Below are 115,343 nucleotides of genomic sequence, written 5' to 3'. Positions count from 1 at the left end.
CTCAGCCTGTTACGCCCTTACCTCCTGCCGGAACACCGTGCTGAATTTGACCAAAAAATCGGCAGCAACCATTAATTTTTCCATACAAAGGCCGTCTGAAAACGTGGCTTTAACCAAGTTAAAGCTATTTTCAGACGGCCTGTTAATTTTCGGATGCTTTATTTATGCACCTTCCCGATATTTCCATTCTCGGCTTAGGCTATCTCGGCCTGCCGCTGGCGCAAAAATGTTATGAACAAGGCAGTCAGGTAGCCGCCATCAAACGCACCCTGACTTCCGACGACATCAATCTGCCGATTGAACTCGACATCATCGATTTGAATCAAGACGATATTTTTCACAGTTCGGCATTGTGGCAAAACCATATCAACAAGCCGACATGGTTTTGCCTGCTTCCGCCTTCGTCATTAAACCATTACGCCGATACCCTGAAAAAATGGATTCAACTTGCCGAGCAATCTAAGGTACAACACATCATCTTTACCAGCAGCACCAGCATGTATGGCGACCAAGCACGCATATGCGATGAAACCACGCCGCCCGATCCGCAAACCGAATCTGCCCGTCAAATCCTCGCAGTTGAACAAGCCTTGCTTGAAAGCGCCGTCCCCCATATCGACATACTGCGACTGGGCGGGCTTTATTCTGCCGACCGTCATCCCGTTACCAAGCTGGTTCAAAAAACACGCATTCAAGGCGGCAATCAACCCGTTAATATTCTTCATAAGGATCTTGCCGTCCAAGTCCTTTTTCAGACGGCCGGCCAAGCTGACGGCAAGCGTATCCGCAATATTGTCGAACCCCGCCACCCAAGCCGGGCTGAATTTTATACTGCCGAAGCAGCCAAACTCGGCCTACCGGCTCCTGATTTCATCGTTGATGACAAAAGCAACGGCAAAATTGTAAATACCGTTTGCGCAGACGGGCTAAGCCTGTAAAATTGCGACTCAACCCATTAATCCGTTTCAGACGGCATTTAGAGTAAACCATGTCCGCCCTATTTCCCCTTATCAACCACCTGATACAGCAAAATCCAGAGCAACAGCGCGAGCTGTCTGAATTTGCAGGCAGCATCATCTGCATCAGCCTGACCGGTTTCAGACTGACCGGACGCATCAGCGAACAAGGTTTTCTTGAAACCGCACACGAAACCGCCGACACCAACATCACGTTCCACAACAGCGCCATCCAAAAAATCCTCCAAGGCGGCCAGCCTGGCGTGGGCGACATCAGCCTCGAAGGCGACTTGGTATTGGGCATGTCCGTCCTTCCTATTTTGGGTGGACTGCGCTATTATCCGAGCGAAGATTTGGCGCGTGTATTCGGTCATGTGGCCGCAGAAAGCATCAGCTCGCGCGCCGGCGACATCGGCCGCACCATGAAAAAAATCGGCAAAAGCATTGCCGAGCAAATCAGCGACTTTTCACGCGAACCCGAATCCCCTGTTATCGACCAAGCCACGCTTGCCGCATGGCTGGAAGAAGTGGACAAATTGCGTGACGACGTTGCCCGCCTAAACGAACGCCTCGACCGCCTCGAGCGCGATATCTGGATAGATTAAATACTTAATTTCAGACGGCCACTATCATGAAAAGCCCATTTAAAAACATCGGTATCGTTACGCGTCCCAATACGCCCGAAATTCAAGATACCGTCCACACATTGGTTTCTTTTCTGCGCGAAAACGGCTTCACCATCTATCTGGATGAATTGAGCGTAGAAGAACACTGTGTCTATATCCAAGATTCCGCCTACTGCGAAACCGTAAACAAAGCCCAGCTGGGCAAATACTGCGATCTTGTCGTTGTACTCGGCGGCGACGGCACCTTCCTCTCCGCCGCCCGCGAAGTCGCCCCGCGCGCCGTCCCCATCATCGGCATCAATCAAGGCCACTTGGGCTTTCTTACCCAAATCTCACGCGACACCATGGTTGAGGGCATCCGCCCCGTACTGGAAGGCAAATATCTGCCTGAAGAGCGCATCCTCATTGAAGCCAGCATCATTCGTGACGGCGAAACCATCGAACGCGCCCTCGCCCTCAACGACACCGTACTGTCTCGTGGCGGTGCAGGCCAAATGATTGAATTTGAAGTCTTTATCAATCAAGAATTTGTCTATACCCAACGTTCGGACGGCCTGATTATTTCCACACCGACAGGTTCAACCGCCTACGCGCTTGCCGCCGGCGGTCCCATCATGCAGGCCGGCCTGCACGCCTTCACACTCGTGCCCATCTGCCCGCAATCCATGACCAACCGCCCGATTGCCATCTCCGACACCAGCGTGATCGAAATCCTCATCACCAAAAGCGGCGACGCACGCGCACATTTTGACGGACAATCCCATATCGACGTGCAAAACTTCGACCGCATCATCATCCGCCGCTATCACAACCCTTGCGCGTCCTCCATCCCACCGATTACCAATACTTCAAAACCCTGCGCCAAAAGCTGCATTGGGGCGAACAATTGATTTAAACACCACTTCAATAAATAGGCTTACCATGAAAACCATTTCCCAAACCTTAATCATCGCGCTGTGTGCCCTTTCCTCCCTATCCGTCTCCGCACACGGCATGCACAAAAGCAAACCCTTGTCCTTTGAAGAATTGCCGAAAATCTGCCAGCAATACTTTACCCGAGCGGATGCGTGTTACCAAAAAGCAGGCGATAAAGCATCATTCCAACGCGACAACACAAAATACCTGCGCCAAATCCTGCCCGCCGCCGACGTAGGCCAACGTGAACGCATGTGCCAAATTGCCATGGATACATTCGCCGAAAAAACAAAAAACTTGAGCTGCGAATAAAGGTCTCAGTCTTAGCTCTAGCAATTTCTGATTCCATAAAAAGGCCGTCTTAAACATTGGATTGTTTCAGACGGCCTAATTACAAGATTCTTACCTTCTTAAGAAGAGACCACAAAATCCACTGTATGCGCTTCACTGTAATCAGGGATTTCCAGCTTTTCTATCATGCGGTGCAACACATCATTCGGCACAGAATGTTCGCGGTTACGGTTTTGCGATAGTAATTGCGTGTAAGGCACTTCTAAATAAATGAGATGCACGCGTGCGCCGTAATCGGCAAACATCGGCAGCCATTTGCTGCGCAGGTCGCGGTTAAGATTGGTCGCATTGAAGACAAATGACGTACGGGCTCGCAGGTATTCTTTTGCCTGCTCTTTACCCAAACGCACTGCTTCGGCGGTATGTTTGGAATCTGCGGGATTAAGTTTGCGTTCACGGCGAATCTCATCCAGCGACAGCATAGGTAAATGAGCAAGATATTGCCTGATGTAACTGTCTTTACCGCTACCTGCTATGGCACACATGGCATACACGTCAAAGGTCTGATCATCAAATGGCTGATAATCCGGCATTTCGCTACGGCCGTTAAGATAGAGATAGCGTCCGTAGTCACTGGCAAAAGTACGTGCCTTGCCCCAACAAGCATTTTCTTCACAGAGTTCACGAAACAAATCAATGCGCAGCAAAATATCCTGTTGATCGCAACATATACGACCCAGTACATCAGCTTTAGCAAGCATGGCAAGATGTGCAGTATTGACCTGCAAACTGGCCGCTATGACGGCTCGCTCAGGATTAGGCTTGTTAATCGCCCATAAGGGCAATCCGTGCAAGCGCACGAGTTTGGCGATTGCTTCTCTTACAGCAAACGGAGCGGCAAGTTCGGTATACAGTAAAGTACGGGCGGTATGCTCGCCTTTTTTTGCGTGATGCGGCGAAACGATACGCTCTTTGCCGTTTTCTATTTCACACTTGGTCGTACTGCGTTTTTCCACATCATGCAGCATGGCGGCAGCAAACAAAATATGCTGCTCCTGTTCATCAAGCGCTTGAAACTCGGGCAGTTTCAAAAGGGCTTCGCACACCATTTTGGTATGCGTAAATACATCGCCTTCGGCATGCCACTCAGGGTCCTGGGGAACGTCCTTCATATCGGCAAACCAGCTGAAACGACGTTCTAATGCTTGCCAATCAGGAAGGTGACCGGGTATGTAATATGGGAATGTCCACATAATCGTCTTTCTTATTATTGGATCATTGGACTTCAGGCCGTCTGAAACTGCCAGCTTTGCCAATGGTATTTGTCGTAATCAATAAGACGGGCAGGCTTCCAGGTTTTTGTCCAATGAACGTCGGTTTTAACGTGTTTGGCTCGTACCAATTTGAAAAGATTGTCGAATTCATTGGATTGAACAGGCAGGTTGCCGTTGTTGGTGGCAAAATCAGTTGCATTACGGATAACGAAACCTTCACTGCATGCCGCTCCTGTTTTCGGATCGTAGCCGCCAAGCTTGCCGGCAGTTTGTACGCTGTCTGTCCACGGCTCTCCCAAATTAGCGGCAAGCCATTGCGCTAAAGCAATATCTTCATTGGCGTATTTTTGAGTGAAATCTGCAAGAGGCTGGACAATGGGTATTTCTGGCACAGTCGGAAAATCAAACAGCTGCGCATAAAATTTAACCTCTTCCCATGAAAGCCAATGTCCGCCACGGCGGACTGCAAACAGGTAAAAATAGCTTTCCAGTTGCGAATAGGCAATCGAATGAATGCCATACATATTCTCGCCAAAAAGTTCGAGATCGCCTAAATCATCTTTGATTTGCTGCCATCGTTGCAGCAAAGGTTTATCCCACGGATGCTGGGTAGGTGCAGCATGACTACGAGCATAGAGGCCGTGCGCAGCAAAGCAGTTGTTTTGCCCATCTAATTTTTCGGTTAAAACCAATTTCGGCAGTGAGGCAAAATATGAAAGAAAGCCGCGCGGCATAAAGCGGTCGTCAGAGGTGGTACCGAGGCTGATGGGCGCGTGCAGGCTACGGGCGTATTTTTGAGGTTCGGTTGTCGTCATAATATTTTTTCCTTTTTATTTATTTTTTAATTTTCTTTTCAAGTGTTCCCAGCTACTTGTTACATTTTCCCCATCATATTTCCTTGTTTGGAAACCAAAAGTTGGTCAATTTTCAAATTTTCAGTATCGATGATTTCAAATTTATAACCGGCATAAACTAGAAAATCTGTACGTTTCGGGATTTTGCGCAGGGAATACATCATAAAGCCGGCGATGGTTTCGTAGTTTTCCGAATTGGGAAACTCTTCAATATCCAGCGCACGCATGACATCGGTAAGCGGCGTGGCACCGTCCACCAACCATGTGTCTTCGGTGCGGCGGATGATTTGCGGCTCTTCTTCGGTATTGACCAGCTCGCCCATCACAATGCTCATCACATCTTTCAACGTTACCACGCCGACCACGAGCGCGTATTCGTTCACCACTACGGCAAAGTCTTCGCCGGAAGTTTTGAAGGTCTCCAATACATCATAAAGCGACAACGTATCGGGGATAAACAAGGCTTTGCGCAACACGCGCTTGTCGGTCAGGCGGACGTCTTTTTCTTTTAAAAACAAGGTCAGCAGCGTATGCGATTCGATATAGCCGATGACGCGTTCTAAATCGCCGTCACATACAAGGAATTTATTGTGCGGTTTGTCCGACATCATTTCCAACACGGTATCGCTGTCGTCGTGTTTATCGAAATAGGCGATATATTCGCGCGTGCTCATGGTGGAAGTGACCGTGCGCTCCTGCATATCGAAAATGTTTTCAATCAGATAGTGTTCTTGTTCTTTCAATACACCAGCCTGCGCGCCGGCATCAACGACGGCATAAATATCTTCCGAGGTAAGCTGCTCCTGACGGACGGTTGAGATTTTGAAGAGTTTGAATATTGCGTTTGCCAATCCGTCAAAAACCCAGACAAGGGGCTTTAAGATAAAAATCAAAAACATCATTGGACGGACAATGCGTACCGCCACCGCTTCGGGATGGGTCATTGCCATACGCTTGGGCATCAGGTCAGCAATTAAAATAAAGCTGCCTGTAACCAGCGAGAATGTCAGCAAAGAGGCAACTGTGCTGCCCCAACTACCTGCGTTCTCCAATAGTTTGCCAAAATACGGACGTATTGCTGCCTCGCCGACAATACCGGCAAGAATGGCGACGGCGTTCAAACCGATTTGGACAACGGTAATAAAACTGCCCGGCTGCTGCTGCATATTGATGACGTCAAGCGCACGCGTATCGCCGCCGTCTTTCGCCATGACCTGCAATTTGATTTTGCGTGCCGAAGCAAGCGCGAGTTCGGAACAGGATACAAACGCGCTAATAACAATCAGCAGGCACAATAATAGTAAGGCTTCAAAAATATTCATGAAAATGTGTGTGTATGGTATAGGTTAAAAATATTCAAACAGCAAAGGCCGTCTGAAAAATTCAATTTGATCTTAGATTTGCGTTTTATTTGTCAGCGATGCGTGAAGTAAATGATGTTTTGGAATAAATTTTACTTAGAAGTAAGTCATATTTTTTTCAGATAATCTTGAGGAAAACCTCATTATCTAGACAGATAAGGCACGACACTTTCCTTCAATATTTCTATCAACTCTTCATCCATGTATCTGTAATCATCAGGAATATCTAAAACAATCATTTCCTTATATTGCAAAGCACGGGGAAACTGTGCCAGCAGACGGCTCTTATGTTTTTGTTCCATTACGAAAATCTTATCCGCCCATGCAATATCATCTATGGAAACAGTATGCCGCGCATTGGGGCTGGTCCCTGCAGAACGTGCCTGTACATTTGGATAACGTCGAAATACGGTTTCAGCGGTAGGACTGCGCCATTGGTTACGACTACAAATAAAAAGTGCATTCATAAAAATTAAAAAAGGCGGAAAGTATCCGCCTTGTGAAAACCATCTCGATTGAATCGAAAATGTATCTTTTGAGTTAATCAAACCATTCAGCATCAAATTCATGCTGTCTGAACGGATAAATAAAACCCAGTTTTTGTGCACGTTTGATTTTATTGCTGCGGAGATATATCAAATCCCACTTTTTTTCAGGTTTATATTTCAAAGGATTTTTGCCATGTACACGATGACTGGGGCGTTGCTCTTGATGTCGTCGCCATGCACGGCTACGACTTTGATCTAAATTGTCCATTATCTGCTTTCTAATTTTGTTTCGGAAATCGGGTTCAGCAGCCGCGATTTTTTATGTATTCGATTATTCGACAAGAAAATAGGATGACAAAATTATAGCGAAATTAAAGATATAATGCCAATATTAAACCATCTATTAGGCTCAAAATAACCAAAGGCCGTCTGAAACTTGAGACACATTTATTGTTTTAATCATCCAACGCTTCTTCATCCAAGGATTTCAACCATTTCAGCTTTTCGCCGATTTTGATTTCCAATCCGCGTGGAACGGGTTGGTAGAAGTCCGGTTCGTCCAAGCCGTCGGGCATATAGCTTTCGCCGGCGGCGTAGGCATTGGGCTCGTCATGGGCATAGCGGTATTCACGTCCGTAGCCTAATTCTTTCATCAACTTGGTCGGCGCATTGCGCAGATGAACAGGCACTTCGTCGCTGGCATTTTCTTTGACAAAACGGCGCATTTGGTTGTATGCCTTGTAGCCTGCGTTAGATTTGGCAGCTGCGGCAAGATACAACACGGCTTGCGCCAGTGCGAGTTCCCCTTCTGGCGAGCCTAAGCGCTCATAAATCACTGCGGCATCATTGGCAATCGTTAAGGCACGCGGGTCGGCAAGCCCAATGTCCTCCCACGCCATGCGCACGATGCGGCGGGCGAGGTAGCGCGGGTCAGTACCGCCGTCGAGCATACGGCAGAACCAATACAGCGCGGCATTCGGATGTGAACCGCGCACGGATTTGTGCAGGGCGGAGATTTGGTTGTAGAAACTCTCGCCGCCTTTGTCGAAACGGCGGATTTGCGCGCCCAAGCTATCGGCGAGAAATTCGGCGGTCAAGGTTTTCAGACGACGTGTGTCGGCGGCGCGTAACAGTTGTTCCAACAGATTCAACAATCTGCGCGCATCACCGTCGGCGGTATTGACGAGCAGCTCCTGCGCATCGGCTTCAATCGTGAAATCTTGGTATTCGGGCAAAGCCAACACTTTGGCAATCAGCTTTTTGAGGTCGTCTGAAGATAAGGATTGCAAAACATACACCTGCGCGCGGCTCAACAGCGCGGGATTGACTTCAAACGACGGATTTTCCGTCGTCGCGCCGATAAAAGTCAGTAAACCGCTTTCGACATGCGGCAAAAACGCGTCCTGCTGCGCCTTGTTGAAGCGGTGGACTTCATCGACAAACAAAATCGTCGCTCGTCCCTGTTGCAAAGCGATTTCTGCCTTGTCGATTGCCTCGCGTATGTCTTTCACGCCAGAGAATACGGCGGAAACAGGCAGGAACTGGGCATTGAAACTCTGCGCCAAAATCCGCGCCAATGTCGTCTTGCCCACCCCCGGCGGCCCCCACAGCAACATAGAATGCGGCTTCCCGCCTTCCACCGCCACACGCAGCGGCTTACCTTCGCCGATTAAATGCTGCTGCCCGATGACGTCATCAAGCGTATGCGGGCGCAGGCGTTCGGCAAGCGGCGCATCGGGTTGTCGGGTAAAGAAGTCGGACATGGCAGTTTCCGTGAAAGAGGGGTTTCAGACGACGTGGATTATAGCAGGTCGTCTGAAAACGGACGGATGGCAAAGGGAACAATAAAGACAGGATACATCACAACCGTCATTCCCGCGCAGGCGGGAATCCGCTTGTGAATTTCAGTTAATTGATTTTTATGGCTTTACTTATTGTTAAAGATGGATTCCCGCCTGCGCGGGAATGACGGCATGGTTTGCCATAACTTACTGGCAGATTTTTTTGTCCGTGTATCCTATATCAGGATGACCATCCTTGTTTTTTGGCGAATCATGATTACAACTGCCGTAATGAATCTGGATTGACATATTTTTTGCATTGGATTGTATCGGCAGGATAGGTTGGACATTGAAATTATTCAAGCCGGCATTGGATTGGGCGTTAAGGTCATTTTTGAATCTAACGTCAGTATTAATATCAATTGCAGGATCGTCATGACCGGTATTGTCAGGATTCCCGTCGTCAATGCCATCAGTATTGGTACTGATATAGCTTTCCGGCATGATTTGCAAGGCTTTTCCGCTGATGACGATACATTCTTTACGTAATTGTTCTTTTTTTCTATTTCTTTCTTTTTGTTGTTCTTCTTCTTTTTTGGTGTCATCAACAGTTAGGATATTGTCAACAGTTGGCGGACAGAAAACTTTAGTATCGCCCAAATTCCATGCCATGTAGCCGAATAGGGCGTTATTACGTTGTTCAAAGTGCGGGGAACAGTCAATGTCTTTTTCTTTTTTTTCTGTTTCCGAAAGCGCAGAACATTTGAATTTTTGTTTTAATTTAAGCAAGTCATTTTTATCAATGCCGTTGGTTTCTTGAGAGCCGTTGTTTTGTTGGAAATTATTGTGTAGTAAATACCATGAGGAATTTGAGCGAAACTCAACATAATGTATAGGGTATAAAACTTTTGCTTTTTCGCTATAAAACATAAGGAAGAGAATGATTAATGCGTTAATAGGGATATAAGCGATAAAAAAAATTTTTTTAACTCCTTTACTAAATAAATAAGCTATATAAATGAATAAAAGCGCACTAACCAAAAAGACTACGAAGTTCGAAAATGAAAAAGATATTATATTCAAGAATATTAAAATTAAATATATTATTGCAAAAAGTACAATGATAATAGACCATCCTCCTAGTTTATATGATGGAATATCATTTTTAATACCTTCTGGATTTGCTAAACAAAATATAAAGTAAAGTAATGCATAAATTATAAGGAAAATTATTCCAAAAGAAATAGATATTGTTAATAAATTTGCTGCACTCGCTATTACATCAGGGAAAATACTTAACTGACCTATATTAAGAAGATAAGAATATATAGTAATTCCACCAATAAATATTCCATATACTGAAAAAATACCTAATAATTTGCTGATGATTTCCAAATAATCAGACAGTTTTATTTGCTCTTTTGGTTGCTCAAATGTATCAGCTTGTTTCATTTCTTCCTGTTTTGCAGCATCATCGTTTTTTGCGGCATTTTCTTCCGCCTTTTTTGAGTTTTTATTTTTTCTTGCGCATATCCATTCTGTAATCTTTGTAAATAATTTACATAAGCATGTCGATTCATCTTTATTCTCATTGTCTTTTGATTCAGGCTGTTTATTTTCAGCGGTATGCTCTGAATGCTCTTGAATGCCTTCGTCAGCTATTTTCTCTTGATTCTCTTTAGGGTTTTGCGTGTTTTCGTTTGAGTTAGCCATTGATCAATCCTCTATTTTCCCAAAAAAACGGATTATACCCGACTTTCCACAATCCCCCATCTCACACCGCTTACGGTATAATACGCGTTTGTTTAAAGACTTTGCGGGGCGTTTCAGACGACCTTGCGGCAAGGGATGGCTATGAATATGAAAAAGATGGTTGCCGTTGCTTCTGTGGCGGCGTTATTGGGCGGTTGCGCTTATGATTCTGACTCGGCGTTCGGCGGGTTGGGCGGCGGTACGGGGATTGGCGGCAGCGTGGTGAAAATGGCGGTCGATCATCAATGCCGTTCGGAGTTGAACAAGCGCAATGAGTGGCGTTTGGTCGCGCTGACGATGAGTGCGGACAAACAGCGCGAGTGGGAAGACAAAATCTGCGGCTGCGCGAGCGAGGAAGCACCGAATCAGGTGTCTGCACAAGAGTTAATGGATGTTTTGAATCCTTCTTCGCGCGATCGGGCGATTGCGTCGGTAACGGTGAAAACCGTCAATGCTTGTTTCAAGCGTTTGTATAGATAATGTTTTTCAGACGACCTCTGTGTATCGGGGTTGTCTGAAAGTTTATAGTGGCTTAAAGTCGGGATAGGGCGGCTTGCGGGATGGTTCGCAGGCGGGTTTCCTGTTTTGATCGGCAATATTTTTGTTTTTATAGAGAAGAAACCATGAAATATATCAGCACCCGCGGTGCAACCGCACGCAAGCAATTCAGCGAAGTTTTATTGATAGGTTTGGCTCCTGACGGCGGTTTGATGCTGCCTGAGCAATACCCTCAAATCGACCGTGCTACTTTAGACCAATGGCGCACACTCAGCTATCCAGAGCTGGCGTTTGAAGTCATGAGCCTGTTTGCCACCGACATCCCTGCTGATGATTTACGCGATATCATCAACCGCACCTACACCGAAGAAGTATTCGGGACCAAAGCCATCACTCCGGTGCGCACACTTTCAGACAGCATCAAAATCCAAGCCCTCTCCAACGGCCCGACTTTGGCATTCAAAGACATGGCCATGCAATTCTTGGGCAATGCGTTTGAATATGTATTGAACAAAGAAGGCAAAGAACTCAATATCTTAGGCGCCACCAGTGGTGACACCGGCTCTGCCGCCGAATATGCCCTGCGCGGTAAAAAAGGCATCAATGTCTTCATGCTGTCTCCGGAAGGCAAAATGAGCGCATTCCAACGCGCGCAAATGTTCAGCTTGCAAGATGCCAACATCCACAACATCGCCGTTGAAGGTATGTTTGACGACTGCCAAGACATCGTTAAAGCCGTACAAAACGATGCCGAATTCAAAGCCAAATACCATATCGGCACAGTCAACTCCATCAACTGGGGCCGCATCGTCGCCCAAGTCGTGTACTACTTTGCCGGTTATTTCAACGCCACTTCGAGCAATGACGAAAAAGTCAGCTTCTGCGTACCAAGCGGCAACTTCGGCAATGTCTGCGCCGGCCATATCGCCCGCCAAATGGGGCTGCCTATCCATCGCTTGATTGTTGCCACCAATGAAAACGACGTATTGGACGAATTTTTCAAAACCGGCACATACCGCCCGCGCAACAGCGAACACACCCACGTCACATCCAGCCCGTCTATGGATATTTCCAAAGCCTCCAACTTCGAGCGTTTTGTGTTTGACTTGATGGACCGTGATGCAGACGAAATCAAAACCTTATGGGCTGAAGTAGGCTCCGGCAAAGGTTTCAATTTGGAATTTGCCTTAAACAAAGTACATCAACAATATGGCTTTGTTTCCGGCAAATCGACCCATGCCAACCGCCTTGCCACCATCAAACAGGTTTACGAACAAGACCGTGAATTGATTGATCCGCATACTGCTGATGGCATCAAAGTAGCGCGTGAAGTACGCGAAGCCGGCGAAACCATTGTCTGCCTCGAAACCGCGTTGGCTGCCAAATTTGAAGCCACCATCCATGAAGCGGTCGGCGAAGTTGCCATCCCCCGTCCGGCCGCATTGGAAGGCTTGGAAAACCTGCCGCAACGTGTCCGTGTTGTCCCTAATAACGCAACGACAGTAAAAGACATCATTAAGGAAGCTTTGGCTTAACCGGCTGTCTTTGACGACTGAAGAGGCCGTCTGAAACTTTTTCGGACGGCCGCGACTAGTGTTTATGAAGTAGGCAGCGTTATTGCCAATCCAACCGCATTACAGTCGTTATCATATAAAATCAAGGCGTTAAAACAATACCAACTCCTTTTGACTTTCAATTGCAAACATTGTAATGACAGATATTTTCGTTTAGAATTGCATGTTTGCTCTAAATCTGGATTGATATGCAGACAACACAAGCCACATCCAACTGGGAGCTGTACAAGCGTTTGCTTGGATATTTAAAAAGCTATTGGAAGATGTTTATCGTCTCCGTAGTGGCCATGCTGATTGTCGCCGGTACGATGCCGGCTTTCGGTTACTTGCTCAAACCTTTGATTAATGAAGGTTTTGTCGATAAAAACATGAAAAGCATGTCATGGTTGCCGCTGGCAATTGTGGCGCTGTTTTTCATTCGCGGCCTGTTCAACTTCATTAACGAATATTGCACGACTTATCTGTCCAGCCACTTGGTGCAGCGCTTGCGCGGTGAAATGTTCAACAAAATGATGCACCTGCCGACTTCGTATTTCAGCAGCAATACCGGCGGCCGTTTGATGTCTCGTATCTTGAACGACGTCAATCAAATTACCGATGCAGGGTTTAACGTCATTACCGTGATTGCCAAAGACGGCGTGAGCGTAGTCGGCCTGTTGGGTTTGCTGACTTATCTAAACTGGCGTTTGACCCTGATTACTTTTATCATCTTACCGGTTGTTGCTGTATGTATCCAAACAGTCAGCAAACGCCTGCGCAAACTGTCTGCCAACAACCAAATTTATCTTGGCCAGCTGATGCAGGTCTTGGGCGAAAGCATTAATGGTGAACGCGTTGTAAAAATCTACGGCGGTCAAGATTATGAAAATCGCCGCTTCAACCGTATTGCCGACGATGTGCGCCGCAACCTGCTCAAACAAGTTTCCGCCAGCTCTGCCGGTACCGGCATTACGCAATTAATGGCCTCGGTTGCTCTGGCTGCGATTATTTACGCAGCCGCCCGCCAAGCAGGACTTTCCGGCTTCAGTGCAGGCGATTTTATGTCGTTTTTGTCCAGCATGATCATGATGTTTGACCCCATCAAACGCATGACCGGCGTGATGCAGTCCCTGCAACGCGGTTTGGCGGCGGCTGAAAGCGTCTTCACCTTTTTGGACCAACCCGAAGAAAGCAACGAAGGCAAACAAACCCTCAGCCCAAACCCTGGCGATATCGAATTTTGCAATGTTGTACACCGCTATCCTGAAGCCGAACGCAACAGCTTGAACCACATCAACCTGCTTGTACCGCAAGGCAAAGTGACTGCATTGGTCGGCGCATCAGGCTGCGGTAAAACCACCTTGGCCAATATGTTGCCGCGCTTCCTTAATCCGGATGAAGGCAAGGTTTTGATTGGCGGCGTCAACATCAATGAATATACACTCGAAAGCCTGCGCAGCCGCATGGCATTCGTCAGCCAAAACGTTGTCCTGTTTAATGGTACGATTGCTGAAAACATTGCCTATGCTCAAGCTGACAAATTCAATGAAGAAGAAATTATCAATGCTGCAAAAGCCGCGAATGCTTGGGAATTTATCCAAAAAATGCCACAAGGCCTGCACACTGAAGTTGGCGAAAACGGTTTAAAACTGTCCGGCGGCCAACGTCAACGCCTCGCCATTGCGCGTGCGCTTTTGAAAAATGCGCCGATTTTGATTTTGGACGAAGCCACCAGTGCACTGGATAATGAATCCGAACGTTTGGTACAAACCGCATTGGAAAACCTGATGCAAAACCGTACCACATTGGTGATTGCCCACCGACTTTCGACCATCGAAAAAGCCGACAATATTGTTGTCATGCACGAAGGCAATGTAGTCGAACAAGGTACTCATCATGAATTGATCAACGCAGGCGGACGCTATTCCGACCTGCACAGCCTCAGCGAAAAATCAGCCAAACCGGCAAGCAAGTAGCTGAACACCATATTCCATTCTTTTTATTAACCTTGGCCGCCCCGACCTATCCTTTTCAGACGGCCTTATCCGACAGGAAATATCAATGGCAGCATTCAACACCCAGAAAGTCTTGTCCGTACACCACTGGACCGACGCTTACTTCACTTTCACCTGCACCCGTGACGAATCTTTGCGCTTTGAAAACGGCCAGTTCGTCATGGTCGGCCTGATGGTAGACGGCAAACCACTGATGCGCGCATACAGCGTGGCTTCCGCCAACTGGGAAGAGCATCTGGAATTTTTCAGCATTAAAGTACAAGACGGCCCATTGACCAGCCGCCTGCAACACCTTAAAGTCGGCGACGATGTCCTTATCAGTAAAAAACCGACCGGTACATTGGTTGCCGGCGACCTGAATCCGGGCAAACACCTCTACCTCTTGAGCACCGGTACCGGTATCGCCCCTTTCTTGAGCATTACCAAAGACCCTGATGTTTACGAGCAATTCGAAAAAATCATCTTGGTTCACGGCGTACGCTACAAAAAAGACTTGGCATACTACGACCGCTTCACCAAAGAATTACCCGAACACGAATACTTGGGCGACTTGGTTAAAGAAAAACTGATTTACTACCCAATCGTTTCACGCGAAGAATATGTACACCAAGGCCGTCTGACCGATTTGATGCGCAGCGGCAAACTCTTCGAAGACATCGGCCTGCCTAAAATCAATCCGCAAGACGACCGCGCCATGCTGTGCGGCAGCCCTGCCATGTTGAAAGATACCTGCAACGTCTTGGACGAATTCGGCCTGACCGTTTCTCCGAAAACCGGCGTTCGCGGTGACTACCTGATTGAGCGCGCATTCGTCGATCAATAACGTACGTCAGCAACAGGCCGTCTGAAACCCTTCTTTCAGACGGCCTAAACCTTAATAATTTATCCTACATTATGCCTACTCTACTCATCATCCGTCCGTCCAACCGTCCACAGCAAGATATCCAAACCTGCCATGCAGCCGGTTGGCAGGCTCAGGTATTGAGTCCGATTGAAATAGAGGCAGACCGTTCGGCACTAAACAAACTTCCCGAACAATTCAAGCAAGCCGATGTGGTGTTTTGGGTCAGCCCGACCACTATTGAAACTGCAGTACCGTATCTGACCTTTTCAGACGGCCCTAAAGTACACATTACCGTCGGCCAAACCAGCCAACATACTTTGGCGCAATTCTCCCCCTATCCCGTATTCTCTCCTGAAGATGGCAACGACAGCGAAGCCGTCTTGAGAATGCCTATTTGGAAAAACCTGCCACCCAATGCCCGAGTTTTAATCATTCGAGGTCATGGCGGCCGTGATTTTCTAGCAGACAAACTGACCGAACTAGGTTTCCAAATCGACATCGCCGAAATCTATTTCAGACGGCCACACGCCATCGATTGGCAGAACTTTAAAACCGAAGACATCGCCGCCGCCTACGTCACATCCGGCGAACTCGCGCGCGAATTTTTCCATCAGATTCCGCCGCAATTTTCCCGATTCTTCGAATCCTTGCTATACTTTACCCATCATCCACGCATTGCCGATGCGCTTCGCATCGTCGGCGCCAAACATGTAGAAGCCGTCACTTCTTTATCCGCTGCACTTTCATCCATGCCACAAAGGAGCCAAGCAGTGAACCCAGTCGAAGACAATAAAGATACCCAACAAGTTGCCAATACGGCAGCTCCGGCGCCTGAACGTTCTGAAAACACCAGGCCGTCTGAACAAATCAAACCTACCCAACCTCAGCAAGTGGAGGCGAGTATGCCCGAGTCCAACAATCTCCCACAAAACAACGCCCCTGTTATCATCAAACAATCTGGCGGCAAAGCCTTGGCCGCAGGTGCAACCGTCTTGGCACTACTTGGCCTAGGCGCGAGCGGATTCTTGTTTGTACAGGGTCAAAATGTTTTAAAAAACCAAGAGCTCGAATTCAACCAAAAATCGACAAAGCCGCGTTGGGCGAATCTGAAAACGCCAGCCTTTTAAAAGACAACCTCAACCGCCAAACCGCTATTCAGGCCGAGTTAGACCGCCTGAACAACGGTCAAAAAAACAATAGTGATCAAATCCTGCAAACGCAGAAAGCTTATCAAGAGTTACTCAAAGGCCGTATCAACTGGCTGGTTGACGAAGCCGAATCCATGCTGAACACTGCTTCGCAACAATTGATGCTGTCAGGCAACCTACAAGGCGCGGTCAGCGTATTGGAACACATCGACAGTCGCTTAAGCCGTTTTGAACAGCCTGAACTTATCCCCGTCAAACAAGCCATCAGCAATGATTTGGCCGCACTGAAAAACCGTCCTTATGTCGATATTTCCGCTACAGCCTTGCGTATCGACCGTTTGGAAACCGGTATTTCAGGCCTGCCTTTGGTTTTGGACGGCGTATTGAAACCAGGTGCTGCGCCTGTCGAAGCCACTAATTCAGGAACTTGGTGGGAAAACACATGGGAAAAATCCCTCAATGCCCTCAAAGGCTTGGTTGAAGTCCGTCATCTGGACAGCAACGACGCCATGTTGATTTCGCCCGATCAAACCTACTTCATCCGTGAAAACCTGCGCCTGCGCCTTTTGGATGCGCGCATTGCCCTGTTGCAACACAACGGCGAAGTGTATCAAAGCGATTTGAACAACGTTGAAGCAACCGTGAAGCAATACTTCGACAGCAAATCCCCTGCTACCCAGTCATGGCTGAAAGAGTTGGCCGAACTCAAAGCCCTTGATGTCCGCATGATTTCAGACGACAGCCTGAAAGCCAGCTTGAGCGCCGTTCGCGCTTATCAAGAAGGTTCGCGTACACAAATGACAACCGAGGAAGCTGCACAAACCCAAGCTGCCGAGCAAACCGCTTCCGCTCCGGCTGAAGCTACCGATCAAGCCACGACTGCAGCACCGGCTGCCGCTTCCGCTCCTCAGTCTTTGGAAGCACCTGCTTTGCCGTCTGAAAACAAAAAAGAACCGGCCGCCGAAGCTGCCAAACCACAAAACCAAACCAAGCCTGCTGCCAAAATTAAAGGAGAGCAAGCATGAAAACCGTCGTTTGGATTGTCATTCTGTTTGCTGCCGCCGTCGGTTTAGCGTTGGCTTCCGGCATTTATACCGGCAACGTGTACGTCGTGGTTGAACAAACCATGCTGCGTATCAATCTGCATGCCTTTGTTTTAGGCCTGCTGTTGAGCGTATTCGTCTTGTATTTCCTGATTAAATTCGTGTTCGGCCTCTTGAACATTCCGGCGCGTATGCAACGCTTCGGCATCGCCCGCAAAGGCCGTCAGGCTTCCGCCTCTTTGAACAGCGCAGGTCTGGCATATTTTGAAGGTCGCTTTGAAAAAGCCGAACAAGAAGCCGCCAAAGTCTTGCAAAACAAAGAAGCAGGCGACAACCGTACCCTGGCTTTGATGTTGGGCGCGCACGCGGCCGACCAAATGGAAAACTTCGAATTACGCGACCGCTACCTGCACGAAATCGAATACCTGCCACAAAAACAACAGCTTTCCCGTCATCTTTTGCTGGCCGAATCTGCACTGAGCCGCCGCGATTATCCGACTGCCGCACAAAACCTTGAAGCCGCAGCAAAAATCAATAGCAACTTGAGCCGCCTGGTCCGCCTGCAGTTGCGTTATGCCTTTGATCATGGCGATGCTTCAGATGTCTTGGCAAAAGCAGAAAAACTGGTCAAAGCCGGCGCCATCAACGATTACGAAGCCGAACAGTATCAAAACTGGGCATATCGCCGCCTCTTAAGCGAAGTAACCGATGCAGGCCGTCTGAAAGCCTGTTTGAAACAGATTCCCGAAAGTGTGAAGTCTGGCGAATTGTGCGTCGCGATTGCCGAAAAATACGAGCGTTTGGGCTTATATGCCGAAGCGGTCAAATGGGTAAAAACCCATTATCCGCAAAACCGCCAGCCCGAGCTTTTGGAGGCATTTGTCGAATCCGTGCGCTTCCTAAGCGAGCGCGAGCAACAAAAAGCCATCGACTTGGCAGACTCTTGGCTGCAGGAGCAACCGGACAATGCGCTACTGTTGATGTATCTTGGCCAACTGGCTTACGGCCGCAAACTTTGGGGCAAAGCTCAAGGCTACCTCGAAGCCAGCATCGCCCTGCAACCCAGCGTATCCGCACATTTGGTTCTAGCGCGCGTGTTTGATGAAACCGACCAGCCACAAAAAGCGCAAGAACAACGCAATCTAGTTTTGGAAAGCGTGGCCGAAGAAGAACATCCGGCAGCCCTTCCTCAGCCAAATTGATGTACTGATTTCGCATTAAGCGACAATATGAAATCTACAACAGAACCAACCATTTAATCATTTCAGACGGCCTCAATACATATCTAAGGCCGTCTGAACTTTGTCCAACACACCAAATCAGAAAGCCTATTTATCATGACTGCTCTGAAAAACGATACTTTCCTCCGCGCCCTGCTCAAACAGCCTGTCGAATACACGCCCATTTGGATGATGCGCCAAGCCGGACGCTATCTGCCTGAATACAAAGCCACGCGCGCGCGCGCAGGCAGCTTTCTCGATTTGTGCAAAAACACCGAGCTGGCGACAGAAGTTACCATCCAGCCTTTAGACCGCTTCGATCTGGATGCGGCAATTCTGTTTTCCGACATTCTGACCGTACCCGACGCCATGGGTTTGGGTCTGTATTTTGCCGAAGGCGAAGGCCCGAAATTTGAACGCGCTTTGCAACACGAAGCCGACATTGCCAAACTGCAAGTTCCCGACATGGAAAAACTGCAATACGTCTTTGACGCGATAACTTCCATCCGTAAAGCACTGGACGGCCGAGTTCCGCTCATCGGCTTCTCCGGCAGCCCGTTCACACTCGCCTGCTACATGGTTGAAGGCGGCAGCAGCAAAGAATTCCGCACCATCAAAACCATGATGTATTCGCGCCCTGATTTGCTGCATAAAATCCTCGACACCAATGCCCAAGCCGTTACCGCTTATCTCAATGCCCAAATCGATGCCGGCGCACAAGCCGTACAAATTTTCGACACTTGGGGCGGCGTGTTGAGCGATGCCGCATTTAAAGAATTCAGCCTGAAATACATCCGTCAAATCGTAGCCGGACTCAAACGCGAAAGCGAAGGCCGCCGCGTGCCTGTTATCGTATTTGCCAAAGGCGGCGGCTTATGGCTGGAAAGCATGGCAGAAATCGGCGCAGACGCATTAGGCTTGGACTGGACCTGCAACATCGGCGAAGCCCGCCGTCGCGTCGGCGAACAAGTTGCCCTGCAAGGCAACTTCGACCCGTTTGCCCTTTTCGGTACGCCCGAATCTATCCGCACCGAAGTCGCACGCATTCTTGCTGACTACGGACACGGCAGCGGCCATGTATTCAACCTCGGCCACGGCATCAACCAACACGCCGACCCCGAACATGCCAAAATCTTGGTCGATACCGTACACGAATTGTCCCGTCAGTATCACCGTTAATGGAAGCAACGCAAAGGCCGTCTGAAAACAAAAAACACAATTATCGTGTAAATTTGTTTTCAGACGGTTTTTCTATATACTTAATATTTGAAGCTTGTCGGCCCAAACCTTCAAATTGAAAAACCCAACCACTCCCCACCTAATATGAATTTCTTAAAAGACATCACCTGGACCGAGATTTTTATCTTCGCCCACACCTGCGCCGCACTCGCCTGCATGCTGCGCGTGTTGTACAAACAAAAAAACATCGGCTCAACCTTTGCCTGGCTGATTATCCTCTTCCTTTTCCCCGTATTCGGAACCATCGCCTACATCCTCATCGGCGAGCCGCGTCTCGGTACGGCCCGCGCCAAACGTACCGGAGAAATGAACCGTTTCTACCGCAACTTTGCCGCCGCCCACCTTACCGATATGTATCTCGATATTGCCGACCAAGTGAAATCGCGTTACCACGGCATCAGTAAAGTTGCCGAAAAAGGAACGGGGCTGGGTGCAACCCGAGGCAACGCCATGAGCCTGCTCTCAACCACCGACACCATCATCGACAGTATGCTTGCCGACATACGCGGCGCAGCCCATTCCTGCCTGTTGGCCTTTTACATTATCGAGCCCAAAGGCCGCATCGAAGAAATTCTAAATGAAATCCTTGCCGCCAAAGCCAGAGGCGTAGACTGCGCCATACTGGCCGATGCCGTCGGCAGCAGGAGCTTTCTTGAAAGCGATTGGGTAGAGAAACTGCGCCAAGCAGGCGTAGAAGTACATACCTCATTACCTGTCGGCATCTGGCGTACATTATTCACACGCACCGACCTGCGCAACCACCGTAAACTCCTCGTCATCGACAGCAAAATCGGTTACACCGGCAGCTTCAACCTCGTCGATCCGCGCTACTTCAAACAAAACTCAGGCGTCGGCGAATGGATAGATGCCATGATGCGTTGCACAGGGCCTATGGTACTGGAACTGTCAGCCGTCTTCTTCGCCGACCTTGCCGTCGAAACCGATAAAAACCTCCAAAACGTACAAACATACCTCAACCAAGCAAAAACCTGCTGCCCCAAATCCTTCCCGAAAAAATGCAGCAAGGCAATATTGTTGCCCAAATCATTCCCTCCGCCCCGAGCAAAGCAGCTTCGTCATCTACGAAACTATCATCAGCGCCATCTATGCCGCTACCAAACAAATCACAATTACCACCCCCTACTTCGTCCCCGACGAGCCGCTTCTCATGGCATTAACCGTCGCCGCCAAACGCGGCGTCAAAGTAACCCTGATACTGCCTGCCAAAGTCGACTCACTGATGGTACGCTACGCCTCACGCGCCTACTACCCTATGCTGCTGGAAGCCGGCGTCAAAATCGCCATGTTTGAAGGTGGGCTTTTACATGCCAAAACCTTGACCATAGACGAAGACTACTCCCTCTTCGGTACGGTCAATATGGACATGCGCAGCTTCTTCCTCAACCTCGAAATCAGCCTCGCCATCTACGATCGCGATACCACCAAACAAATCTGCCACCTGCAACGCAGCTACCTTAAAAACAGCAGCTACATTGCCATCAAATCATGGCAACAACGCTCTAAACTCCGCGGCCTCGTGGAAAATGCCGTCCGCCTGATGAGCCCTTTACTGTAAAACATAAATATTTAGGCCGTCTGAAAAATACTTTTCAGACGGCCTTTTTAAATAAAACACTGATAGACAAAATTCTTTATTGACAGATATTCAAGCTATCTCATCTCTCCCTCTCAGAAAAAGTAAGACTTAACCCCTTTCTTAACCAAAGAATCTTTACTAAATTTAACTAAAATATAAACTAATTGATTTTTATAAAATCCTATTAATTTTAGACTGGAATAAAACAGAATATATTTATTAATATTCATTAAGAATTTGATAATCATTATTATAATAATTAGAATAAGCAGTCAATTTTTTTACTTAGGAAAAATCATGAATAAGGTCTCCTCTCCTGTATTCCGCCTTAGTATCATTACACTCGCATTATCAACAAGCTTCGCTCATGCCGAAAATTTGCAACCCGCAGAAACTGCCGAGCTGAATGAAATTAAGGTTACCGGTACTGCCGTACCGACTCGTGTAACCCGCAACCAGCTCGACCGCGAAATTTCGACCGATTTAAAACAAGTCATGAAAGACCAAATCGGTATGGATGTCGGTGGCGGCAACGGCGTAGCACAATTTTACAGCATCCGCGGCGTTGGTGAAGACAAAATTAACCTAGAAGTCGACAACACCAGCCAATCCACCAAAATCTTCCACCACCAAAGCCGCTTCCAGCTTGATCCTGCTTTGGTGAAAAGCATCAACGTCGAAAAAGGCACAGGCGCGGCAAGCGCGGGTTTGGGTGCGGTCGGCGGTACCATCCGCGTGACAACGGTTGACGCAAAAGACCTGCTGACCGACGGCAAACCTTTCGGTTTCAAACTGGGCGCAGGCTTGAGCAGCAATAAAGGCTCAACCGGCAACGCAGCGGTTTACGGCTATCAAAACGGCTTTGATGCCCTATTTGCAGGCAACTTCCTCAACAACCGTGACTACAAAGACGGCAACGGCAATGTCAACCTCGGCAGCCGTCTGAAACAGCACAGCTACCTCGCCAAACTCGGCTACGATTTCAACGACGACCACGGCATCCGCCTGACCTACCGTCAGGAATACCAAAAAGGCAACCGCACCGACAAAGCCGAGTTCCAAAACGTTGACAGCTACATCGGCGTGGATGGCACTTATCAAAAAGAGCAGACCTACAATCTGGAATACCGTGGCCGCAACGTCGGCTTTATCGACAAAATCGACGCCAATGTCTTCAAAATCAACACCGACGACACCAAACCGCCTAAAGGCGCTCCTTCTCCAAAAGCCCAAGCTTCCGGCACGGCGCAAGGCGGCGTTCCCATCGGTCAGCTTGAGCTAAGCAAAATCAAAGCAACCGGCGCGAATCTGAACCTCGCCAGCTCCTTCGGCGACGGACACATGGTGAAATACGGCGTCAACTACCGCCACGAAACCTCCGAGCCTTCCGACAAAGGCGCATGGCTGAAAATTCTCGGCCTGTATGACCGCGACAAAGAGAAAAAGGCTGAATACGGCGTGTACGCGGAAGGCATTTGGAACCTGCACCCCGTTACCCTGACCACCGGCCTGCGTTACGACCATTTCAAATACAACGCCGCCAGCAAACAAAGCGCGTCGCACGGTCAGCTCAACCCCAGTATCAGCGCGATTTGGGACATCAACGACAACTTCTCCCTCTTGGCAAACCTCAATCAGGCAAGCCGTGCGCCCCGCCTGAACGAAGCCCTGTTGGCTAACGAACGTGCAGGCGCTGCCGCCGATTTGGACAGCAACCTCAAAGCTGAAACCGCCCGCCGTGCCGAATTGGGCTTCAAATGGCGCAACGACAACTTCAACGTCAGCGGCAGCGTGTTCCACCAACGCATCAAAGACCTCATCGTCTATCGTTGGGCAAAAATCAACAACAACACCGCCTCCATCACCGAACGCGGCAAGATTTACAACGGCGGCACGCTCAAAACCTACGGCTATGAACTTGACGCATCCTATCGCTGGGGCGGCCTGACCGCGCGCGCCGGCGTGTCCTACGTCAAACCCCGTCTGAACGGCGAAATGTACTACGGCGAAAGCCCGATTCAAGCGGAAGACCACGAAAGCTCGTTCACCTTCTGGAATACCGGCCGCCAATGGCTGACCGGCCTGTCTTACCAGTTTGAAAATCCCAAACTCGAAATCGGCTGGCGCGGCCGCTACGCCCAAAGCGTGAAATACACCGACGTTGCCCGCGGACAAGGCACGATACACGGCAAGAAATCAGGCTACGGCGTACACGACATCTACGCCAACTGGCAGCCGCTGAAAAAAGACAACCTGAACGTCAACTTCGCCGTCAACAACATCGGCAACAAGCAATACCGTTCGCACAGCCAACGCTTCCCTGACGGCAACGGACGCGTGCCCTTCTACGAACGCGGCCGCGAGTTTGCCTTGGGCGTGAACTATCGTTTCTGATAATACGAACGACGTTATAAAGAAACCAAAAGGCCGTCTGAAATTCAATTTTCAGACGGCCTTTTATAATTCGTAGACAATTTGATTTTAAAGTATCTCCTCTCCCTTGCTAGTTACACAACGGATTATCCAGTCTTCAAATCTTCTCCATTGGGCTTCTTTTCCAAATCGGTCATGATTTGATTCCTTCTGAAAACTGACTACCAATTCTTCCAATATAAATAAAATATTATATAGATCATCTCCAGTGCCGTCTGAAAATATCAGGCTGTATTTTTACATTTAACCATACCGTTGGAGATTGATTCTATTTGTGCGTTTAAAAAATACAATGCAAATATTCATTACACTTTTACTGTAAACCATTTGACAAAGTCATCTTTAAAGCTATAATATTTCTCATATATGATTTTTATTATATGTGTTTATTTATAGACAATCCATTCTTAAACAAGGAGCAATAAAATGAAACGAAACTTGGGTACTTTGGATCGCGTAATCCGTATTGTTATCGGTGTAGCACTAATCGCTGCAGCCGCTACCGGACAAATTGGCTGGTGGGGTTGGCTGGGCATCATCCCCCTGGGTACAGCACTGATTGGCAACTGCGCGCTGTACAGTTTATTGGGCATCAACACCTGCCGCATCAACAAAAAATAACGAAGGCAAAACATGAGTACGGTCGGACAACTCCCGCGAATTACGCCTTCCGAAGCAATGGCAAAAATCCGTGAGGGCGCGTTGGCAGTCGATATCCGAAGCCAAGCCGAATATCGGGGCGGGCATATTGTCGGTGCATTATCCCTTCCGCCTGAACAGCAGCGAGACAAACTGCCCGATGATACAGCCCCATGCCTGATTTTTTATTGCCTGAGCGGTAAACGTACAACACGGGCAGAAACAATATTGTCAGCGCTTGGCCAAGGTCGAGAATGCTATATTCTAGAAGGCGGCTTACAAACATGGAAATCAGTAGGACTTCCTATTGTTGCCGACCGTGCCACACCGGATATCATGCGGCAGGTGCAAACCATTGCGGGCAGTTTGATTCTGTTGGGTGTGCTGGCAGGTTGGCTGGTATCGCCTTGGTTTTATCTGATAGACGTGATGGTCGGCGCAGGCCTATTAACGGCCGGACTAACCGGATTCTGCGGCATGGCTCGCCTGCTGGCCAAAATGCCATGGAACCATTAAGCAAAGGCCGTCTGAAAGTTGCTGCCGAGGACATTATGACTGATAATTCGACCTCCTCATTTGCCGAAAAGCGTGAAAAATGACCATTGCCGACAATCAACCGCCCTACGAAGAAGCCAGCGCTTTTCTCAAACTACTGGCCAATCCCAACCGCCTCGCCGTATTGTGCAAACTACATGAAAGGCCGCACAATGTAACTGAGTTGGCTGAATCATCCGGACTGCCGCAAGCGGCAATGTCCAGCCAATTAGCCCTACTACGTGAAGCCGGTTTGGTATCGTTTGAGGTAAACCATCGGGAACGGCAATATTACATTGCCGACCCGAGGGTAACCGAGATGATACAGTTGCTGTATTCCTTTTTCTGCGCAGAAAAATCTTGAAATGTTATCGAAATAGGATAGCCAAAAAATCTATCCATTTATAATTTTAAAGGTCGTCTGAATCTTTTTTCAGACGGCCTTTATTGTATTTTTAGTCTTGCCATATCATCTCGTGTTTAGAACCATAAGTAATCTTCTTGATATTGCTTTCAAGAGCAATTTCTTTATCTAATGTTCCTGAGTATTCCGAACCTGCTAATTTTTGAAATAAAGTAATATTCAGCTCATCGTTGCGGATAGTTGTTTTGATATCTGAAATACCCATTGCACTATTGCCTAATAAGCCAGTCAAATGAACCTGTCTATTATCCTTAGCTTCATTGACATTAATTTTAAAATTCCGAATATCTTCCAACTTAATTTCATCAGTAGAAAAGCAGCCGGACAATATCAAACCTGTAACACCCAGTATCATTGCCCTCATTTTCATAATAACTCCCTGTTCGATTTAGTAACCTTAGGTTTGATTTTCAACACCGACAGTTTCAGTATTTTCAGACGGCCTTTATTTTATACTGCTTCTGCTAAAAGCCCATGAGTGTACTTCACACCCACTACCTGCAATACACATTCCTTATTTATGGTGGTTTGAAGTAAAAACAGGATAATCCATTTTAGCCACCAGAATCTTCCTATTATCCATCGGCTCATTGCACAACCAATCGCTTAATATCATTAAACAACCCTTTAACCCTTTGTCGCATAAATCAAACACAAACCTTCATTAAACAAACCATACCGATAAAAACATAAAAAACAGTTTATTTTTATTACAATTATATCTATGATAATTGCTTTATGCCGTTTAATAAAACGCACTATAACCAATCAACAGAAAAGGGAACAATATGTCTGCAATCAACACTAAAATCAAAACCTTCATCTTAACTGCTATCAGCGCCGCAATCCTTTCAGCCTGTGGTGGAGGTGGCGGCGGTGGTAATGCAGCACTTTCTACCGGCTCAACCAATACCGCTGGTAGCGGCAGTCCCGAAAAAAATGGTGGTAAAAACAACAATAACAACATACCCCAAGTAATACTCATAACAACAATGAATCTCCCGTTGAAACCACCAACAATAAAGCCGACAAACTCGAAGAATTGACGGATGAAAAACCTATCTCTCCGTTGAATGCAGGCACTCCGTTATCTACCAGCTTCATTTCTTCGGCAAGCGCGCAACAAAGTAATCCAAACGTTCAGTTGCGCCGCAACAATGATACTAACAAACTGTTTTATACGGACAATCAAACAAATAATCAAAACGGTTTAGTTAGCTCTTTAGATTTTAAAGCTAATGATGAAGTTAAATTAGATGCAATCGTGTTGTATAACAAAACAGAAGAAGGCAACGCAACACAGGTTCAATTTACTACCACAGACTCCATCATTGCCAAAGCATTTTCAGGCGGTAAAACCAAGAGCGATGTCAGCGAACAAACGGGACAAGAACCGAATAATGAATTCAAAGTCGGACAATCCACGCTGGATAAAAAAATTGTTGGGCTATATACAAAGTCTGAAAACGCAAAAAGTGCTTTAGCCTCTGCCGAACGAAAACTGGCAAATGATACAAATGCTTTTGCCGAGGCACTGAAAAACAAAACCCAAGCAGAACGACAAGCCTCCAAGGCATATAACTCAATGCTGGGAACACTTGATCCTCATTCAACCGTCATCAAGAATGCAGCAGCTAAACTTGATCAAGCGGAAGCCGAATTCGAAGCTATAAAAAAAGATGTAACTGGAAAAGATGCAAACAAACTTATCACGGCACAAGAAAATGTTAAACAAGCAAAAAATGCCCTAGAGCAAGAAATTGCTGCTTCGAAGATGGAAACCGCACCTTTTGAAAAAGCAAAAAAAGAATTAGAAGAAGCAAAAGCCAACTTTAAAGCTGCCATAGAAAAGACGACAGGAGACAGTGTAGAAGAGTTAGAAAATGCCAATAAAGCCTTAAATACAGCACAAGATGAACTAGATAAACAAATCTCCGCTTTAACAAAAAATTTGAATAAAGAGGATTTGGCCAAATTCAAAGTGGCTAAAAATAATTGGGAAAATGCTGAGGAAAACCTACAATCTGCAAACCAAAATGTAATATCTGCAAAAGCAACGCGTACTTCTAGCAAAGACGCAAGAGATGCCGCTGAAAAAACTAAAAATACAGCTGCGAAAGCTTATGACGATGCAAGGCAAGTACGCCAAGATTTAACAGAATTAGCAGAAAACCATGCCAATCAGCTAGCATACATTGCTAAAGATAAGAATGGGACTGTATTTGACAAACGATTCGACGGCATCTACATCATCCGCTTTGCCAACGGCACACAAATCGTCATGCATGACCCTGCTGCGGCCGGCTGGACGTACCAAACTTTCGCCCATTATATCGATCCGAAGTCTGACGTTATTCACGGCTATCAAAGCTTGGGCGACGAAACTAAGTTTACGGCCCTTCCTGCCAACGGCACAGCAACTTACAATGGCTTGACCACAGCCTACGTTGTGAAAAACAACAACCAAAGCCGTCAACTGACTGCCGATGTTAAAGCTATTGTCGATTTTGGCTTGAAAGGCGTACGCTTTGAGACTGCTAATTCCCAATTCCATTCTCTCGACGCCAACGGCCGCCGTGTAACCAAAGCCGATGAGAAATACGACATGCAAGGTACGGCAAAATGGGAAAACGGTAACCTCTTCCTCGGCAAGGTCGAAGCTGCTTCAGCCGGTTTGAAAGGTAATTTGAGCGGTAAATTCTTCGGTCCGTCTGCCGCAGAAATCGGCGGTACATACGGTTTGAAAAAAGAAGACGGCAGCGAACACATGATTGGCGGTTACGGTGCAAAACGCCAATAACCATTGCTGAGTCTGCCCAAAGGCCGTCTGAAAACTTGACAACAGGTTTTCGGACGGCCTTTTTTCCTTCATACTTACTTAACCATCACCCTTTCTTTCAAAGTCTTCAATACGTTCTTCACTGTATTAATCCGCACTTCGATGTTTTCCATCTCTGCGGTAAATCGCAGCTTATCGGCTCCGGCAAGGCGATATTTTTTGTCGTTCTGAATCAGCAGAATGATTTCGGTTGGATCGACATTGTTGTTTTTTCCAAAGGTTACCGTTACCGCTTCGCTGGTCGCATCGATGGCGTCTATACCCAATTCTTTTGCCGCAAGCCGTAAGTGGTGGCTTTCGATGAGGGTTTTAACGGGTTGTTCGGGCAGGCCGAAGCGGTCGACGAGTTCTTCGTGTATGGCGTTAATTTGCTGAACGGTTTCGCAGACGGCGAGGCGTTTGTAGAGGACGAGCCGTTCGTGGATGTCGGGGCAGTAGTCTTCAGGCAGTAATGTCGGGCTGTGCAGTTTGATTTCGGTGGTAATGCCCAATGGCGCGTCAAGGTCGGGTTGGCGGCCTTTTTTGAGATCGCGCACGGCTTGTTTGAGCATTTCGGTGTAGAGTGTGAAGCCGACCTGTATCATTTCGCCGGATTGTCCTTCGCCAAGGATTTCGCCTGCGCCGCGGATTTCCAAATCCTGCATGGCGAGGGTGAAACCTGCGCCGAGTTCGTCTGCCGCCGCGATGGCATCGAGGCGTTTTTCTGCGTCTTTGGTGATGTATTCGGGCGTAAGCAGGTAGGCATAGGCTTGGTGGTGGCTGCGACCAACGCGCCCACGAAGTTGGTGCAGTTGCGCCAGTCCGAATTTGTCGGCGCGGTTGATGATGATGGTGTTGGCGTTGGGGATGTCGATGCCGGTTTCGATGATGGTGGAACAGAGCAACACGTTAAATCTTTGCTGCAAAAAGTCACGCATGACTTGCTCCAGCTCGCGCTCGCGCAGTTGTCCGTGCGCCACGCCGATGCGGGCTTCGGGCAACAGGGTTTCCAGCCGCTCACGCATATTTTCAATCGTATCCACTTCATTGTGCAAGAAAAATACCTGCCCGCCGCGTTTAAGTTCGCGCAATACGGCTTCGCGCACGCTGCCTTCGCTGAAGGGTTTGACAAAGGTTTTGACGGCGAGGCGACGGCTCGGTGCAGTGGTAATCAGCGAGAAGTCACGCAGACCTTCAAGCGCCATGCTGAGAGTGCGCGGAATCGGTGTGGCGGTCATGGTAAGGATATCGACATTGGCGCGCAGGCGTTTGAGCTGCTCTTTTTGGCGCACGCCGAAACGGTGTTCTTCGTCAATGATGACCAGCCCTAAGTTTTTGAATTTTACGTCATCCTGTACCAGCTTGTGCGTGCCGATAACGATATCGACCGTGCCGTCCGCCATGCCTTCCAGCGCGGCTTTGGTGGCTTTGCTGTTGTTAAAACGCGAAAGGCTGGCGACTTTTACGGGGAAATCGGCGAAGCGGTCGGCAAAATTTTGCGCGTGCTGCTCGACCAAAAGCGTGGTCGGGGCGAGTACGGCGACCTGTTTGCCGCCCATTACCGCCACAAACGCGGCGCGCAGGGCAACTTCGGTTTTGCCGAAGCCGACATCGCCGCACACAAGGCGGTCCATCGGCTTCGCCTGCGTCAAATCTTTAATCACGGCGGCGATGGCGGCGGCTTGGTCTTCGGTTTCTTCATAGCCGAAACCATCGGCAAACGACTGATAGTCCATCTCGTTGATTTCAAACTTGTGTCCCGATTGAGCGGCGCGTTGGGCGTAGAGGTTGAGCAACTCGGCGGCGGTATCGCGCGCTTTTTCGGCGGCTTTGCGCTTCGCCTTGTTCCACGCGCCGCTGCCGAGTTTGTGCAGGGCGACGTTTTCATGCGCCTGACCGGAGTAGCGGCTGATTAAATGCAGCTGCGAAACAGGCACATAAAGCTGTGCTTCGCCCGCGTATTCGAGCAACATCATTTCGTTGGTTTCGTCGCCCAAGTCCATTGTGACCAAACCCATATATCGGCCGATGCCGTGTTCTTCGTGCACAACAGGATCGCCGATATTGATTTCGGCAAGGTCGCGCAACAGGCCGTCTGAAACGGCAGCGTGTTTCTTACGATGATGTTTGCGCGAGCGGGCAACATATTGATAAAGATCGGATTCGGTAATGACCGCGATGTTTTGATCTTCTAATTTAAACCCGTAAGCCAACGGCGCCACTGTAATCATCAGCGGCTCATGCGCCGACAAAAAGCCTTGCCAGTCGGACACAGGTTTGGCTTTCAAACCGTTTTGCTGTAAGAAGCCGAGCATGGTTTCGCGCCGTCCCAGACTTTCGGCGCACAACAAAATCCGTCCGTCAAAGGCCGTCTGAAAATCCTTCAACGCCTGCAACGGTTCATCTGCTTGGCGGTTGACGGCCACGTTTGGCAACGTATGTTCATCACCAAAAATATCCGGCAATACCTGACCATAATTTTTCAGACGGCCTGCAAAGACATCGGCAGAGAGATACAAATGCTGTGGAAGCAAAGGCGGATAAGTTTCATCGCCCTGCGCCATGGCATAACGCGATTTAACGTCGCTCCAAAAACGGTTTGCCTCGGCATGAACATCGCCCAAAGAGACAAACAGCGCATCTTTGCCGATATAGTCAAACAGCGTTTCCAGCTCGTTTTCAAAAAATAGCGGCAGATAATATTCCACACCCGCACCGAAATGGCCGTTGCTGACGGCTTTGTACACAGCAGCATCGTTCGGATTGCCATCGACTTCCTCGCGGAAGCGGCTGCGGAAAATCTTTTGCGCCTCGCTGTCGGTGGGGAACTCGTGTGCCGGCAGCAGGCGGATTTCGGAAACGGGGGAAATGGTGCGTTGCGTTTCAGTGTCAAAGGTTTTGATGCTGTCGATTTCATCGTCGAACAAATCGATGCGGTATGGCATTTCGCTGCCCATCGGGAACAAATCGACAATGCCGCCGCGCACGGCAAACTCGCCTGCCGCGACAACATGGGAAACATGGTTATAACCTGCATCCACCAAATCACTTTTCAGACGGCCTATATCCAAAGTCTGCCCCGTTTTCAGCCAAAACGTGCGCCCTGCCAGAAACGGCACAGGCGGCAGCTTCTGCATCGCCGTGGCAACCGGCACAAACAACACGTCCGCCGCGCCGCTCTTAATCTGCCATAAAGCCGAGAGCCGCTCCGATACCAAATCCTGATGCGGTGAAAAACGCTCGTAAGGCAGCGTTTCCCAGTCCGGCAGGAACACCGCCGTATCGTGCGGACGGAAAAACAGCCAGGCCGTCTGAAGGCGTAGCGCCTGTTCCGCATCTTGGGTCAAGACAACCTTGAGCTGCTTATGCGGCAGATAACGCGCCAAAGCCAAGGGCAGCGAGCCTTGCGAAAGATTGAGCCAACGGGATTTTTCACGGGGTTTGGGAATCGGATAGGTCATGACAAAACAGTTTGTAATAAGTAAATACAAGCACCATAGGCCGTCTGAAAAATTTTCAGACGGCCTTTAGCGATCAAATCAATTTTCAATTTTACTGGATACAGGTTTAAAAGAATATAAGGCCTTACAATCAGACGGTCACACCTGCCAGTTTTCCAATAAATCCGGTTATCACCAATGCTGCAACGCCCCATATGCACACGCGCAAAACAGCAGGAACGACAGGTGCGCCGCCGAGTTTGGCAGAGACATAGCCCAGTCCTGCCAGTCCGCACAAAGTGGAAACTGCCAAGGTCGGAACAATGGCGGTAGAAGCTGTCAATGCGACCAGTAAAGGCAAAATCGCTCCGGCACAAAATGAAGCAGCAGAAGCCAGCGCGGCCTGCATGGGTTGGGCGGCAGAGGTTTCGGTAATGCCGATTTCGTCACGTGCATGAGCGGCGAGTGCATCGTGTTCCATCAAGGCTTTGGCCACCTCTGTGGCGAGCGGGTCGGACAAACCGCGGCGGCGGTAAATTTCCGTCAGCTCTTCCAACTCCGCATCAGGATTATTTGCCAATTCGTAGCATTCTTTGTGCAAATCGGCTTTTTCCGTATCCGATTGGCTGGACACGGAAACGTACTCCCCCGCCGCCATTGATACCGCGCCCCCGATAAGCGCCGAAACGCCCGTCAACAGCAGGGTTTGGAAATCAGGCGCGGCTGCGGCTACGCCCGTCAACAGCGAGGCAGTAGAAATCAAGCCGTCATTGGCACCCAATACGCTTGCCCGAAGCCAGTTATTGCGGTCGCTGAAATGGCGTTCGCTGTGGTGTGAATACATATATGCTCCGATAAATTGGCGGTTTCCAGATGATAACATTGTATTGTTTTTTGAAATCCATGTCAGTTTATCCCTTCAGATCAAGCATTCTTAAATCTTTCTGCTGCCATTCAAACCATAAAAACCAACACTCTTCTTTGGATTTTTTTCAGACGGCCTGAACGCTTTTACAAGCAAATTTATTGTTCCAAGTCATGGCATTATCACAAGGCAGTTTTGTGCTGCTTGGTTTATCCGCTTAAAGATGCTATCTTTATGAATCTTTCCACTCCTCAATCCATTGAAAGGATGTATCATGGCCGAAGAAAACAAAATCAAAGTAAACGATTTGCCTGAAGATAAAAAAGAGCAAACTGAAGAAACCGAACTGCCCGTTATCAACAACGAAGAAAAACGCGGCGGTCATGGCGAAGGTGGTTGCTGCGGCGCATGCGGCGGCTAAATCTTCCCGACAAAGCCTCCGAGGCCGTCTGAAAAGTCTTACTTTTCAGACGGCCTTTTCCTTTCTAAACAATTACAGGTAAATCAATGAAAGGATGCGGGAGAAGAATTTAAACCCAACCGCGTTTGTGCTACATTCACATCTTTACAAACCACAACAATCTGCACCCGCAGACACACAAGGAAGAAAAAAATGTTTTGGTATATCGTTGGTTTTTTCGCCTTCATCGTTTCCCTGCTTTCCCTTTGGGTCAATGCCAGCGCATTCGGCATGGAAGAGGATGGCACGCCGCAATCCGAATATGAAAAAATGTTGGGCTTGGGCGCGAAATTGAAAGATAAAGAGACAGCCGCAAAAGAGCGCGAAGCGGCACGCTTTCACCCTGACGATTAAGCCTTACCGACTGGACAATCTTGCCAAACTGGGCTAATGTTCCAAACGCATAATGCACACCAACACAACTATACGAGAAGGTAAGAGAAATGACTGTACGAATCGAACACGATTTACTGGGCGACCGCGAGATCCCTGCTGAAGTATATTGGGGCATCCATACTTTGCGCGCCATTGAAAACTTTAAAATTTCCACACAAAAAATTTCCGACGTACCGCAATTTGTCCGCAGCATGGTCATGGTTAAAAAAGCCACCGCGCAAGCCAACGGCGCATTGGGTGCCATTAAGCCGGAAATCGCGGCAGCCATCGAAAAAGCCTGCGATGAAGTATTGGTCAAAGGCCGCTGCCTCGACCAATTTCCGTCCGACGTTTATCAAGGCGGCGCCGGTACTTCGGTCAACATGAATACCAACGAAGTCATTGCCAACCTCGCACTGGAAGTCTTGGGTCACGAAAAAGGCCACTACGACATCGTCAATCCAATGGATCATGTCAACGCCAGCCAATCCACTAACGACGCCTACCCTACCGGCTTCCGCCTTGCCGTGTATTACAGCATCGGCGAATTGCTCGACAAACTGGCTATCCTGAAAAACGCCTTTGCCGCAAAAGCCGAAGAATTTAAAGACGTTTTGAAAATGGGCCGCACCCAGCTTCAAGATGCGGTGCCGATGACTGCCGGTCAAGAATTCCAGTCTTTCCAAGTGTTGTTGGAAGAAGAAATCCTCAACCTCGACCGCACCCGCTCCCTGCTGCTTGAAGTCAACCTCGGCGCCACCGCCATCGGTACCGGCGTGAATACGCCTAAAGGCTATGCGGCTTTGGTTGTTGAGAAACTCTCCGAAGTCAGCGGCCTGCCTTGCAAACTGACTGAAAACCTGATCGAAGCGACCTCCGACTGCGGCGCATATGTGATGGTACACGGCGCATTGAAACGCACAGCCGTCAAACTGTCCAAAATCTGTAATGACTTGCGCCTGCTCTCTTCCGGTCCGCGCGCCGGTTTGAAAGAAATCAACCTGCCTGAATTACAGGCCGGTTCTTCCATTATGCCTGCCAAAGTCAATCCCGTGATTCCTGAAGTCGTCAACCAAGTCTGCTTCAAAGTCATCGGCAACGACACCACCATCACTTTCGCAGCCGAAGCAGGTCAGTTGCAGCTGAACGTTATGGAGCCGGTCATCGCCCAATGTATGTTTGAAACCATTTCCCTCTTGGGCAACGCCGCGGTCAACCTGGCCGACAAATGCGTCAAAGGCATTACGGTCAACCGCGAAATCTGCGAACACTACGTCTTCAACTCCATCGGTTTGGTCACTTATCTGAACCCATACATCGGCCACCGCAATGGCGACTTGGTCGGCAAAATCTGCGCCCAAACCGGCAAAGGCGTGCGCGAAGTCGTACTAGAGCGCGGCCTGTTGAGCGAAGAAGAGCTCAACCGCATCCTCTCCCCGGAAAACCTGATGAATCCTCATCTGTAATCAGGATTTGAAATCAAAGGCCGTCTGAAACTTTAAACGTTTAAAGTTTCAGACGGCCTTTTCGTATTTATATTGATTTTTATCGAATTTTTTTGCGAATTTCAGATTTAAAAGATAGCCTAGCCGTTAGGTTTGATTTAACATAATGTTGCCCCAGCCTGTTTCCTCATTAAGGTTATGCCGGTAATGATACCTCAAAAGGAACCGGATATTGGAATAACATCTTCATTTATTAGGAAAACCAGATGAATCAAATTACACGCGAACAAATGCTGCAAGTATTCGAAAATCGATGCTCCACCCGTTATTACGATCCCAACAAAAAAATCAGCCAAGAAGATTTTGCAGCGATTTTAGAATTTGCCCGCCTCTCGCCCAGCTCTGTCGGCTCCGAGCCATGGAAATTCTTGGTGATTCAAAACAAAGCCCTGCGTGAGAAAATCAAGCCTTTCAGCTGGGGCATGCAATCGCAACTGGACGACTGCAGCCATCTGGTGATTATCCTTGCCAAGAAAAATGCGCGTTACGACACCCCGTTCTTCCGCAGTGTTGCCGAACGCAGGGGCCTGCAAGGAGAGCAGCTGGAAAAAGCGTTGGCAAGATACAAAAGCTTCCAAGAAACCGACATTAAAATTGCCGACGACCAACGCGCACTCTTTGACTGGAGCGGTAAGCAGACCTATATTGCTTTGGCCAATATGCTTACAGGTGCAGCGGCCATCGGCATCGATTCCTGCCCAATAGAAGGCTTCAACTACGACAAAATGAACGAAGTATTGGCAGCAGAAGGCCTGTTTGATGCCAACGAATGGGGCGTATCCGTAGCGGCAACATTCGGCTATCGCGCCAAAGAAATCACTAAAAAATCACGCAAACCGATTGATGAAATGGTGACTTGGGTCGAATAAGCAGTTTGTATTCTCAGGGCGGCGAGTGTCGCCCTTTTTACTTTTCTAAAAAGTGAAGCAAATTCCGTAACAACAAATGCTTCTAAATTTAAAAATCAAAAGGCCGTCTGAAACCATGTGTCAGAAATCTTAGATTTCATTTCACACCGTTTCAGACGGCCTGATTTAATACGCTTCTACTTAAAACGATACTTTCAAACTGCCGTAGAAGGCACGGCCATGCTCGTTGTAAGTTTGTGCGCCGGCAGTTGTGCGATACAGTTTTTTGTCAAACAGATTGCTGATACCGCCACGGACGGCCACGCGTTTATTCCAGTTGTAGCCGGCATTGATGCCCCAAATACCGTAAGAGCCGACTTGCGTTTGGTTATGTTCGGAAGACAACGCTGCCACGCCTGCACGCGGATTGCCGTTTTGCTCCAAACGGTTGACTGCCACGCCGCGCGGCTTGGTGCGACCGTAGTGGGTAAAGGTCAGGTTGGCATCGAAGCGTTCGTTCGGTGTCCAAGACAATGTGCTGTTGATGGTGTGTTTCGGCACCAAAGACAATGGATTGCCTTGATAATCTTCGGATTTGTGCATGTAAGTGAAATTGTTGCTCCACTTGAGTGTGTCATGCAACGGAATCACCAAGTTGCCTTCGATACCCGAAATAGTCGCTTTCGGCGTATTTTCCCATTGCAGGAGCCAGTTGCCGATATTGCTGGTAGCAATGAGCTGGTCGCCGATCACGATTTTATTGCGGTACGCATTATGGAAATAGGTTGCAGAAGCCTGCCAGCCGTTTTTGTTGAACTCAAGGCCAATCTCTTTATTGATACTGGTTTCAGGTTTCAAATTTCCGTTGCCCATGTAGTAGCAGCGGACACTGTTCGGCGCATTAAGCGGACAACCCTGACCGCGTGTGTACAGGATAAAGTCAGGATTGGTTTGATACAAATTTGGCGCTTTGTACGCACGGGCAACACCGCCTTTGACCAACCAATTTTCGCCGATTTGATGCGAGAAGTTCAAAGCCGGACTCCAGTTGCTACCGCTGTCGCTGTTGTGGTCAAAACGGATAGCCGGAATCAGATGGGTTTTGTCGGTCAATGAAATATTGTCTTCAACGTATGCCGCCCAGTTGCGTTGAGATGCCTTACCACCGCGCGTTGCGGAGATGCCGTTAAACGCATCGGTTTTGCCTTGGTCTTTAAATCCCTGAGTATTGGAGGCAGGATCGTCCAATTTGCTGTCAGTAAATTCTGCACCAACCGTCAACACGTTATCGACACCAAGTTTAAACGGAATATTCGCTTCGCTGCTGAAACGCAGGTTTTTCAGACGACTTTGAACAAAATCCAAGCCTGTATAGCTGCCTTCCGGACCGCCGGCCAAACCTTCAGGCAAGTGACTGTTGACTGTACGCTCATAACTGATCACGTTTTTGGTATCGCCCCATTCCCATGCGCCATCATGCGTTAAAGAATAAGCAGAACGGTATAAGCGGGCAGTTTCGGCTTTACTGTCGGCCAGAGAATTAACTAAAGCAGAACGCGGATTGCTGTTTTGCGTATCGCCGTTGTAGATATTGCCCTGACGGCTGTAGCTGCTGTCTAAAATCAATGTTTGTGCAGGGCTGATTTTCCATTGCAGACGGCCGGCAATGTCTTTATTGCGTACGCCTTCTACACCGGCCGCGCTGTCGTTGCCGTGTCCTGCATTGATATCGGCCGCATCTGCATCCGTTTTATTCAGGTTGCCGTAAATGCGGAAGCCCAAAGTATCTTGAATAATCGGACCGCTCAAATTGAAGCCGATACGGCGGGTTGCACCCTCTTTGCTGTCTTGCGGCTGATTGGCGTAAAGATTGACTTGGCCTTTAAATTCTTTAGACACTTTTTTGGTAACAATATTGACCACGCCACCCATCGCGCCCGAGCCGTAACGGGTCGCCGCCGGACCGCGCAAAACGGTAATCGATTCAATCTCTTCAACCGGCACCCAGTTGCTGTCGCCACGCGTATTGCGTTCACCGCGCATACTGATACGCTCGGACTGGCGCGAGTTAACCGGCTTGCCGTCAATCAAAATCAGAGTATTTTCAGGACCCATACCGCGCAAGTCGATTTGGCGTTTGTTGCCACGCTGACCTGTTGCCGTATTGCCGGTCAGATTGACACCGGGCATGGTGCGGACAAATTCGGAAATATCATTGGCTGCAGGGCGTTTGTCGATGTCGTCTTTAGAAATACGCGATACGCCGAGCGACTGTTGCAACTGCTTCTCGGCAGTAACGTAAACGGTATCGACTTCTGCCTGTTCAACAGCTTTCTCTTCAGCTGCGTGTGAGAATGCACTAATTAACGCCAAAGGCAAAATGGCGAGTGTGAATGTTTTCATTGCATTGTTTCTCTTGGTTTTGTTTGTTTAAAATTAAAATCATTTTGGATTTTAAATAAACTTAACAGAGTTTTCAATGCAATTAAGAGTGATTTACAATTAATAGTTAAATTGCGCTAATAAAAAATAGCAAAATACCAAACAACTAAAAAGGCCGTCTGAACCAGCATGAAACGAAATCCGAGATTTCTATCATACCGTTCAGACGGCCTTATTCAATTTTTAATTATTTGCCTGCTGCTTTTTGCAGAAGAGCATACAATTCGTCTTTGAGTTTGAGTTTGGCTTTTTTCAGCTCTTCAATCTCTTCGGCACCGCTGGTAACAGGGTTGTTAACCAAACCGGTAATTTTATCGTCCAGCTCATTGTGCTCGTCAAACAAACGGGCAAAGTGTGCATCTTCTTGTTTCAGTTTAGAAATCAAATCGCGATATTCTGGAAACATTTTGTTTTCCTCTCTTGTTAATTAAATAAAAAAGTACTGCTGTCAAAAACTAGGACGAATCAATCTTTAGCTTCATTATAACAAACACGGGCGTTTTATCCAGTCTTTTTTAAGTCGAAACTGTTTTACATCAAAATTAATAATATCAACATAAGTTAGTGCAAAAATAGAGAGAAACGGCTTTATAGACGGCTTGCCGACTTGGGCATACAATCGGGCTTATGCGTTTACACAATGGCCGAACCACCCTATTCCGTCATATCAACGGCATGGACGGACAATTTATCCTGCTTGAAAACCATCCTTCATGGATGCCGGTCAATGATGCCGATTTCAACCATGCCGCGCCCCTGCCCGACGGTTTGGCCGTACACGAAGAATCATTTTATCCATTTGAAAAAATAGATACCGCCGAATCGGCAGACAATATCAAAATCTTCAGCGAAGAAGCTCTACGGCTGGAGAAAGAACGATTAAATGCAGTAGCCTTAGTAGAACTGGCAAAAAATCTTAAAGCCGCCCAAGCCGAAGCCGACTTAGCCGCGCTTCTGGAAAAAATGGATTTTCATTTAAAACAAGATGATATTTTCAAATAAGCCCTTCAATCTCAGGCCGTCTTAAACCAAGCACCCGACACAATTGTTGACAATGCAAGAAAAATAGTTCATCTTGAACCAATTCGCAGCACTCCATCCCATATTTTCTTTTCAGCCCATCACAAAGGAATCGAGAACATGTTTTCAAAAAGCGTTACCCTCGCACAATATGACCCCGATTTGGCAGCAGCCATCGCCCAAGAAGACAAGCGCCAGCAAGACCACGTCGAGCTGATCGCCTCTGAAAACTACGTCAGCTGTGCCGTTATGGAAGCCCAAGGTTCGCAATTGACCAACAAATACGCTGAAGGCTATCCTGGCAAACGCTACTACGGCGGCTGTGAATACGTTGATATTGTTGAACAATTAGCGATTGACCGCGTAAAAGAACTGTTTGGCGCCGCCTATGCCAACGTTCAACCGCACTCCGGCTCCCAAGCCAACCAAGCCGTGTACGCTTCTGTTTTGAAACCGGGCGACACCATTTTGGGCATGTCTCTGGCACACGGTGGCCACTTGACCCACGGCGCAAGCGTTAACATCTCCGGCAAACTCTACAACGCCATTACTTATGGTTTGGATGAAAACGAAGTTCTCGATTATGCCGAAGTAGAACGCTTGGCTCTTGAACATAAACCTAAAATGATTGTGGCCGGTGCATCTGCCTACGCGTTGCAAATCGACTGGGCAAAATTCCGCGAAATCGCCGATAAAGTCGGCGCATACCTTTTTGTCGACATGGCGCACTACGCCGGTCTGATTGCCGGCGGCGAATATCCTAACCCCGTGCCATTCTGCGACTTCGTCACCACCACTACCCACAAAACCCTGCGCGGCCCTCGCGGCGGTGTGATTTTGTGCCGTGACAATACCCACGAAAAAGCGTTGAATTCCGCCATCTTCCCAAGCCTGCAAGGCGGCCCGTTGATGCACGTTATCGCTGCCAAAGCCGTAGCGTTTAAAGAAGCGTTGCAACCCGAGTTCAAACAATACGCAAAACAAGTGAAAATCAATGCCGCAGCAATGGCGGAAGAGTTGGTCAAACGCGGTTTGCGCATCGTTTCCGGCCGCACCGAAAGCCACGTTTTCCTCGTTGACCTGCAACCGATGAAAATCACCGGCAAAGCCGCCGAGGCCGCTTTGGGCAAAGCACACATTACCGTCAACAAAAACGCCATCCCGAATGATCCGGAAAAACCGTTCGTTACCTCCGGCATCCGCATCGGCTCCGCCGCCATGACTACACGCGGCTTTAACGAAGCCGACGCGCGCGTATTGGCGAACTTGGTTGCCGACGTATTGGCCAACCCCGAAGACGAAGCCAACCTCGCCAAAGTCCGCGAACAAGTGACTGCTTTGTGCAATAAATATCCGGTTTACGGCGCATAAGCATTTCGCCTTGGATAAAATAACAGGCCGTCTGAAACTTCAGACGGCCTTTTTTATTGCAACTTTTCTTTTAAATTTCAAAACTGTTTGTTTCGCTGACTTTGCGTATCATGCCTGCCGCGACAGTATGGTTGGTGGCTTCGTCAATCAAAATAAACGCGCCTTGTGCATGGTTGTCTTCGTATGCGGCAGCGGCGAGCGGCTGCTGGGTTTTGAGGCTGACGCTGCCGATGTCGTTGAGCTTGAGCGTTTCGGCGGATTCGACCCGGCTGAGGGTATTGACGTCCCAAACGTAGGCAATTTCGCTGATTTTTACGGGCGTGGTTTGGGTCGTGTGTTTCAGCAAATATTTACGGCGCAGATTGAGCGGAATATCGTCAAACCAGCAAAGCGCGGCTTGAAATTGTTGTTCGGGAACAATGGCGCTGTCGGCTGAAACAATGCTGTTGCCGCGTGAAATATCGATGTCCGTATCCAAAACAACAGTCAACACTTCCCTGCCTCGGCAGATTCGGTTTTACCGTTTGCATTATAGATTTCGGCAACCTTGGCAACATGGCCGCTGGGCAGGACTTTAACTTCATCGCCCACTTTCAGACGGCCCGCTTCCAATCTGCCTTGATAACCGCGGAAGTCGTCACTGCTACTGCCGTCTTGGCGTGCCACACGTTGTACGGGAAAATGCGTGGCTTGGTCGGCGGCGTTTTGACGGTTGACAGGCAGGCTTTCGAGCAAAGGCAAAAGCGGCAAACCCTGATACCATGGGGTTTGGCTGCTGGCATTAACGATATTGTCGCCTTTTAATGCGCTGATGGGCAGGAAGTGTATTTGGGCTTGGAGGCCGATTTGTTCCGTCAGTTTGCGATAGGCCTCGGTAATGGCTTGATATTTGGCTTCATCAAAGTCGAGCAGGTCGAGTTTGTTGACGGCAACGATGATGTTGGGGCAGCCCAAGAGTTTCAGAATCGCGCTGTGGCGTTTGGTTTGGGGCAGGAGGACAGGTTCGTTGCCTGAAAAATCGACGCGTGTGGCATCAACCAAAATAATGGCGGCATCGGCAGTCGATGCGCCGGTAACCATATTACGCGTGTATTGCTCATGTCCCGGTGTATCGGCAATGATGAATTTGCGTTTGGGCGTAGCAAAATAACGGTAGGCCACGTCAATGGTAATGCCTTGTTCGCGCTCGGCGGCAAGGCCGTCTGTCAGGCTGGCGAAGTCGGGCGTTTCGCCGTTTTCAGCAGCGCGGTTGAGCTTGTCAAGCTGGTCGGTCAGTAAGGTTTTGCTGTCGTAGAGCAGGCGGCCGATGAGGGTAGATTTGCCGTCATCGACACTGCCGGCGGTAATGAAGCGCAAAAGCGGAGCTGAAGCTGCGGTCATGATTCTTTTCCATTTCTCGTGATTTCTCAAACTGACTGCTACTTTAAACAGGCCGTCTGAAAATGGGAAAGAATGTTTGGTTGTTAAAAAAGCTGTTTTCGTTATATCGCGAAGCTATGGGATATTGCCTCACACCATCTGTTTTCTCCGGGTCGCCAACCAACACACAATCGATCCTAAGCACACCATTCCCGCTCCCTGCCAAAACGTCATGGACAAAGGCGCGCTGATCAAAAACGAGGACACTACCGCAGACAATACCGGAATGAAATAAGATGCGCCTGCTAATACGGTCAGGTTGCCGCGCGAAATACCGATATTCCACACCGCATAGCCCAACCCCATGCAAGCGGCGGCGGCAACGGCATATGCGAGTGATACGGAGTCAAAATTCAACGTATCCGCGCCACTGAGAAAATACTCAATCCACAACAGTATCGACACCAGCGCAAAGAAGAAGCCGACGCTGCTGCCTTCCGCCTTTACGCGCGCCGTCAGCGTACAATATGCCGCCCAAAACACTGCGTCCGCAAATGCCATGATGTAGCCGCCGGGATTGGTGCGGACATTGTGGTAGATGCCGGAAATCGACAAGCCGACATCGCCGCCCAATACAGTGGCAATCCCCAAAAATGATAGCACAAAGCCGATGACTATCCACCATTTTGATGGCTGCTTGTTGAAATACACCGCCCCGACAATGGTAAACGTCGGCCACAAATAATTGACCATGCCGATTTCCACCGCCTGTCTCGCGTTTTGCGCAAAACCGACCGAGAGCGACAAACACAGTTCGCAGCCGACAAAAAACACGCTTGCCCAAAACAAATAGCTGCGGTTGTAATTGCGCAAATGCGGCCTGCCAAAAATCAACCAAATCAATACGGTGGACAAGGTGTACATCATTGCTGCGCCGCCCACTGCCCCCATATGCAGGCTCAAAGAGCGTATCAGGGAAATGACGAAGCTCCACAAGGCAACAGCAAGCAGCCCGATGGCAGTGGCTTGTTTAGATGAAATATTTTGAGATAAGAAATGAATCATGGCGTATGTGCTAAAGATGGTTTTATTAGGTTTATCGTAGTTTGAATATATCGTTTCTACATTAATTATTTTAACGGTTTCAAGGCCGTCTGAAAATGATTGTTTCAGACGGCCTTCTATTTGCAATTAGTCCTAAATATGACTATAATCCGCATCCAATTAGTCAATATCGAGACCAATTTATGAATCAACTTGACCAACTCGGTATGCGCATCAGCCACATAGACAGCGCATTCGACCAATGGATTAAACAGCAAAACACCAACTACAATACCTTCGCCGTTCTCTACACCTTAGCCACCGAAGGCAGCCGCACTCAAAAATACATAGGCGAAGAATGGAGCCTGCCCAAGCAAACCGTTTCCGGCACATGCAAAACGCTGGCGGAACAAGGCTTGCTGACATTTCACGAAAGCGAACAAGACAAACGCGAACGTTTATTGTCGCTGACCGAGCAAGGCAAGGAATACGCCGCACCACTGGTGCAAAACATGCAGGAATTCAGCAAACGAATTTTTACCGCCTTCGGTGAAAAACGTGCAGTCCGACTGTTTGCCGATTTGGACGCATTGGCCGAATTAATGGCGCAAACCCTCAATACTAAATAAGGAGGGCAACCATGTGGAAAATGTTGAAACACATCGGTCAAACACACCGCCGCAAACTCATCACAACCTTCTCTCTCGTCGGCTTGGATAATCTACTCTTGCTGGTATATCCCGTGTTTGGCGGCTGGGCGATTAATGCCGTTATGGAAGGCAACGTCTGGCAGGCAATGTTGTATGGTGTGGTGGTTTTATTAATGTGGATAATCGGAGCCGCCCGCCGAGCAGCCGATACGCGCACATTTACCCAAATCTATACCGAAATCGCCGTCCCGGTCGTTTTGGAACAGCGCAAGCGAGAAGTACCGCATTCCGCCATTACCGCACGCGTTGCCCTATCGCGTGAGTTTGTCAGTTTTTTTGAAGAACACCTGCCCATCGCTGCTACTTCGCTGGTCTCCATCTTCGGTGCATGTATGATGTTGCTGATATTGGAATTTTGGGTGGGCGTATTGGCTGTCGCGATACTTGCCCTGTTTTTATGGTTGCTGCCGCGTTTTGCCGCCATCAGCGAAAACCTATATTTCCGTTTAAACAACCGGCTTGAACGCGACAACCACCTTATCCGCGACGGCAACAAGCATCAGCTCTACCGCCACTATGGCTGGGTTGCCAAACTACGCGTGCTAATTTCCAACCGCGAAGCCTTAGGCTATCTCAGTATCGGCATGGCGATGAGCGTATTGTTTGGCTTCGCCTTTATACACATGACGCTTAAAGGTTATGGCAGCGCCGGCCATATCTATTCCGTCAGCACTTATTTATGGATGTTTGCAATGAGCTTGGACGACGTACCGCGCTTGGTCGAACAATACTCCAATCTAAAAGACATCGGACAACGCGTTGAACTCTCGGAAGAAAACAATCTTTCCAAGGCCGTCTGAAACCTTAACACACTATCAGGACATATTATGAGTTGGTTTTATTTAATCTTAGCCGGTATGCTGGAAATCGGCTGGCCATTGGGCTTGAAGCTGGCACAACAGGAAGGCTACCGCTGGCATGGCTTTGCCGCCGCGCTTGCCTGCATCGTCGGCAGCGGATACTTCCTTTACCTTGCCCAAAAAAGTATTCCGATGGGTACAGCCTACGCCGTCTGGACAGGCATAGGCGCGGCAGGGGCGTTTTTAGTGGGCGTTGTATTTTTTAACGATGCCGCCAACTTAGGCCGCTGGCTCGGCGCATTTCTCATCATCTCCGGCGTCGTAGTGATGAAACTCTCCAGCGGAAACTGAAAATCTTGTTTCTATCCAATCCAAGGCCGTCTGAACAGGTATGCAGGTATGTTTAGATAGACGGCCCAATACCTTCCCAAATATAACGAAATCATCTTAAATTAAAACCAAGCATTCTTTCCTTTTTTCAGACGGCCTGTTTAAAGTGGCGACTGTCCATTATTCAAACAATCGGTTATAGCCGTCCAACAAAGGAATCCAAATGAGCCAAGCCAATCCGCTTCCCCCCGAACTCTCCGTCCAACTCTCTGCCCTATCCCCCACCCAACTTGCCTGGCTCTCCGGCTATTGCTGGGCGCAAAGCCAAGGCGTATCCGGTGTAGCAGCCGAACCATCTGCCCTGCAAACAGCCGCCTCGACAGTCAGCCGCCGCGTATTAGTCCTCTCCGCCTCACAAACCGGCAATGCCCGCAGCGTTGCCGAATCCTTACACGCCAAACTTCAAGCCGCCGGCGTAGAAGCCCGCCTCAGCAGCGCAAGCGATTTCAAAAGCAAAACCCTGCCCGACGGAGACATCGTGCTTTTAGTTACCTCCACCCAAGGCGAAGGCGAACCGCCCGAAGAAGCCCTGCCCCTGTACAAATTCATCTACGGCAAAAAGAAACCTGATCTCAGCAAACTGACCTTTGCCGTCTTAGGCCTTGGCGATTCCTCCTATCCCAACTTCTGCCAAGCAGGCAAAGACTTTGATGCCAAATTTGCCGAACTGGGCGCAGGCCGTCTGAACGACTTGGGCATTTGCGACTTAGAATTCCAAACCGATGCCGACGCATGGATTGCCGCCGTCGTACCCAAAGTAGCCGAGTTAACTGCCCAAGCAGCAAGCCCAAGTATAAGCACTGCACCAAACGGCTCGGCAACACCAAGCAACGATGCCGTCTACACCAAAGAAAAACCCTACACAGCCATCCTCTCTGTGCGCCAAAAAATCACCTCGCGCGATGCAGAAAAAGACGTCGAACACATCGAAATCGACCTCAGCGGCTCAGGTTTGCATTATCAGGCAGGCGACGCGCTCGGCGTATGGCCGCTTAATGCCGGCGACCTCGTCCAAGAAATCCTCGACCTCAACCAACTGAGCGGCAACGAAACCGTCCAACTTTCAGACGGCCGAGAAACTGACATCCGCACCGCCCTGACCGAATCCGCAGACATCACCCAAAACACACCTGCATTCGTCCAACAATACGCCGAATTAACAAACAACGAAGAACTCAAAACCATAGCCGCAGATAAAGCCCAACTGGATGCCTACCTCGCCGCCACACCGCCCGTCGGCGTATTTGCCGCCCATCTACACCCACTGGACGCACAAACCCTATACAGCTTATTCCGCCCACAAACCCCACGCCTTTACTCCATCGCCTCCGCACAAGACGAAGTCGGCGAAGAAGTCCACCTTACCGTAGGCGTCGTCCGTTTCAACCACCACGACCACACCTACACCGGCGTAGCATCCGGCTACTTGGGCGAACGCCTCGAAGAAGGCAGCGAAATCCGCGTCTTTGTCGAACCCAACCCCAACTTCCGCCTACCACAAAACGGCGATACCCCCATCATCATGATCGGCGCAGGCACAGGCGTCGCCCCATTCCGCTCCTTTATGCAGCAACGCGCCGCCAATGGCGACAGCGGCAAAAACTGGCTCTTCTTCGGCAACCAACGCCTGGCCGACGACTTCCTCTACCAACTCGAATGGAGCGATTGGCGCAAAGACGGCCTCCTCACCCGCGCCGACCTCGCATGGAGCCGCCAAGGCGAACACAAAGTCTATGTCCAACACAAAATCACCGAACGCGCCGCCGAAGTTTGGAACTGGCTGCAACAAGGCGCACACATCTACGTCTGCGGCGACGCCGCACGTATGGCACGCGATGTCGAAAACGCCCTGATCGAAGTCATCGAAACCCAAGGCAAACTCAGCCGTGACGAAGCCGAAGACTACCTCAACGATCTGCGCGAAGACAAACGCTACCAACGCGACGTTTATTGATTGGATAAATAAAAATAAAGGCCGTCTGAAAGCTGAATTTCAGACGGCCTTTTTAAGGAACTTGCTCAGATTGTTATCAATTTATCTTGTCTTGCATTATAATTGTGCAAAATTGACTCACTCGAAAGAAAATAAATTGGAAGGATTACAACAACTTGTAGATTTATTGGTGGGTTTTGTCGATTGGATATTGAAATTACTGGCCTTCTTGTTTTAAACTATGTTCCATACTTTTATACATTAAAGACGTATTTTCATTATGCAAACCGCGCAATGTTCCGCTACTTTCTTCTATTGGTACCACACAAACGTGCGGTACTTTTTTGCGCTTGTCTGAAACAGACCAAATTGAAAATACGCAAATTAGAGCCGCCTCATTTGAGCGGCTTTTTTTATACCCACATGGCCGCTTAAATCCACCCATTTTTAAGAAATAAGGAATACAGCCATGACTGCCTCAACTAAAATCCACAGCCAAACACAAATGTTACACACCTGCCGCATGGTCGTTGACAGCAACAGCCACCACAGCATGCTCAACATGCACACTTTGCCTGATTCGCCTGACAGCCTCATCAGCGAAGCCCTGATTCCGCAAGTGCGCACCATCGCGACTTTGATTGCCGCAGAGCGCCACGACTTCAATCAAAGCAGTCCCAGCGTCTTTACTGATGAAGCGGATTTCTTCGCAGCGCGTATTTTGGTTTTGGGCGTACGCCGTTTCCATCTGGATATTACCCTGCTGCCCATGCTCAAAACCGCCAACAAACGCGCCAAAGCTTTCGCCAAACGCCATCACATGCCCTTCTCTCCCGCTGAAATGCAAATGTCCCTGCACACACGCCGCCCTGCCAACCTGCTGATTATCGAAACCGAACACGAAATGCCTGCACTGGGCAATCTGGCTGCCAACAGCCGTGCATTTGCCGCGCAACTTTCCAATATTATTTTGTAAAACCACTTGAAAAACAGGGAAATGGTTTAATATTAGGCAAACACACTCCGCCGAAATCTCGGCAAAGACAAACCTCTCTCAGGAAAAACAATGAAAAAACTGATTGCCTTAGCCGCCCTTTCCACTTTTGCCCTCGCTGCCTGCAAAGACAATACCCAGGCGCAACTTGAACAGCAACAAAAACAAATCGAAGCATTGCAACAACAGTTGGCACAACAAAACGGCCAACAAGAAGACAATACGGTTTACCAGCTCACGCCTGAAGCCGTGAAAGACACCATTCCTGCCGAAGCACAAGCCAACGGCAACAACGGCCAACCGGTAACCGGTACAGACGGCCAACAATACATCTACGACCAATCCACCGGCAGCTGGCTACTGCAAAGCTTGGTAGGTACGGCAGCCGGTGCATTTATCGGCAACGCATTGGCGAACAAATTCACACAGGCAAGCAATCAAAACAGCCCGATTGCCCGTCAAGCTCGTGCCAACTATTATCAAAGCGCACGTCCGAACAGACGCACCAGCCAACAGCTGAATACGCGCACCCTGCGTGCCCAGCAACAAAACGCTCAACAGCAACAGCGTTACCGCGAAACCGCGCGTCAGCCTTCCAACTACCGCCGCCCCAGCATGGGTCGGGGCTTTGGCCGCCGTCGCTGATTCGGTTTATACCCCATCTTTGATATAAACTCGCACAATATAAAAGGCCGTCTGAAAATCAGATTTTCAGACGGCCTTTGGTTTTCTCTATTTTCTTATTGTAGACTTGTGGATCTGTCTGTATGCGTTATGCCCAGAAGTCTCGCGGAGCGTCCAATACAGGTTTGACGATGCTGGTACGGATGGCGAAATCGCCAAAACCTTCATCATCCAAACGGTTTCGAGACCAATCTGCCACCCAGTCTTCGACAATTTCAAGGATTTCAGGTTCGGTAATGTTTTCTTTAAACAGGCGCGGAATGCGTGTGCCTTCACGGTTGCCGCCTGCGTAAAGGTTGTAGCGACCGACGGCTTTACCGACCAAACCGATTTCCGCCAACATGGCGCGGCCGCAACCGTTGGGACAACCGGTTACGCGCAAAACGATGTATTCGTCTTCCAAGCCATATTTGGCGAACATTTCGTCGATTTTATCGGAGAATGTCGGCAGGAAACGTTCAGCCTCCGCCATCGCCAACGGGCAAGTCGGCAAGGCAACGCAGGCCATCGAGTTCTCACGCTGGATGGTAATCGATTTGCTGATTAATCCATGTTCTTTGGCGATTTTATCAATCGTGTCTTTCAATTCCGGCGGCACATTGGCAACCACCAGATTTTGATTGGCCGTCAGACGGAAGTCACCGGGATGGATTTTGGCAATTTCGCGGATACCTGTTTTCAACGGTCTGCCGGGATAATCGAGCAGACGGCCGTTTTCAATAAACAAAGTCAAATGCCAGTTGCCTTCATGCCCTTGTACCCAGCCGATGTGGTCGCCGCGATGCGTAAATTCGTAAGGGCGGATAGGTTCAAATTTAATGCCCATGCGCCTTTCGACTTCTTCTTTGAACACATCCACGCCGACGCGTTGCAGCGTATAGCGTGTACGCGCTGCTTTACGGTCGCTGCGGTTGCCCCAGTCGCGCTGGGTGCTGACGACGGCTTCGGCGGCGTTGAGGGTGTATTCGAGCGGTACGAAACCAAATTCGTAAGAAGTATTCGGATAAGTTTTGGTATTACCGTGTTCACTGGATAAACCGCCGCCGACCAATACATTGAAGCCCACCAACTTGCCGTTTTCTGCAATCGCCACGAAACCCAAGTCATTGGAATGAATATCCACATCATTATCGGGCGGAATTACGACGGCAGTTTTGAATTTGCGCGGCAAATAGGTTTTACCCAAAATCGGCTCTACGTCGTCGGCAATTTCTTTATTGCGCGGCTCGGTCGGCTCGGTTGTGAACACTTTTTCGCCGTCCAGCCACACATCGGCATATGCCATGGTGCGCGGCAGAAGGTGCATACTGATACGTGCCGCCCATTCATAGGCTTCTTGGTGCAAAGTGCTTTGCACTGGATTGCTGGTACACAACACATTGCGGTTGACATCGCTGGCTGTGGCAATGGAATCCAAACCAAGTTTGTGCAATGCCTGATGTGCCTGTTTTAAATCGGTTTTCAGAATGCCGTGGTATTGGAAGGTTTGACGGTTGGTCAGGCGGATGGAGCCGTAAATCGTATTTTCACCGGCAAATTTGTCGATACCCAGCCACTGCTGCGGCGTAATGATGCCGCCGGGCAAACGGCAACGCAACATCATGTTTTTTAAGGGTTCAAGTTTTTGTTCGGTACGCTCGGCACGGATATCGCGGTTGTCTTGTTCGTACATGCCGTGGAAGCGGATAAGCTGAAAGTTGTCGGCAGTAAAGCCGCCGGTAAAGTCGTCTTTCAACTCTTCCTTAATCGTACCGTGCAGATAATCGCTGCGCTCTTTCAAGGCTTCGTTGCTGGACAAAGGCGTCTCAGGCAGTTTGGCTCGTGGGTCGGTTGTGGTAGCAGTCATTGAAGCACTCCTTATTTTTGATATAGGCGTTACTTTAATGAGGCCGTCTGAAAATGAGAAAGAATGGTTTGTTTGTTTTAAAGACGATTTTGTTATATTGGTTTGAAACATAAAAAGGCCGTCTGAACTTTGCTTTCAGACGGCCTTGATAGTGAACGGGACAAACCGATTAGGCTTGTTTGTTCCAACGTTCGATAGATTCTTTGATGACTTGTTTCGCTTCTTCTACATCGCCCCAAGATTCAACTTTAGTGGTACCTGCTTTTTTCAGGTCTTTGTAGTGGTTGAAGTGGAACTCGATTTGTTTGATCAGTTGTTGCGGCAAATCAGCCAAAGTTTTGTAGGCGTTGCCGTTGTTGCGGTCGTCGGCTGGAACGCAAACGATTTTGTCGTCCACTTCGCCGTCGTCAACGAATTTCATCACGCCGATAACGCGTGCTTCCAGGAAAATACCGGTTGCCAAAGGCTGCTCGGTAACCAGCAATACGTCCAATTCGTCGCCGTCTTCGTCCAAAGTTTGCGGAATGAAGCCGTAGTTGGTCGGTTTGGCGAAAATTGCCGGTTCAACGCGGTCGAGTTGGAAAGCGGCCAGTTTGCGGTTCCACTCGATTTTATGGTTGCTGCCCGCAGGGATTTCGTTGACAACATTGATGATGCCGCCGTCCACGTCGCCCGGGGTCAGGATTTTGTTGAAGTCTGCCATGATGGTTTCCTTTGATTTTAAAGAGAGTCAAACGGCGAAAGTATAACAAACCCAAGGCCGTCTGAAAATGTGAAACTGTCGTATTCAGACGGCCTTTTTGGCATTCAGCCTTTTGACCAGTTCTAAAATTGCGCGTTTATTGGAAGGGGAAAACACTTTTTCCGCAGCTTCTTCCGCACCAAACCAACCGTAGGCAACGTGTTCGTCCGGTTGCAGCATGATGGGCGTATCGCGCGGAATTTGGGCGGAGAAGATGTGTTCGCGGTTCTCAAAAACGCCTTTGGGATAGCGATGGCGCCAGTGATGATAGATTTCATAAACGGTGCTGTCATGCCAGTTTTCCAGCTGTCCGTCTGCAAGGCGGATACCGGTTTCTTCCCACACTTCGCGCCATGCGGTTTCTTCGATACACTCGCCCTCTTCCATGCTGCCGGTAACCGACTGCCAAAAACCTTGCGGCGCCGTGCGTTCAATCAGCAGGATATTGCCGTCTTTATCATGCAAAACGACCAAAGCGGAAACAGGATACTTCAAAGGCTTACCGCTCATGACTTGTCCTTGCCGGATTGATTGGGGAGGCTGATTTTTTGTAGTAAGTAAGCCAAAAGGTTTTCCATGTATCACTCAAAATGGGAAATTGATATTCAGACGGCCTTTGCCGGAAATCCGCAAAGGCCGTCTGAAATTATACCTGATTTAACTGCGCCAGTTTCCGAGACACCAGCTCTGCCGCTTCTTCCGGCGACTTGGCCTTCAACCCTACTTCGCCAAAATACGAAATTTTAGGCAAATCACACAAAAACTTATCGACGTCTTGTGCCGTCAAAAAACGGCCGTGCAAATCGAATCCGACATTTAAAGCACGCCCTTTGATTTCCGCCACCCTGTCATGCAAATGACCGTACAAATGATACCAACCCTGATAGCAGCCGTCCCATTCCTGAATCGGATAGTGAAAGAGAACCAGTGTATTCTTAATTTCCGGCAATTTGAGTTTCAAATACGGCCGTATGGACGACAGCAGCGGATAGCCGTCATGCTTGGTTTGGCTGCGGAAAAAATCGGCATGCTGCCGAATCACATGATCATGATTGCCGTAAATCAAGTGATGTTGCCCGTTCAACCGCGACAAAACGCGCTCTATTTGCTTGTAGTCTTGGGCAAAGGAAAAATCGCCCAAGTTGTACACCTTATCTTCAGGCGTAACGGTTTCATTCCACGTTTGGATTAAAAATTCATCCATCTGCTCCACGTTATCGAACGGTCGAAATTGCGGGCAGAATTTGGCGATGTTTTTATGTGAAAAATGTAGGTCGGATGTGAAGTAGGTTTTGCTCATGCCATGCTTTCTGCGTTGCAAGCTTGAATCGTATCACGCGCGGGCGTATGCTGAATAATGTTTATTGTATGCTTCAAGGAGTTTTTATGCGTTTGGTTATTGCCGCGCCGGCCAACGGCACAATATTGAAAAACGCGCTCAAAGCGCATCTTCAAAACGACCCACGCGTCAGCAGCTTGGTCGATTTATCCTCGCCAGAAGGAAGCTATCCGCAACTCTCGTTTGCCGCAGCCGAAGAAGTCGTGGCAGGACGCGCCGACCGTGCGCTGTTGATTTGCGGTACCGGCGTGGGTACGGCGATTGCCGCCAATAAGGTACGCGGCATACGAGCGGCAACGGCGCATGATTTACTCACGCTCCGCGGATCGGTGGAAAACTATGATGCACAGGTTTTATGTATGGGGCAAAACGTCATTGCCGCCCCGGCCGCTTGGGCATTGGTCGATATCTGGTTGGATTTGCGCCACGACACAAGCAGCGACTATGCGCCTAAAGTCGGCGAAATTGAAGCGTACGAGCGCGGAAAATAAATACGCGTTGCTCCATATATTTTCAGACGGCCTTACAACTGTCCCAAAAACGCCTGAATGAACGCAATCTTATCCAATTCCGGCATAGGGTTGAACGCTTCCTGATGCTCGTGGATGTAGTCGATTAAAGGATAAAATTCTTCATCAACATGGCGTTTGTCCAGTTTGCGGCCGATATTGCCTTCGTTGCTTCGTCCCAGAAACTTGGAGATCAGGTAATACGGCGATTTGAGTTTGAACAGCATTTCGCCGTTTTGCGCATCAAATACCATAAAGCCTTCGTGTTCCACATTTTTCAGACGGCCTTTCAGCTTGCCGAATGTGATGTTTTTCAACGTTTCAGGACGGCGGATGCCGTATTGTTTGCCGATTTCGTCCAATTCCGATTCAGAAAATTGACGGCCGGTCGCCACGTCAATGCAGCCGATTAAGGTTTCGCCCAATTCTTCGCGGATGATGTGTACATCTTTCGCATCTGTGATTTCAAACAAAAAAGTATGGTTCGGATACGTGCGGAACAGGGTTTCGTATTGAGCGCAATGTGCGGCGGTCATGTCGGCAAACGCGCTATCAAGCGAACCGGTGGTCGAATACAGCACTTTGCCGTCAAACGCCGCGCCTTTGGACGGGTGGTCGTCTGAAAGCGAGACGAAAGTGCAGCAGCCGAGGAAGCCGTTTACTTTTACCACCGCATCCACCAATCTCTCGTCACTGATTCGGATCGGATAGCGGCTGCCTTTGGCAATACGCTCCGAATAATTGAACACTTTTTTAAACGGGCGCACGATGATTCGATTATGCGCGTCGATAATCAAACCGCGCATTTCCAGCAAAGCATCATCAAAGCGGTTGTTATAGAACACGCTGCGGGCGTATTTCAACACGCGCAATTCAGGATAACGCTTAGATGCTTTGGCAGTAAAGTTGCGGCTGCCGTGTTGCAGATAATGATCGGTCACAAAGGTTTGCTGCGCCTCATCAAATACCAGCGGCTTATGCTCGATAGCCTGCATTTGTTCGATTTTTTCTAACTGTTCCGCATTTGCCGGTTGCACGGCCTCGATGTGGATTTCGTTTGCCACTCGGTTTTGGTTCAATTTGATATACGCCGCCAACACGTCATGCTCTTTTACGCCGTGCAGGTTGGGATAGAAATTGTGCAATCGGTAGACCTCTGTTTCAAAACCGCTTTTCTCCGCCTGATCCAATAAATGACGGCAACGCGAAGCTTTTTGATTGGTATTGGAATTAATGATCAAAATATTTCGATTCGGATTTTGACGTCCAAGTCTCAACGTTTCAGTCATCAAAGCATTGCCGCGTTTTTGCGCCTTATCCACCGCTTCGCCCGACCAATGATATTCACCATATTCATAGGTAATGAACAAATCGTTTTCAATACGGACAACTTCCGCATCCGGATACTGCGCTTTAAATTCCGCGGCTTTTTGTTCGGCAAAAGTCGATTTTCCCGAACCTTGATGACCGCGGATTAAGATAAATTTTTGCATTTTGTTTCCTTATTCTTTTTCTCAGCTTGTCCTGAATAAATAGGCCGTCTGAAAAATATTTCTACCCTTTTTTTCAGACGGCCTTAGCTTCAGTTCACAACTGCCAACGGCGTTTTCTCAATCTCTTCTACCCAGAAATCTGTACCCATACCTCGTTCGGCAAAGGAACCGATCAGGGAGAATACTTGGTCGGAGAAGCCGCCGATGTTCAAGATATCGTGACGGTTTCGTGCTTGAGCCTTAGTGTAGGGCTGGATATCCAGACAAACGAGTTTGGCTTCCGGACAACGTCGTTTCAGAATATCCCACTCTTTCATCAGACTGGTTTTGCCACCCCATCGTTGGCTGTCATCTGCCCAACTTTCATTGTCTGACACGATGACGACCAAATCCACGTCGGCTTTTTCACGGTTCAACATGGCGAGCGGTGCGCTGCATGCCGTTCCGCCGCCGCCGACATTAGCGAGTTTTTCGGCGTTGGTCATGATGCTGTCGCGCGGGTTGAGCTTCACGTTTACCGTGATTTGTTCAAACGGTATCACGCGGACTTGCGGATTGGTACGCAACATGGCGGCGGACACGAGCGCGGCAATATCGATGCAGCGGGTTTTGGTGGTCGCGCTGCCGCGATAGCCGGTAGCCGGGCTGTGCATGGAGCCGGAGACGTCCGGACAAACCACGACTTTGCCTTGGATGGTCGGTACGTTTTGTACGGCGGTTTCCATCGCATCTTGCAGGGCTTCGCGGATTTCAGACGGCATTTGGTCAGATGTCGCCTGATACGCAGTCAGCAACTGGTAAGGCAACACACGGGCGCGGGCAATAGCGGTTTCGTCACGCAGTTTTTCTGCCACCATTTTGATGTTTTTGCTTTTCGCAAATACTTCGTGGCGCAGGAAAGTATTCAGATTTTGACGAACCTGCTGCCATGAACCGTTACAGGCAATTTGCGCCCAGTCGCCGCTGTTCAAGTCTAAAGCAGTGAGCATTTGGAAAGGAACGTTGGGCAATGCGCCTTCTCGGCTTTGTTTGTAGTCTTCAAAAGCGCGGGTAATGGGCGGCAATGCTTCGCGGTCGTACGGTTTGCCGATCAGCCATGCAAACCATGCGGCACGCCATGCTTCACGCGGTTTCGGATGCACCATTTTGACCACGTCTGCCAGTGACGGCGAATTGCCGATGGCGGCGTTCAACAGTTGTTTTTCGGTGGCGGTCAAAAGCCAGGTCTGCATCAGTTTTTTCGGACGGTTGCCGAAGGATTTTCTGCCGACTGCGCCGCTGCGGATAATTTGTGCGAAATTGCGCAACATTTTACCGTTGTCCACCACTTGGTCGAATACGCGGGAGAGCATGTTCACATCTTTTTGCGCCAACACGGCAAGCAACAGCGCAGGCATATCTTTCATAAAACCTTTTTGACGGGCATATACGGCGGTTTTGGCGATAAACTCGGCATCCAGGCTTTCTGCCAATTTCAACACTTGGTCAAGCTGACTTTGGGCATCGGCATAGAAGGTATTGTTCAGACAACCGGTAGCGGCAAGCTGTGCCAGCTGTTGTTTGGGTGTCAACGTGTAGGCGATGCCGCCGGCTTCATTATGGGTATCGGTTTTAGTAAAACGGTTTTTAATCGATTGAAACAAGGTAGTATTAGCCATTTTCATTTTCTTTCATATTGTTGGTTTGAGGTGTCCGAACTGTTTTAGCTTTGTTTTCAGACGGCCTTGAATGGGTGGCAGCGTGGCGGCTAAAGATGAAGAGAAGCGTTTTTAACTGAAAGCTAATGTATTCTCTTCCGGGCATCCGCCTACTGCCGTAGGGCGACTAGATTTACTAGGATCATTCAGGTTTTAGCAGAAAAGGAATGTAATCCTAATGGCATTCGCCCATAAGGGGTGGCACATTGGGCAACAAAGAGTGGAGAAATTTTTACGCGCTCTATCCTCTGAGCTACTCTGCCATAGTTGGCGGCAGAGACGGGATTCGAACCCGCGACCTCGCGCTTAGCAGGCTGTAATTCCTCCGGGATTTGCCGTCTGTACCGAAAACAGTTTTTATATCAGCTCGTCCGAATATTTCAGACGGCCTCAAATGTGGGCAGCGTAGCAGATAAACATGAAGAGAAACGGTTTTAACGTGAAAGGTTAATGTACTCTCTTCAAGCATCAGCCTACTGCCGTATAAAGTAATATGGCACGCAACAAGTTTTTAAGGGAAACATGCCTTTACTCTACCAACTGAGCTACTCTGCTATTTTGGATAACAGAGACAGGACTCGAACCTGCGACATAAGGATATCCATGTTGTAGTTTCCCTAGGCATTTGCCTGCCATATTGGAAAAGGGTGGGCGACTAAATAAACAAGACGTTCAACGTCTATCAGACGAGACAGGATTCGAACCTGTTAATCCAAATGTAGTCTTGTTGGCATTCGCCCTGTAACTCCACAGCAACTAAATTTACGGAAAATTTTTCTCCGGTAACTGTATTTCCCGAAGCATCTGCTGTATCGTTACATTCACAACATAGCCAACAGCGTGCCAAGAATAAAATTTTTATAAAAATAATTTTTAATTTATTGAATATAAAGAAAATATATTTTAAAGTAGCTTTTATCAGCAAGAAGCGTAGAATACTAAAAAAATATATTTATAGATAGTTATATAGAAAATAAAATATACAAGGATATATGATGCGATTGGATGATTTGGACAAACGCTTGCGGTTAAGTAAACGGCAAATTTGTATTGGAAAAAATAATTTAAAGGCCGTCTGAAACATGAATACCAATCCCAAAAAACAAGTCGCCGTCAGCTTTCTCGGTACGGTATTGGATAGCGGTTTCGGTCAGGGCCGTTGGTTGAAATGGCGGCCAAACGTCGCCATGAATCAGCGTCAAGATTTTCATCTTGACCGCATGGAGCTGTTTTATGCGGAGAAATACCGCGAGCTGGCGGATCATGTAAAAGCCGATATACAGCAGGTGTCGCCGCACACAGTCGTCAATCTCGTACCTATGGAGCTGGCAAACCCATGGGATTTCTCCGAGGTTTATACCAAACTGCACGATTGGGCAGCGGGCTATCCATTTGATACAGAAGAAGAAACCTATTTCACTCACATCACCACAGGTACACACGTTGCCCAAATCTGCCTGTTCTTACTGGTGGAATCGCGTCAAATCCCCGGCGTACTGTTACAAACTGCTCCTCCCAAAAATCAAAGACGCAGTATGGAGGACGGCAATGTTGGCAGTTATGAAATCATCGATTTAGACTTGGCTCGTTACGACGTACTGGCAGAACGCCTTGCCGCCGTACGCGATGACGCAGTGCGCTACCTGAAAAGCGGCATCTCCACCCAAAACGCCGCCTTCAACCGCATGATTGCCGAAATCGAACAGGTCGCACTCAACTCCCCTTCCCCCATTCTGCTTTCCGGCCCCACAGGTGCAGGCAAATCCATGCTGGCACGCAGGATTTTTGAATTAAAAAAGCGCGCCATCTGATTAAAGGCACATTTGTCGATGTAAACTGCGCCACCCTTCGCGGCGACGGCGCAGCATCAGCCCTGTTCGGTCACAAAAAAGGCGCCTTTACCGGCGCTGCAGAAAAACGTGAAGGCTATCTGAAAACCGCCGATGGCGGCGTATTGTTTTTAGACGAAATCGGAGAATTGGGTTTAGATGAGCAAGCTATGTTGCTCAAAGCCATTGAAGAAAAACACTTTTATCCCGTAGGTAGCGACAGCGAAGTTAAAAGCGACTTCCAACTTATCGCCGGAACCAACCGCGACCTGCGGCACGAAATTCGCGCCGGCCGCTTCCGCGAAGACCTGTTCGCCCGCATCAACATCTGGAATTACCCACTGCCCGCACTCGCCAACCGCCGCGAAGACATCGAGCCCAACGTCGAACACCAGCTCGCCCTAGCCTCGCAAGAACTCGGCCGAACCACCCGCTTCAACAAAGAAGCCCTAGCCGCCTACCTTGACTTCGCCCACTCCAACCAAGCGCCATGGCGCGGCAATTTCCGCGACCTTGCCGCCAGCATCATGCGCCTGGCCACGCTTGCGCCGCAAGGCAGGATACAGGTAGAACAAGTCCAAGTCGAAATCGAACGCCTCAAATGGTTATGGTCGGAAGAACCCTTTTCAGACGGCCTCCTACATAACAGGCCGTCTGAAAAAACACAAGACTACCCCAATAAAGTCGATTGGGACACATTGGATTTGTTCGACAAACTGCAACTGCAACACGTCATCGATGAATGCCGCAAACACCCCAACATGGCCGCTGCCGGTCGTGCATTGTTCAACGTCTCCCGAACAGAAAGGGCAAAAGTCAATGACAGCGACCGATTGAGGAAATATTTACAGCGATTTGGATTGGAATGGGGAGATATTTAAATGAGAGTGGACAAGCTAGCTCATTTTAATCGCATTATTTTTCATCATTTATAAAAAATAAAAGGCATCAATCCGATGCCTTTTTAATTTATTAACACAAATTACTTCTTTGGTTTACTTCAAAAATGCCGCATGATAGGCAATATGCTCACCAATAAAACTGGCGATGAAGTAATAGCTATGATCGTAGCCTTTATGGAAGCGCACATCGACCGGTTGATTTGCCGCACGGCAGGTTTCGATAAAATCTTCGGTACGCAATTGTGTTGGCAAAAACTCATCCTCCAAGCCCTGATCAATGCGCATACCCTGCACTTTATAGCCTTGTTGGATGAGTGAGCTGGCATCATATTGCTGCCATTTTTCACGATCTTCCCCTAAATAGGCAGTAAAGGCTTTTTCTCCCCAAGGCACAAGGCTTGGCGACAAAATGGGCGAAAAGGCAGAGACACTTTGATAGCGTTCTCGATTTCGCAATGCCAATACCAATGCGCCATGTCCGCCCATTGAATGTCCCATAATGGAACGTTTGCCGTTGGTAGGGAAATTTGCTTCAATCAGATCAGGCAATTCATTCAAAATATAATCATACATTTGATAATTCGTCGCCCAAGGTTGCTCGGTCGCATTCAGATAAAAGCCCGCACCCTGCCCTAAATCGTAAGCAGCATCGTTCGGCACTTGCTCTCCGCGAGGGCTGGTATCAGGCGCAACCACAATCACTTGATGTTCTGCCGCATAACGCTGAAAACCTGATTTGGTAATGAAATTTTGTTCCGTACACGTTAAGCCGGAAAGCCAATAAATCACACCAAGCGGTCGATTCTCCTGATTATCCGGCAAATAGACGGCAAATTTCATTTCGCATTGCAGCGTTTGGGCATGGTGAGCCCAAACTTGTTGCGAACCACCAAAAATTTGATGTTGTTCAATCAGTTTCATCGCGTACCTTAGTAATGAATAACAGCACGGATCGATTTACCTTCATGCATTAAATCAAAGGCTTCATTGATTTGATCAAGTGTCATTGTGTGGGTCACAAATGGTTCTAACTCGATGTTGCCTTTCATTGAATCTTCCACCATTTTCGGCAGTTCAGAGCGACCTTTCACACCACCAAACGCCGAGCCTTTCCAAACACGACCTGTTACCAACTGGAACGGACGAGTTGAAATTTCTTGGCCTGCACCCGCTACGCCGATGATAATGGATTGTCCCCAGCCACGGTGTGCACTTTCTAAGGCCTGACGCATTACGTTTACGTTGCCGATACATTCAAAGGTATGGTCAATGCCCCATTTATTGATGTCTAACAACACATCTTTAATCGGTTTATCGTAATCGTTCGGGTTCAAACAATCAGTTGCACCAAACTGTTTTGCCAACTCGAATTTTGAGGGATTGGTATCAATAGCAATAATGCGGCCGGCTTTGGCTTGACGCGCACCTTGCACCACCGCCAAACCAATCGCCCCCAAGCCAAACACAGCAACAGAGTCGCCCTCTTGCACTTTTGCTGTGTTATGTACCGCACCAATACCTGTGGTAACGCCGCAGCCGAGTAAACATACTTGTTCATGGTTGGCTTCTGGATTAATTTTTGCCAGTGAAACTTCTGCAACAACAGAGTATTCACTGAAAGTCGAACAGCCCATATAGTGATAGATCGGCTGGCCTTGATAAGAAAAACGCGTCGTGCCGTCCGGCATTAAACCTTTACCTTGCGTATCACGCACTGAGACGCATAAGTTGGTTTTACCTGAACGACAAAACTCACATTCGCCACATTCAGCGGTATAAAGAGGAATAACGTGATCACCTGGTTTTACGCTTGACACACCTTCGCCCACAGCAACGACCACACCCGCACCTTCATGCCCAAGCACCACAGGGAATACGCCTTCAGGATCGCTTCCTGATAACGTAAACGCATCAGTATGGCACACGCCAGTATGAGTGTTACGAATTAACACCTCGCCTTTACGCGGCATTTCCACGTCGATTTCCACAATTTGTAAGGGTTGATTTGGTGCGAATGCCACCGCCGCACGAGATTTGATGGTTGAATTGGTTTGTTTATTTTCCATTATTTTTGCCTTTTAATTCATTAAAAAAGTTATCTAGCCAAAGTAAGATAACAACAGCTTATACTCTGACCTCCACTCTAAAGCAAGCATTTTTGCAATTTTGCACCGGTGGTAGCATGATCGCCTGAAGAGCCACCATGCAATCAGCGGTCAAATGGTTCCGAATATTTCCCTAAGTCATGCAGCTTTCCCATCTGGCAGGCCTGTTCCTGCGCACCAAACACCCGAGCAAACTCCGCCACCATTTCCCCAACATTAACCGAATGAGACCTTTGCAAAATTCCTTTCTTTCCGACAGCCGAAATCCAAACACAGGTTTTCGGCTGTTTTTGTTTCAAATATCCACTGATTCTACTCAAATACCCTCTTAATCCTCCTTGGATACCTGATTAATCAGGCATCCGGCCGCCTTTTAGGCGGCAACAGGCGCACTTAGCCTGTTGGCGGCTTTCAAAAGGTTCAAACACATCGCCTTCAGATGGCTTTGTGCACTTACTTTAACCAGCCCGAAATAGGCTGCCCGGGCATAGCGGAATTTACGGTGCAGCGTACCAAAGCTTTGTTCGACCACATAACGGGTCTTCGACAAATACCGGTTGCGTTTGGTTTGCGCTTCCGTCAGCGGATGGTTACGGTGTGCTTTGCGCATAATGCCGTCCAGCAGCCGATGCTCTTCCAGATGTTGCCGGTTTTCTTCACTGTCATAGCCTTTGTCGGCATAGACGGTCGTACCTTCGGGCAGACCTTCCAATAAAGGCGACAACTGTTTGCACTCATGGGCGTTGGCGGGGGTAATATGCAGTTTCTCGATATAGCCTTCCTCATCGGTGCGGGTATGTTGTTTGTAACCGAGTCTGTATAAACCGTTTTTCTTTGTCCAGCGGGCATCGCTGTCTTTACTCGGTGTGGTTTGTCCGCTGACTTGTCCTTCTTCATCGACTTCTATGGCCTGACGCTGTTTGCTGCCGGCGGTCTGAATAATGGTGGCGTCAATGACGGCGGCGGATGCTTTCTCTATTTTTAGGTTTTTTTCGGTCAGTTGGCGGTTAATCAGTTCCAGCAATTCGGACAGGGTGTCGTCTTGCGCCAGCCAGTTGCGGTAGCGGCATAAGGTGCTGTAATCGGGGATGCTCAGTTCGTCAAAACGGCAAAACAGGTTGAAATCGATGCGGGTGATGAGGCTGTGTTCGAGTTCGGGATCGGAGAGGCTGTGCCATTGGCCGAGCAGGACGGCTTTGAACATGGACAACAGGGGATAGGCGGGACGGCCGCGGTGGTCTCGAAGGTAACGGGTTTTTTGACGATTCAGGTATTGTTCGATCGGTTGCCAATCAATCACCTGATCCAACTTCAATAGTGGGAAACGGTCGATGTGTTTGGCAATCATGGCTTGGGCGGTTTGCTGGAAGAAGGTGCTCATGGAAAATCCCCTAAATGTCTTAGTGGGAATTTAGGGGATTTTGGGGAATTTTGCAAAGGTCTCCGAATGACTTTGCAAGGTTTGCCAATGTTTGTAAGGTAAGAGATTGCCGAGTTTGTCTTGGGCGGAATGGGCGTAGTAAATGAGGGAGCTCATATTGAAATTCTAAAAAATTCAAATTGATACAAATGCAATGATAATATGCTATCAAATTTAATATGTAAATAGAAAAATGCCGTCTGAAACTTTTTCAGACGGCATTGTTATTGATTAACCTTTATAACTTGCTTCTAATATCCTCTACTGCTTTTACCAAAGCTTCGGAAAGCGAAGGATCAAAAGAAGAGTGGCCTGCTTGGACGATTCTCAATTCTGCTTCAGGAAAGGCTTGCGAGAGTTCCCACGCGCTTTGCATAGGGGTGCATAGGTCGTAGCGGCCTTGGACGATGATGGTTGGGATATGGCGGATTTTGTCGATGCTTCTCCCAAGGGAGGCTAATTTTTACTGATAGAGGCCTTTGCAAAATTCCTTTTTCCCCAACAGCCGAAACCAAAACAAAGATTTTCGGCTGTTTTTGTTTCAAATATCCGCTGACTCTACTCAAATACCCTCTTAATCCTCTTGGATACCTGATAATCAGGCATCCGGCCGCCTTTTAGGCAGCAACAGGCGCACTTAGCCTGTTGGCGGCTTTCAAAAGGTTCAAACACATCGCCTTCAGATGGCTTTGTACACTCACTTTGCTCAGTCCGAAGTAGGCTGCCCGCGCATAGCGGAATTTACGGTGCAGCGTACCGAAGCTTTGTTCGACCACATAACGGGTCTTTGACAAATATCGGTTGCGTTTGGTTTGCGCTTCCGACAGCGGATGTTTGCGGTGGGCTTTGCGCATAATACCATCCAGTAACCGATGCTCTTCCAGATGTTGCCGGTTTTCCTCACTGTCATAGCCTTTATCGGCATAGACGGTCGTACCTTTGGGTAACCCTTCCAACAAAGGCGACAGGTGTTTGCACTCATGGGCATTGGCGGGGGTGATGTGCAGTTTCTCGATATAGCCTTCCTCATCGGTACGGGTGTGTTGTTTGTAACCGAGTTTGTAGAGGCCGTTTTTCTTTGTCCAGCGGGCATCTTTGTCCTTACTCGGTGTGGTTTGGCCGCTGACTTGTCCTTCCTCATCGACTTCTATAGCCTGGCGCTGTTTGCTGCCGACGGTCTGAATAATGGTGGCGTCAATGACGGCGGCGGATGCTTTCTCTACTTTTAAGCCTTTTTCGGTCAGTTGGCGGTTGATCAGTTCCAGCAGTTCTGACAGGGTATTGTCTTGCGCCAGCCAGTTGCGGTAGCGACATAAGGTGCTGTAATCGGGGATATTCAGTTCGTCAAAACGGCAAAACAGGTTGAAATCGATGCGGGTAATAAGGCTGTGTTCGAGTTCGGGATCGGAGAGGCTGTGCCATTGGCCGAGCAGGACGGCTTTGAACATGGACAACAGGGGATAGGCGGGACGGCCGCGGTGGTCTCGGAGGTAACGGGTTCTTTGACGATTCAGGTATTGTTCGATCGGTTGCCAATCAATCACCTGATCCAACTTCAATAGTGGGAAGCGGTCGATGTGTTTGGCAATCATGGCTTGTGCGGTTTGCTGGAAGAAGGTGCTCATGGAAAATCCCCTAAATGTCTTAGTGGGAATTTAGGGGATTTTGGGGAATTTTGCAAAGGTCTCTGATAACCTATAAACTTTAGTCCCAATCCACAACTTTTTTATCAAGTACGATCTGCTTTAGACAGACTTTTTCTCAAATCTTAAAAAATCTGCCATTTTTTTTGATTCGGCAACTTCATCATGCGGAATCAGTACATAACGCCAATGCTTACCATTGTGCTGCAACGCATAATCCGTAGCATGTTTGCACCATTCAAAAGCTGCATCAGCTTTTGCCAAAACTTCAGGATCTTTTAAATCTTTACCTGCTTTAGTTTCAACAAGCCAGATAGAATCTTCTGTTTCTACAACAAAATCAGGGATATATTCTTTAGAATCGAAACCTGATTTCCAGTAAATCTGGAATTGGCCTTGGGCAGGTTTGAACCATTTTTGCGCGTCTCGTTCCAGAATCACGGCAAAACGGCGTTCAGTATCAGAGTCGAATTTTTGTAAGGGATACAGACATTTGGAAAAGCTGCCAAACAGCATTTGCTTAATACGGCTGAGATCTTTTGGTGTTTGTCGCACAGAATGAATCGCTTCATCAGCTGAAACAGTATAGTTGCATGGTTTGAGCGTACTAAATCCTTGACTGACGCGGGCTTCATAACTTGCCACTTTTTCCCAAAAATGCTCCATCATTTGCGCATGGATTTCACGGGCAATCAGACGACGTTCTTTATCCAGCACACTCAAAACTTCCTCTTCGGATAAATAAGCACGTAGGTGCACCACCATCTGTCCCGCCAAATCGTAAAGCAGGTCAGCTTGGGTGAAATAGTCAATATCGTCGAAATCCATCAGCGAAAAAACAATATAGTCTTCAGGGCGTTTTTCTTTCATACCCAATTCAGCAGACAGGCTACTTTGCTCGTTGGTGTGCAGGTTGTGAATAGTGATTTCACGTTCACTCGGTTGTAGATGCAGGCTGCTTAAATCGAGTTTGAACGGATGGAATCCCGTGCTGACTTCCCCGCTGGGTATAACTGTAATTCTAGGAATATCAATGGTTTGATTCACCATTGTTTCTGTGGTTTTAGCAACAATCTCAGCTATATCCAGCTCATCCACTAGCAATTCCCCTTGAGCCGGTTGTAATGCCGTCTGAACTTCTTGAACGATTTTTTCGCGGATTTCCACTGTCAATAATGCTTGGGAAGTTGGAGCCTCACTTGGACGGGAAGCATATTTTGCAGCAGCTTCCATTACCTTTCGGGCAATGCGTTTTTCGTTTTCAGTTTTAAAAACAGGCTGATAATCGACTGAAGAATTGGTTTCTGAAACACCTTGTTTTGTATTTTCAGACGACGTTTCCGCCAATCCCAATTTCGTTTCCACACTGCTATACACCTGCATGCTGACTTTTTTATCGTCCTCACTTGGTGCATCCAAAATCACCTGTTTCAATTTCAGCACTGAATCACCTTTATTGGCTTCATCGATGATTTCCTGAAAGCGGTCGTGGGCGATAATATTCAATCTATCCACCACTTCCACTCCCGTACGTTTTCCATAAGGCAGACGCAAACCGCGTCCGATAGATTGCTCGATCAGTGTTCTAGCATTGGCAGCGCGCAGCGGTACGATGGTATAAAGATTGGTAACGTCCCAGCCCTCTTTGAGCATATTGACATGAATCACGATTTCCGTCGGCTCATCCACGCTCTCCACCTCTAAAAGTCGTTCAATCATTTCTTCTTCGTCTTTGCCTGATTTACTCGAATCCACCTGAATCACTTTTCCCTTATAACGCCCGTTATAAAAGTTGTCCGATTCCAGTAAAGACAATAATTGCGCCGCGTGCGTGGTATCGCGGGCAATCACCAGCATAAAAGGCTTCACCACGGCAACATTATTTTCCCGAGCATAAGTCATAAGCTCGACCTTGGTGTTTTCATGCACACGCACGCCATCTTCTAACTTGATTTTCTCAATTTCTTCGGGCGTATAATTTTTCGCATCAAAATTGCGCTGCGTAACCACCGCAGGCATTTTGACAAAACCATCGTCCATTGCCCGAGCCAGCGGATAATCTACAATCACATTTTTGAACGGAATAGGCGCTTTGGTGGATTCCACAAATGGCGTAGCAGTTAACTCCAAGCCAAAAAGCGGATTTAATTCATTAATCGCTCGCATCCCCGCCTGCGCCCGATAGCGATGTGATTCATCCATCAGCAACACCAAATCGGGCAGATCCGCCAGATAATTGAAATAACTATCGCCCAGCACTTCACGCATCCGCTTGATTTTCGGCTCTTTGCCGCCGCGCACCTCGCTGTTGATTTTGGAAATGTTGAATACATTAACGGTAATCTCACCAAAAAGATTATCCATCCCCATACTCAAATTCTGCTGTTCATAATTGTCGCCGCTAATGAGTTTGGGTGGATTTACCGCAAATTCACTGATGCCTTTAAACACATATTTCGGCGTATTCGGTGTAAAGTCGGCAATCAGCTTGTTATAAATCGTCAGGTTCGGTGCAAGTACAAAAAAATTATTGATACCGTGTGCCAAATGTAGATAGGCGATAAATGCCCCCATTAGGCGAGTTTTTCCCACCCCTGTTGCTAGGGCAAAGCATAATGACGGAAATTCCCGCTCAAAATCCTGCAAGGTTGGGAATTCGGCTTTTAAGGTATTCAACACCGCCGTTACATCGCGATCTTTCTGCGCCATTTCCGGTGCAGCATCTAACGCCTGCTTTAACTTCGCCAAACTTTCTGCTTGCGGTGCACGCAAAGACAAACGTCCGTTGATATAGTTTTGAGTTCTGATGCTCATGGTTTTATCTCTTATCTCTTGCTTTCAGTAATTAAAAATAGCTTAATCACTGATTTGATCTTTATTCCTTTAGCTGCCTGGATTTTTTAGCTGACCAAACTGCCATATGTGATCAGTTGCTCGAAAATTTCGAATAACTAAAATTTTGTGTAGCAAGCCAACACAATTCGAACTATTCCGAATTTCCAGACAGTTCATCTCTTTCTTCCTGCCAATCCGACAACTCATTTTCCAACTGTTCAACTGTCGGCAGATTCGTTACTAAAGGTTCCGGCAGTGCGCGCACCAATTCGTATTCTGCAATGCCTATCGGCTTGTCTATACCCGATAAGGCATATTCCGCCACCAAGCGGTTTTGCGTTTTGCACAACAGCAAGCCGATGGTTAGATGATCGTCAGGGGCTTTTATTTGTGCATCGACTGCCGCCAAATAAAAATTCAATTGCCCTGCATGTTCGGGCTTAAATGCCGTGGCTTTTAATTCCACCACCACATAGCATTTCAGGCGGGTGTGATAAAACAGCAAATCAATAAAAAACTCGTCGCCGTTCACTTCCAAGCGGTATTGCCGCCCAACAAAAGCAAAGCCGTTACCCAGTTCCAGCAGAAAACGAGTAATGTGCTGCATTAAGGCGTTTTCAATTTCCCGCTCTTGCGTGTCCTCTCCCAAACTCAAAAAGTCGAACAAATAAGGATCTTTTAATGTTTCTTGTGCCAATGCGGAAGTCGGCGCGGGCAAACGGGCGGCAAAATTGGTAACGGCTTTTCCTTGTCACTCGTGCAGGCGGTTTTTAATGTGGACTTCTAATGTGGCGCGCGACCAATTTTCCGCTATCGCTTTCTGCACATAAAATAAACGTGCTTCTTGTTCCTTAATACGGTTAATCAAAAGCACATTATGACCCCACGGCAATTGTCCAACAGTCTGTTGGACAATTTCAAAATCAGTCCAGGCTTCAGCAAAAGCCCGCATATACATAAGGTTGGCGCGGGAAAAACCCTTCATTTCAGGAAACTCCTCGCGCAAATCCCGCCCCAAGCGGTCAATCACTTTGCTACCCCAGCCTTGCGTTGCCTGCCGCTGCAAAATACCCCGCCCGATATGCCAGTAAAGCGATACCAGCTCGGCATTTACCGATAAAGCCGCTTTGTGCCTCGCGGCCGACACTCGATTTTTAATATCTGCCAACCATTGCACATAATCGGCAGGCATCATCGCCATTTCCTTACCCATCGCTATCCTCTCCATCAAACAATCTGCCCTGATTTTCGACCGCACTTTTGCGTTTCACGGATTTGGTTTTGGCGGCGGGTTGGTTTTCAGACGACCTTGGCTCAGGCTCTTCTTCTGCCATCGGAAGATTGGCGACGTTCAAGCTGTAATCGTCGTGTCCCCATTCGCAACGTTTCAAAATCATTTTGGGGATTTTTTTTAAGGAAAGATTCGGGAAACGCTCTGCCGCCTGATCTGCCGTAATCCCACGCCAAGCGGAGCAGCAGATTAGCAGGCTGCGACCTGCTCCAACCTCGTCTGAAAGCACTTGCAACTGCTCAACAGATAAGCTTTGGGTGGTAACGTAGATAAAATCGTTTTCGCTGGAATAACCGTGCTGCCACCAAAGGTTTTCAGACGGCATATAGGTAAATCCCTCCAGCTTCGCTAAGGCTTCCGCCAGCATTTCAGGGTTGTAGTCGGGATTGATGATTTGATTGCCCCATTTGTCGTTGACAATCAATGTCGGCGCAAGGCGGAAATAGCGGAATCCGCCTCCCCTTGCCAGTTCACCGCTTTGGAAATGCCGCCTTGGTCTTCGCCATCGATGACTTTTTGCAGGCGCGGAATAATGTGGGTATGGCAATGCTCGCCCAGCTCCACCATAATCCAACGCCGCCCCATTTTATGGGCAACTGCACCGGTGGTGCCGCTGCCGGCGAAAGAATCTAAGATGAGATCGCCTTTATTTGTCGCCATCTCCAAGACACGTTTTAGCAATGCTTCTGGTTTTTTTCCATTTTTAAAATCTACACCGCCTTCGTTAGCTATTCCATTCCATGAAATATCAGTCCACACATCAGTAATTAGTTCTGCTGGGACACGTTCATTATCAATCTCTACTAAACGTTTATCATAAAAAACCAGTTGCCTGCCATTAGCTATATAGAAATCAGGGACATCTTCATTCGGATGAACAAAAACTTTATCACGTTCTTTTTTAGATTCATTTATCGTTTCTCTACGTTTTATTGCAGCCCCTCCGCCGATAGCAACTAATTGAAAAATTCGGTCAGCATTAGCTATTGCAAAATTTGATATTTCATCTTCAAAATATTCTCCATATTCTTTTTTTGCAGCAGATACGGAATCAAATCCTAAATTTTGAGACACTGCATCGGCTATCCCTATCCATTTCCAATTTAAAAAATCATCCTCTTTATTAACCAAATATTTGTTATATCCAGAGTCATATCCTTTGGGTATAAACAATTTTGTTAGTGGTTTTGTAGATTTATCTTTTGCATATAGCAAAAGATAATTTGCTGTTGAAAACACAGTAGAACCTGTTGCTTTAAATCCAGATGGATCATTTGTAGTCATGGTAATTGTGTTGCAATAGTTTAATCTTCCAAAGATTTCATCAAGTAGAACTTTGCAGTATGCCATTTCGGAATCATCTAGATGAACAGCTAATACTCCATCATTACTTAATAAATTTTTGAATATTTGAAATCTATCACGCATCAAACCCAGCCAAATAGAATGCTCCACCCCATCGTCGTAATGTTCAAACGCAGAGCCAGTGTTAAAAGGCGGATCGATAAACACGCATTTCACCTTGCCCGTAAATTCCTGCTCCAACGCTTTAAGCGCAAGCAGGTTGTCGCCGAAAATCAATCGATTGTCAAACGCCGCCGATTCCGACCGCACTTTGGCGTGATAGGATTTTTCAGGTTCTTCCAGTAATATCCGCGCTTCCAACTTCGGACGTTTGTGTTTGCCGATCCAGGTGAGTTCTAGTTTTTGTTTGGTCATTTTGTATTTCACTTAATTAATTGAATCTAAATCTTCAAGTATTCGTTTGTAACGCTGGTAGAATGCGACCCTACCACCTTCCATGATGTTACAGATCCGTTCACGTACAGCTCGTTCTTGTAACCCGCCAGCATCATTTTGTTGAATTTGCCCACCAGTAAATACCATTGGCAATACCAATTCAGCATCTCCATTAACAACAATATTTGGGTTATGAGTCACAATGATTATTTGGCGGCGAAACTTATTACTACGAATTTGATCAACAACCAATTCCGAAATTAATGCATTATCAAGGTCATCCTCAGGTTGATCTAGTAATAATGGCTCCTGACCATGTGATAACACAAAAGACAAAATTGAAGATGTTTTCTGTCCTGCAGAAGCACGCTCCAGTGATTGGAATGCATCACGCTCACTGCGCCTAAATTCTACTTTTACCAAATCGTGTGGAAACCATTCTAGCAACGCATTCTCATCATCATGACTAAGTTTGCCTATTGCGGTGATAAACTTGCCATGCATGACTTGCCCTAGGATATTATTGCTACGTTCAAAAAGACCCAATTTTAAGTTTGTAACTCTTTTATGTACGGGATCATGAATATCATCACTTACCAATCGGCTAAGCAATCCTGTTTTATGTCCATTAACATCATCAACTACAAGAATATTGTCTGAGAATGTAGTCCCCTGTAATCTTAGAATTGAGCGAAATTCATCATTAGATTGTTCTATATCTGCCTGCCCACAAATTGTGATTCTTAAATTTGGGTTAGAAACAAGGACATTATTTACAAAATCTTGACGCAATTTTGTCAATTTTCTGCGGTGCATATCTAGTTGAGCATACGCCTTAACAATCTGTTTATGAAGATTAATTCGTTCCTCTTGTTGCTCACTTATTTTATTTATATCAGCTTCCAATTCTTGCTTTCTTCTTAAGGCTCTTTCAGCCTCTTGTGCGGTACCCACACCTGCTTCTTTTAATCGATCTACTTCATTTTGATAATTAGAAATCGCTAAACTTGTTTTCTGAAGATATTCAGTAACAGGTTGGCTTTGCTTAAATAGACCATCAACCTGCAGCTGCATCTCCTCAGCAATCTGAATTATATTTTGATATTTTATATTTAACTCATTTACGACTAATTCAGCTTGTCGTTGAACCTCTGAAGGGTCAGGATCTCGCAAGGAAATATCCCCCAACCTAATCTGTTCATAAATATTTTGTTGCAATACTGAATGAAGCCTACTAATAGGAGAGAAAAGCTTCTCAACAAAATTATTAACTATACTCTGCGCTTCCTGATTTTCTTGATATTGTTTAACCTGCTCAGCTATATTGGATTGTTGATACGCAAGTGTCTTGCGAGATATTTCTCGATATTCTGTTTCCAGCTCTGCTTTTTTTTCAACAAACGACGCCAACGTACGCTCTCTAAGACGCAAGTCTCTTAAATTTCGACACAATCTTTCATATTCTTCTTTCCAAGAAGAAAACCCAACCTCAGGTGCTCTGTCAATATAATTAAGCAAAGCACTAGGGCGCTCTGCCAATTCAAAAATTTGTTTTTGGCTAAAAACTTTAACAGGAAAAAATTTTGCTGCTTGTTCAACATTCAATCCGGTATCTTGCCACACATCACCTTCTAGCCGTTGCGCTTGAAATTCACTAGGCTTCCATGTGAAGGAATATGTTTCCTTAGTACCTGCCAATGGGTCGTACTTTTCTACAGTGGCTTTCAATACCGTATCTTGCCGCACCATACCAAAATTACCTCTTGTTCCCCCCGAAGCTCTGAATCTATTAAATGCACGAACAACATCACTCTCTTCTTGATTACCAAGTTCCTGAATGTCTACTTCGCGTGCGACAGCTAAACGAAGCGCTTCTAATAATGTTGATTTACCACTCCCTCGACCTCCAATAATGGCATTAAACCAAGGACTAAAATCAATGCTCAAAGATTGCCGTCTTAAGTGAAGTTGCTGTATCTGCAAAGAAGTAATTCTGCACAAAGGTGCTTTAGGTTCTTCTTCTGCCAGCAACAAAGAACTTTCCGGATCTAATAAAGCAAGCTTTAATCCTTCAATACTGGGCTGCGCCATTTTCAACCAAGCCCATCGTGTACCTGCATTACTTGTTTTATGAGCATCTGACCCATTAACAATTGCCCGCCTTTCAAGTTTGTTGGCAAAATGCTGAACAGCTGGAGCCTCCATGTCATGAATCTCAATGGCATCAGCTTTTTCCAAAACTTGTTCAATCACACGATCTGATCGTGGTGAGAATTCCCACGCTGTAGCCGTTGAGTTAAATAAACCATTTATCTCTTCTGCATGAGCCAGAACAACAACACCTCCATGATTATGGATATAATCGCAAATAGTAGAAGCTCCCATATCGCACATACCATGAGCATTATTCGCTTCGTTATTGTATCGACTCAATGTTAATATCCCGTGAATTTTGGATGCTGATTCTTCTGGATCAAAAATTGCAAGAACATGAATCCCATCTGAACTTGTTAATTCAACCCCTGGAAATAAATACAAATCACGATAGTCTGGATGCCGAGGTTGCTCATTCGTCATATTATTTAATTCATCTTTTAGCCTATCAATCCAATTAGCACAGTTATGATCAGTAATAGCAACACAATCCATACCTGAACGCATGTAGGCAAGCAACCAATCGCGTGGTGTTAAACTACACTCCCTGTAATCACTTGATGCTGGCGTATGATTATGGAAATCGAATTTCCACCAATTAGATCCCGGATACTTCATTACTTCATCTCCCATTCAATAAAAAACAATTCTTCCTCTTCCACCTTCTGCTTCAAACTTTCTTCCAATTCTTCAATCAGCTGGTTACGCTGCGCTTCGATTTCATCTTGTTTATCAAAAAGTTCTCGGCGTTGGCGGCTGCGTTTGTTTTCTAATTCTCGCTGTTTTTTCTGCCAGCTTAGTTTTTCTTCCAACGTAGCGGAAGTGGCGGCGGTGCGGCGGACTTCTTTAATTTCACGATCGGTTTCTTTAATGTCTTGTTCCAAACCTTGTTTTAAATCATCCGCCCAGTCGTCCAGTTTTTGCACTTCCTCCTCAAAATAACCTAAATTACGTTTGGCGGCTTGGTTTAATAGCGTTTGATGGCGTTCAAACATATTGTCGGATAAGGTCGTCTGAAATCCGATTTTTATTGTAGTTTCGGCAATATGTGCGGGCAGGCGCAGAAGTTTTTCTGGATCATCCGCTTGTAGAACTTTACCGTTTTCGGTTATGGCGGCAATCAGTATGTGCTGCTCGGTATCACCCAGCGCGCTAATGCTGATGAGTTTGGCAATAAGTTGTCCGCTTCGTCCGCGATAGGGTTCGAGTGTACTGATCCTGCCGTTATGCCCTTGATAATCAAAAATTAGCCGTACTGGTGGACAATCACGTTTTTTGGCGCGATCGATGATGGCTTGTGCCAAGAGATGAGTAATTCGGTAGAGATGAGCTTTGCCACTTTTTCGCGGCAGTTCGTATCGTCCTGTTGGAATGTCAAGGTCGTCTGAAAGATTTTCAGGTAGCTTATTGAGTATAAAACCACCATCATAGAAGTCTGAACTGTCACCAAGTTCGCTTCGGGTTAACTCCATTAAGATTTTTTCGTATTTGTTGAGTGCTACTTGGCTTTCTTCAGCACGAATGCATAGTCTTTCGCGGACTTCTTCATCAAAATTTTCCAGCAGGGTTTGACGGGCTTTCATCATATTTTGGTTGATTTCGTCCGATAGCTCACTTTGGAGACTATCAAAGGCAGTTTTGATGTCTTCGGACTGACGGCATTGGCGGTAAATTTCAGCAATACGGCGTTCAATATCTACGCCACTACCGATTGCACCTAATACTTCATCACTGGCACCAAATACACCATTAAAAAGCTTGAATTTTTGTTCAAGCAATTCGTAAACACGTTGGTCGGCTTCATTGGTTTCATCAACAAAATTCACTACCACGACATCATGTTTTTGCCCATATCGGTGACAGCGTCCGATGCGCTGTTCGACACGCTGTGGATTCCAAGGTAGATCGTAATTGATAATGAGTGAGCAGAATTGTAGGTTAATGCCTTCTGCACCTGCTTCAGTGGCAATCATGATGGTGCCACGCTCTTTGAAATGCTCTACCAAAGCAGCACGGGTATCGGCAGTTTTTGAGCCAGTAATTTTATCGCTGCCTTCATGCCGTTTGAGCCAGTCTTTATAGATTTTTTGTGCTTGTGGGTCACTGTTTGTACCGTTGAATAACACGATACCGTCACTATTCTCGCCTGCGTAGTTAGTTTGAGCAAGACATTCTAAGAGATAGGCTTGGGTGCGTTTGGATTCGGTAAAAATAATGGCTTTTTGCGCTGCACCAAGTTCTTTCAATTTAGCAAAGGCTGTGGAAAGTGCGGTCAATAATGCACGGCTTTTTGCGTCTTCTCGGATGTTTTCAGCAAGTTGTTTAAAATGTTTAAGCTCTTCAATTTCATCGGCAATCGCTTGATATTCATCAGCAGTCAGAATGTTCGATTCGTTTTCTTCCTCCCATTCTTCTGCAGTTTCATCTAAGCTTTCATAATCTTCGTCCAGAGTTTCGACCAGGTCTTGTGCGGTTGATTCTGCCAATACACCTTGCAGGCGTTTGGTCATAGTATCCAGTGCACCAGCAATAGCACGGCTACTAGAGGCTAAAAGTTTCCACAACACTAGGGAAATAAGCTGTCTCTGTCCTTCTGGCATTGCTTGTAGATTTGGACGACGTAGGTATTCGGCAACCAAATGAGAAAATTCTCGTTCTTGGTCGGATGGAGTAAATTTTTGCAGGATGGCAAGGCGCTGAGTGTAGGGAACATAGGCCTGTACTTGGCGGCGTAAGGTTCGTTGGCAAACAGGGCTGAGTCGCTGGCGCAGATGGGATAAGGTCTGTTCTGTGGCCTTTGCACCAAATTGAGCACGAAAACTATCTAAGTCGCCAAAAACACGGTCATCTATCATGCTAACTAAGCCGTAAAGTTCAAGCAGAGAATTTTGCAAAGGAGTAGCAGTTAATAGAACCTTGCTGGATACGTTTTCCAAAGCTTCTTTTAAAGTTTTACCGATAACATTGTTTTTCTTATAAACATTGCGCAGACGATGAGCTTCATCTAATACAACCAAATCCCATCCAATTTGCTTAATATCATCCGCTTTAGATTTAGCAAATTGATAGGAACAGATAACGGGATTTTCTTGACGAAAAGGGTTTTTACCTGCTTTTTTTATGGCATTGTAACTTTTAGCCTCCAAAATCATGCCCTGCAAGCCGAATTTTTCCTGTAACTCCTGATGCCATTGTTTGCGTAAGTTGGCTGGGGTGATAATCAGAATTTTACGTTTGCGTTCTGCCCAATGCTGCAATATCACCAAGCCCGCTTCAATGGTTTTTCCTAAACCCACCTCATCTGCCAAAATTACACCTTTTGACAAAGGATTTTTGCAGGCAAACAAGGCAGCATCAACTTGATGTGGGTTTAAATCAACTTGGGCATCAACCAATGTTGTTGCTAACGAGTCCATACTGCCACCCTCGGCTTGACGGGTTAAAAGCCAAGAGTAGTATCGGGCTTGGTGTGGTGTCAGTTGAGATTGGGACATAGTTTTAATTTTCTCCAAATTTTCCTTTAAGCTATGCGAAGAATATGCCTTTTAAAGGTAAATTTCAAATCAATATTTTAAAACTTATAAACTAAACTAAAACACCAAACTCTCCCCCTTCAAAAACGCCGTATCCTCCCAAGAAAGCCCCGCCACGTCATCATACAAATCCAGCCCAATCAGCGTATAAAACTGTTTACCGAAGTTTTTCTCGTTTATCGGTTCGATACGCACTGCTTTATATAAAGCGGCGAGGGCTTTTTCGGGGATTTGGACGGTGTAGGGTTGTAGTTTGCGTAAGAGTCCGCCGATGTGGTCGGCGTGGTGCAGGCTAATAATGAGGTTTTCTGCCTCGTTGTCGAACGGAATAATCAGCGGCTGCATGTGGCTTTCGATCATGCAGAACTTGTTAATAATAGTTTAAAAGGCCTTGCCTGACGCTGCGGTGCATTTTCAGGATTTGTTTATCATCCAGTTCTTTGTCTTTTAGGTCATGAAGTTTTTTGAAATAAGTAAAGACAATTTGGATAAACAAGAGGACGTCTAAAAAGCTATTGACGGAATCAGATGCGTAAAGATAGCTTTGATGGCAGTACATATGATGGCGCTGCAACAGTAGCATGATCGACTGAAGGGCCCCATGCAATCGACGGTCAAATAGTTCTGAATATTTCCCTAAGTCATGAAGCTGTCCAGTATGGCAGGCACCGAATACCCGAGCAAACCCCGCCGCCATTTCGCCAACATTGACCGAATGGCTTTGTAAGGTTTGCCAGTGATCGTAAGGTAAGAGATTACCGAGTTTATCTTGCGCGGAATGGGCGTAGTAAATTAGGGGTTTCATATTGAAATTCTAAAAAATTCAAACTGATATCATGCAATGATAATATGATATTAAATTTAATATGTAAATAGAAAAAATGCCGTCTGAAACTTTTTCAGACGGCATTGTCATTTATTAACCTTTATAACTTGCTTCTAATATCCTCTACTGCTTTCACTAATGCTTCAGAAAGCGAAGGATCAAAAGAAGAGTGGCCTGCTTGGACGATTCTCAATTCTGCTTCAGGGAAGGCTTGCGAGAGTTCCCACGCGCTTTGCATCGGGGTACATAGGTCGTAGCGGCCTTGGACGATGATGGTTGGGATATGGCGGATTTTGTCGATATTTGCCAAGATGGCTTTATCACCCTGCAACCAACCTTCGTTCACGAAGTAATGGTTTTCCATTCTTGCGATGGCAAGGGAGGCTTGCGGGTCTTCATCTACATCTTTAGGTTCAAACTGAATAAGGTAGCTTTCCCAGTCTGCCCATGATTTAGCCGCTTTGAGGCGCGTGGCTTCATCTTCGCTGAACAGCATTTCATGATAGGCTTTAATTAGGGCTTGGCGTTTGTTTTCGGCTACGGGAGCAATAAATTTTTGCCATTGGGCCGGATAAATTTGGCTGACGCCTCCTGCTTCGTTCAACCATGCCATTTCAGACAGCCTGCACAGGAAAATACCGCGCAAAACTAAGCCGCTGACGCGCTCGGGATGGGTTTCGGCATAAGTCAGCGACAAGGTGCTGCCCCATGAACCGCCGAAAACCAACCATTTTTGAATGCCGAGCATTTCGCGTACTTTTTCAATATCGGCAACCAAATCCCATGTAGTATTGTCTTCGATACAGGCATAAGGTTTGGAGCGTCCGCAACCTCGTTGGTCGATAATGACGATGCGGAAATGTTCTGGATTGAAAAAGCCGCGGCAGGCCGGTGATGCGCCTGCTCCGGGGCCGCCATGCAGGAAAATCACGGGGTGGCCATCAGGATTGCCTGATTCTTCCCAGTAGATTTCGTGAATGTCGGATACGCGCAAAAGGCCGCTATTTCTTGGTTCTTGAATCGGATGCATGAGCTTTCTCCTTTGTCTGATGAATATGTTGATTGTAACACTTTACCTGCTGATTTTTCAGACGGTCTACATAGGTTTATCGCCACAAATGGCGTAAAATACCACTTTTTGACAGGATTTTTTATGGCTGACAACAAACAAACCCATGCCGCACCCGAAGGACAACTTTTATTGCGTACGGTAGCCATGCCGCGCGATACCAATCCTAATCAGGATATCTTTGGCGGCTGGATTATGTCGCAAATGGATCTGGGCGGCGGTATTTTGGCGGCAGAAATCGCACAGGGACGCATTGTAACCGTGGCTGTTCAAGAAATGAATTTCATCAGGCCGGTAAAGGTCGGCAACGTCGTGTGCTGCTACGGCCATTGCGTCCGCGTGGGCAATACTTCTTTGCAACTGAAAATCGAAGTGTGGGTGAAGACTTTGATGAACGATATGGTAACGGAAGACCGCCAACTGGTCACCGAAGCCGTATTCACTTACGTCGCTATCGATGCACAAGGCAATCCACGCCCTATTCCTCGCGAAGGCAATGCAAAGCTGGCTCATTTGTAAGTTTAAAAATCAAAACAAGGCCGTCTGAAACCTCAATGTTCAGACGGCCTTTTTTAATACAGAAGCAAAATGTAATAATATTTCTTTTGAGCTAAAGCAAGGCGAAGTATCTGTTTTTTAGGTTTAATTCAGGCTGATTGATAAGACAAAGACCGTACACCGGCTCCCTATAACACTACTCTACCGCGACAGTTTGTACCACCTTTAAAACAACGTTTCCTCCTCAACCCACTTTAAGGAACATCATGCCTTCGCGCGATTTATACCCACAGGAAATTTTACAGGTTGTTCTCGACAAAAGCTGCGCCAAAGCACAATCCAGCATCCCTACACTGGTAATCTTGAGCGTTTTAGCCGGCGGATACATTGGTTTCGGTTATCTTGCCTATTTAAAAGTAGTCAGCGGCATTCCGCACGAATGGGGCGGTTTTGCCACTTTACTCGGCGCAGCCGTGTTCCCTATCGCCTTGATTTGTATCCTGCTTGGCGGCGGCGAGCTGGTAACCAGCAACATGATGATCATGTCTTTAGGCAGATTGGCCGGACGGATTTCCTCCAAAATGCTGCTACGCAACTGGGTTATCGTTTGCATGGGCAATTTGGTGGGCACGCTGGCGATGGCTTTTTTCCTCGGATACTATGTCGGTATGATTGAAGGCAGCATGGCAGAAAAAACCATTGCCGTAGCGGAAGCAAAAGTCCATATGGATTTCGGCCGCGCTTTCGTATCGGCGGTTGCATGTAACTGGATGGTCTGCATGGGCGCGTGGTTGCACTTTGCCGCTAAAAACACAACCGGACGAATGCTGGCCATTTGGTTCCCAGTCATGATTTTCGTATTAAACGGCTTCCAACACCTTGTCGCCAATATGTTCGTTATCCCAGCGGGTATTCTGGCAGGCGCAAATATCACATGGGGGCAATTTTTCTTCAACATGATTCCCGTATTCTTAGGCAATGTCGTCGGTGGCGCATCCTTTGTCGGCGCGTCTTATCTTTATACTTATAAAGACATGCTGAAAGATAGTGCCGAATAGCCCTGCTTTAGAAACAACAAAACCTGCTTTTTAAGCAGGTTTTGTTTCAGACGGCATTGGTATTAAGTTTTAAAATCCATTCGGACACATTATTCAGATAAATCATCCAAACGAAAAAAGAGCCGTTTTTAAAACGACTCTTTCCAATTCTTTGGTCGGAGTGAAAGGATTCGAACCTTCGACCCCTTGCACCCCATGCAAGTGCGCTACCAGACTGCGCCACACTCCGACTCGATAAGCTGTGAATTCTAGTTTCAAACGCTGATTTTGACAAGTGCTTTTTAGAAAGGGAAATTTACTCGTTTGAAAACATTTGAATTATTTGTAAGTAAAAAAAGGCCGTCTGAAATCGTTCAGACGGCCTTTGATTATCCAGGCAAATATCAAGCTTCAACCGGAATAATACCGATTTTGGCCTGCCATTGTTTTGGCGCAATGGCGTGAACCGATTCGCCGTTGCTATCCACCGCAACGGTCACAGGCATATCTTTGACTTCAAATTCGTAAATCGCTTCCATACCCAATTCTGGGAACGCCAAGACTTTAGATGCTTTAATGGCTTTGGCAACCAAATATGCCGCGCCGCCGACAGCCATCAGGTAAACGGCTTTGTTATCGGCAATGGCTTGGCAAGTTGCTGCGCCGCGTTCGGATTTACCGATCATACCCAAGAGGCCGGTTTGTTCCAGCATTTGGCGGGTAAATTTATCCATACGGGTGGAAGTAGTCGGACCAGCCGGACCAACTACTTCGTCACGGACTGGATCAACCGGGCCAACGTAGTAAATCAGTTTGTTGGTGAAATCTACCGGCAACTCTTCGCCTTTATTGAGCATGTCAACCAGACGTTTGTGTGCGGCATCGCGGCCGGTCAGGATTTTACCGTTCAACAACAACACGTCGCCAGTTTTCCATGTGGCCACTTCTTCTTTGGTCAGATTGTTGACATCGACACGTTTGCCGTTGTCAGGGCTGTAAGTCAAATCCGGCCAGTCTTCCAAAGATGGGGCTTCCAGTTTAGCCGGGCCTGAACCGTCCAATTCAAATTCGATGTGGCGGGTTGCCGCGCAGTTTGGAATCATGGCAATCGGTTTGGAAGCCGCGTGGGTTGGGTAGTCAAGGATTTTGACATCCAGCACGGTGCTCAAACCGCCCAAACCTTGTGCGCCGATGCCCAAGGCATTTACTTTTTTGTAGAGTTCCAAGCGCAGGGCTTCGGTTGTAGACAATTCTGCACCTGAATCGGCTTTTTCTTTGAGCTCCTGAATATCGATATGGCTCATCAGGCTTTCTTTGGCCATCAACACTGCTTTTTCAGGCGTACCGCCGATGCCGATACCCAAGATGCCCGGAGGACACCAGCCGGCACCCATTTGAGGAACGGTTTTCAATACCCAATCAACGATATTGTCTGAAGGGTTGAGCATGGCAACTTTGGTTTTGTTTTCAGAACCGCCGCCTTTGGCTGCACAAGTGACTTCAACTTTGTCGCCTTTTACGATTTCCATGTGTACAACGGCAGGGGTGTTGTCTTTGGTATTTTGACGTTTGCCTGCCGGGTCGGCCAATACAGAGGCGCGCAGTTTGTTGTCAGGATAGGTGTATGCACGGCGTACGCCTTCGTTAACCATTTCCTGTACGCTCATCTCGGCGTCCCACTGTACATCCATGCCCACTTTCAAGAATACGGTCGCAATACCGGTATCCTGACAAATCGGACGATGGCCTTCGGCACACATACGGCTATTGACCAAAATCTGCGCCATCGCATCTTTGGCGGCAGGGTTCTCTTCTTTTTGGTAAGCCTTGTATAAAGCCTGAATGTAGTCTTTAGGATGGTAGTAGCTGATGAATTGAAAAGCGTCGAAAATACTTTGGATAAAGTCTTCTTGCTTGATGACGGTCATGATTGTGTTCCTTTTCGGGAGTCATGGTAGGAAGGGTTTGTTTATTTTTTTAAGAGACCGATTTTTCAGACGGCCTTCAATAGCGTAATAGTGCTTTCAAATGAATAATCCAGACAATATCATTTTCATACCTTATTGATTTAAATAGAATTTAATAACATATTGAATCACTTGGTTATTGATAACCTATATCTACTGGCCATTCACTTACATAGAAATAAAATTACATTATTTTTAAACGATAACCTTATTGCAGGCCGTCTGAAATATTTGCCCTGCACATCTAAGTAAACAATTTAATAACCTGTATTTAAAAGAGAACCATCTCCATTTCAGACGGCCATTTTATTTTTTAATACGATACACAATTGTAAAATTTATGTCATTTCCTCCCTCAACCTTCTTGACGGATGTCAAACTTATTTAATTTTCTGAAATTTTATAACAGCCTTTTCGTTTGTTTACAAAATTAATATTATCTAATATATACAATAAGTTATATATTAAACCTTAAGATATAATAATGATTTCTACTAGCAAATATTAGATTATTTTTGCAAATATACTGAAAAGGTAATTTTCTTTTACCTTTAAAATCAAATATAAATGATTAATTTGTCTAAATAATAGGCATATTTTGTTTACAATCTTCTCCTTAAGCAATACCAATTCCTCCCTATCATCAAATTCAACAAATTCTGATACACTTTGCCTTATAGAGATAAACATTGATTTTAAAAGAATTTCCGAGTAAATCACTTGGATATTTTCCTCATACGCAATAAATGTAATAAAAATACAATTAACCAAATTATCCACTATTCCAACTTCCAATTTCACAGGAACAAATCATGAGTGAAAATTTGTTAACCCTGACCATAGACGGCCACGAAGTCAAAGCTTCCGCCGATTCGTCAATCATCCAAGCCTATGCACGTTCAGGCAATGCGATTACTGCCAACGTCGGCTGCATGGGTCAAGGCGTATGCGGTTCCTGCCGCTGCATGATTCGTAAAGAAGGCGAGCGCGAGGTAACGACTGCGTTGGCGTGTGAAACCAAAGTCGAAGAAGGGATGCAGGTCAGCTTCTTGGACTACTTTATTCCGGAGCATATCCAATATTACGACGTAAGCGAGATTGGCGACGGCTGGAACTGGTTGGACGATACCGCCAAAGCCTTCCCCGAAGCGCAAAACTGTCGTCATTGCGGCGGCTGTAATCGAGCCTGTCCTAAAGGTTTGCAAGTGGAAAACGGCGTAGCGCAGGTAGTTTCCGGCGATTTCAGTGCGGCTGCGCTGACCTTTGACCAATGCGTGATGTGCAACCTCTGCACCCTCTCCTGCCCTGAACACATCCGTCCGAACCACTTGGGCTTGTTCGCCCGCCGTATGAAAGCGGCGCGCACATTGCGTCCTGTGGATTTGATGCGCCGCCTGCGCGAAATCGACAGCGGCAAAATGAAAGTCGAATTTGAAGAGGAGTCAGTGTAATGGTTAACAAAATCCAAGGCATAGACTACGAAACTGCCCTTGCCAACCTGCGTGCGTCCTCATTGGAGCTGCGCGGCGATTTACCTGAAAAAAACGAATTACTGAGCCAATTTCACCCTGACTATCAGGCAAATGCACGTGTGAAACTGCCTATCGGCCCAAACCAAGGCGATTACTGCCATCCTGATTTGGCCAAACTCTTAATCAGTCAGCCTCTGATTGACGACTATAATTTGTCGGGTGCTGAACACTTGAACACTGACGTATTGGTAATTGGCGGTGGCGGTGCAGGCGCGGCAGCGGCATTGTCTGCGACTGAAGCCGGCGCACGCGTCATCATGGCGAACAAACTGCGTATCGGCGACAGTAATACCGTGATGGCCGAAGGTGGCATTCAAGCTGCGGTCGGCGCGGAAGACAGCCTGCAACAACACTTTGACGACACCATCAAAGGCGGCCACAACGCAGGCAAAAAAGAATTGGTGGCGCAAATGGTTACCGATGCGCCGTCCGCCATTCGCTGGCTGATCGGCTTGGGCATGACTTTCGACCTTGCCAAAGGCGCGGACAGCAACGGCATGTTGAGCCGCAAACGAGCAGGTGGTACGACCGTACCGCGTATTTTGAGCTACCGCGACTTTACCGGCCTCGAAATGATGCGCGTACTGCGCGAGGCAGTCGAACTCGACGAAAACATCACCCAGCTCAACCGCCACCCCGCCATCGAATTATTGTCAGACGAACACGGTCGCTGCGTCGGTGCGATTTTGTACGATTTGGAAAAACGCTCTTTGGTGTTGGTTCATGCCAAAGCCGTGGTCTTGGCAACCGGCGGCAGCGGACGCCTGCATTTGCAAGGTTTCGCCACTTCCAACCATTATGGTGCGACTGCAGACGGCCTGGTCATGGCTTACCGTATCGGCGCCAAACTGCGCGATGTCGATTCTTTCCAATACCACCCGACCGGCGTTGCCCACCCTCCACACTTGGCAGGTGCGCTGATTTCTGAAGCCGTGCGCTCCGCAGGCACCAAACTGGTCAATGGTTTGGGCGAACGTTTCGTTGACGAATTGCAACCGCGTGACGTTGTTGCCGCTGCGATTCTGCGCGAATGCCGCGAAGGCCGCGGCGTGGTACGCGACGGACAAGTCGGCGTATTCCTCGACACCCCGCGCCTGATTGCTAACGACCCTGACGTATTAAACCGTTTGGTAACACTCGGCCACGTTGCTCACAAATGCGGCATTGACCCTGCCGTTGAGCCGGTCATGATTCATCCGACACTGCACTATCAGAACGGTGGTATCGAAATCAACGGCGACGGCGCAACCTGCGTCGAAGGCCTCTATTGCGCCGGCGAAGTAACCGGCGGTATTCACGGCCGCAACCGCCTGATGGGCAATGCGCTTTTGGACATCATCAGCTTCGGTCGCCGTGCCGGTAAGGCCGCGGCAAATTGCGGCCTGCCGTTGAAAAAAGTACGTGGCGGTGTCGGACACGTCCACGACCTGCAACGCGAAATGACCCGCGCCGGTCTGACCAGCGACATCAAAGCCCCCGTTTTATATCCCGACTACGGCAAATTCGATTTGCGCGAACACGCCGGTTTGCAGGAGCAACAATCATGAATCAAGCCAATCAAAACTTACTGCATCCTTCCCGCCAAGTCGGCGCAGATTTAGCCGCTTGGCGCAAAGTCGGCGGCGGCGAAGGCCTGCTGGCTGCGCTTGCCGATCCTCAAAGCATTGTTTCCAAACTGCAAGATGCCAATCTTTGCGGTATGGGCGGTGCAGGTTTCCCGACTTGGCGCAAATGGGAGGCCGCCGTTGCCGCCCAAAGCAAAAATGGCGACAAATACGTTGTCTGCAATGCCAACGAAGACGAACCGGGTACATTTAAAGACCGCGTACTATTGGCAAATACGCCGCACCAAGTCATCGAAGGCGTCCTGATTGCCGCCGTTGCCTGCCGTGCCAACAAAGCGATTTTGTACGTCAATCCGCATCAAACCGACTCCATCGCTTCCATCACACCGGCCATTGAGCAATGGAAAAACAGCGATTTGTTTATCCGTATTGAAAACTACTTGGGTAAACCTTTGGACTTGCAACTGGTTGAAACCTCAGGCCGTTATATCGGCGGCGAAGAAACTGCCGTGATTTCATGGCTGGAAGGCGGTTTCCCCTTCCCGCGCCGCAAGCCGCCGTTCCCTGCCGAAAGCGGTGTCAACGGTGAACCGACCTTAATCAACAACACCGAAACCTTCGCCAATATTCCACAAATCCTTGCTAAAGGTGCGGAATGGTACAAATCTTTGGGTTTGGGCGATGCAGCCGGTACGAAACTCTACTCACTCTCCGGCGACGTATTGAACCCGGGCCTGTACGAACTGCCGATGGGCACGACCCTGCAATCGCTGATTTACGATCACGGCGGCGGTATGCTCGAAGGCCGTACGTTTAAAGCCGTATTTACCGGCGGCCCGTCCAATACGCTTTTGACCGTAAAAGATTTGGATGTGCCTTTGGACTTCGTTTCCGTGCGCGAACGCAAATCCAGCCTCGGTACCGGCGCGATGATTGTGATTTCCGAAGGCACCAGCGTGGTGCGCAAAGTAGCCGAATATGTGGAATTTTTTGCTTCCAACTCATGCGGTCAATGCCCGCCGTGCAAAGGCGGCACATTCCAACTTTCCCGCCTGCTCAACCGCGTGGACACCGGTATCGGCACTTCCGACGACCTGCGCGCCTTGCAAAGCCTGTGCCAACTGTTGCCACGAAGCGGCCGTTGCGGTTTGATTGACGGCGCGGTTACCGTGTTGCAAAGCTCGCTGCGTACCTTCCCCGAAGAATACGGCCTGCCACAAGAACAGGAGTAAAACGGCGTTGTTTTCAGACGGCCTGTTACTGTAAAGGCCGTCTGAAAAACGATACCCAAATCCCTTTCTCTTCTTTCCAAGATGGAAGAGAAACCCAATAAGAAAAATACCTTCCGAACCTACCAAAACACGTTCAGACAAGCTTAAGCAACACTCAGGCCGTCTGAAAACCGATTTCCCAATACTTCAATCCTCAAATTAGGAGATTCAACATGGGCTTCAAGCCAATTCCTGCTGCGGTCGCACTTGTGCTGACGCTGCTTATCTGGTTCGTTATCCCCGTTCCTCAAGGCGTATCGCCTGACGCATGGCATCTTTTGGCATTGTTCGTCGGCATCATCGCTGGCATCATCGGCAAAGCCATGCCTATCGGCGCAATGGCGATTTTGGGCATTACCTTGGTTGCACTGACCGGCGTGACCAACGAAAAAGCCGCAGACGCAACCAAAGACGCTTTGAGCAGCCTCAACAACTCACTCATCTGGATGATCGGTATCGCCATCATCATCTCGCGCGGCCTGTTGAAAACCGGCTTGGGTATGCGTATCGGCTACCTTTTGATTTCCCTCTTCGGCAAACGCACGCTGGGCGTAGGTTACAGCTTGGCACTGGCCGACTTGGTCATCGGTCCGGTAACGCCAAGTAATACCGCGCGCGGCGGCGCAATCGTGCATCCGATTATGAAATCCATTGCCTTGAGCTTCGACTCCGACCCAGAAAAAGGGACGGAAGGCAAAATCGGTAAATACCTTTCACTGGTCAACTTCCACTCCAACGTGATTACCTGTCTGATTTTTATCACCGCCACCGCACCTAATCCGCTGGTGGTCGAATTGGTTGCCAAAGCCACCAATTCGCAAATCCAACTCTCTTGGGGTACTTGGTTCTTGGCGATGGTCGTACCCGGCCTGCTTGCTATGCTCCTGATGCCGCTGGTACTGTATTTCCTGTATCCGCCCGAAATCAAACAAACCCCTAACGCCACTGCATTGGCAAAAGAGCATTTGGCTGCCATGGGACCAATGAAGCGTGAAGAAAAAATCATGCTGGGTATTTTTCTGGTTCTGCTGCTGTTGTGGGCAGGTATTCCTGAGATGCTGTTCGGCGTGAAAGTTGACGCTACCGCCACCACCTTCCTCGGCTTGAGCCTGTGCCTTTTGACCGGTGTACTGACTTGGGATGACGCGCTGAAAGAAAAAAGCGCATGGGACACCATCGTTTGGTTTGCGGCCTTGGTGATGATGGCAAACTTCCTCAACAAACTGGGCCTCATCAGTTGGTTGTCCGACTCCATGCAAAGCGGTATCGCCCACATGGGCTTGGGTTGGGAAGCCGGTTGTGCCCTATTGATGCTGGCCTACCTCTACGCCCACTACGTTTTCGCCAGCGGTACGGCACACGTTACCGCCATGTTCGGCGCATTCTACGGCGCAGGCTTGTCCTTGGGCGCACCACCGATGCTGTTTGCCCTGATTATGGCAGCCGCTACCGGCATCATGATGTCACTGACCCACTATGCCACCGGTTCTGCACCTGTCATTTACGGCTCAAACTACGTCAACATGACCGAATGGTGGAAAGCCGGCTTCATCATGAGCGTGGTCGAAATTCTGATTTTCAGCACTGTCGGCATCTTGTGGTGGAAAGCCTTGGGCTATTGGTAATCCTTTAGCCGATTGAAAAATCAGGCCGTCTGAAAACTCCAATTTCAGACGGCCTTTTGTTACAATTTCATTTTTACCGAACACACTCAATTACCGTGAAAATACTCATCCTCGGCAGCGGCCAAGTCGGCTCGACCGTCGCTCAAAACCTTGCCTCCGTTCCCAGCAACGACGTTACCATCATCGACATCGACGAAAAAGCGCTCAACCGTATCAGCAGTCGCCTCGATGTCCAAACCATCGTCGGCAACGGCGCATCGCCCTTTACCCTCGAACAGGCAGGCGCGGCAGACTCCGACCTTTTGCTTGCCTTGACCCGCAGCGACGAAACCAACATCGTTGCCTCCAAAATCGCCGCCGACCTATTCAACATCCCCAGCCGCATCGCACGCGTGCGCTCAAGCGAATACCTCGAATATCCGGTTGCCGGCAGCGACAACCCCGAAGAAGGCAGCCTCAACATCTTCGGCATTACCGAAACCATCAGCCCCGAACAGCTAGTTACCGAACAACTCGTCGGCCTGCTCAACTACACCAGCTCATTACAGGTACTCAGTTTCGCCAACGATAAAGTGCGCATGGTGATTGTTCAAGCACGCAAAGGCGGTTTGCTGATCGGCCGTGAAATTGCCGACATCAACCAACACCTGCTCGAAGGCGCGGACTGCCAAATCTGCGCCATCTACCGCAACAACCGCCTGATCGTCCCAACGCCGCAAACCGTCATCATCGAAGGCGATGAAGTCCTGTTTGCCGCCGACATCAACAGCGTTGAAGCCATCATGCGCGAATTGCGTCCGAAAGAAGCGCGCACCCGCCGCATCATGATTGCCGGCGGCGGCAACATCGGCTACCGCCTCGCCAAGCAGCTCGAGTCCAAATACGACATCAAAATCATCGAATACAAACCCCACCGCGCCGAATGGCTGGCCGAGAATCTGGACAACACCCTCGTCCTGCAAGGTTCCGCCACCGATGAAACCCTGTTGGACGAAGAATACATCGACGAAATCGACGTCTTCTGCGCGCTGACCAATGATGACGAAAACAACATCATGTCCAGCCTGTTGGCGAAAAACCTTGGTGCCAAACGCGTAATCACCATTGTCAACCGCTCAAGCTACGTCGATTTGCTCGAGGGTAACAAAATCGATATCGTTGTTTCCCCCCATCTGATTACCATCGGCTCTATTCTCGCCCACATCCGCCGTGGCGACGTCGTTGCCGTCCATCCTTTGCGCCGCGGTACGGCCGAAGCCATTGAAGTGGTGGTACACGGCGATAAAAACACTTCCGCCATCGTCGGCCGCCGCATCAGCGGCATCAAATGGCCGAGCGACTGCTACATCGCCGCCATCGTCCGCGGCGCAACCGGCGAAGTCATCATGGGACACCACACCGAAACCATCTTGCAAGACGGCGACCACATTATCTTCTTCGTCTCACGCCGCCGCGTCCTGCCGGAGTTGGAAAAACTCATTCAAGTCAAAATGGGCTTTTTCGGTTAAACTCGAAATCCGTTTGCTTGAAGCCATAAAAAGGCCGTCTGAAAACCTTTTCAGACGGCCTTTATTCATTGTTTTATTTATGCTTTGGCAACGCTGTTTTTACGGCCAAACCAAACAAAACCAATCGCACCCAATACAATCATCGGCACGCTCAACCATTGACCCATAGACAAACCCAAAGTCAACAGGCCGAGATAGTCGTCAGGCTGACGGGCAAATTCGGCAATAAAGCGGAACAAACCGTAACCGCCCAAGAACAATGCCGCCGTTTGACCGGCCGGACGCGGTTTTTTCGAGAAAATCCAAACGATGACAAACAGGCAAATGCCTTCAAGGGCAAACTGGTAAAGCTGAGACGGGTGGCGCGGCAGCATACCGTATTGTTGCAGCCATTCGGCCCACAAAGGATTGTGCGCCGCAGCTTCCGCATCTTCGTAACGCGCTTGCGGGAAACCCATTGCCCAGAAAGCATTGAGTTCGGTCACGCGTCCCCAAAGTTCGCCGTTGATAAAGTTGCCGATACGGCCGGAAGCCAAGCCCAGCGGTACGAGCGGCGCAACGGTATCCATCAATTTCAAGATACTGATGTTGTGCTTGCGACCAAACAGCCACATGGCAACGACCACGCCCAAGAAGCCGCCGTGAAACGACATGCCGCCTTCCCAAACTTTGAAAATATCCAACGGGTTGGCAAGATAATCGGAAAATTTATAAAACAAAACGTAGCCGATACGGCCGCCCAAGATCACGCCCAAGATACCCCAAGTCAGGAAATCGTCGAGCATTTCTTTGGTAAACACAGAATTGCCCTGCGCGATACGACGGCGGCCCAAAATCGTAAACAGGATAAAGCCGACGATATAGCTCAAGGCATACCAGCGGATGGCAAGCGGGCCGATGCTGATCAGCACCGGATCAAACTGGGGATGTATTATCATGATGTGTGTTCCTTATCTCAAAGGCCGTCTGAAAGCCTGAACTTTCAGACGGCCTGTATGCGGTGTCGGATGGTTTAACGCAAATCGCCAACCACATTCAAAATAGCAGACAACATTGCCTCGCCCAAGCGCAGCGAGCGTTGGCCGTTCCAGCCGAAATCGTCGTCCGGCAGGTTGGCATTGTCTTTAAACGGCATTTCCAAAGTATAGGCAAGGCAGTTGAAATGATTGCCGACCCAGTTGGTCGCCAAAGTCATGTTTGCCTGACCCGGCGCATCTTTGTCATAGCCGTAATCGTCTTGGAAATCTGGGCTGGCATTGAGCAACGCCAGTTTGAATTGGTCTTCCAAGGCTTCGATGCGCTCGTTGTAGTTCGGCACGCCTTCGGTACCGGCCACAAAGACAAACGGCAGACCTTCATCGCCGTGAATATCCAAGAACAAATCCACGCCGGTTTCCATCATTTTTTCGCGGACGGAAAAGACTTCGGGGCTTCGCTCCAAAGTCGGGTTTTCCCATTCGCGGTTGAGGTTGGCGCCGGCGGCATTGGTGCGCAGGTTGCCCAATACCGAACCGTCCGGATTCATATTCGGCACAATGTAGAAAGTCGCACGGTCAAGCAGCATGCGCGCGGTCGGATCTTGCGGATCAAGCAGGCGGCCCAGCAAACCTTCGACAAACCATTCCGCCATGGTTTCGCCCGGATGTTGACGGGCGATAATCCAGACTTTCATGTCGCTTTCGACTTGGTTGCCGATGGTCAGAAGATTGATGTCTCGGCCTTGAACGGTGCTGCCCAAATCGTCGATACGGCACAAACCGCTGCCCTGCGCATCGCCCAAAAGGTTCAAATGCTGCTCGTGGGAATAAGGCTCGAAATAGGCGTAGTAAACGCTGTTGGACAAAGGCGTATGGTTGATGGTCAACACGCCGTTTTCATAGCTAGTCGGCACGCGGAACCAATTTTGGCGGTCGTAAGAGGCGCAAGCCTGATAGTCCTCCCAGCCCAAAGGATACGCAGCGTCCGCCGCATTTTCAAAATGCATCACGCAGTTTTGATAGGCCGCACCCTGCAAACGGAAGTAAAACCATTGGGCAAACTCCGAAGCATTGTCGGGACGCAGAGCGAGGCGGATATCGGCAGGGTTGCTCAAGTCTTTGACAACGACCGAACCGGCATCGAATTGGGTGCTGATTTTCATCATGGGTATCCTTAGTAATCGGCGAAGAGGCCGAAGCAAACCGTCATTTTACCGTTTGCATGAGGCTGGTTTCAACCATTTAACTGATTTAACAGGATTTCAAGCGCTTGGAAATATTGTTTCAGACGGCCTTTGGGATTAAGATAAAGGCCGAAATTATGAAACAAGGTTGAAACCATGACTCAGCAACAATCTGTCTCCCCTGCCATCAAGGCGCGCGTCCTTGCCGAATCTTTACCTTATATCCGCCGTTTTTCCGGCTCCATCATCGTCATCAAATACGGCGGCAACGCCATGACCGAACCTGCCTTAAAAGAAGGATTCGCACGCGATGTCGTCCTGCTCAAACTGATCGGCCTGCATCCCGTTATCGTTCACGGCGGCGGCCCGCAAATCAATGAGATGTTGGAAAAAGTCGGCAAAAAAGGAGAATTTGTTCAAGGCATGCGCGTGACCGACAGCGAAACCATGGACATTGTAGAAATGGTTTTGGGCGGACACGTCAATAAAGAAATCGTTTCCATGATTACCACCTTCGGCGGTCGCGCCGTCGGCATTACCGGCCGGGACAACCACTTCATCAAAGCAGAAAAACTCCTGATCGACACGCCCGAACAAAAAGGCGTGGACATCGGCCAAGTCGGCACAGTGGCCGACATCGATACCCGTTTGGTGGAAGGCTTGGTCGAGCGTGGCTGCATTCCGGTCATTGCCCCCATCGGTGTAGGCCAAAACGGCGAAGCGTTCAACATCAATGCCGACTTGGTTGCCGGCAAACTGGCGGAAAAACTTCAAGCCGAAAAACTGCTGATGATGACCAATATCCCCGGCGTACTGGATAAAGAAGGCAAATTATTGACCACCCTGACGCCAAGCCGCATTGACGAACTGATTGAAGACGGTACGCTGTACGGCGGCATGCTGCCTAAAATTGCCTCCGCCGTCGAAGCCGCCAAAAGCGGCGTCAAAGCTACGCATATCATAGACGGCCGCGTTCCCAACGCCCTGCTCTTGGAAGTACTGACCGATGACGGCGTAGGCTCGATGATTTTGGGTGAAGGCTAATCCGTTTTTCAGACGGCCTTATGCCTGATTTAATCAGCTTTTCACCCTTAAAAGGGTAAAAAATGTTACACTATACGGCTTATGTTTGTTTGAGCGATATTGACGTGAAACAAACTTACAGTCGGTTTCATACCGACTCCGATGCCATATCTGGCAAAGACGGTATAATGTCTGCATTCATCAGACTTTGGCAATCATCCTTAAGGCCGTCTGAAACGTAACAAAGCTACTTTTCTTTTACCATCCTATTTGGAGATATTCATGAGCGCAATCGTTGATATTTTTGCACGCGAAATCTTAGACTCTCGCGGCAACCCTACTGTAGAGTGTGACGTATTGTTGGAATCCGGCGTCATGGGCCGTGCAGCCGTACCAAGCGGCGCATCAACCGGTCAAAAAGAAGCTTTGGAACTGCGTGACGGCGACAAATCCCGTTACTTGGGCAAAGGCGTATTGAAAGCCGTTGACCACGTCAACAACCAAATCGCGCAAGCCCTCATCGGCATCGATGCCAGCGAGCAATCTTATATTGACCAAATCATGATCGAATTGGACGGTACTGAAAACAAAGGCAACTTGGGCGCCAACGCCACTTTGGCCGTTTCTATGGCCGTAGCACGCGCGGCCGCTGAAGATTCAGGCCTGCCGCTGTACCGTTACTTGGGCGGCGCAGGCCCAATGGCTCTGCCGGTTCCGATGATGAACGTAATTAACGGCGGCGAACACGCCAACAACAGCCTGAACATCCAAGAATTCATGATCATGCCTGTCGGCGCAAAATCTTTCCGTGAAGCTCTGCGTTGCGGCGCCGAAATTTTTCACGCACTGAAAAAACTGTGTGACGGCAAAGGCTTCCCAACTACCGTTGGCGACGAAGGCGGTTTCGCACCTAACCTGAACAGCCACAAAGAAGCCCTGCAACTGATCGTAGAAGCAACTGAAGCCGCAGGCTACAAAGCAGGCGAAGACGTATTGTTCGCCCTGGACTGCGCATCCAGCGAGTTCTACAAAGACGGCCAATACCACTTGGAAGCCGAAGGCCGCTCTTACACCAGCGCAGAATTTGCCGAATACTTGGAAGGCCTGGTTAACGAATTCCCAATCATTTCCATCGAAGACGGCATGGACGAAAACGACTGGGAAGGCTGGAAACTGCTGACCGAAAAACTGGGCGACCGAGTTCAATTGGTCGGCGACGACTTGTTCGTAACCAATCCCAAAATCCTAGCTGAAGGCATCGAAAAAGGCGTGGCAAACGCATTGCTGGTGAAAGTAAACCAAATCGGTACTTTGAGCGAAACCCTGAAAGCCGTTGACTTGGCAAAACGCAGCCGTTACGCCAGCGTGATGAGCCACCGTTCCGGTGAAACCGAAGACAGCACCATTGCCGACTTGGCAGTTGCCACCAACTGTATGCAAATCAAAACCGGCTCCCTGTCCCGTTCCGATCGCATGGCGAAATACAACCAATTGTTGCGCATTGAAGAAGAATTGGCCGAAGCCGCCTACTACCCTGGCAAAGCCGCATTCTACCAACTGGGCAAATAAGCAAAATATAGGATATTGATTGTATGAAGTGGGTAACTTTTGTTTTAACCTTCGCACTTTTGTGCTGTCAGTACAGCCTTTGGTTCGGTAAAGGCAGTGTCGGGCATACGGAAGAATTGCAGGAGCAGCTCGTCCGTCAGGAGGAAAAAAACCAAACGCTCACTTTACGCAACAATTTCCTCAATGCGGAAGTTGAAGATTTGGTACACGGACAAGAGGCTATCGCCGAAATTGCCCGCGTCGAATTGGGCTATGTCCAAGACGGCGAAGTGTATTACCGAATCATCGACCGCCGCTAAACCCTGCAAAACAAAGGCCGTCTGAAAACATATTTTTCAGACGGCCTTTTTTATCGCAATCGCTATATAATCACATATCCCAAAATCAAATCACACCCATCATGTATGACGTAAACACCCACGATGTCCGCCGATTCTTTGCCCACGTCTGGCAACACAGGCTCGCACCGCTCCAATTGGACGGCCTGCAACAAAAAGCTTTGCGCATTATCGAAGCCCATCCCGAATACGGACACTATCTCGAAGACATCGAACAATATTTAGATAAAGAATGGTTGCCCGAAGACGGCGAAAGCAACCCATTCCTGCATATGTCGCTACACCTTTCCCTGCAAGAGCAAAGCGCCATCGACCAGCCACCGGGCATCCGTGCCATCCACCAACAACTTTGCGCCCGTTACAACGGCGACTGGGTCAAAGCCGAACACGACATGATGGAAGCCTTGGCAGAAACCATCTGGGAAGCACAACGCTACGGACGGGGCCTTGACGTCAATGCCTACATGACCCGATTACGGAAATTGGTCGGCTTAGGCCAAGAAGAAAAAGCCCGCCTCAATCCCCATGAGGTCGGCTTGATGGATACAAAGTAACTTCTTTTCAGACGGCCTCAACCCATACAAATCCTTACGCTTGCCAAAGCCAACATTTCCACATTTCATGCTAAATTACTTTTTTAAAATCCGCATTACAAGGAAAACCAAAATGCTCCGACCAGCCCTTACCGCCCTACTGCTAGCTGCTTCCCTGCCCGTAGCAGCAGAAAGCCTCAACTACAACATCGTTGAATTTTCCGAATCCGCCAACATGGAAGTGCCGCGGGATACCATGACCGCGCATTTCAGCATCAACGCAGAAGGCAAAGACCGTCAAGCTGTCAACCAAGTCTTCATGAAAAAATTTAACCAGTTCAACAAAATCTCTCAAAACAACAAATTTAAAGCAGAGCTGATGGAGCGCAACGCATCCCCGCGCTATCAATACACCAACGGCAAACGTACCCAAACCGGCTGGGAAGAACACGCCTACTTCAAAGTAGAAAGCAAAGACTTTGAAGCACTCAACCGCCTGATTGCCGACAGCATCAATATCGCCGTTTTAGAAAGCTCCTCATTTTCCGTATCCAAAGAAAAACGTGAAGAAACCGTCGATCAACTGAGCAAAGCCGTCATCCTGCGCTTCAAAGACCGCGCCCAAAACCTCGCCCAAACGCTCGGCTTCTCCAGCTACAAAATCGTTAAACTCAACTTGGGTCACATTGGCAACCGCCAAGTCGGCGGCGATTTTGCACACGCCAAAATGCTTCGTGCAATCCCCGCTGCAGAAGTAGCGGCAGGAATAGAAGATGGCGTACCAGCCTCTCCGGGTTCAGAAGAAATCAGCCTGACCGTCAGCGGCTCAGTGCAAATGTAGGATTTTATTTAGATAATGTTAAAGGCCGTCTGAAAATATATTTTTCAGACGGCCTTTTGTAGTTTCATTCGCTTTATTCACGCATAATCAGTCAATCTTAATATATTCCACCGACAGAATATCTATAACCTCACGTCCTTCCGGTGTATCCAAGACAACTTCATCGCCTTCGCGCGCTTTAATCAGGCTGCGCGCCAAAGGGGAAATCCATGAGATTTTGTTTTTAGCGGTATCGATTTCATCTACGCCGACGATTTTGACGGTTTGTTCACGACCGTCTCCTCGCAATAAACCAACGGTGGCGCTGAAAAAAATCTGATCCGTGGCTTCACGTGCTTCAGGGTCGACAACGACGGCTGCTTCCAAGCGTTTGGTTAGGAAGCGGATACGGCGGTCGATTTCGCGCATACGGCGTTTGCCGTAAAGATAATCGCCATTTTCGCTGCGGTCGCCATTGCTTGCCGCCCAGTTAACAATTTGGACGATTTCCGGGCGTTCTTTGTTGACCAGATGATAAAGTTCGTCTTTCAATGCCTGCCAGCCGGTAGGCGTGATGTAATTTTTGGTTTCGGTACTCATGATGTGTTTAAAACATAATTAAAGGCCGTCTGAACGTTAATTTTCAGACGGCCTTTATTGTAAGTCAATTTACTTTATTCTTCATCATCGCTATCGCTGATACTGATGCTGTGTTCCATTTTGCTTGGATGTACTTTCAAGCCGCCACAACCTGATTTTTCGGTAGAGAGGCGGTTCAGATACGCTTCGTCGATATCGCCGGTTTGATAAACACCGTTAAAGCATGAGGAATCAAAGGATTCTATTTTTGGATTGAGCGCTTTGACTACTGCCTCCAAGTCTTCTAAGTTTTGGAAGACGATACCGTCCGCGCCAATTTCGGCTGCGATTTCTGCCGCGCTGCGGCCGTTTGCAATCAGTTCTTCACGAGTCGGCATATCGATGCCGTACACATTCGGATAGCGTACTTCAGGAGCGGCAGAAGCAATGTAGACTTTGCGTGCACCTGCCGCGCGTACCATTTCAACGATTTCACGGCTGGTCGTACCGCGCACGATGGAATCATCCACCAACAAAACGCTTTTGCCGTTAAACTCGGTTTCCATCGGGCTGAGTTTTTGGCGTACTGATTTTTTGCGTGTTGCTTGGCCGGGCATAATAAAGGTGCGGCCGATGTAGCGGTTTTTAATCAGACCTTCGCGGTAAGGTTTTTCGAGATGAACGGCAAGCTCCATCGCGCTGGGTCGGCTGGTATCGGGAATCGGCATCACGACATCGATATCATCGACAGGCAGCTCGCGTTTGATTTTTTCTGCCAAAGATACGCCCATATCCATACGGGACTGATAAACGGAAACGCCATCGATGACGGAGTCTGGGCGGGCAAAATAAACATATTCAAAAAGACAAGGGCTTAATTTGGCTTTATCGCTGCATTGACGGGAAATAATCGTGCCGTCAAAACCAATAAATACGGCTTCGCCCGGCTGGATATCGCGTTCCAAATCATAGGCAAGTGCATTAAAGGCAACGGATTCGGAGGCAACGGCATAAGATTTTTTGCCGGATTCGTCAATTTGCGAACCCAAAACCAACGGACGGATACCGAAAGGATCCCGGAAAGCCAGCATGCCGTATCCGGCAATCATGGCTACTACGCCGTATGCGCCGCGCACCAAACGGTGCACTTCGGAAACGGCGTTGAAAATATTGTCGATCGTAAGTTGATAAGGGGCTGTATTTTTAGAGACTTCGCGGCGTAATTCGTGTGCGAATACATTGAGTAGGACTTCAGAATCGGAGCTAGTATTAACGTGGCGCAGGTGTTTGTTGCATACGTTTTCATAGAGCTCTTCGGTATTGGTCAGATTACCATTGTGTGCCAAAACAATGCCGAATGGGGAGCTGACATAAAACGGCTGGGCTTCTGCGCTGCTGCCCGCATTGCCTGCAGTCGGATAACGGACATGTGCAATGCCTGCATTACCGACCAAGTCGCGCATATTGCGGGTACGGAACACTTCGCGCACCATGCCTTTGCCCTTGTGCATATGAAATATATTGCCTTCGGCAGTAACAATACCTGCTGCGTCCTGACCACGGTGTTGCAACATCTGCAAACCATCATACAACATCTGATTGACCGGCTCATGACTAACCAAACCTAATACACCACACATATCGTGCTTCTCCGAGTTTGAAGATTAAATGGGTAAGCCGTCATTATAAAATAATTTAGATGAGTTTGCTCAGATTGTTGACAATATGATGCTAAATTTACGCAAATAAAAACGGATTCAGACGACCCATAGGCCGTCTGAATCCGTCAAACTCAATCATCCAATTCTTCTACTTCAGCTGCTTTACCCGAAAGATGCGGCATTGCGGTATCTTTCCCTGGCAGATAAGGCATCGCAGCATCGGCCAGTGATTCAAAATACGGAATTGTGTGTGAACTTTGCCACTCTTCCGTTTTCGGCAAATCAGTGTGTGAAAAAACCATCACTGCCAGTGTCACCAAAATCACACCTTTCACTGCACCGAATACGCCGCCAAGCAAACGGTTGATGCTTCCTAAACCAACGGCAGACATCAAACTGCTCAACAGCGATCGTGCCAGTTTCTGCAACAGCCATGCCAGAAAAAACACAGCGGCAAAACCCATCGCAACCGCCAAGGAATGCGGCTCAACCGATTTAAAGACCACATCGGCAAACGGCACGGCGAGCGTTCTGGCTGCAATAAACGATACCACCCACGCCACCATTGCCCCTGCTTCGGCAATAATACCCCGTGTCAACGAGATAATGATGCAGATGACGATGACAGCGGCAGCCAACAAATCGGCAACAGGCAAATTACTCACTGGTCACCTGACCGGCAATGCCATGTACACGCAATTTGTTCAAATCGCGCTCTGCATCGCGTGCATTTTTATAACTGGCTGATTTCACGCGATACACCTTACCTTTATCGGTCATCACTTCAGTAATGGTCGAGTCGATACCTGCGGCTTTCATTTTACGTTGCAGGCTTTGCGCACGTTCTTTTTCAGCATAACCAGCCTGAATGGCGGCTTTTTTCGCAGGTTTGGCTTCTGCTTTTTCTTTTTCAGCTTTAGGTTTGGCTTTTTCAGACGGCTTCTCGGCAGTTTTTACCTTATCGGCTTTTTCTGTTTTGGCCGTTTCTGGTTTAGCTTTTTCATTTTTTGGTTTTTCAACTTTGGCTTCTGCTTTCTTGGCAGGTTCGGCCTTGTCTTTTACGCTGTCTTTGCTGTTTTTGGCAGATTTACGCTCAGCAATGGCTTTCTCTGCTTTTTCCAATTGTGCCAATTTATTGCGTTCGGCAGCGGCTTCACGCTCTGCTTTTTCAGCACGCGCTTGAAGTGCGCGTTTTTTAGCAGCCAATGCGTTTTCTTTTTCATCCGCTTCCTGTTGGGCTTGTGCCTTGCGTGCCGCAGCACGTTGTTCTGCCTGGCGTTGGCGGCGTTCTTCGGCTCGGCGTTCGGCAGCTTCGCGTTTGGCGGCCTCAGCTCGTTGAATACGCTCAGACTCTTCCAAACCTTTAATATTGCCGTCATCCAAAGTATCGTTGATCAAAACCAACGGCTCGCCGACATCTTCGGGAGCAGATTCACGGTTTGGCTTCAATACTTCAACCGGCGCATTGTCTTCTTCATCGCCGGCATTTTGAGGTTTGCTTTGCGCTTCGGCATCCGCATGGCGGGCTGCTTCTTCAGCCATCGCAACATCCTCTTTATTCGGCTCTAGGACAACAGCCTTGCTAGGCTCATCCGCCGTTTTGACTTGAGTCTGACCGACAGGGGCTTCTTTAAACGGTGAATTTTTATCGTCGCCCGATGTCAGCGCCAGACCGAACAGCATACCTGAAGCCACCACCAAGCCGGAGGCCAAAACCAAGCGGCGGCGGTTGCGGCGTTTGAGTTGTTCGTAACCGTCTAAATCGTATCCGTTTGGAGTTTCTTTTTGTTTATTGTCGGACATGATAATTTCCTCGTTAGTGTTCTTTCAAAACAGCCATTACATCGGCAACAGTATGGAATGAGCCGAAAACAACGATTCTATCATTTTCGGTTGCTTTCGCCAAAGCAGCGCGGTAGGCAGCAGCGACAGTTTCAAAAACATTTACATTGTCGATGCCGTGTTCAGTCAGTTTAGCCTGCAAAGCCTCTACCGTCATGCCGCGCGGCACATCTAAAGGCGCGATATTCCACTCGTCAAACTGGTCTTTAACGATTTCCAGCACGCCATCAATATCTTTGTCGGACAACATACTGAATACGGCGGTACGTTTTTGGGCAAAGGCAAGGTTAATCAGGCTGCGGCGCAAAGCACGGGCTGCGTGCGGATTGTGACCGACATCCAAGACCACCAGCGGACGGCCGGGTAAAACTTGGAAACGTCCGGGATTCTCAACCAACAGCAAACCGCGTTTAATCGCGCCGATATCAACCGGCAATTGTTCGTTCAAACATTCCAACACAGTCAGTGCGCACGCGGCATTGGACAACTGATAGGCACCGCGCAAAGCAGGAAACGGCAAAGAATTGCGGTTACGGCTTTGGCCGTCTGAAGATTGCGGATGGAAGCGGTAGTTCCACTGCACGCTTTCCATTGACGCAAAATCAAAATCTCGCTGAACCATCAACAGTTTTGCGCCAATTTCTTCTGCGTGCTTGACCAATGATTCAGGCGCAGGGTTTTGACCGCACACGGCTGGTTTGCCGCTACGGAACACCCCGGCTTTTTCAAAACCGACCTGCTCGACGGTATCGCCCAAAAATGCCTGATGGTCCAAATCCACGCTGGTAACGACCGAACAGTCGCCATCGAATACATTCACGGCATCCAATCGTCCGCCCAAACCGACTTCCAAAATCATGACGTCCACATTTTCACGCATGAAAATATCGACGGCGGCCAAAGCATTAAACTCAAAATACGTCAGCGAAATTTCGCCGCGTGCCGCTTCGATGCGCTCAAATGAGGAAACAATCAGGTCGTCTGAAACCGGTTGAGTGTTGATGGCGATTCGTTCGTTGTAACGCAGAAGGTGCGGACTGGTCAGCGTACCGACTTTAAAACCGGCTTCTTTATAAATATGCGACAAATAGGCGCATACGGAGCCTTTGCCATTGGTACCCGCCACCACGACGACAGGACACTGCGGCACCAAATTCATGCGTTTTTTTACTTCTCCCACGCGCTCCAAACCCATATCGATCAGGCCGGAACTATGGGCAGTCTCCAAATGAGAAAGCCAGTCTTGTAATGTTTTCATTGTATTGATCGCTTCAAAAGGCCGTCTGAAACAGCCGTTTAATCCATATCTGCCGCAAGTTCTGCTTTGTCTTCTTTTTCCCGACACCAGCGTGCCCATACTTTCAGACGGCGGTAGGCATCACGGTCGGCCATATCGGGCAAAATGCAGTGTTTGACTATTTTTCCGTCAACATTCCATTGCAAAAACAAAGCGTAAACCGTCAACATACTGCTGTCTTGCAAAACCGCGCTTCTTCCCTCTTCTTCGCCATTCAAGTAAACCGTCGCACGGTATTGGCGGTCGATGATGATTTTTCTGACCGCATTTTGAGCGTGAAAATTAACGCTGCGCCAAGCATAGGCAAAACTGCCGGCCAACGTCGCCAAACCCAGCCACATCATCCAGCCGTAAAACTCGGCAAGGCATACGGCCAACGCCGAAAGGTGTAAGAAGACAATCAGAATTTTCAAAGAACGCGAGGGCTTTAAGGCCGTCTGAAAACTTCGCACGGCTTTACATCATATTGTCGAAAACAGGCGTAATGTTCAATTCCGCCTCTTCCATATCCAAAACCATATCGTGGATTTCGGTATCGAAGAATTCCCAAAAAGCCTTCAGGCTCATGTCTTGCGGCCATTTGCTTTTATCGATGTCCCAGCCTGCCAATTCGGCTTCAAAAATCTGCTGGTAGCGTTCGTCAAAATAGGAAATAACGGATTCGGGTTCGTCAAATTGCGGCACCAGGAATACGGAACAGTTGGTGCGCAGTTGCTCGATGGTCAAATCGGGCATATTCTCATCGGAGGATTTCAACCATTCCAAAAAACGGGCGGTCGGTTTCAACACGACAGCAGTACGGTCAACAAAATACATAATGTTCAACTTTCAAAATCATTCAAACCGATCATGCCGTCTGAAATTTCAGACGGCCTGAGTTTAATGTGTCATCACCTGTTGCAGGAATTGTTTGGCACGCTCGTGTTTCGGATTGGTAAAAAACTCTTCCGGCGTTTCATCTTCCAGAATCTGGCCTTTATCGACAAAAATCACACGGTCGGCAACTTCGCGTGCAAAACCCATCTCATGGGTCACACACATCATGGTCATGCCGCTTTCCGCCAAGTCTTTCATCACTTTTAATACTTCGCCGACCATTTCAGGGTCAAGAGCGGAAGTCGGCTCGTCAAACAACATCACGCGCGGCTCCATCGCCAAACCGCGTGCAATCGCCACACGCTGCTGCTGACCGCCGGAAAGCTGGCCGGGCAGCGCGTCTTTTTTATGTGCCAAGCCGACACGCTCTAAAAGCTCCATTGCTTTCTTTTCTGCCTCTTCACGGCTTTGGTTTTTCACTTTCATCGGAGAAAGAATAATGTTTTCCAAGACAGTCAAATGCGGATACAGATTGAACCCTTGGAACACAAAGCCCACTTCTTCGCGCACTTTGTTCAAATCGGTTTTCGGATCGGCAACATTGATGCCGTCCACCCAAATCTCGCCACTTTCAATGCGCTCGAGTTGGTTTACCGTACGAATCAGCGTCGATTTGCCACTGCCTGAAGGACCGCATACAACGACCACCTCGCCTTGCTTGACTTCCAGATTCACGCCGTTGATAACGTGCAAATCTTTAAAATGTTTGTGTACATTTTTGAATTTAATCATTATTTCTTTCCAAACTGCCAAAATTTTCGGGGCTTGAGTTGCGATTGCCGCTGCCAAAGCAAAGGAATAGCCGTTTCCAGCCAAAAGCGGCAACTGACTATGCCGCCGGAGATTCCGCCTTGATTGTACCGATTGACTTTAAATTGCTCTTCCCTATCGAGACGATACCCAGTCAATACCCAAACTGCGCCGATAATTGCCGCTTCAAAACGGTGCCGCTCAGGCGGCATATCCTTACCGGAAAAATACTGCGCCAACTCGCGCCACAAATATGAATCACCCAGAAACCCCCATTGAATAGGAGGTTGCTTAAAAATTGCCATCACTGTTTCAGACGGCCTTTTGAACCAGATAATTGCTCAATTCCACATATTTCTCAGCGGCAATGTGTTCTGCCCTATCCTGCGGATTGATACCGACTGCCTGCAAGTCATCATCGCCGGCAAGTTCCTTCAAATTATTGCGTATGGTTTTGCGGCGTTGATGGAAAGCCAGTTTCACCAGTTTGGCAAAATGTTCAAAATCTTCCGCTTTACCGATGCGGTGTTTCACCGGAATCATGCGCACGACGGCCGAATCCACTTTCGGCGCAGGATCAAAGGACTCGGGTGGTACTTCAATCAACATTTCCATATCGAAGAAATATTGCAGCATTACGCCCAGACGGCCATAGTCGTTGGTTTTCGGCTGCGCCACCATGCGTTCGACCACTTCTTTCTGCAGCATAAAGTGCATATCGATCACATCGTCTGCCACTTCGCTTAATCGGAACAAAAGCGGCGTGGAAATATTGTACGGCAGATTGCCGACAATTTTTTTCTTGCCTTCAATGCTGTTGAAATCAAACTGCAATACATCGCCTTCGTATATCACCAATTTATCTGCAAACGGCAAGGTTTTCAGACGGCGTACGATGTCGCGGTCGATTTCGCAAACATGCAGGCAGTTGAGTTTTTTCGCCAAAGGCTCGGTAATGGCGGCCAAGCCAGGGCCGATTTCAATCACGATATCATCGGGCTGCGGTCTGACCGCGTTGACAATATCGCTAATAATCCGCGTATCCTGCAAAAAATTCTGCCCGAAGCGTTTCCGGGCCTTATGTTCTTTCATATCTTTCTTCAAGCAAGCTGTTTAAGGCAGTATTGTAACTGAAACAAGCGTTTTTGTCGGCACGCTTTCAGACGGCATTTGCCTAATTTTAAGCAAACGGAGGCGCTTCCAAACCCAAAGATTTCAGTAGTTGCGCGGTCTCATAAACCGGCAAACCCATCACGCCGGTAAAACTGCCCTGCAAATGCTCGACAAATACGCCGCCCAAACCCTGAATCCCATACGCACCGGCTTTGTCCATCGGCTCACCGCTGGCAACATAGGCTGCAATCTCCTCAGCCGTCAACGTTTTAAAGCGCACTTCGCTCGTCTGCACCACATCATGGCGCACACCTTGCCAATAAACGCATACAGCCGTCAGCACTTGATGCGTCCGTCCCGACAAGCGTTCCAGCATATCGACCGCATCGGCCTCGGACTCCGGTTTACCCAAAATAACCGCACCATCCGCCACCGTCGTATCCGCCGTCAATACAGCAAACTCAGGTTCTTGATTATGAGCAGCAAACCATTGCGCCACCGCTGCCTGATTTTTCTCACAGGCCATACGGCGCACATACTCTACTGCGGCTTCGCTTTCTTTAGGGGTTTCATCAATATCTGCAGGAAGGCGGCGTACCGTGAAACCCAAATTCTCCAAAATCTCACGACGGCGTGGACTGCCCGAAGCCAGATAAATTGCGTTCATTGTATTGGGTTTCCTTATTTTGAAATTTTATGCTGGCCGGACAAGCGAACATAATGCGCGGACGAATACGTCAAAAATTCCTTTTCCTCATCCGTCAGCGGACGCACTTGTTTCACAGGCGAGCCGACGTATAAAAAACCGCTTTCCAAACGTTTGCGCGGCGGCACCAAACTGCCCGCGCCTATCATCACATCATCCTCGACAACCGTATCGTCTAAAATAATCGACCCCATGCCCACCAACACACGATTCCCAATTCGGCAGCCATGCAACATGACCTTATGCCCAATCGTCACATCATCGCCGATAATCAAAGGCGAACCGTCAGGCTTCGCCGCATTCTTATGCGACACATGCAAAACGCTGCCGTCCTGCACATTACTGCGTTTGCCGATAGAAATACTGTTCACATCGCCGCGCAATACGGCATAAGGCCAAATCGATACATCTTCCGCCAGCGACACTTCGCCAATCACTACCGAAGTCTCATCTACAAAACAAGACTCATCAACCGACGGCACATAATCCAAAAACGCACGAATAGGGTTTGCCATTTCCAATAATCCTTTTCTCAAAACCAAAACTGATCGGGCCGTCTGAAAACACGGCGTAAAACGATTTTATACTACAACAATACGAAATCAAGCCAGAAAATCATCAAAAGGCCGTCTGAAACAGTTTTCAGACGGCCTTTCATCATAAACCCTTTATCTTGGCTTACCACTATTTATCATTAACGCCCCAGCTATATTTTATGGAATAATCGTCTTCATTTAATTCTTGGAGAAGCCGATGAACACACGTTCGGGAAATTATGCAGCGCCCCTGCTAGTCGTCGGCTGCGTCGTCTTCGGCTTGGGCAGTTTGATCGTCAAATTTGTCGATGTCGGCTCTTACGCCATCGCATTCTGGCGCCTGCTGATTGCCGCCCCTATATTCTTCCTGCTCGGGCGTTTTTTCAGACAAAAAATGCCCACAAAAAGAAAAACGGTTGGCTACGCAATCTTATCCGGCGTTTTCCTCGCATTCGACCTCGCCCTTTGGCACGAAAGCATTCACGCCGTAGGCCCCGGCATTTCAACCTTACTCAACAGCCTGCAGATTTTCTTTTTAGCCGCCATCGGCTTCTTCTTTTATTCGGAACGCCTAAGTACCTTACAAATTTTAAGTTTGATATTGGCCACCATAGGCGTAGCCTTGATCGGCAGCCCGGAGTTCGGTCATAACGACAACGCCGCATGGGGATTTGTCAGCGGCGTAGTATCCGGCGCCATGCTGGCCCTGTCTATGGTTTTCGTACGCAAAACCCATGAGCAGGAAAAAGTCGGTTTGTTTCCGCTGATGATGATTTTAAGCTTAGGCGGAGCAATGGCACTGGTCATCCCATCATTGCTATTCGATGCCGCCCATCTATATCCTAAGACTTTAAACGATGTGATTCTAGTCTCCATCTACGGCATCGTTATGCAATGCTTCGCTTGGGCATTGATTGCTTACGCCATCCCGCTTTTATCCTTGTCACTGACCGGTCTCCTACTACTCTCCGAACCAGTCGCCGCTATGTTAATCGATTATTTCTGGCTGGATAAACCGATTAATACCATCCAATGGAGCGGTGCCACTTTGACTTTATTGGCAATTTATTTAGGTTCGTTAAAAGACAAAAAATAGATACAAAAAAGGCCGTCTGAAAAATTTCAGACGGCCTTTTAATCTGTTTATTGCTTATTGGATGCTGGTACCGATACGGCTGAATTCGCCAAAGTTCATCCAAACAAAGAAGGCTTTACCAACAATCAACTTGTCATCGACAAATCCCCAATAACGGGAGTCGGCGCTGTTGTCGCGGTTGTCGCCCATCGCGAAATAACGGCCTTCAGGAACTTTACAGATAAAGCCATTGCCGTCTTCTGCGTATTCGCAATTTTCCAAACCGCTTGTTTCAAGCGAGTAATTGCTTTCAGGCATCACTTCGGAGGTGTATTTGTTCAATACAGCAATGGATACGGAAGGCTGACCGGCTTCTTTGACCACATCAAAGTTTTTGCCGTTCAAGGCCGTCTGAAAACGCTCAAGCGTATGAATCATAGATGGATCGGTATCATCTGCGTATTGATAATTGCCGTTTGGTTTTTCGGGAATAATTTCACCGTTAACAGTCAAAACCTTATCACGATATTCCACAACATCGCCCGGAATACCGACGATACGCTTGATGTAATTCATCTCAGGCTGAAGTGGGTAATTGAACACCACGACATCGCCTCGTGCAATATTGCCAACAGGGATAATGACCTTATTCAAAATCGGCAGGCGGATACCGTAAGAGAATTTGTTCACCAAGATAAAATCGCCTTTGACCAAGCCCGGACGCATGGAACTGGACGGAATTTGGAACGGCTCGGCAATAAAGCTGCGCAACACAAAGATAACCAAGATGATGGGAAAAAAGCCGCCCATGTAGTCGGTAAAATGCGCATTGTCTTCGCCGGTCTCACTTTTTTTCAGACGGCCTTTATGGATTGCCCAAACAATACCAGTAAACACGACAAACACCAGCAATACGGCGGTAAAGCTCATAAATTCGGACAAAATGCCGAATACGCCGACCATGCACAAGAGATAACTCCATTGCAGGCCGGAGCTCCATTCGCCGTTTTCCTGACGCTCTTTGCTGCTTTTGAAGTTGAGGACCAAGCCGGCCAGCAGTACAACGATTGCGCCTAAAGTCAGATTTATACTCATTATTTATCACTCACTTGCAGAATAGCCAAGAACGCGCTTTGCGGGATTTCCACATTGCCCACTTGTTTCATGCGGCGCTTACCTGCTTTTTGTTTTTCGAGAAGTTTTTTCTTACGCGTAATATCGCCGCCGTAACATTTCGCCAAAACGTTTTTACGCAGGGCTTTGACGTTTTCGCGGGCGATAATCTGGCTGCCGATGGCGGCTTGGACGGCGATGTCGAACATCTGGCGCGGAATCAGTTCGCGCATTTTTGATGCCAGCTCGCGACCTCGGTGAACGGCGCTTTGTCGGTGGACAATCAGACTCAGAGCATCGACTTTTTCGCCGTTGACCATAATGTCGAGCTTAATCAAATCAGACGGTTGGAACTCTTTGAAATGGTAGTCCAACGAAGCATAGCCGCGCGAAGTCGATTTAAGCTTATCGAAGAAATCCATTACGACTTCGTTCATCGGCAAATCATAAGTCAGCATGACTTGACGGCCCATGTACTGCATATTGACCTGCACGCCGCGCTTTTGGTTACACAAAGTCATGACGTTGCCGACGTACTCCTGAGGTACAAGAATAGTCGCAGTGATAATCGGCTCAAGAATGGTTTCGATGGTACTGATTTCAGGCAGTTTGGACGGGTTTTCAACTTCGATTTTCTCGCCGTTCTTCAACACGACTTCGTAAACCACCGTCGGCGCAGTGGTAATCAAGTCCATGTCGAACTCGCGTTCCAAACGTTCCTGCACGATTTCCAAGTGCAACAGACCCAAGAAGCCGCAACGGAAGCCGAAGCCCAATGCTTGGGAAACCTCAGGCTCAAATTTCAACGAAGCATCGTTCAGCTGCAATTTTTCCAAAGCGTCACGCAAGGCTTCGTAGTCGTGACTTTCCACGGGATAAAGGCCGGCAAATACTTGGCTTTGTACTTCTTGGAAGCCGGGCAGCGGCTCAGAAGCGGGGTTGGCAACCAACGTAACCGTATCGCCGACTTTCGCCTGACCCAATTCTTTCACACCGGTAATCAAAAAGCCTACTTCACCGGCTTTAAGTTCTTGTTTTTGAACTGATTTCGGCGTAAAAACACCCAGCTGCTCAACCTGCGTTTCCGCCTTGGTGCTCATAAAGCGCACTTTGTCTTTCAGCTTGATGATGCCGTTTTTCACACGAATCAGCATAACCACGCCGACGTAGTTGTCAAACCATGAATCGACAATAACTGCTTGCAACGGCGCATTTTCATCGCCGGTCGGCGCAGGGATTTTGGCAACGATTTCTTCCAAAACATCTTCCACACCAATGCCGCTTTTAGCAGAACATTGCACCGCACCAACGGCATCAATGCCGATGATGTCTTCAATTTCCTGCTCCACGCGCTCGGGTTCTGCGGCAGGCAAGTCAATTTTGTTCAAAACAGGCACAACTTCCACACCCAAATCAATCGCGGTATAGCAGTTCGCCACGGTTTGCGCTTCCACGCCTTGCGATGCGTCAACGACCAAAAGCGCGCCTTCGCAGGCAGACAGCGAACGGGAGACTTCGTAAGAAAAGTCGACGTGTCCCGGAGTATCAATCAGGTTGAGCTGATACACCTGCCCGTCGCGTGCTTTATAGTTGAGCGCGGCGGTTTGCGCTTTAATGGTAATGCCGCGCTCTTTTTCGATGTCCATGGAATCGAGCACCTGCGTACTCATTTCGCGCAAATCCAAACCGCCGCAGTATTGGATAAAACGGTCGGCAAGCGTCGATTTGCCGTGGTCGATGTGGGCAATAATGGAGAAATTCCGTATGTTTTTCATATTGTTATTAAGATAAATGCAATTAAAGGCTGAAAGGCCGTCTGAAAAAACAGGGATTCGGTTTTCAGACGGCCTTAGAATAAGGTTGAATCGTTCCGTATTCTAACGGAAATTCAACGCTTTTGCATGGTTTTATAGCGATTTGACAATCTCGGTAACCATCTTCGCCGAGCTGACGGCAGCCGTTTTCAAAAACTCTTCAAAGCTGATGTCCGCTTTCTCATCTGCCGAATCGGATACGGCGCGAATAATCACAAACGGCACTTCCAACTGATGACAAGTTTGCGCAATCGCCGCAGCTTCCATTTCCACTGCTTTTACGTCAGGAAAATGACTGCGAATTTCCGCGACACCTTCGCTGCTGTGTACAAAACGGTCGCCACTGACAATCAAGCCTTGCGTTACAGCCGCACCTTCAAATACTTGCGCCGCCTTTTCTGCTTGGCGAATCAGGTTTTCATCCGATGCGAACACAGCAGGAAGTTGCGGTACCTGCCCCCAAACATAACCAAAAGCCGTTACGTCAACATCATGATGCGCCACAGTTTCGCCGATGACCACATCACCGACCTTCAGTTCCTTACCCAAACCACCTGCACTGCCGGTATTGATGACGCAATCCGGTGCAAACTGATGAATGACCCAAGAAGTCGAAACCGCCGCATTGACCTTACCGATACCGCTCAAAACCAATACCGTGCGTTTTCCAGCCAATTCGCCTTCATATGCCGAGAATTTACCGAAGGACACATGTTTGACATTGGACATGCTTTCACGCAAAAGCTCAATTTCCTGTTCCATAGCGCCGACCACGGCAATTGTTTGTGCTGACATCTCGTTACCTTTCCATTCACTAATCGAGCAACATTATAACAGCAGAATTTAAAATCACAGGGATACTGAAAAATCTGCTATATTCCTAGCACGACACTCAATTTAAAACAGATAGCCACTTTAGTGGGCAAAACAGCAAATAATGATTGCTTCTGTTATAATTATTCTCAATAAAATAACTTAATATTAACTATCTGAATTCTTATGTTTGACGAAAATACTCCGGGCGCAAAAGAAGAATTGTTTGCTTGGCTACGCCATATGAACAAATACAAAGGCTCCGACCTTTTCATTACCACCAACTTCCCGCCGGCCATGAAAGTGGACGGCAAAATCATGCGGCTGACCGATGAGCCGCTGAGTGCTGAAAAATGTATGGAAATCGCTTTTTCGATTATGTCTTCCAAACAAATCGAAGAATTTTCTACCACCAACGAATGCAATTTCGCCATCAGCCTGCCCGACACCAGCCGCTTCCGTGTCAATGCCATGGTTCAACGCGGCGCAACTGCTTTGGTGTTCCGCTCCATTACCGGCAATATCCCTAAATTTGAAACGCTCAATCTGCCCCCTATTCTGAAAGACATCGCCCTCAGGAAACGCGGTCTGGTTATTTTTGTCGGCGGTACAGGTTCGGGCAAGTCCACCTCCCTCGCCTCCCTTATCGACTATCGAAACGAAAACAGCTTCGACCATATTATTACCATCGAAGATCCGATTGAGTTTATCCACCAACACAAAAACTGCATCATCACCCAACGTGAAATCGGCGTAGATACCGAAAATTGGCCGATTGCGCTGAAAAACACCCTGCGCCAAGCACCGGATGTCATTCTGATTGGCGAAATCCGTGACCGTGAAACCATGGACTACGCTATTTCCTTCGCGGAAACCGGCCATTTGTGTATGGCGACACTGCATGCCAACAGCACCAACCAAGCGCTCGACCGCATCATCAACTTCTTCCCCGAAGAGCGCCGTACCCAGTTGCTAACCGACTTATCGCTCAACCTGCAAGCCTTTATTTCCCAACGCCTGATTCCCCGTGAAAGCGGCCGGGGTCGTGTGGCGGCGGTCGAAGTTTTACTCAATTCGCCGATTATTGCTGACTTGATTCAAAAAGGCGAAGTCCACAACATCAAAGAAATGATGAAAAAATCAACCGGCATGGGCATGATCACTTTTGACCAAGCCTTGTATGATTTGTATGAAAACGGCGATATCAGCTATCAAGACGCTATTAAAAATGCCGACTCCGCCCATGACTTGCGCTTAGACATTCAATTACGAAGCCGTCGTGCGCAAAATGCCGGTCCAGATTTAGAATTAATTTAACAACTTCACAGCATAAAAAAGGCCGTCTGAAACCTCACTACGAGTTTCAGACGGCCTTTATTCCATCAAATAATCAAGCCTGTTTCAATTTCGCATCGGCATCACGCAATGCAGTACGCAGACCTTCCTCGATAACCGGATGGTAGAACGGCATATCCAGCATTTGCGGAATCGTCATCTTCATTTGATGTGCCCAAGCCATCAAGTGTGCCAAATGTTCGGCAGCAGGGCCGACAACTTCCGCACCAATAAAACGGCCGGTCGCTTTCTCAGCATACAAACGCATATGGCCTTTGTTTACCAACATAACGCGGCTGCGGCCTTGGTTTCGGAAGGAAACTTCTCCAATTACAAACTCATCAGGTTGATATTTCGCCGCAACTTGCGCGTATTTCAAACCGATAGTGGCAATTTGCGGACTGGTAAATACCACACCGATTACGCTACGGCGCAAACCGCCCTCAATATTCGGGAAAATAGCGGCATTGTGACCGGCAATTTTGCCTTGGTCGGAAGCTTCGTGCAGCAGAGGCAATTGATTGGACGCATCGCCTGCGATAAAGATGTGCGGAATGCTGGTTTGCATGGTCAGCGGATCGGCAACAGGCACGCCGCGCGTGTCTTTTTCGATATTGATGTTTTCCAAACCGATATTGTCAACGTTCGGACGACGGCCTACGGCTGCCAGCATATATTCGGCAACGAACACACCTTTTTCGCCATCTTGTTCCCAATGAACTTCAACATTGCCTTCCGCATCCAATTTGACTTCGGTTTTAGCATCCAAATGCAAAGCCAACTCTTCGCCAAAAACAGCTTTGGCTTCTTCAGCAACAACAGGGTCAGAAATACCGCCGATGGCTCCGCCTACGCCGAAAATCTCAACTTTCACGCCCAAACGGTGCAAAGCCTGACCCAACTCTAAGCCGATTACGCCAGGACCAAACACGGCCACACTCTTAGGCAGGGTATCCCAAGAGAAAACATCATCGTTCACAATCAAGCGATCGCCTAAAACTTCCCACTGAGGGAAAATCACAGGGCGCGAACCGGTAGCAATCACAAAACTCTTTGCAGTGATTTGAGTGTGGTCATCGATTTGGACGGTGCGTTCGTCAACAAATTTTGCCGTACCCATAATACGCTTGTCGGCAGGCCACTCTTCTACATCGCTGACTACAAAACCAACAAAACGGTCGCGTTCGGACTTCACGCGGTGCATGACTTCTTCGCCGTTTACCGTTACGCTGTCTTTATCCAAATGCACGCCAAACGGATCGGTATGCAAAGCATGATGGCGCGCTTCTGCTGCGGCAATCAAGAGTTTAGAAGGCATACAGCCCACACGCGCGCAGGTCGTGCCGAACACATTGTTTTCAATCAGGTAAACATTGTCTGTATGAAGGCGGGCATTGCGAAATGCGCCCATACCGGCTGTACCGCCGCCCAGTACCACCACATCTGCTTGAATCTTTTTCATATTTTATCCTTACTGTCTATATCCAAACCGATATTGCCATCAGGTTATCCGTTTTCAGACGGCCTAAACTTTATAAACTATCAAAATTTAAAAATCAATAGCCAATGCCTAAATATCGATTTAAAACAATAATCTCAAATTCTACTTGTAAATATAGAGTTATTCAGAACGCCGATTTGCAAACGTCGTCTGAATAACTCTATATTTGGGTATTTCAGACGGCCTTTTCAAGCCGTCTTAAGCATACAGGCAATTAGTTTTTAGCCAAGTAAGCTTCCAAGTCTTCGCTGCCGCCGATGTATTTGCCGCCGATGAATACTTGAGGAGCAGTCATCTTGCCGGTAATAGCGCGTACGGAAGTAACAGTTGCATCTTTGCCCAATACAATTTCTTCGTAAGACAAGCCTTTGTCTTGCAGAGCTTTTTTAGCTTTAGCACAGAACTGGCAGCCAGGTTTGGTGAAGATGGCAACAGACTCTTGAGCTTTCCACTCGGGAGCAATAAATTTCAACATAGTGTCAGCGTCAGACACTTTGAAAGGATCGCCTGGTTCTTCAGGTTCGATAAACATTTTTTCAACCACGCCGTCGTTAACCAGCATGGAGTAACGCCAAGAGCGTTTGCCGAAGCCCAAGTCTTCTTTGCCAACCAACATGCCCATGCCTTCAGTGAATTCACCGTTGCCATCAGGGATCATGTAGATGTTGTCGGCTTCTTCTTCAGCAGCCCAAGCGTTCATTACGAAAGTGTCGTTTACAGATACGCAGTAGATTGCGTCAACACCGTTTTCTTTGAACGCGCCAAACAATTCGTTGTAGCGTGGCAGGTGAGAAGAAGAGCAAGTTGGAGTAAATGCGCCAGGCAGAGAGAACACGACTACTTTTTTGCCTTTGAACAAATCATCAGTAGAAACATCTTTCCAAGTGTCGCCAACGCGAGTGCGGAATACTACGGAAGGTACTTTTTGACCGGTACGATCTTGCAAAGCCATTTTTAAGCTCCTTAAAAATTCGGGTTTGAGAAATGAATCAATGCTTGCATTCTAATGCAGGCCTATCGATTTGTATAATTTATAGTTCAAATAATATTAATTACATCAAACTATCAATTTAATTAAACCGAAAACAGCTGTTTCTTTAAATAAAGGCCATCTGAAATAAAACAAGTACCTGACTGAAATTATTTTTTAGGTAAGGGCTGAACGAGAGAATCAGAAGCCACAATTTCGCCGATGGCTGTTTCCGCAATATCCTTCAAAGCATAGCGGTCTTTATCCGGCATGTCTGTCGGTTTGTATTGAGGCGAAAAATCCAAACGGATACGGATTTTCTTCATAGAAACAATGCGCCATAAAGATTGAAACAGGTTTACCTCCGCATAGGATGGCAAATCCGTCCGTTGTCCTTCGTCATCATAATATCGCAAAGTTACCGCCTGAATCGGCGCTTTCGCATCAATAGCCGATTGGAACAGGGCAGCTTTAAACGGCAAAATACCCAAACCGGACGAAGTGCGCGCCTCGGGGAAGAAGCTGACATTCTGCCCTGCTTTCAATGCCGCACAAATCGCCTGATTAATCGGCTCGACATCACGGCGGGAATTGCGGTTAATAAACACCGTACCGGCATTTTTACCCATTTTCCCCAAAACCGGCCAGCCGCTGATTTCCTGTTTCGCAATAAAACTGCTTGGATAAACTGCACTCATGGCAAAAATATCCAACCAAGATACATGATTGGCCACCACCAAAGTACCGCTTACATTTCCTTGCGGCGGTACGCCGATTTTCAATTCGATATCCAAAGCATCCAACGCACCTTTTCCCAAAACAACCACGGCGTGATTGCGTTCCTCTGCATTGTTACCATCGATGGCACGCAAATCCCAAGCGGTTCTGAATAACCAAGCTGCCAAACGGCAAAGTCTGCCCAGTCGTTTAAAAAAAGGAGCTTTTTGTTTAGACATAAATTTCTTCTGTATTGTGTTCATTATGTTCAGACGGCCTCTGACATTTAAGGCCGTCTGAAACTATTTCTGGCAATTTGGACAATAAAATGTTCCACGCTGCCCCAAAGTTTCTTTAAAAATCAACCCGCCACATTGGACACAAGGCTCATTGTGGCGTCCATAGACCGTATATTCCTGCTGAAAGTAGCCGCTTTTCCCATCGCTATTAACGAAGTCTCGCAGCGTACTGCCGCCCGCTTCAATCGCCCTTTGTAGAACCGCTTTAACAGTCTCTACCAATAATGCGCATTCTTTTTTGGTCAACTTATTCGCCGGACGCAATGGCGAAATACCTGCCTTAAACAGACTTTCATTCGCATAAATATTGCCAACGCCAACCACCACCGCATTATCCATCAGCGCTAATTTAACTGCACGCTTTTGGGTTTTCAATTTCTGATACAGGTAATTTGCATCAAAATCACCCGAGAGCGGCTCCGGCCCCAACTTTTCCAACAGCGGATGATGCTCGACAATACCCTCATACCACAATACCGCACCAAATTTACGCGGATCGTGATAACGCAATACGGTACCGTCATCAAATACAAAATCTAAATGATCGTGTTTATCCGGCGTTGCGATACGCTCATCATTGGCGGTAAAAATACGCAAACTGCCGGACATACCCAAGTGAATAAGTAAAATACCCGTTTCAAAAGTAATAATCAAATACTTCGCACGACGGTTGCATGCCAAAACTTTGCGCCCTGCCAAAATTTGCGCCAAGTTCGGATGGATAGGCCATCTCAATTTAAACTGACGAATAATGACTTTTTCTATCTTTTTGTCATAAATATGCGGCGCGATTCCACGTAAAGTCGTTTCTACTTCAGGTAATTCAGGCATCATTATTCTCCAAATTCATCATTATATATAGGCCGTCTGAAACTATTCGGCCAAACGTGCCGTACTTAAAGCGACCGTATTGCCATCGAATGCAGATTCCAATTCAGGCAAAGGACGGATACCAATCAAATGTTTCGTTAAAACCACACCATACACCGCTGCACACTGAGGCCACCACCTATCCCCGGCCTTTTCCATAAACCGCCAGAACTTCAAAGCAGATGGCGAATTTACCGCTGGCAGATAATTCATAAATTGCCCATATTCCATTTCAAAACCAATAGCGGCAATTTTTCGTTTCAACTCAGCCAGAACCAAACATTGAGATTTCATAGGCAGTCTTTTGCCATCAAACCACGAGCTCAATCCCCACAAAGATTTAGGGTTAAACCCCGTCAAAATCAACCTTCCTTCAGGGTTTAATACCCTAAACGCCTCTTTCAACACTAAATCCGCAGTTGAAATTTCCAAAAGATGGGGCATCAATAACACATCCACGGAATGCGTTTCAAATGCCAACATTTCAGCATCCATCCGCACATCGCGTGGCAC

Annotated in this window: 99 protein-coding genes, 1 tRNA gene and 8 pseudogenes (2 of these 108 running past the window's edge); 48 read left to right on the top strand and 60 right to left on the bottom strand. The window is 48.0% G+C overall.

Annotated elements, in window-relative coordinates; genetic code table 11:
• The 5 genes and pseudogenes from KCG54_RS04415 to KCG54_RS04395 all read left to right on the top strand — a co-directional run.
• Positions 1–75: the final stretch of a TetR/AcrR family transcriptional regulator gene (locus KCG54_RS04415; protein ID WP_004519965.1), read on the top strand. The gene continues 567 nt to the left of window position 1, outside the view; the window shows 75 of its 642 coding nt (coding positions 568–642); the start codon falls outside the window, past its left edge; the stop codon is at positions 73–75.
• An 89-nt stretch (positions 76–164) separates the two neighbouring features.
• Positions 165–938 carry an SDR family NAD(P)-dependent oxidoreductase gene (locus tag KCG54_RS04410; protein ID WP_254324775.1) on the top strand — a complete coding sequence of 258 codons (774 nt, stop codon included), beginning with the start codon at positions 165–167 and terminating at the stop codon, positions 936–938.
• 50 nt (positions 939–988) lie between these two features.
• Positions 989–1,561 (top strand): ubiquinone biosynthesis accessory factor UbiJ, encoded by a 573-nt coding sequence (locus KCG54_RS04405; RefSeq protein ID WP_101755172.1) that lies wholly within the window; start codon positions 989–991, stop codon positions 1,559–1,561.
• A gap of 26 nt (positions 1,562–1,587) precedes the next feature.
• Positions 1,588–2,477: pseudogene (locus KCG54_RS04400) on the top strand (NAD(+) kinase).
• Positions 2,478–2,503: 26 nt separating this feature from the next.
• The gene (locus KCG54_RS04395; protein ID WP_049332487.1) at positions 2,504–2,809 is read left to right on the top strand and encodes a hypothetical protein; all 306 of its coding nucleotides are present in this window, start codon (positions 2,504–2,506) and stop codon (positions 2,807–2,809) included.
• Between the two features lie 98 nt (positions 2,810–2,907).
• Here the strand turns inward: KCG54_RS04395 and KCG54_RS04390 are convergent, their stop codons facing one another.
• From KCG54_RS04390 to KCG54_RS04360, 7 genes are all read right to left on the bottom strand, one after another.
• A complete protein-coding gene (locus tag KCG54_RS04390; RefSeq protein WP_254324774.1) occupies positions 2,908–4,041 on the bottom strand; it encodes an AAA family ATPase in 1,134 nt (377 codons plus the stop codon).
• Positions 4,042–4,073: 32 nt separating this feature from the next.
• Positions 4,074–4,877 (bottom strand): RNA ligase family protein, encoded by an 804-nt coding sequence (locus KCG54_RS04385; protein ID WP_254324773.1) that lies wholly within the window; start codon positions 4,875–4,877, stop codon positions 4,074–4,076.
• Between the two features lie 59 nt (positions 4,878–4,936).
• Positions 4,937–6,238 (bottom strand): hemolysin family protein, encoded by a 1,302-nt coding sequence (locus KCG54_RS04380; protein WP_254324772.1) that lies wholly within the window; start codon positions 6,236–6,238, stop codon positions 4,937–4,939.
• A 182-nt stretch (positions 6,239–6,420) separates the two neighbouring features.
• Entirely contained in the window at positions 6,421–6,846 is a 426-nt protein-coding gene (locus KCG54_RS04375; RefSeq protein WP_231550755.1) for a low molecular weight protein tyrosine phosphatase family protein, read from the bottom strand.
• Positions 6,818–7,033: a hypothetical protein gene (locus KCG54_RS04370; RefSeq protein ID WP_003679777.1), complete on the bottom strand. Its 216-nt coding sequence runs from the start codon at positions 7,031–7,033 to the stop codon at positions 6,818–6,820. Before KCG54_RS04370 ends, KCG54_RS04375 begins: the two co-directional genes overlap by 29 nt.
• Positions 7,034–7,220: 187 nt before the next feature.
• Positions 7,221–8,528: a replication-associated recombination protein A gene (locus KCG54_RS04365; RefSeq protein ID WP_254324771.1), complete on the bottom strand. Its 1,308-nt coding sequence runs from the start codon at positions 8,526–8,528 to the stop codon at positions 7,221–7,223.
• Positions 8,529–8,753: 225 nt separating this feature from the next.
• Positions 8,754–10,259, bottom strand: a complete 1,506-nt coding sequence (locus KCG54_RS04360) for a hypothetical protein (RefSeq protein ID WP_254324770.1) — start codon at positions 10,257–10,259, stop codon at positions 8,754–8,756.
• A 141-nt stretch (positions 10,260–10,400) separates the two neighbouring features.
• Between KCG54_RS04360 and KCG54_RS04355 the strand changes: the two genes are divergently transcribed.
• The 13 genes and pseudogenes from KCG54_RS04355 to KCG54_RS04295 all read left to right on the top strand — a co-directional run bounded on the left by KCG54_RS04355 (position 10,401) and on the right by KCG54_RS04295 (position 25,425).
• On the top strand, positions 10,401–10,778 hold the full coding sequence (locus KCG54_RS04355; RefSeq protein ID WP_016688279.1) for a hypothetical protein: 378 nt from the start codon (positions 10,401–10,403) through the stop codon (positions 10,776–10,778).
• A gap of 143 nt (positions 10,779–10,921) precedes the next feature.
• The gene (gene thrC / locus KCG54_RS04350; RefSeq protein ID WP_254324769.1) at positions 10,922–12,331 is read left to right on the top strand and encodes a threonine synthase; all 1,410 of its coding nucleotides are present in this window, start codon (positions 10,922–10,924) and stop codon (positions 12,329–12,331) included.
• Between the two features lie 227 nt (positions 12,332–12,558).
• On the top strand, positions 12,559–14,325 hold the full coding sequence (gene msbA / locus KCG54_RS04345; RefSeq protein ID WP_254324768.1) for a lipid A export permease/ATP-binding protein MsbA: 1,767 nt from the start codon (positions 12,559–12,561) through the stop codon (positions 14,323–14,325).
• Between the two features lie 85 nt (positions 14,326–14,410).
• Positions 14,411–15,187 carry a ferredoxin--NADP reductase gene (locus tag KCG54_RS04340; RefSeq protein ID WP_049328975.1) on the top strand — a complete coding sequence of 259 codons (777 nt, stop codon included), beginning with the start codon at positions 14,411–14,413 and terminating at the stop codon, positions 15,185–15,187.
• Between the two features lie 71 nt (positions 15,188–15,258).
• Positions 15,259–15,954: pseudogene (locus KCG54_RS04335) on the top strand (uroporphyrinogen-III synthase); the annotation flags it as partial.
• Between the two features lie 156 nt (positions 15,955–16,110).
• Positions 16,111–17,381: pseudogene (locus KCG54_RS04330) on the top strand (uroporphyrinogen-III C-methyltransferase).
• Entirely contained in the window at positions 17,378–18,601 is a 1,224-nt protein-coding gene (locus KCG54_RS04325; protein WP_254324767.1) for a heme biosynthesis protein HemY, read from the top strand. The pseudogene KCG54_RS04330 and the gene KCG54_RS04325 overlap by 4 nt, the downstream one beginning before the upstream one ends.
• Before the next feature lie 135 nt (positions 18,602–18,736).
• Entirely contained in the window at positions 18,737–19,798 is a 1,062-nt protein-coding gene (hemE, locus tag KCG54_RS04320) for a uroporphyrinogen decarboxylase (protein WP_254324766.1), read from the top strand.
• Between the two features lie 144 nt (positions 19,799–19,942).
• A pseudogene (gene cls, locus KCG54_RS04315) lies at positions 19,943–21,434 on the top strand (cardiolipin synthase).
• A 318-nt stretch (positions 21,435–21,752) separates the two neighbouring features.
• A complete protein-coding gene (locus KCG54_RS04310) occupies positions 21,753–23,849 on the top strand; it encodes a TonB-dependent receptor plug domain-containing protein (protein ID WP_254324765.1) in 2,097 nt (698 codons plus the stop codon).
• 465 nt (positions 23,850–24,314) lie between these two features.
• Positions 24,315–24,509, top strand: coding sequence for a YgaP family membrane protein (locus tag KCG54_RS04305; RefSeq protein ID WP_003685761.1), 195 nt, complete (start codon positions 24,315–24,317; stop codon positions 24,507–24,509).
• Between the two features lie 12 nt (positions 24,510–24,521).
• A complete protein-coding gene (locus tag KCG54_RS04300; protein WP_254324764.1) occupies positions 24,522–25,043 on the top strand; it encodes a rhodanese-like domain-containing protein in 522 nt (173 codons plus the stop codon).
• A gap of 79 nt (positions 25,044–25,122) precedes the next feature.
• Positions 25,123–25,425, top strand: a complete 303-nt coding sequence (locus tag KCG54_RS04295; protein WP_063068694.1) for an ArsR/SmtB family transcription factor — start codon at positions 25,123–25,125, stop codon at positions 25,423–25,425.
• 91 nt (positions 25,426–25,516) lie between these two features.
• Here KCG54_RS04295 and KCG54_RS04290 read toward each other — a convergent pair whose 3' ends face one another.
• Positions 25,517–25,855: a hypothetical protein gene (locus KCG54_RS04290; RefSeq protein WP_254324763.1), complete on the bottom strand. Its 339-nt coding sequence runs from the start codon at positions 25,853–25,855 to the stop codon at positions 25,517–25,519.
• Positions 25,856–26,273: 418 nt separating this feature from the next.
• On the opposite strand from KCG54_RS04290, the gene KCG54_RS04285 reads away from it, so the two are divergent.
• Both KCG54_RS04285 and KCG54_RS04280 read left to right on the top strand, forming a co-directional pair.
• A complete protein-coding gene (locus tag KCG54_RS04285) occupies positions 26,274–26,531 on the top strand; it encodes a hypothetical protein (protein WP_254324762.1) in 258 nt (85 codons plus the stop codon).
• Positions 26,528–28,285, top strand: coding sequence for a transferrin-binding protein-like solute binding protein (locus tag KCG54_RS04280; protein WP_254324761.1), 1,758 nt, complete (start codon positions 26,528–26,530; stop codon positions 28,283–28,285). Before KCG54_RS04285 ends, KCG54_RS04280 begins: the two co-directional genes overlap by 4 nt.
• Positions 28,286–28,359: 74 nt before the next feature.
• Here the strand turns inward: KCG54_RS04280 and mfd are convergent, their stop codons facing one another.
• The gene (gene mfd, locus KCG54_RS04275) at positions 28,360–31,764 is read right to left on the bottom strand and encodes a transcription-repair coupling factor (protein ID WP_254324760.1); all 3,405 of its coding nucleotides are present in this window, start codon (positions 31,762–31,764) and stop codon (positions 28,360–28,362) included.
• Positions 31,765–31,894: 130 nt separating this feature from the next.
• Positions 31,895–32,587, bottom strand: coding sequence for a VIT1/CCC1 transporter family protein (locus KCG54_RS04270; RefSeq protein WP_070625692.1), 693 nt, complete (start codon positions 32,585–32,587; stop codon positions 31,895–31,897).
• Between the two features lie 295 nt (positions 32,588–32,882).
• On the opposite strand from KCG54_RS04270, the gene KCG54_RS04265 reads away from it, so the two are divergent.
• The 4 genes from KCG54_RS04265 to KCG54_RS04250 all read left to right on the top strand — a co-directional run bounded on the left by KCG54_RS04265 (position 32,883) and on the right by KCG54_RS04250 (position 35,817).
• Positions 32,883–33,029 carry a hypothetical protein gene (locus tag KCG54_RS04265; protein WP_049336812.1) on the top strand — a complete coding sequence of 49 codons (147 nt, stop codon included), beginning with the start codon at positions 32,883–32,885 and terminating at the stop codon, positions 33,027–33,029.
• Between the two features lie 192 nt (positions 33,030–33,221).
• Positions 33,222–33,422 (top strand): hypothetical protein, encoded by a 201-nt coding sequence (locus tag KCG54_RS04260; RefSeq protein WP_003746297.1) that lies wholly within the window; start codon positions 33,222–33,224, stop codon positions 33,420–33,422.
• Between the two features lie 89 nt (positions 33,423–33,511).
• The gene (gene aspA / locus KCG54_RS04255) at positions 33,512–34,909 is read left to right on the top strand and encodes an aspartate ammonia-lyase (protein ID WP_254324759.1); all 1,398 of its coding nucleotides are present in this window, start codon (positions 33,512–33,514) and stop codon (positions 34,907–34,909) included.
• A 245-nt stretch (positions 34,910–35,154) separates the two neighbouring features.
• Positions 35,155–35,817, top strand: coding sequence for an NAD(P)H-dependent oxidoreductase (locus tag KCG54_RS04250; RefSeq protein ID WP_070826894.1), 663 nt, complete (start codon positions 35,155–35,157; stop codon positions 35,815–35,817).
• Positions 35,818–35,997: 180 nt separating this feature from the next.
• Here the strand turns inward: KCG54_RS04250 and KCG54_RS04245 are convergent, their stop codons facing one another.
• Positions 35,998–38,199 (bottom strand): FepA family TonB-dependent siderophore receptor, encoded by a 2,202-nt coding sequence (locus tag KCG54_RS04245; RefSeq protein WP_254324758.1) that lies wholly within the window; start codon positions 38,197–38,199, stop codon positions 35,998–36,000.
• 226 nt (positions 38,200–38,425) lie between these two features.
• Positions 38,426–38,644: a YdcH family protein gene (locus KCG54_RS04240; RefSeq protein ID WP_003685475.1), complete on the bottom strand. Its 219-nt coding sequence runs from the start codon at positions 38,642–38,644 to the stop codon at positions 38,426–38,428.
• A gap of 221 nt (positions 38,645–38,865) precedes the next feature.
• On the opposite strand from KCG54_RS04240, the gene KCG54_RS04235 reads away from it, so the two are divergent.
• Both KCG54_RS04235 and glyA read left to right on the top strand, forming a co-directional pair.
• Entirely contained in the window at positions 38,866–39,240 is a 375-nt protein-coding gene (locus KCG54_RS04235; protein WP_070585602.1) for a hypothetical protein, read from the top strand.
• A 138-nt stretch (positions 39,241–39,378) separates the two neighbouring features.
• The gene (gene glyA / locus KCG54_RS04230; RefSeq protein ID WP_254322746.1) at positions 39,379–40,629 is read left to right on the top strand and encodes a serine hydroxymethyltransferase; all 1,251 of its coding nucleotides are present in this window, start codon (positions 39,379–39,381) and stop codon (positions 40,627–40,629) included.
• Positions 40,630–40,699: 70 nt separating this feature from the next.
• Here glyA and KCG54_RS04225 read toward each other — a convergent pair.
• Both KCG54_RS04225 and yddG read right to left on the bottom strand, forming a co-directional pair.
• Positions 40,700–42,009, bottom strand: a pseudogene (locus KCG54_RS04225) (sulfate adenylyltransferase subunit 1).
• A 129-nt stretch (positions 42,010–42,138) separates the two neighbouring features.
• Positions 42,139–43,053, bottom strand: a complete 915-nt coding sequence (gene yddG, locus KCG54_RS04220) for an aromatic amino acid DMT transporter YddG (RefSeq protein WP_254324757.1) — start codon at positions 43,051–43,053, stop codon at positions 42,139–42,141.
• A gap of 182 nt (positions 43,054–43,235) precedes the next feature.
• Here yddG and KCG54_RS04215 point away from each other — a divergent pair, with 182 nt between their 5' ends.
• The 6 genes from KCG54_RS04215 to KCG54_RS04190 all read left to right on the top strand — a co-directional run bounded on the left by KCG54_RS04215 (position 43,236) and on the right by KCG54_RS04190 (position 48,504).
• On the top strand, positions 43,236–43,661 hold the full coding sequence (locus KCG54_RS04215; RefSeq protein ID WP_107810328.1) for a MarR family winged helix-turn-helix transcriptional regulator: 426 nt from the start codon (positions 43,236–43,238) through the stop codon (positions 43,659–43,661).
• An 11-nt stretch (positions 43,662–43,672) separates the two neighbouring features.
• Positions 43,673–44,542, top strand: coding sequence for an ABC transporter six-transmembrane domain-containing protein (locus tag KCG54_RS04210; protein ID WP_107810327.1), 870 nt, complete (start codon positions 43,673–43,675; stop codon positions 44,540–44,542).
• Between the two features lie 27 nt (positions 44,543–44,569).
• Positions 44,570–44,893: a DMT family transporter gene (locus KCG54_RS04205; RefSeq protein ID WP_107810326.1), complete on the top strand. Its 324-nt coding sequence runs from the start codon at positions 44,570–44,572 to the stop codon at positions 44,891–44,893.
• 202 nt (positions 44,894–45,095) lie between these two features.
• Positions 45,096–46,886: an assimilatory sulfite reductase (NADPH) flavoprotein subunit gene (locus KCG54_RS04200; protein WP_254324756.1), complete on the top strand. Its 1,791-nt coding sequence runs from the start codon at positions 45,096–45,098 to the stop codon at positions 46,884–46,886.
• Positions 46,887–47,334: 448 nt separating this feature from the next.
• Complete coding sequence (locus KCG54_RS04195; RefSeq protein WP_254324755.1) at positions 47,335–47,841, top strand: hypothetical protein; 507 nt, start codon at positions 47,335–47,337, stop codon at positions 47,839–47,841.
• A 90-nt stretch (positions 47,842–47,931) separates the two neighbouring features.
• Complete coding sequence (locus tag KCG54_RS04190) at positions 47,932–48,504, top strand: hypothetical protein (protein WP_254324754.1); 573 nt, start codon at positions 47,932–47,934, stop codon at positions 48,502–48,504.
• Between the two features lie 127 nt (positions 48,505–48,631).
• Here the strand turns inward: KCG54_RS04190 and cysI are convergent, their stop codons facing one another.
• The 4 genes from cysI to KCG54_RS04170 all read right to left on the bottom strand — a co-directional run bounded on the left by cysI (position 48,632) and on the right by KCG54_RS04170 (position 52,431).
• Complete coding sequence (gene cysI / locus KCG54_RS04185) at positions 48,632–50,389, bottom strand: assimilatory sulfite reductase (NADPH) hemoprotein subunit (RefSeq protein WP_254324753.1); 1,758 nt, start codon at positions 50,387–50,389, stop codon at positions 48,632–48,634.
• 169 nt (positions 50,390–50,558) lie between these two features.
• Positions 50,559–51,092, bottom strand: coding sequence for an inorganic diphosphatase (locus KCG54_RS04180; RefSeq protein ID WP_003678634.1), 534 nt, complete (start codon positions 51,090–51,092; stop codon positions 50,559–50,561).
• Between the two features lie 84 nt (positions 51,093–51,176).
• Positions 51,177–51,641: a dihydroneopterin triphosphate diphosphatase gene (gene nudB, locus KCG54_RS04175; protein ID WP_254324752.1), complete on the bottom strand. Its 465-nt coding sequence runs from the start codon at positions 51,639–51,641 to the stop codon at positions 51,177–51,179.
• Positions 51,642–51,777: 136 nt separating this feature from the next.
• Complete coding sequence (locus KCG54_RS04170; RefSeq protein WP_254324751.1) at positions 51,778–52,431, bottom strand: metallophosphoesterase; 654 nt, start codon at positions 52,429–52,431, stop codon at positions 51,778–51,780.
• An 86-nt stretch (positions 52,432–52,517) separates the two neighbouring features.
• Between KCG54_RS04170 and KCG54_RS04165 the strand changes: the two genes are divergently transcribed.
• Complete coding sequence (locus KCG54_RS04165; RefSeq protein ID WP_254324750.1) at positions 52,518–52,961, top strand: RpiB/LacA/LacB family sugar-phosphate isomerase; 444 nt, start codon at positions 52,518–52,520, stop codon at positions 52,959–52,961.
• Positions 52,962–52,993: 32 nt separating this feature from the next.
• Here the strand turns inward: KCG54_RS04165 and KCG54_RS04160 are convergent, their stop codons facing one another.
• Together KCG54_RS04160 and KCG54_RS04155 are read right to left on the bottom strand one after the other, a co-directional pair.
• On the bottom strand, positions 52,994–54,472 hold the full coding sequence (locus KCG54_RS04160) for an RNA ligase (protein ID WP_254324749.1): 1,479 nt from the start codon (positions 54,470–54,472) through the stop codon (positions 52,994–52,996).
• An 89-nt stretch (positions 54,473–54,561) separates the two neighbouring features.
• The gene (locus tag KCG54_RS04155; protein ID WP_254324748.1) at positions 54,562–56,136 is read right to left on the bottom strand and encodes a vWA domain-containing protein; all 1,575 of its coding nucleotides are present in this window, start codon (positions 56,134–56,136) and stop codon (positions 54,562–54,564) included.
• A 1,115-nt stretch (positions 56,137–57,251) separates the two neighbouring features.
• On the opposite strand from KCG54_RS04155, the pseudogene rtcR reads away from it, so the two are divergent.
• A pseudogene (gene rtcR, locus KCG54_RS04150) lies at positions 57,252–58,879 on the top strand (RNA repair transcriptional activator RtcR).
• A gap of 114 nt (positions 58,880–58,993) precedes the next feature.
• Here rtcR and fghA read toward each other — a convergent pair.
• The 16 genes and pseudogenes from fghA to pip all read right to left on the bottom strand — a co-directional run bounded on the left by fghA (position 58,994) and on the right by pip (position 77,477).
• Positions 58,994–59,821 (bottom strand): S-formylglutathione hydrolase, encoded by an 828-nt coding sequence (fghA, locus tag KCG54_RS04145; protein ID WP_254324747.1) that lies wholly within the window; start codon positions 59,819–59,821, stop codon positions 58,994–58,996.
• Between the two features lie 8 nt (positions 59,822–59,829).
• A complete protein-coding gene (locus KCG54_RS04140) occupies positions 59,830–60,966 on the bottom strand; it encodes an S-(hydroxymethyl)glutathione dehydrogenase/class III alcohol dehydrogenase (RefSeq protein ID WP_070814515.1) in 1,137 nt (378 codons plus the stop codon).
• A 143-nt stretch (positions 60,967–61,109) separates the two neighbouring features.
• Entirely contained in the window at positions 61,110–61,304 is a 195-nt protein-coding gene (locus tag KCG54_RS04135; protein WP_254324746.1) for a hypothetical protein, read from the bottom strand.
• A gap of 74 nt (positions 61,305–61,378) precedes the next feature.
• Positions 61,379–62,386, bottom strand: coding sequence for an IS5 family transposase (locus KCG54_RS04130; RefSeq protein WP_254324231.1), 1,008 nt, complete (start codon positions 62,384–62,386; stop codon positions 61,379–61,381).
• A 30-nt stretch (positions 62,387–62,416) separates the two neighbouring features.
• Positions 62,417–62,542, bottom strand: a complete 126-nt coding sequence (locus KCG54_RS11950) for a hypothetical protein (protein ID WP_283254582.1) — start codon at positions 62,540–62,542, stop codon at positions 62,417–62,419.
• Positions 62,543–62,663: 121 nt separating this feature from the next.
• Positions 62,664–62,867, bottom strand: a pseudogene (locus KCG54_RS04125) (alpha/beta fold hydrolase); the annotation flags it as partial.
• 175 nt (positions 62,868–63,042) lie between these two features.
• The gene (locus KCG54_RS04120) at positions 63,043–64,050 is read right to left on the bottom strand and encodes an IS5 family transposase (protein ID WP_254324745.1); all 1,008 of its coding nucleotides are present in this window, start codon (positions 64,048–64,050) and stop codon (positions 63,043–63,045) included.
• Between the two features lie 120 nt (positions 64,051–64,170).
• Positions 64,171–66,882: a DEAD/DEAH box helicase gene (locus tag KCG54_RS04115; protein WP_254324744.1), complete on the bottom strand. Its 2,712-nt coding sequence runs from the start codon at positions 66,880–66,882 to the stop codon at positions 64,171–64,173.
• A gap of 172 nt (positions 66,883–67,054) precedes the next feature.
• Positions 67,055–67,621: a DUF1016 domain-containing protein gene (locus tag KCG54_RS04110; RefSeq protein ID WP_254324743.1), complete on the bottom strand. Its 567-nt coding sequence runs from the start codon at positions 67,619–67,621 to the stop codon at positions 67,055–67,057.
• Between the two features lie 33 nt (positions 67,622–67,654).
• Complete coding sequence (locus tag KCG54_RS04105; RefSeq protein WP_254324986.1) at positions 67,655–68,116, bottom strand: DUF1016 N-terminal domain-containing protein; 462 nt, start codon at positions 68,114–68,116, stop codon at positions 67,655–67,657.
• A complete protein-coding gene (locus KCG54_RS12055; RefSeq protein ID WP_432761019.1) occupies positions 68,109–68,618 on the bottom strand; it encodes a hypothetical protein in 510 nt (169 codons plus the stop codon). The genes KCG54_RS04105 and KCG54_RS12055 overlap by 8 nt, the downstream gene beginning before the upstream one ends.
• The gene (locus tag KCG54_RS04100) at positions 68,615–69,913 is read right to left on the bottom strand and encodes a site-specific DNA-methyltransferase (protein ID WP_432761018.1); all 1,299 of its coding nucleotides are present in this window, start codon (positions 69,911–69,913) and stop codon (positions 68,615–68,617) included. Before KCG54_RS04100 ends, KCG54_RS12055 begins: the two co-directional genes overlap by 4 nt.
• A gap of 12 nt (positions 69,914–69,925) precedes the next feature.
• Entirely contained in the window at positions 69,926–72,721 is a 2,796-nt protein-coding gene (locus KCG54_RS04095; protein ID WP_254324742.1) for a TrlF family AAA-like ATPase, read from the bottom strand.
• A complete protein-coding gene (locus tag KCG54_RS04090) occupies positions 72,706–75,504 on the bottom strand; it encodes an SNF2-related protein (RefSeq protein WP_254324741.1) in 2,799 nt (932 codons plus the stop codon). Before KCG54_RS04090 ends, KCG54_RS04095 begins: the two co-directional genes overlap by 16 nt.
• Positions 75,505–75,678: 174 nt before the next feature.
• A pseudogene (locus KCG54_RS04085) lies at positions 75,679–76,144 on the bottom strand (CRISPR-associated helicase/endonuclease Cas3); the annotation flags it as partial.
• Positions 76,145–76,547: 403 nt separating this feature from the next.
• Positions 76,548–77,477 carry a prolyl aminopeptidase gene (gene pip / locus KCG54_RS04075; protein ID WP_254324738.1) on the bottom strand — a complete coding sequence of 310 codons (930 nt, stop codon included), beginning with the start codon at positions 77,475–77,477 and terminating at the stop codon, positions 76,548–76,550.
• A gap of 123 nt (positions 77,478–77,600) precedes the next feature.
• Between pip and yciA the strand changes: the two genes are divergently transcribed.
• Together yciA and KCG54_RS04065 are read left to right on the top strand one after the other, a co-directional pair.
• The gene (gene yciA / locus KCG54_RS04070) at positions 77,601–78,035 is read left to right on the top strand and encodes an acyl-CoA thioester hydrolase YciA (RefSeq protein ID WP_049332732.1); all 435 of its coding nucleotides are present in this window, start codon (positions 77,601–77,603) and stop codon (positions 78,033–78,035) included.
• 245 nt (positions 78,036–78,280) lie between these two features.
• Positions 78,281–79,072 carry a formate/nitrite transporter family protein gene (locus KCG54_RS04065; RefSeq protein ID WP_254324737.1) on the top strand — a complete coding sequence of 264 codons (792 nt, stop codon included), beginning with the start codon at positions 78,281–78,283 and terminating at the stop codon, positions 79,070–79,072.
• A 152-nt stretch (positions 79,073–79,224) separates the two neighbouring features.
• Here KCG54_RS04065 and KCG54_RS04060 read toward each other — a convergent pair.
• Both KCG54_RS04060 and KCG54_RS04055 read right to left on the bottom strand, forming a co-directional pair.
• Positions 79,225–79,301, bottom strand: a tRNA-Pro gene (locus KCG54_RS04060).
• Positions 79,302–79,455: 154 nt separating this feature from the next.
• Positions 79,456–80,979, bottom strand: coding sequence for a fumarate hydratase (locus KCG54_RS04055; RefSeq protein ID WP_003746217.1), 1,524 nt, complete (start codon positions 80,977–80,979; stop codon positions 79,456–79,458).
• An 851-nt stretch (positions 80,980–81,830) separates the two neighbouring features.
• Between KCG54_RS04055 and KCG54_RS04050 the strand changes: the two genes are divergently transcribed.
• The 5 genes from KCG54_RS04050 to trkA all read left to right on the top strand — a co-directional run bounded on the left by KCG54_RS04050 (position 81,831) and on the right by trkA (position 88,519).
• Positions 81,831–82,469, top strand: a complete 639-nt coding sequence (locus KCG54_RS04050; protein ID WP_070735107.1) for a 2Fe-2S iron-sulfur cluster-binding protein — start codon at positions 81,831–81,833, stop codon at positions 82,467–82,469.
• Complete coding sequence (locus KCG54_RS04045; protein WP_101755114.1) at positions 82,469–84,097, top strand: FAD-binding protein; 1,629 nt, start codon at positions 82,469–82,471, stop codon at positions 84,095–84,097. Before KCG54_RS04050 ends, KCG54_RS04045 begins: the two co-directional genes overlap by 1 nt.
• Positions 84,094–85,347, top strand: a complete 1,254-nt coding sequence (locus KCG54_RS04040) for a complex I 51 kDa subunit family protein (protein WP_254324736.1) — start codon at positions 84,094–84,096, stop codon at positions 85,345–85,347. Before KCG54_RS04045 ends, KCG54_RS04040 begins: the two co-directional genes overlap by 4 nt.
• Before the next feature lie 212 nt (positions 85,348–85,559).
• On the top strand, positions 85,560–87,011 hold the full coding sequence (locus KCG54_RS04035) for a DASS family sodium-coupled anion symporter (RefSeq protein WP_254324735.1): 1,452 nt from the start codon (positions 85,560–85,562) through the stop codon (positions 87,009–87,011).
• A gap of 95 nt (positions 87,012–87,106) precedes the next feature.
• Complete coding sequence (gene trkA / locus KCG54_RS04030) at positions 87,107–88,519, top strand: Trk system potassium transporter TrkA (RefSeq protein WP_254324734.1); 1,413 nt, start codon at positions 87,107–87,109, stop codon at positions 88,517–88,519.
• 77 nt (positions 88,520–88,596) lie between these two features.
• On the opposite strand, the gene lgt is transcribed toward trkA, so the two are convergent.
• Positions 88,597–89,457 carry a prolipoprotein diacylglyceryl transferase gene (gene lgt / locus KCG54_RS04025; protein WP_254324733.1) on the bottom strand — a complete coding sequence of 287 codons (861 nt, stop codon included), beginning with the start codon at positions 89,455–89,457 and terminating at the stop codon, positions 88,597–88,599.
• Positions 89,458–89,531: 74 nt separating this feature from the next.
• The gene (locus tag KCG54_RS04020; protein ID WP_254324732.1) at positions 89,532–90,662 is read right to left on the bottom strand and encodes a M14 family metallopeptidase; all 1,131 of its coding nucleotides are present in this window, start codon (positions 90,660–90,662) and stop codon (positions 89,532–89,534) included.
• Positions 90,663–90,836: 174 nt separating this feature from the next.
• Between KCG54_RS04020 and argB the strand changes: the two genes are divergently transcribed.
• The 5 genes from argB to KCG54_RS03995 all read left to right on the top strand — a co-directional run bounded on the left by argB (position 90,837) and on the right by KCG54_RS03995 (position 94,984).
• A complete protein-coding gene (argB, locus tag KCG54_RS04015; RefSeq protein WP_049328699.1) occupies positions 90,837–91,724 on the top strand; it encodes an acetylglutamate kinase in 888 nt (295 codons plus the stop codon).
• A 261-nt stretch (positions 91,725–91,985) separates the two neighbouring features.
• Positions 91,986–93,272, top strand: coding sequence for a phosphopyruvate hydratase (eno, locus tag KCG54_RS04010; RefSeq protein WP_254324731.1), 1,287 nt, complete (start codon positions 91,986–91,988; stop codon positions 93,270–93,272).
• 23 nt (positions 93,273–93,295) lie between these two features.
• Positions 93,296–93,571, top strand: a complete 276-nt coding sequence (ftsB, locus tag KCG54_RS04005; RefSeq protein ID WP_254324730.1) for a cell division protein FtsB — start codon at positions 93,296–93,298, stop codon at positions 93,569–93,571.
• Between the two features lie 101 nt (positions 93,572–93,672).
• Complete coding sequence (locus KCG54_RS04000) at positions 93,673–94,164, top strand: DUF1841 family protein (protein ID WP_063068729.1); 492 nt, start codon at positions 93,673–93,675, stop codon at positions 94,162–94,164.
• A gap of 112 nt (positions 94,165–94,276) precedes the next feature.
• Positions 94,277–94,984, top strand: a complete 708-nt coding sequence (locus KCG54_RS03995; RefSeq protein ID WP_254324729.1) for an SIMPL domain-containing protein — start codon at positions 94,277–94,279, stop codon at positions 94,982–94,984.
• A gap of 87 nt (positions 94,985–95,071) precedes the next feature.
• On the opposite strand, the gene greB is transcribed toward KCG54_RS03995, so the two are convergent.
• From greB to KCG54_RS03935, 12 genes are all read right to left on the bottom strand, one after another.
• Positions 95,072–95,563, bottom strand: coding sequence for a transcription elongation factor GreB (gene greB, locus KCG54_RS03990; RefSeq protein ID WP_254324728.1), 492 nt, complete (start codon positions 95,561–95,563; stop codon positions 95,072–95,074).
• A 74-nt stretch (positions 95,564–95,637) separates the two neighbouring features.
• Positions 95,638–97,182 (bottom strand): amidophosphoribosyltransferase, encoded by a 1,545-nt coding sequence (purF, locus tag KCG54_RS03985; protein WP_254324727.1) that lies wholly within the window; start codon positions 97,180–97,182, stop codon positions 95,638–95,640.
• 152 nt (positions 97,183–97,334) lie between these two features.
• Entirely contained in the window at positions 97,335–97,868 is a 534-nt protein-coding gene (locus KCG54_RS03980; protein ID WP_063068803.1) for a CvpA family protein, read from the bottom strand.
• Positions 97,861–99,006, bottom strand: coding sequence for a cell division protein FtsN (gene ftsN / locus KCG54_RS03975; protein WP_254324726.1), 1,146 nt, complete (start codon positions 99,004–99,006; stop codon positions 97,861–97,863). The genes KCG54_RS03980 and ftsN overlap by 8 nt, the downstream gene beginning before the upstream one ends.
• A gap of 13 nt (positions 99,007–99,019) precedes the next feature.
• Positions 99,020–100,303, bottom strand: a complete 1,284-nt coding sequence (gene folC, locus KCG54_RS03970; protein ID WP_254324725.1) for a bifunctional tetrahydrofolate synthase/dihydrofolate synthase — start codon at positions 100,301–100,303, stop codon at positions 99,020–99,022.
• Positions 100,304–100,341: 38 nt separating this feature from the next.
• A complete protein-coding gene (locus tag KCG54_RS03965; protein WP_254324724.1) occupies positions 100,342–100,794 on the bottom strand; it encodes a protein YgfX in 453 nt (150 codons plus the stop codon).
• Between the two features lie 4 nt (positions 100,795–100,798).
• The gene (locus KCG54_RS03960) at positions 100,799–101,158 is read right to left on the bottom strand and encodes a hypothetical protein (protein ID WP_049322913.1); all 360 of its coding nucleotides are present in this window, start codon (positions 101,156–101,158) and stop codon (positions 100,799–100,801) included.
• Between the two features lie 63 nt (positions 101,159–101,221).
• On the bottom strand, positions 101,222–101,950 hold the full coding sequence (locus KCG54_RS03955; protein ID WP_003747231.1) for an amino acid ABC transporter ATP-binding protein: 729 nt from the start codon (positions 101,948–101,950) through the stop codon (positions 101,222–101,224).
• Positions 101,950–102,273: a hypothetical protein gene (locus KCG54_RS03950; protein WP_107848714.1), complete on the bottom strand. Its 324-nt coding sequence runs from the start codon at positions 102,271–102,273 to the stop codon at positions 101,950–101,952. The genes KCG54_RS03955 and KCG54_RS03950 overlap by 1 nt, the downstream gene beginning before the upstream one ends.
• Positions 102,274–102,280: 7 nt before the next feature.
• Entirely contained in the window at positions 102,281–103,060 is a 780-nt protein-coding gene (gene rsmA, locus KCG54_RS03945; RefSeq protein ID WP_254324723.1) for a 16S rRNA (adenine(1518)-N(6)/adenine(1519)-N(6))-dimethyltransferase RsmA, read from the bottom strand.
• 88 nt (positions 103,061–103,148) lie between these two features.
• The gene (locus KCG54_RS03940; RefSeq protein WP_254324722.1) at positions 103,149–103,748 is read right to left on the bottom strand and encodes a Maf family protein; all 600 of its coding nucleotides are present in this window, start codon (positions 103,746–103,748) and stop codon (positions 103,149–103,151) included.
• Positions 103,749–103,762: 14 nt separating this feature from the next.
• Positions 103,763–104,302: a gamma carbonic anhydrase family protein gene (locus KCG54_RS03935; protein WP_049350611.1), complete on the bottom strand. Its 540-nt coding sequence runs from the start codon at positions 104,300–104,302 to the stop codon at positions 103,763–103,765.
• A gap of 238 nt (positions 104,303–104,540) precedes the next feature.
• On the opposite strand from KCG54_RS03935, the gene KCG54_RS03930 reads away from it, so the two are divergent.
• Entirely contained in the window at positions 104,541–105,419 is an 879-nt protein-coding gene (locus KCG54_RS03930; RefSeq protein WP_254324721.1) for a DMT family transporter, read from the top strand.
• Between the two features lie 54 nt (positions 105,420–105,473).
• On the opposite strand, the gene lepB is transcribed toward KCG54_RS03930, so the two are convergent.
• From lepB to KCG54_RS03915, 3 genes are all read right to left on the bottom strand, one after another.
• The gene (gene lepB, locus KCG54_RS03925; protein WP_254324720.1) at positions 105,474–106,493 is read right to left on the bottom strand and encodes a signal peptidase I; all 1,020 of its coding nucleotides are present in this window, start codon (positions 106,491–106,493) and stop codon (positions 105,474–105,476) included.
• Positions 106,493–108,286 (bottom strand): translation elongation factor 4, encoded by a 1,794-nt coding sequence (gene lepA, locus KCG54_RS03920; RefSeq protein WP_254324719.1) that lies wholly within the window; start codon positions 108,284–108,286, stop codon positions 106,493–106,495. The genes lepB and lepA overlap by 1 nt, the downstream gene beginning before the upstream one ends.
• Before the next feature lie 132 nt (positions 108,287–108,418).
• Positions 108,419–109,120, bottom strand: coding sequence for a 5'-methylthioadenosine/adenosylhomocysteine nucleosidase (locus tag KCG54_RS03915; RefSeq protein ID WP_254324718.1), 702 nt, complete (start codon positions 109,118–109,120; stop codon positions 108,419–108,421).
• 204 nt (positions 109,121–109,324) lie between these two features.
• Here KCG54_RS03915 and KCG54_RS03910 point away from each other — a divergent pair, with 204 nt between their 5' ends.
• Positions 109,325–110,455 (top strand): PilT/PilU family type 4a pilus ATPase, encoded by a 1,131-nt coding sequence (locus KCG54_RS03910; RefSeq protein WP_254324717.1) that lies wholly within the window; start codon positions 109,325–109,327, stop codon positions 110,453–110,455.
• A 73-nt stretch (positions 110,456–110,528) separates the two neighbouring features.
• Here KCG54_RS03910 and KCG54_RS03905 read toward each other — a convergent pair whose 3' ends face one another.
• The 5 genes from KCG54_RS03905 to KCG54_RS03885 form a co-directional block, all read right to left on the bottom strand.
• Positions 110,529–111,935 (bottom strand): dihydrolipoyl dehydrogenase, encoded by a 1,407-nt coding sequence (locus tag KCG54_RS03905; protein ID WP_254324716.1) that lies wholly within the window; start codon positions 111,933–111,935, stop codon positions 110,529–110,531.
• A gap of 253 nt (positions 111,936–112,188) precedes the next feature.
• Positions 112,189–112,926, bottom strand: a complete 738-nt coding sequence (locus tag KCG54_RS03900) for a redoxin family protein (protein WP_003685261.1) — start codon at positions 112,924–112,926, stop codon at positions 112,189–112,191.
• Positions 112,927–113,114: 188 nt separating this feature from the next.
• Entirely contained in the window at positions 113,115–113,900 is a 786-nt protein-coding gene (locus KCG54_RS03895) for a 1-acylglycerol-3-phosphate O-acyltransferase (protein ID WP_254324715.1), read from the bottom strand.
• A 63-nt stretch (positions 113,901–113,963) separates the two neighbouring features.
• The gene (gene mutM / locus KCG54_RS03890; RefSeq protein WP_254324985.1) at positions 113,964–114,791 is read right to left on the bottom strand and encodes a bifunctional DNA-formamidopyrimidine glycosylase/DNA-(apurinic or apyrimidinic site) lyase; all 828 of its coding nucleotides are present in this window, start codon (positions 114,789–114,791) and stop codon (positions 113,964–113,966) included.
• A 42-nt stretch (positions 114,792–114,833) separates the two neighbouring features.
• Positions 114,834–115,343, bottom strand: partial view of a class I SAM-dependent methyltransferase gene (locus tag KCG54_RS03885; RefSeq protein WP_254324714.1) — the 3' portion only. The gene runs 150 nt beyond the window's last position; the window shows 510 of its 660 coding nt (coding positions 151–660); its start codon lies off the right edge, out of view; it ends in the stop codon at positions 114,834–114,836.

The sequence above is a fragment of the Neisseria subflava genome (assembly GCF_024205705.1).
GTDB lineage: Bacteria > Pseudomonadota > Gammaproteobacteria > Burkholderiales > Neisseriaceae > Neisseria > Neisseria subflava_D.
The sequence above is the reverse complement of the archived record's forward strand: the minus strand, read 5'-3'. Positions and strand labels throughout refer to the sequence as shown.

Coding starts and splice junctions, on each gene's coding strand:
- KCG54_RS04410 (WP_254324775.1), top strand. CDS start 165: ATGCACCTTCCCGATATTTCCATTCTCGGCTTAGGCTATCTCGGCCTG.
- KCG54_RS04405 (WP_101755172.1), top strand. CDS start 989: ATGTCCGCCCTATTTCCCCTTATCAACCACCTGATACAGCAAAATCCA.
- KCG54_RS04395 (WP_049332487.1), top strand. CDS start 2,504: ATGAAAACCATTTCCCAAACCTTAATCATCGCGCTGTGTGCCCTTTCC.
- KCG54_RS04390 (WP_254324774.1), bottom strand. CDS start 4,041: ATGTGGACATTCCCATATTACATACCCGGTCACCTTCCTGATTGGCAA.
- KCG54_RS04385 (WP_254324773.1), bottom strand. CDS start 4,877: ATGACGACAACCGAACCTCAAAAATACGCCCGTAGCCTGCACGCGCCC.
- KCG54_RS04380 (WP_254324772.1), bottom strand. CDS start 6,238: ATGAATATTTTTGAAGCCTTACTATTATTGTGCCTGCTGATTGTTATT.
- KCG54_RS04375 (WP_231550755.1), bottom strand. CDS start 6,846: ATGAATTTGATGCTGAATGGTTTGATTAACTCAAAAGATACATTTTCG.
- KCG54_RS04370 (WP_003679777.1), bottom strand. CDS start 7,033: ATGGACAATTTAGATCAAAGTCGTAGCCGTGCATGGCGACGACATCAA.
- KCG54_RS04365 (WP_254324771.1), bottom strand. CDS start 8,528: ATGTCCGACTTCTTTACCCGACAACCCGATGCGCCGCTTGCCGAACGC.
- KCG54_RS04360 (WP_254324770.1), bottom strand. CDS start 10,259: ATGGCTAACTCAAACGAAAACACGCAAAACCCTAAAGAGAATCAAGAG.
- KCG54_RS04355 (WP_016688279.1), top strand. CDS start 10,401: ATGAATATGAAAAAGATGGTTGCCGTTGCTTCTGTGGCGGCGTTATTG.
- thrC (WP_254324769.1), top strand. CDS start 10,922: ATGAAATATATCAGCACCCGCGGTGCAACCGCACGCAAGCAATTCAGC.
- msbA (WP_254324768.1), top strand. CDS start 12,559: ATGCAGACAACACAAGCCACATCCAACTGGGAGCTGTACAAGCGTTTG.
- KCG54_RS04340 (WP_049328975.1), top strand. CDS start 14,411: ATGGCAGCATTCAACACCCAGAAAGTCTTGTCCGTACACCACTGGACC.
- KCG54_RS04325 (WP_254324767.1), top strand. CDS start 17,378: ATGAAAACCGTCGTTTGGATTGTCATTCTGTTTGCTGCCGCCGTCGGT.
- hemE (WP_254324766.1), top strand. CDS start 18,737: ATGACTGCTCTGAAAAACGATACTTTCCTCCGCGCCCTGCTCAAACAG.
- KCG54_RS04310 (WP_254324765.1), top strand. CDS start 21,753: ATGAATAAGGTCTCCTCTCCTGTATTCCGCCTTAGTATCATTACACTC.
- KCG54_RS04305 (WP_003685761.1), top strand. CDS start 24,315: ATGAAACGAAACTTGGGTACTTTGGATCGCGTAATCCGTATTGTTATC.
- KCG54_RS04300 (WP_254324764.1), top strand. CDS start 24,522: ATGAGTACGGTCGGACAACTCCCGCGAATTACGCCTTCCGAAGCAATG.
- KCG54_RS04295 (WP_063068694.1), top strand. CDS start 25,123: ATGACCATTGCCGACAATCAACCGCCCTACGAAGAAGCCAGCGCTTTT.
- KCG54_RS04290 (WP_254324763.1), bottom strand. CDS start 25,855: ATGAAAATGAGGGCAATGATACTGGGTGTTACAGGTTTGATATTGTCC.
- KCG54_RS04285 (WP_254324762.1), top strand. CDS start 26,274: ATGTCTGCAATCAACACTAAAATCAAAACCTTCATCTTAACTGCTATC.
- mfd (WP_254324760.1), bottom strand. CDS start 31,764: ATGACCTATCCGATTCCCAAACCCCGTGAAAAATCCCGTTGGCTCAAT.
- KCG54_RS04270 (WP_070625692.1), bottom strand. CDS start 32,587: ATGTATTCACACCACAGCGAACGCCATTTCAGCGACCGCAATAACTGG.
- KCG54_RS04265 (WP_049336812.1), top strand. CDS start 32,883: ATGGCCGAAGAAAACAAAATCAAAGTAAACGATTTGCCTGAAGATAAA.
- KCG54_RS04260 (WP_003746297.1), top strand. CDS start 33,222: ATGTTTTGGTATATCGTTGGTTTTTTCGCCTTCATCGTTTCCCTGCTT.
- aspA (WP_254324759.1), top strand. CDS start 33,512: ATGACTGTACGAATCGAACACGATTTACTGGGCGACCGCGAGATCCCT.
- KCG54_RS04250 (WP_070826894.1), top strand. CDS start 35,155: ATGAATCAAATTACACGCGAACAAATGCTGCAAGTATTCGAAAATCGA.
- KCG54_RS04245 (WP_254324758.1), bottom strand. CDS start 38,199: ATGAAAACATTCACACTCGCCATTTTGCCTTTGGCGTTAATTAGTGCA.
- KCG54_RS04240 (WP_003685475.1), bottom strand. CDS start 38,644: ATGTTTCCAGAATATCGCGATTTGATTTCTAAACTGAAACAAGAAGAT.
- KCG54_RS04235 (WP_070585602.1), top strand. CDS start 38,866: ATGCGTTTACACAATGGCCGAACCACCCTATTCCGTCATATCAACGGC.
- glyA (WP_254322746.1), top strand. CDS start 39,379: ATGTTTTCAAAAAGCGTTACCCTCGCACAATATGACCCCGATTTGGCA.
- yddG (WP_254324757.1), bottom strand. CDS start 43,053: ATGATTCATTTCTTATCTCAAAATATTTCATCTAAACAAGCCACTGCC.
- KCG54_RS04215 (WP_107810328.1), top strand. CDS start 43,236: ATGAATCAACTTGACCAACTCGGTATGCGCATCAGCCACATAGACAGC.
- KCG54_RS04210 (WP_107810327.1), top strand. CDS start 43,673: ATGTGGAAAATGTTGAAACACATCGGTCAAACACACCGCCGCAAACTC.
- KCG54_RS04205 (WP_107810326.1), top strand. CDS start 44,570: ATGAGTTGGTTTTATTTAATCTTAGCCGGTATGCTGGAAATCGGCTGG.
- KCG54_RS04200 (WP_254324756.1), top strand. CDS start 45,096: ATGAGCCAAGCCAATCCGCTTCCCCCCGAACTCTCCGTCCAACTCTCT.
- KCG54_RS04195 (WP_254324755.1), top strand. CDS start 47,335: ATGACTGCCTCAACTAAAATCCACAGCCAAACACAAATGTTACACACC.
- KCG54_RS04190 (WP_254324754.1), top strand. CDS start 47,932: ATGAAAAAACTGATTGCCTTAGCCGCCCTTTCCACTTTTGCCCTCGCT.
- cysI (WP_254324753.1), bottom strand. CDS start 50,389: ATGACTGCTACCACAACCGACCCACGAGCCAAACTGCCTGAGACGCCT.
- KCG54_RS04180 (WP_003678634.1), bottom strand. CDS start 51,092: ATGGCAGACTTCAACAAAATCCTGACCCCGGGCGACGTGGACGGCGGC.
- nudB (WP_254324752.1), bottom strand. CDS start 51,641: ATGAGCGGTAAGCCTTTGAAGTATCCTGTTTCCGCTTTGGTCGTTTTG.
- KCG54_RS04170 (WP_254324751.1), bottom strand. CDS start 52,431: ATGAGCAAAACCTACTTCACATCCGACCTACATTTTTCACATAAAAAC.
- KCG54_RS04165 (WP_254324750.1), top strand. CDS start 52,518: ATGCGTTTGGTTATTGCCGCGCCGGCCAACGGCACAATATTGAAAAAC.
- KCG54_RS04160 (WP_254324749.1), bottom strand. CDS start 54,472: ATGCAAAAATTTATCTTAATCCGCGGTCATCAAGGTTCGGGAAAATCG.
- KCG54_RS04155 (WP_254324748.1), bottom strand. CDS start 56,136: ATGAAAATGGCTAATACTACCTTGTTTCAATCGATTAAAAACCGTTTT.
- fghA (WP_254324747.1), bottom strand. CDS start 59,821: ATGAAACTGATTGAACAACATCAAATTTTTGGTGGTTCGCAACAAGTT.
- KCG54_RS04140 (WP_070814515.1), bottom strand. CDS start 60,966: ATGGAAAATAAACAAACCAATTCAACCATCAAATCTCGTGCGGCGGTG.
- KCG54_RS04130 (WP_254324231.1), bottom strand. CDS start 62,386: ATGAGCACCTTCTTCCAGCAAACCGCCCAAGCCATGATTGCCAAACAC.
- KCG54_RS11950 (WP_283254582.1), bottom strand. CDS start 62,542: ATGAGCTCCCTCATTTACTACGCCCATTCCGCCCAAGACAAACTCGGC.
- KCG54_RS04120 (WP_254324745.1), bottom strand. CDS start 64,050: ATGAGCACCTTCTTCCAGCAAACCGCACAAGCCATGATTGCCAAACAC.
- KCG54_RS04115 (WP_254324744.1), bottom strand. CDS start 66,882: ATGAGCATCAGAACTCAAAACTATATCAACGGACGTTTGTCTTTGCGT.
- KCG54_RS04105 (WP_254324986.1), bottom strand. CDS start 68,116: ATGGGTAAGGAAATGGCGATGATGCCTGCCGATTATGTGCAATGGTTG.
- KCG54_RS04100 (WP_432761018.1), bottom strand. CDS start 69,913: ATGACCAAACAAAAACTAGAACTCACCTGGATCGGCAAACACAAACGT.
- KCG54_RS04095 (WP_254324742.1), bottom strand. CDS start 72,721: ATGGGAGATGAAGTAATGAAGTATCCGGGATCTAATTGGTGGAAATTC.
- KCG54_RS04090 (WP_254324741.1), bottom strand. CDS start 75,504: ATGGACTCGTTAGCAACAACATTGGTTGATGCCCAAGTTGATTTAAAC.
- pip (WP_254324738.1), bottom strand. CDS start 77,477: ATGCATCCGATTCAAGAACCAAGAAATAGCGGCCTTTTGCGCGTATCC.
- yciA (WP_049332732.1), top strand. CDS start 77,601: ATGGCTGACAACAAACAAACCCATGCCGCACCCGAAGGACAACTTTTA.
- KCG54_RS04065 (WP_254324737.1), top strand. CDS start 78,281: ATGCCTTCGCGCGATTTATACCCACAGGAAATTTTACAGGTTGTTCTC.
- KCG54_RS04055 (WP_003746217.1), bottom strand. CDS start 80,979: ATGACCGTCATCAAGCAAGAAGACTTTATCCAAAGTATTTTCGACGCT.
- KCG54_RS04050 (WP_070735107.1), top strand. CDS start 81,831: ATGAGTGAAAATTTGTTAACCCTGACCATAGACGGCCACGAAGTCAAA.
- KCG54_RS04045 (WP_101755114.1), top strand. CDS start 82,469: ATGGTTAACAAAATCCAAGGCATAGACTACGAAACTGCCCTTGCCAAC.
- KCG54_RS04040 (WP_254324736.1), top strand. CDS start 84,094: ATGAATCAAGCCAATCAAAACTTACTGCATCCTTCCCGCCAAGTCGGC.
- KCG54_RS04035 (WP_254324735.1), top strand. CDS start 85,560: ATGGGCTTCAAGCCAATTCCTGCTGCGGTCGCACTTGTGCTGACGCTG.
- lgt (WP_254324733.1), bottom strand. CDS start 89,457: ATGATAATACATCCCCAGTTTGATCCGGTGCTGATCAGCATCGGCCCG.
- KCG54_RS04020 (WP_254324732.1), bottom strand. CDS start 90,662: ATGATGAAAATCAGCACCCAATTCGATGCCGGTTCGGTCGTTGTCAAA.
- argB (WP_049328699.1), top strand. CDS start 90,837: ATGACTCAGCAACAATCTGTCTCCCCTGCCATCAAGGCGCGCGTCCTT.
- eno (WP_254324731.1), top strand. CDS start 91,986: ATGAGCGCAATCGTTGATATTTTTGCACGCGAAATCTTAGACTCTCGC.
- ftsB (WP_254324730.1), top strand. CDS start 93,296: ATGAAGTGGGTAACTTTTGTTTTAACCTTCGCACTTTTGTGCTGTCAG.
- KCG54_RS04000 (WP_063068729.1), top strand. CDS start 93,673: ATGTATGACGTAAACACCCACGATGTCCGCCGATTCTTTGCCCACGTC.
- KCG54_RS03995 (WP_254324729.1), top strand. CDS start 94,277: ATGCTCCGACCAGCCCTTACCGCCCTACTGCTAGCTGCTTCCCTGCCC.
- greB (WP_254324728.1), bottom strand. CDS start 95,563: ATGAGTACCGAAACCAAAAATTACATCACGCCTACCGGCTGGCAGGCA.
- purF (WP_254324727.1), bottom strand. CDS start 97,182: ATGTGTGGTGTATTAGGTTTGGTTAGTCATGAGCCGGTCAATCAGATG.
- ftsN (WP_254324726.1), bottom strand. CDS start 99,006: ATGTCCGACAATAAACAAAAAGAAACTCCAAACGGATACGATTTAGAC.
- folC (WP_254324725.1), bottom strand. CDS start 100,303: ATGAAAACATTACAAGACTGGCTTTCTCATTTGGAGACTGCCCATAGT.
- KCG54_RS03960 (WP_049322913.1), bottom strand. CDS start 101,158: ATGTATTTTGTTGACCGTACTGCTGTCGTGTTGAAACCGACCGCCCGT.
- KCG54_RS03955 (WP_003747231.1), bottom strand. CDS start 101,950: ATGATTAAATTCAAAAATGTACACAAACATTTTAAAGATTTGCACGTT.
- KCG54_RS03950 (WP_107848714.1), bottom strand. CDS start 102,273: ATGGCAATTTTTAAGCAACCTCCTATTCAATGGGGGTTTCTGGGTGAT.
- rsmA (WP_254324723.1), bottom strand. CDS start 103,060: ATGAAAGAACATAAGGCCCGGAAACGCTTCGGGCAGAATTTTTTGCAG.
- KCG54_RS03940 (WP_254324722.1), bottom strand. CDS start 103,748: ATGAACGCAATTTATCTGGCTTCGGGCAGTCCACGCCGTCGTGAGATT.
- KCG54_RS03935 (WP_049350611.1), bottom strand. CDS start 104,302: ATGGCAAACCCTATTCGTGCGTTTTTGGATTATGTGCCGTCGGTTGAT.
- KCG54_RS03930 (WP_254324721.1), top strand. CDS start 104,541: ATGAACACACGTTCGGGAAATTATGCAGCGCCCCTGCTAGTCGTCGGC.
- lepB (WP_254324720.1), bottom strand. CDS start 106,493: ATGAGTATAAATCTGACTTTAGGCGCAATCGTTGTACTGCTGGCCGGC.
- lepA (WP_254324719.1), bottom strand. CDS start 108,286: ATGAAAAACATACGGAATTTCTCCATTATTGCCCACATCGACCACGGC.
- KCG54_RS03915 (WP_254324718.1), bottom strand. CDS start 109,120: ATGTCAGCACAAACAATTGCCGTGGTCGGCGCTATGGAACAGGAAATT.
- KCG54_RS03910 (WP_254324717.1), top strand. CDS start 109,325: ATGTTTGACGAAAATACTCCGGGCGCAAAAGAAGAATTGTTTGCTTGG.
- KCG54_RS03905 (WP_254324716.1), bottom strand. CDS start 111,935: ATGAAAAAGATTCAAGCAGATGTGGTGGTACTGGGCGGCGGTACAGCC.
- KCG54_RS03900 (WP_003685261.1), bottom strand. CDS start 112,926: ATGGCTTTGCAAGATCGTACCGGTCAAAAAGTACCTTCCGTAGTATTC.
- KCG54_RS03895 (WP_254324715.1), bottom strand. CDS start 113,900: ATGTCTAAACAAAAAGCTCCTTTTTTTAAACGACTGGGCAGACTTTGC.
- mutM (WP_254324985.1), bottom strand. CDS start 114,791: ATGCCTGAATTACCTGAAGTAGAAACGACTTTACGTGGAATCGCGCCG.